At 39.7% G+C, this 115,343-nt stretch carries 92 protein-coding genes and 1 pseudogene; 51 read left to right on the top strand and 42 right to left on the bottom strand.

The features are described 5' to 3' along the window. Positions 1 to 579: 579 nt before the first annotated feature. The 5 genes from rfbA (at position 580) to galU (ending at position 5,163) form a co-directional block, all read left to right on the top strand. The gene (gene rfbA / locus HRT55_RS11755) at positions 580 to 1,458 is read left to right on the top strand and encodes a glucose-1-phosphate thymidylyltransferase RfbA (protein WP_287202046.1); all 879 of its coding nucleotides are present in this window, start codon (positions 580 to 582) and stop codon (positions 1,456 to 1,458) included. After that, positions 1,458 to 2,003, top strand: a complete 546-nt coding sequence (gene rfbC, locus HRT55_RS11750) for a dTDP-4-dehydrorhamnose 3,5-epimerase (protein WP_287202044.1) — start codon at positions 1,458 to 1,460, stop codon at positions 2,001 to 2,003. The genes rfbA and rfbC overlap by 1 nt, the downstream gene beginning before the upstream one ends. A 242-nt stretch (positions 2,004 to 2,245) precedes the next feature. Next, positions 2,246 to 3,307: a dTDP-glucose 4,6-dehydratase gene (gene rfbB, locus HRT55_RS11745; protein ID WP_287202042.1), complete on the top strand. Its 1,062-nt coding sequence runs from the start codon at positions 2,246 to 2,248 to the stop codon at positions 3,305 to 3,307. 29 nt (positions 3,308 to 3,336) lie between these two features. After that, the gene (gene rfbD, locus HRT55_RS11740; protein WP_367241214.1) at positions 3,337 to 4,260 is read left to right on the top strand and encodes a dTDP-4-dehydrorhamnose reductase; all 924 of its coding nucleotides are present in this window, start codon (positions 3,337 to 3,339) and stop codon (positions 4,258 to 4,260) included. Beyond that, the gene (galU, locus tag HRT55_RS11735; protein ID WP_291621492.1) at positions 4,261 to 5,163 is read left to right on the top strand and encodes a UTP--glucose-1-phosphate uridylyltransferase GalU; all 903 of its coding nucleotides are present in this window, start codon (positions 4,261 to 4,263) and stop codon (positions 5,161 to 5,163) included. It abuts the gene before it with no gap. Between the two features lie 68 nt (positions 5,164 to 5,231). Here galU and HRT55_RS11730 read toward each other — a convergent pair whose 3' ends face one another. The 4 genes from HRT55_RS11730 to cmoA all read right to left on the bottom strand — a co-directional run bounded on the left by HRT55_RS11730 (position 5,232) and on the right by cmoA (position 9,662). Further along, positions 5,232 to 6,356: a patatin-like phospholipase family protein gene (locus HRT55_RS11730; RefSeq protein WP_291621490.1), complete on the bottom strand. Its 1,125-nt coding sequence runs from the start codon at positions 6,354 to 6,356 to the stop codon at positions 5,232 to 5,234. 38 nt (positions 6,357 to 6,394) lie between these two features. Continuing rightward, complete coding sequence (locus tag HRT55_RS11725; RefSeq protein ID WP_291621488.1) at positions 6,395 to 7,738, bottom strand: anti-phage deoxyguanosine triphosphatase; 1,344 nt, start codon at positions 7,736 to 7,738, stop codon at positions 6,395 to 6,397. 118 nt (positions 7,739 to 7,856) lie between these two features. Beyond that, complete coding sequence (gene cmoB, locus HRT55_RS11720) at positions 7,857 to 8,825, bottom strand: tRNA 5-methoxyuridine(34)/uridine 5-oxyacetic acid(34) synthase CmoB (RefSeq protein WP_291621486.1); 969 nt, start codon at positions 8,823 to 8,825, stop codon at positions 7,857 to 7,859. 102 nt (positions 8,826 to 8,927) lie between these two features. After that, positions 8,928 to 9,662 (bottom strand): carboxy-S-adenosyl-L-methionine synthase CmoA, encoded by a 735-nt coding sequence (gene cmoA / locus HRT55_RS11715; RefSeq protein WP_291621484.1) that lies wholly within the window; start codon positions 9,660 to 9,662, stop codon positions 8,928 to 8,930. 149 nt (positions 9,663 to 9,811) lie between these two features. On the opposite strand from cmoA, the gene HRT55_RS11710 reads away from it, so the two are divergent. The 5 genes from HRT55_RS11710 to ruvB all read left to right on the top strand — a co-directional run bounded on the left by HRT55_RS11710 (position 9,812) and on the right by ruvB (position 17,852). After that, the gene (locus HRT55_RS11710) at positions 9,812 to 12,724 is read left to right on the top strand and encodes a transporter substrate-binding domain-containing protein (protein ID WP_291621482.1); all 2,913 of its coding nucleotides are present in this window, start codon (positions 9,812 to 9,814) and stop codon (positions 12,722 to 12,724) included. A 565-nt stretch (positions 12,725 to 13,289) separates the two neighbouring features. Continuing rightward, positions 13,290 to 15,086 (top strand): aspartate--tRNA ligase, encoded by a 1,797-nt coding sequence (aspS, locus tag HRT55_RS11705; RefSeq protein WP_291621480.1) that lies wholly within the window; start codon positions 13,290 to 13,292, stop codon positions 15,084 to 15,086. Positions 15,087 to 15,470: 384 nt separating this feature from the next. Then, positions 15,471 to 15,998 (top strand): crossover junction endodeoxyribonuclease RuvC, encoded by a 528-nt coding sequence (gene ruvC / locus HRT55_RS11700; RefSeq protein WP_291621478.1) that lies wholly within the window; start codon positions 15,471 to 15,473, stop codon positions 15,996 to 15,998. Positions 15,999 to 16,155: 157 nt separating this feature from the next. Further along, positions 16,156 to 16,794: a Holliday junction branch migration protein RuvA gene (gene ruvA, locus HRT55_RS11695; protein ID WP_291621476.1), complete on the top strand. Its 639-nt coding sequence runs from the start codon at positions 16,156 to 16,158 to the stop codon at positions 16,792 to 16,794. A gap of 47 nt (positions 16,795 to 16,841) precedes the next feature. Then, positions 16,842 to 17,852, top strand: coding sequence for a Holliday junction branch migration DNA helicase RuvB (gene ruvB / locus HRT55_RS11690; RefSeq protein WP_291621474.1), 1,011 nt, complete (start codon positions 16,842 to 16,844; stop codon positions 17,850 to 17,852). 111 nt (positions 17,853 to 17,963) lie between these two features. Here ruvB and HRT55_RS11685 read toward each other — a convergent pair whose 3' ends face one another. Further along, the gene (locus HRT55_RS11685; RefSeq protein ID WP_291621472.1) at positions 17,964 to 18,473 is read right to left on the bottom strand and encodes a DUF2062 domain-containing protein; all 510 of its coding nucleotides are present in this window, start codon (positions 18,471 to 18,473) and stop codon (positions 17,964 to 17,966) included. Positions 18,474 to 18,617: 144 nt separating this feature from the next. Between HRT55_RS11685 and HRT55_RS11680 the strand changes: the two genes are divergently transcribed. The 6 genes from HRT55_RS11680 to HRT55_RS11655 all read left to right on the top strand — a co-directional run bounded on the left by HRT55_RS11680 (position 18,618) and on the right by HRT55_RS11655 (position 27,980). Continuing rightward, positions 18,618 to 21,227, top strand: coding sequence for a DNA internalization-related competence protein ComEC/Rec2 (locus tag HRT55_RS11680; protein ID WP_291621471.1), 2,610 nt, complete (start codon positions 18,618 to 18,620; stop codon positions 21,225 to 21,227). 229 nt (positions 21,228 to 21,456) lie between these two features. Continuing rightward, positions 21,457 to 23,256, top strand: a complete 1,800-nt coding sequence (msbA, locus tag HRT55_RS11675) for a lipid A export permease/ATP-binding protein MsbA (RefSeq protein WP_291621470.1) — start codon at positions 21,457 to 21,459, stop codon at positions 23,254 to 23,256. A 12-nt stretch (positions 23,257 to 23,268) separates the two neighbouring features. Then, a complete protein-coding gene (gene lpxK / locus HRT55_RS11670) occupies positions 23,269 to 24,300 on the top strand; it encodes a tetraacyldisaccharide 4'-kinase (RefSeq protein ID WP_291621468.1) in 1,032 nt (343 codons plus the stop codon). Positions 24,301 to 24,315: 15 nt separating this feature from the next. Continuing rightward, positions 24,316 to 24,504 carry a Trm112 family protein gene (locus HRT55_RS11665; protein ID WP_291621466.1) on the top strand — a complete coding sequence of 63 codons (189 nt, stop codon included), beginning with the start codon at positions 24,316 to 24,318 and terminating at the stop codon, positions 24,502 to 24,504. 11 nt (positions 24,505 to 24,515) lie between these two features. Continuing rightward, positions 24,516 to 25,370, top strand: coding sequence for a 3-deoxy-manno-octulosonate cytidylyltransferase (kdsB, locus tag HRT55_RS11660; protein WP_291621465.1), 855 nt, complete (start codon positions 24,516 to 24,518; stop codon positions 25,368 to 25,370). A 477-nt stretch (positions 25,371 to 25,847) separates the two neighbouring features. After that, entirely contained in the window at positions 25,848 to 27,980 is a 2,133-nt protein-coding gene (locus tag HRT55_RS11655) for a lipoxygenase family protein (RefSeq protein WP_291621463.1), read from the top strand. A gap of 136 nt (positions 27,981 to 28,116) precedes the next feature. On the opposite strand, the gene HRT55_RS11650 is transcribed toward HRT55_RS11655, so the two are convergent. Together HRT55_RS11650 and HRT55_RS11645 are read right to left on the bottom strand one after the other, a co-directional pair. Then, positions 28,117 to 33,228, bottom strand: coding sequence for a diguanylate cyclase (locus HRT55_RS11650; protein WP_291621461.1), 5,112 nt, complete (start codon positions 33,226 to 33,228; stop codon positions 28,117 to 28,119). Positions 33,229 to 33,585: 357 nt separating this feature from the next. After that, positions 33,586 to 34,212: an SCP2 sterol-binding domain-containing protein gene (locus tag HRT55_RS11645; protein WP_291621459.1), complete on the bottom strand. Its 627-nt coding sequence runs from the start codon at positions 34,210 to 34,212 to the stop codon at positions 33,586 to 33,588. A 171-nt stretch (positions 34,213 to 34,383) separates the two neighbouring features. Here HRT55_RS11645 and HRT55_RS11640 point away from each other — a divergent pair, with 171 nt between their 5' ends. From HRT55_RS11640 to HRT55_RS11630, 3 genes are all read left to right on the top strand, one after another. Continuing rightward, positions 34,384 to 35,379 (top strand): peptidase U32 family protein, encoded by a 996-nt coding sequence (locus HRT55_RS11640; protein WP_291621458.1) that lies wholly within the window; start codon positions 34,384 to 34,386, stop codon positions 35,377 to 35,379. A 153-nt stretch (positions 35,380 to 35,532) separates the two neighbouring features. Then, complete coding sequence (locus HRT55_RS11635; protein ID WP_291621456.1) at positions 35,533 to 36,414, top strand: U32 family peptidase; 882 nt, start codon at positions 35,533 to 35,535, stop codon at positions 36,412 to 36,414. Between the two features lie 56 nt (positions 36,415 to 36,470). Then, on the top strand, positions 36,471 to 37,622 hold the full coding sequence (locus HRT55_RS11630) for a cupin domain-containing protein (protein ID WP_291621454.1): 1,152 nt from the start codon (positions 36,471 to 36,473) through the stop codon (positions 37,620 to 37,622). Positions 37,623 to 37,761: 139 nt separating this feature from the next. Here the strand turns inward: HRT55_RS11630 and HRT55_RS11625 are convergent, their stop codons facing one another. After that, a complete protein-coding gene (locus HRT55_RS11625) occupies positions 37,762 to 37,884 on the bottom strand; it encodes a hypothetical protein (protein WP_291621452.1) in 123 nt (40 codons plus the stop codon). Between the two features lie 20 nt (positions 37,885 to 37,904). Between HRT55_RS11625 and HRT55_RS11620 the strand changes: the two genes are divergently transcribed. Continuing rightward, complete coding sequence (locus tag HRT55_RS11620; protein ID WP_291621450.1) at positions 37,905 to 38,636, top strand: pseudouridine synthase; 732 nt, start codon at positions 37,905 to 37,907, stop codon at positions 38,634 to 38,636. 111 nt (positions 38,637 to 38,747) lie between these two features. On the opposite strand, the gene HRT55_RS11615 is transcribed toward HRT55_RS11620, so the two are convergent. The 3 genes from HRT55_RS11615 to mfd form a co-directional block, all read right to left on the bottom strand. Further along, positions 38,748 to 39,035 (bottom strand): DUF1244 domain-containing protein, encoded by a 288-nt coding sequence (locus HRT55_RS11615; RefSeq protein WP_291621448.1) that lies wholly within the window; start codon positions 39,033 to 39,035, stop codon positions 38,748 to 38,750. Between the two features lie 87 nt (positions 39,036 to 39,122). Then, positions 39,123 to 40,949 (bottom strand): CsiV family protein, encoded by a 1,827-nt coding sequence (locus HRT55_RS11610; protein ID WP_291621446.1) that lies wholly within the window; start codon positions 40,947 to 40,949, stop codon positions 39,123 to 39,125. Between the two features lie 139 nt (positions 40,950 to 41,088). Beyond that, the gene (gene mfd / locus HRT55_RS11605; RefSeq protein ID WP_291621444.1) at positions 41,089 to 44,724 is read right to left on the bottom strand and encodes a transcription-repair coupling factor; all 3,636 of its coding nucleotides are present in this window, start codon (positions 44,722 to 44,724) and stop codon (positions 41,089 to 41,091) included. A 224-nt stretch (positions 44,725 to 44,948) separates the two neighbouring features. Here mfd and HRT55_RS11600 point away from each other — a divergent pair, with 224 nt between their 5' ends. The 3 genes from HRT55_RS11600 (at position 44,949) to HRT55_RS11590 (ending at position 47,652) form a co-directional block, all read left to right on the top strand. Then, on the top strand, positions 44,949 to 45,356 hold the full coding sequence (locus tag HRT55_RS11600; RefSeq protein ID WP_291621442.1) for a hypothetical protein: 408 nt from the start codon (positions 44,949 to 44,951) through the stop codon (positions 45,354 to 45,356). A 112-nt stretch (positions 45,357 to 45,468) separates the two neighbouring features. After that, positions 45,469 to 46,845: a lyase family protein gene (locus tag HRT55_RS11595; protein ID WP_291621440.1), complete on the top strand. Its 1,377-nt coding sequence runs from the start codon at positions 45,469 to 45,471 to the stop codon at positions 46,843 to 46,845. A gap of 279 nt (positions 46,846 to 47,124) precedes the next feature. Continuing rightward, positions 47,125 to 47,652 (top strand): TlpA disulfide reductase family protein, encoded by a 528-nt coding sequence (locus HRT55_RS11590; protein ID WP_291621438.1) that lies wholly within the window; start codon positions 47,125 to 47,127, stop codon positions 47,650 to 47,652. A gap of 355 nt (positions 47,653 to 48,007) precedes the next feature. On the opposite strand, the gene HRT55_RS11585 is transcribed toward HRT55_RS11590, so the two are convergent. From HRT55_RS11585 to HRT55_RS11570, 4 genes are read right to left on the bottom strand one after another with little or no spacing between them, the layout of a single operon-like run. Next, a complete protein-coding gene (locus HRT55_RS11585) occupies positions 48,008 to 48,883 on the bottom strand; it encodes a metal ABC transporter permease (RefSeq protein ID WP_291621436.1) in 876 nt (291 codons plus the stop codon). Beyond that, entirely contained in the window at positions 48,870 to 49,775 is a 906-nt protein-coding gene (locus HRT55_RS11580) for a metal ABC transporter permease (RefSeq protein ID WP_291621435.1), read from the bottom strand. Before HRT55_RS11580 ends, HRT55_RS11585 begins: the two co-directional genes overlap by 14 nt. Beyond that, a complete protein-coding gene (locus HRT55_RS11575) occupies positions 49,775 to 50,650 on the bottom strand; it encodes a manganese/iron ABC transporter ATP-binding protein (protein ID WP_291621433.1) in 876 nt (291 codons plus the stop codon). Before HRT55_RS11575 ends, HRT55_RS11580 begins: the two co-directional genes overlap by 1 nt. After that, entirely contained in the window at positions 50,647 to 51,543 is an 897-nt protein-coding gene (locus HRT55_RS11570) for a metal ABC transporter substrate-binding protein (protein ID WP_367241212.1), read from the bottom strand. The genes HRT55_RS11575 and HRT55_RS11570 overlap by 4 nt, the downstream gene beginning before the upstream one ends. A 320-nt stretch (positions 51,544 to 51,863) precedes the next feature. Between HRT55_RS11570 and HRT55_RS11565 the strand changes: the two genes are divergently transcribed. The 7 genes from HRT55_RS11565 (at position 51,864) to galE (ending at position 59,734) form a co-directional block, all read left to right on the top strand. Next, positions 51,864 to 52,196, top strand: a complete 333-nt coding sequence (locus HRT55_RS11565) for a ComEA family DNA-binding protein (protein ID WP_291621432.1) — start codon at positions 51,864 to 51,866, stop codon at positions 52,194 to 52,196. A 289-nt stretch (positions 52,197 to 52,485) separates the two neighbouring features. After that, positions 52,486 to 53,385, top strand: coding sequence for a sulfate adenylyltransferase subunit CysD (gene cysD, locus HRT55_RS11560; protein WP_291621431.1), 900 nt, complete (start codon positions 52,486 to 52,488; stop codon positions 53,383 to 53,385). Between the two features lie 82 nt (positions 53,386 to 53,467). After that, a complete protein-coding gene (gene cysN, locus HRT55_RS11555) occupies positions 53,468 to 54,868 on the top strand; it encodes a sulfate adenylyltransferase subunit CysN (RefSeq protein ID WP_291621429.1) in 1,401 nt (466 codons plus the stop codon). Between the two features lie 146 nt (positions 54,869 to 55,014). After that, a complete protein-coding gene (locus HRT55_RS11550; protein WP_291621427.1) occupies positions 55,015 to 56,757 on the top strand; it encodes an SLC13 family permease in 1,743 nt (580 codons plus the stop codon). A 77-nt stretch (positions 56,758 to 56,834) separates the two neighbouring features. Next, the gene (gene cysC, locus HRT55_RS11545; protein ID WP_291621426.1) at positions 56,835 to 57,464 is read left to right on the top strand and encodes an adenylyl-sulfate kinase; all 630 of its coding nucleotides are present in this window, start codon (positions 56,835 to 56,837) and stop codon (positions 57,462 to 57,464) included. Positions 57,465 to 57,481: 17 nt separating this feature from the next. Then, positions 57,482 to 58,528 (top strand): DHH family phosphoesterase, encoded by a 1,047-nt coding sequence (locus tag HRT55_RS11540; protein WP_291621842.1) that lies wholly within the window; start codon positions 57,482 to 57,484, stop codon positions 58,526 to 58,528. Between the two features lie 183 nt (positions 58,529 to 58,711). Then, on the top strand, positions 58,712 to 59,734 hold the full coding sequence (gene galE / locus HRT55_RS11535) for a UDP-glucose 4-epimerase GalE (RefSeq protein ID WP_291621424.1): 1,023 nt from the start codon (positions 58,712 to 58,714) through the stop codon (positions 59,732 to 59,734). Here galE and rrtA read toward each other — a convergent pair. Beyond that, positions 59,721 to 60,317 (bottom strand): rhombosortase, encoded by a 597-nt coding sequence (rrtA, locus tag HRT55_RS11530; RefSeq protein ID WP_291621422.1) that lies wholly within the window; start codon positions 60,315 to 60,317, stop codon positions 59,721 to 59,723. The genes galE and rrtA overlap by 14 nt on opposite strands. Positions 60,318 to 60,441: 124 nt before the next feature. On the opposite strand from rrtA, the gene HRT55_RS11525 reads away from it, so the two are divergent. The 9 genes from HRT55_RS11525 (at position 60,442) to HRT55_RS11485 (ending at position 74,451) form a co-directional block, all read left to right on the top strand. Then, a complete protein-coding gene (locus tag HRT55_RS11525) occupies positions 60,442 to 61,155 on the top strand; it encodes a tRNA-uridine aminocarboxypropyltransferase (protein WP_291621420.1) in 714 nt (237 codons plus the stop codon). Then, complete coding sequence (ggt, locus tag HRT55_RS11520) at positions 61,155 to 62,915, top strand: gamma-glutamyltransferase (protein WP_291621418.1); 1,761 nt, start codon at positions 61,155 to 61,157, stop codon at positions 62,913 to 62,915. The genes HRT55_RS11525 and ggt overlap by 1 nt, the downstream gene beginning before the upstream one ends. 577 nt (positions 62,916 to 63,492) lie before the next feature. Further along, on the top strand, positions 63,493 to 64,092 hold the full coding sequence (locus HRT55_RS11515; RefSeq protein WP_291621416.1) for a hypothetical protein: 600 nt from the start codon (positions 63,493 to 63,495) through the stop codon (positions 64,090 to 64,092). A gap of 211 nt (positions 64,093 to 64,303) precedes the next feature. Further along, positions 64,304 to 68,404 carry a thrombospondin type 3 repeat-containing protein gene (locus tag HRT55_RS11510; protein WP_291621414.1) on the top strand — a complete coding sequence of 1,367 codons (4,101 nt, stop codon included), beginning with the start codon at positions 64,304 to 64,306 and terminating at the stop codon, positions 68,402 to 68,404. A 420-nt stretch (positions 68,405 to 68,824) separates the two neighbouring features. Further along, the gene (locus tag HRT55_RS11505) at positions 68,825 to 69,874 is read left to right on the top strand and encodes a 3-oxoacyl-ACP synthase III (protein ID WP_291616057.1); all 1,050 of its coding nucleotides are present in this window, start codon (positions 68,825 to 68,827) and stop codon (positions 69,872 to 69,874) included. 2 nt (positions 69,875 to 69,876) lie between these two features. Beyond that, the gene (locus HRT55_RS11500; protein WP_291621412.1) at positions 69,877 to 70,794 is read left to right on the top strand and encodes an alpha/beta fold hydrolase; all 918 of its coding nucleotides are present in this window, start codon (positions 69,877 to 69,879) and stop codon (positions 70,792 to 70,794) included. 113 nt (positions 70,795 to 70,907) lie between these two features. Then, complete coding sequence (gene oleC / locus HRT55_RS11495; RefSeq protein ID WP_291621410.1) at positions 70,908 to 72,707, top strand: olefin beta-lactone synthetase; 1,800 nt, start codon at positions 70,908 to 70,910, stop codon at positions 72,705 to 72,707. A 75-nt stretch (positions 72,708 to 72,782) separates the two neighbouring features. Then, complete coding sequence (gene oleD, locus HRT55_RS11490) at positions 72,783 to 73,925, top strand: 2-alkyl-3-oxoalkanoate reductase (RefSeq protein ID WP_291621409.1); 1,143 nt, start codon at positions 72,783 to 72,785, stop codon at positions 73,923 to 73,925. Positions 73,926 to 74,055: 130 nt separating this feature from the next. Next, on the top strand, positions 74,056 to 74,451 hold the full coding sequence (locus HRT55_RS11485) for a thioesterase family protein (RefSeq protein ID WP_291621408.1): 396 nt from the start codon (positions 74,056 to 74,058) through the stop codon (positions 74,449 to 74,451). A gap of 104 nt (positions 74,452 to 74,555) precedes the next feature. Here HRT55_RS11485 and HRT55_RS11480 read toward each other — a convergent pair whose 3' ends face one another. From HRT55_RS11480 to HRT55_RS11470, 3 genes are all read right to left on the bottom strand, one after another. Next, positions 74,556 to 75,308: an SDR family oxidoreductase gene (locus HRT55_RS11480; RefSeq protein ID WP_291621406.1), complete on the bottom strand. Its 753-nt coding sequence runs from the start codon at positions 75,306 to 75,308 to the stop codon at positions 74,556 to 74,558. Between the two features lie 261 nt (positions 75,309 to 75,569). Continuing rightward, the gene (locus HRT55_RS11475; protein WP_291621404.1) at positions 75,570 to 76,019 is read right to left on the bottom strand and encodes an SMI1/KNR4 family protein; all 450 of its coding nucleotides are present in this window, start codon (positions 76,017 to 76,019) and stop codon (positions 75,570 to 75,572) included. A gap of 92 nt (positions 76,020 to 76,111) precedes the next feature. Further along, positions 76,112 to 76,468 (bottom strand): helix-turn-helix domain-containing protein, encoded by a 357-nt coding sequence (locus HRT55_RS11470; RefSeq protein ID WP_291621402.1) that lies wholly within the window; start codon positions 76,466 to 76,468, stop codon positions 76,112 to 76,114. Positions 76,469 to 76,607: 139 nt separating this feature from the next. Between HRT55_RS11470 and HRT55_RS11465 the strand changes: the two genes are divergently transcribed. Beyond that, positions 76,608 to 77,939, top strand: coding sequence for an aldehyde dehydrogenase (locus HRT55_RS11465; protein WP_291621400.1), 1,332 nt, complete (start codon positions 76,608 to 76,610; stop codon positions 77,937 to 77,939). An 86-nt stretch (positions 77,940 to 78,025) separates the two neighbouring features. Further along, a complete protein-coding gene (locus tag HRT55_RS11460) occupies positions 78,026 to 78,811 on the top strand; it encodes a 2OG-Fe(II) oxygenase (RefSeq protein ID WP_291621398.1) in 786 nt (261 codons plus the stop codon). A gap of 358 nt (positions 78,812 to 79,169) precedes the next feature. Here the strand turns inward: HRT55_RS11460 and HRT55_RS11455 are convergent, their stop codons facing one another. The 5 genes from HRT55_RS11455 to HRT55_RS11435 all read right to left on the bottom strand — a co-directional run bounded on the left by HRT55_RS11455 (position 79,170) and on the right by HRT55_RS11435 (position 82,872). Then, complete coding sequence (locus tag HRT55_RS11455; RefSeq protein WP_291621396.1) at positions 79,170 to 79,520, bottom strand: nuclear transport factor 2 family protein; 351 nt, start codon at positions 79,518 to 79,520, stop codon at positions 79,170 to 79,172. A gap of 449 nt (positions 79,521 to 79,969) precedes the next feature. Further along, positions 79,970 to 80,839 (bottom strand): MYG1 family protein, encoded by an 870-nt coding sequence (locus tag HRT55_RS11450; RefSeq protein WP_291621394.1) that lies wholly within the window; start codon positions 80,837 to 80,839, stop codon positions 79,970 to 79,972. Between the two features lie 192 nt (positions 80,840 to 81,031). After that, on the bottom strand, positions 81,032 to 81,307 hold the full coding sequence (locus HRT55_RS11445; RefSeq protein WP_291621392.1) for a hypothetical protein: 276 nt from the start codon (positions 81,305 to 81,307) through the stop codon (positions 81,032 to 81,034). Positions 81,308 to 81,496: 189 nt separating this feature from the next. Beyond that, entirely contained in the window at positions 81,497 to 81,787 is a 291-nt protein-coding gene (locus HRT55_RS11440; protein WP_291621391.1) for a YkgJ family cysteine cluster protein, read from the bottom strand. A gap of 206 nt (positions 81,788 to 81,993) precedes the next feature. Next, positions 81,994 to 82,872 (bottom strand): 4'-phosphopantetheinyl transferase superfamily protein, encoded by an 879-nt coding sequence (locus HRT55_RS11435; protein WP_291621389.1) that lies wholly within the window; start codon positions 82,870 to 82,872, stop codon positions 81,994 to 81,996. Between the two features lie 356 nt (positions 82,873 to 83,228). On the opposite strand from HRT55_RS11435, the gene HRT55_RS11430 reads away from it, so the two are divergent. The 8 genes from HRT55_RS11430 to HRT55_RS11395 all read left to right on the top strand — a co-directional run bounded on the left by HRT55_RS11430 (position 83,229) and on the right by HRT55_RS11395 (position 103,406). Beyond that, positions 83,229 to 83,357, top strand: a complete 129-nt coding sequence (locus tag HRT55_RS11430; protein ID WP_291621386.1) for a hypothetical protein — start codon at positions 83,229 to 83,231, stop codon at positions 83,355 to 83,357. Next, positions 83,350 to 84,213: a helix-turn-helix domain-containing protein gene (locus tag HRT55_RS11425; protein WP_291621384.1), complete on the top strand. Its 864-nt coding sequence runs from the start codon at positions 83,350 to 83,352 to the stop codon at positions 84,211 to 84,213. The genes HRT55_RS11430 and HRT55_RS11425 overlap by 8 nt, the downstream gene beginning before the upstream one ends. A gap of 16 nt (positions 84,214 to 84,229) precedes the next feature. Next, the gene (locus HRT55_RS11420) at positions 84,230 to 92,041 is read left to right on the top strand and encodes a type I polyketide synthase (RefSeq protein ID WP_291621383.1); all 7,812 of its coding nucleotides are present in this window, start codon (positions 84,230 to 84,232) and stop codon (positions 92,039 to 92,041) included. After that, complete coding sequence (locus tag HRT55_RS11415) at positions 92,041 to 94,695, top strand: PfaB family protein (protein WP_291621382.1); 2,655 nt, start codon at positions 92,041 to 92,043, stop codon at positions 94,693 to 94,695. The genes HRT55_RS11420 and HRT55_RS11415 overlap by 1 nt, the downstream gene beginning before the upstream one ends. 17 nt (positions 94,696 to 94,712) lie before the next feature. Next, on the top strand, positions 94,713 to 100,712 hold the full coding sequence (locus HRT55_RS11410; RefSeq protein WP_291621381.1) for a beta-ketoacyl synthase N-terminal-like domain-containing protein: 6,000 nt from the start codon (positions 94,713 to 94,715) through the stop codon (positions 100,710 to 100,712). Between the two features lie 226 nt (positions 100,713 to 100,938). Continuing rightward, positions 100,939 to 101,142, top strand: a complete 204-nt coding sequence (locus HRT55_RS11405; protein ID WP_367241210.1) for a GIY-YIG nuclease family protein — start codon at positions 100,939 to 100,941, stop codon at positions 101,140 to 101,142. 274 nt (positions 101,143 to 101,416) lie between these two features. After that, positions 101,417 to 103,027 carry a PfaD family polyunsaturated fatty acid/polyketide biosynthesis protein gene (locus tag HRT55_RS11400; RefSeq protein ID WP_291621380.1) on the top strand — a complete coding sequence of 537 codons (1,611 nt, stop codon included), beginning with the start codon at positions 101,417 to 101,419 and terminating at the stop codon, positions 103,025 to 103,027. Position 103,028: 1 nt separating this feature from the next. Continuing rightward, positions 103,029 to 103,406 carry a hypothetical protein gene (locus tag HRT55_RS11395; RefSeq protein ID WP_291621378.1) on the top strand — a complete coding sequence of 126 codons (378 nt, stop codon included), beginning with the start codon at positions 103,029 to 103,031 and terminating at the stop codon, positions 103,404 to 103,406. A 167-nt stretch (positions 103,407 to 103,573) separates the two neighbouring features. Here HRT55_RS11395 and HRT55_RS11390 read toward each other — a convergent pair whose 3' ends face one another. The 4 genes from HRT55_RS11390 to HRT55_RS11375 all read right to left on the bottom strand — a co-directional run bounded on the left by HRT55_RS11390 (position 103,574) and on the right by HRT55_RS11375 (position 105,688). Next, positions 103,574 to 103,924: a 5-carboxymethyl-2-hydroxymuconate isomerase gene (locus HRT55_RS11390; RefSeq protein WP_291621376.1), complete on the bottom strand. Its 351-nt coding sequence runs from the start codon at positions 103,922 to 103,924 to the stop codon at positions 103,574 to 103,576. Between the two features lie 53 nt (positions 103,925 to 103,977). After that, positions 103,978 to 104,400: a VanZ family protein gene (locus HRT55_RS11385; RefSeq protein WP_291621374.1), complete on the bottom strand. Its 423-nt coding sequence runs from the start codon at positions 104,398 to 104,400 to the stop codon at positions 103,978 to 103,980. An 88-nt stretch (positions 104,401 to 104,488) separates the two neighbouring features. After that, positions 104,489 to 105,052, bottom strand: a complete 564-nt coding sequence (locus tag HRT55_RS11380) for a dihydrofolate reductase family protein (RefSeq protein WP_291621371.1) — start codon at positions 105,050 to 105,052, stop codon at positions 104,489 to 104,491. A gap of 51 nt (positions 105,053 to 105,103) precedes the next feature. Then, entirely contained in the window at positions 105,104 to 105,688 is a 585-nt protein-coding gene (locus HRT55_RS11375) for a class I SAM-dependent methyltransferase (protein ID WP_291621370.1), read from the bottom strand. Positions 105,689 to 105,785: 97 nt separating this feature from the next. Between HRT55_RS11375 and HRT55_RS11370 the strand changes: the two genes are divergently transcribed. Next, the gene (locus HRT55_RS11370; protein WP_291615266.1) at positions 105,786 to 106,025 is read left to right on the top strand and encodes an RNA-binding protein; all 240 of its coding nucleotides are present in this window, start codon (positions 105,786 to 105,788) and stop codon (positions 106,023 to 106,025) included. Positions 106,026 to 106,070: 45 nt separating this feature from the next. On the opposite strand, the gene HRT55_RS11365 is transcribed toward HRT55_RS11370, so the two are convergent. The 14 genes and pseudogenes from HRT55_RS11365 to HRT55_RS11300 all read right to left on the bottom strand — a co-directional run bounded on the left by HRT55_RS11365 (position 106,071) and on the right by HRT55_RS11300 (position 114,694). Further along, the gene (locus HRT55_RS11365) at positions 106,071 to 106,631 is read right to left on the bottom strand and encodes a DinB family protein (RefSeq protein WP_291621368.1); all 561 of its coding nucleotides are present in this window, start codon (positions 106,629 to 106,631) and stop codon (positions 106,071 to 106,073) included. Positions 106,632 to 106,896: 265 nt separating this feature from the next. After that, the gene (locus HRT55_RS11360; RefSeq protein WP_291621366.1) at positions 106,897 to 107,358 is read right to left on the bottom strand and encodes an N-acetyltransferase; all 462 of its coding nucleotides are present in this window, start codon (positions 107,356 to 107,358) and stop codon (positions 106,897 to 106,899) included. Between the two features lie 91 nt (positions 107,359 to 107,449). Beyond that, entirely contained in the window at positions 107,450 to 107,998 is a 549-nt protein-coding gene (locus HRT55_RS11355) for a dienelactone hydrolase family protein (protein WP_291621364.1), read from the bottom strand. A gap of 132 nt (positions 107,999 to 108,130) precedes the next feature. Continuing rightward, entirely contained in the window at positions 108,131 to 108,556 is a 426-nt protein-coding gene (locus tag HRT55_RS11350) for a hypothetical protein (protein WP_291621363.1), read from the bottom strand. 123 nt (positions 108,557 to 108,679) lie between these two features. After that, positions 108,680 to 109,165, bottom strand: coding sequence for a hypothetical protein (locus tag HRT55_RS11345; RefSeq protein WP_291621361.1), 486 nt, complete (start codon positions 109,163 to 109,165; stop codon positions 108,680 to 108,682). A 129-nt stretch (positions 109,166 to 109,294) separates the two neighbouring features. Then, positions 109,295 to 109,666 (bottom strand): hypothetical protein, encoded by a 372-nt coding sequence (locus HRT55_RS11340; protein WP_291621359.1) that lies wholly within the window; start codon positions 109,664 to 109,666, stop codon positions 109,295 to 109,297. Positions 109,667 to 109,702: 36 nt separating this feature from the next. Then, entirely contained in the window at positions 109,703 to 110,074 is a 372-nt protein-coding gene (locus HRT55_RS11335) for a hypothetical protein (RefSeq protein ID WP_291621357.1), read from the bottom strand. A 449-nt stretch (positions 110,075 to 110,523) separates the two neighbouring features. Next, a pseudogene (locus tag HRT55_RS11330) lies at positions 110,524 to 111,731 on the bottom strand (IS3 family transposase). An 82-nt stretch (positions 111,732 to 111,813) separates the two neighbouring features. Continuing rightward, a complete protein-coding gene (locus HRT55_RS11325) occupies positions 111,814 to 112,101 on the bottom strand; it encodes a hypothetical protein (protein WP_291621353.1) in 288 nt (95 codons plus the stop codon). A 98-nt stretch (positions 112,102 to 112,199) separates the two neighbouring features. Further along, the gene (locus HRT55_RS11320) at positions 112,200 to 112,646 is read right to left on the bottom strand and encodes a hypothetical protein (RefSeq protein ID WP_291621355.1); all 447 of its coding nucleotides are present in this window, start codon (positions 112,644 to 112,646) and stop codon (positions 112,200 to 112,202) included. A 506-nt stretch (positions 112,647 to 113,152) separates the two neighbouring features. Beyond that, positions 113,153 to 113,440, bottom strand: coding sequence for a hypothetical protein (locus HRT55_RS11315; protein WP_291621353.1), 288 nt, complete (start codon positions 113,438 to 113,440; stop codon positions 113,153 to 113,155). 137 nt (positions 113,441 to 113,577) lie between these two features. Further along, positions 113,578 to 113,871 carry a hypothetical protein gene (locus HRT55_RS11310; protein WP_291621351.1) on the bottom strand — a complete coding sequence of 98 codons (294 nt, stop codon included), beginning with the start codon at positions 113,869 to 113,871 and terminating at the stop codon, positions 113,578 to 113,580. Positions 113,872 to 113,987: 116 nt separating this feature from the next. Beyond that, the gene (locus tag HRT55_RS11305; protein WP_291621349.1) at positions 113,988 to 114,197 is read right to left on the bottom strand and encodes a hypothetical protein; all 210 of its coding nucleotides are present in this window, start codon (positions 114,195 to 114,197) and stop codon (positions 113,988 to 113,990) included. Then, complete coding sequence (locus HRT55_RS11300; RefSeq protein WP_291621347.1) at positions 114,194 to 114,694, bottom strand: T6SS effector amidase Tae4 family protein; 501 nt, start codon at positions 114,692 to 114,694, stop codon at positions 114,194 to 114,196. Before HRT55_RS11300 ends, HRT55_RS11305 begins: the two co-directional genes overlap by 4 nt. A gap of 143 nt (positions 114,695 to 114,837) precedes the next feature. Between HRT55_RS11300 and HRT55_RS11295 the strand changes: the two genes are divergently transcribed. After that, a partial coding sequence (locus HRT55_RS11295) for a transposase (protein WP_291621345.1) occupies positions 114,838 to 115,343 on the top strand: 506 nt, incomplete at its 3' end.

Genomic DNA, 115,343 nt, shown 5'->3' with positions numbered 1-115,343 from the left:
AGGGACTATGTGGTTAAAGACACTAGTGATTTAAGAGATATTCTACCACCGAGAACACAAAGGGACTTCGTCCTACACCGAGAAGAGACAAGTGATTATGTAAAGGGATAAGAACGTAGGTTCAGGATAATTGCTCAGGAGAATGTGCATCCTGCATTCTCTAATAAGGTACTTCCTGTACCGTCTCCATTCTCTAATAAGTAGTATCCATGCCACGCCGATTAGTGACTTCGGGAATGACGGTTTTTACTTTGGCTCATTATTTCTCTGTTAGCTTCCAGTTAAGCTCGTTTATGGCTGAAACGCCCATATCTTCGCTATATCCTGCTTTACCGTAAACTCATTAAAGTATTCTGCTATCTATCTATCTATCTATCTATCTATCTATCTATCTATCTATCTATCTATCTATCTATCTATCTATCTATCTATCTATCTATCTATCTATCTATCTATCTATCTATCTGTCTCCAAACCTGAGTTCCTGATGTGGCTTTCACATCACTATAGAGTAATATAAGTTGATGGATGTTCAAACAAAAGAGATAATGTTGACATTAGAACTAAAGAGTCAATGTTATGCATAAGGGAATCATTCTAGCGGGCGGTAGCGGTACTCGCCTATATCCACTAACTAAGGTTGTAAGTAAGCAGTTAATGCCTGTTTATGATAAACCTATGGTTTATTATCCGCTTGCCACCTTAATGCAAGCGGGTATCCAAGAGATACTTATAATATCTACTCCTGAAGAAACTCATCGTTTTGAAAACCTTTTAGGTAATGGTGCAAACTTCGGCGTGTCAATATCGTACAAAGTGCAGCCTAGTCCAGACGGATTAGCACAGGCATTTATTCTTGCAGAAGACTTTCTTGATGGCGCAGGAGCTGCGCTTGTCCTTGGTGACAATATGTTTTATGGCCATGATTTAACTAAATCACTGCAAAATGCAAATGCTCAAGAGTCGGGCGGTACTGTTTTCGGTTATCACGTAGCTAATCCTCGAGCTTATGGGGTAGTTGAATTTGATGACACTGGTACCGCTGTTTCTATTGAAGAAAAGCCAGTTGAGCCTAAATCAAACTATGCAATTCCAGGACTTTATTTCTTCGATGAAAAAGTTGTTGAATACGCTAAAAAAGTTAAGCCCTCAGCCCGCGGTGAATTAGAAATTACTGATGTTATTGATCAATATTTAAAAGCGGGTGAATTAAAAGTTGAAATAATGGGCCGTGGCACAGCGTGGCTTGATACTGGTACTCATGATGATTTATTAGCTGCAGCAAATTTTATTGCGACTATTGAAAAACGCCAAGGTTTAAAAGTTAACTGTCCCGAAGAAGTTGCCTTTCGTAATGGTTGGTTAAGTAAAGAAAAACTTCGTGAAATAGCACAACCTCTACGTAAAAGTGGTTATGGCGAATATTTACTTAATTTAATCGATGCTAAGGTCTTTTAATGAAAATTATTGATACCAGCATCCCTGATGTGAAAATTATTGAGCCAAAGGTTTTTGGCGATGAACGTGGTTTTTTCTTAGAAACGTTTCGTGATGATTGGTTTAAAGAAAATGTCGCTGATGTTACTTTTATCCAAGATAACCATAGTAAATCTAGCCAAGGTATTTTACGTGGTATGCATTATCAGTTAGAAAAAACACAAGGCAAGTTAGTACGTGTTACTTCTGGTGAGGTTTATGATGTTGCTATTGATATGCGTAAAATTAGCCCTAGTTATGGACAATGGTTTGGTGTGATACTGTCCGAAACCAATAAACGTCAACTTTGGGTGCCTGCGGGCTTTGCCCATGGATTTTATGTTACTAGCGAGTCAGCTGAATTTGTCTATAAGTGTACTGATTATTATGCCCCTGAGCATGAAGTATCCGTTAAATGGGATGATCCAGCACTAGCTATTGATTGGCCATTACTCGCTAATACTAAACCTTCATTATCTGCAAAAGATGAAGACGGCCTTTTATTTAAAGATGCGCCAAGTTTTTAAAAAGTAAAGTTATGGATTCCCGATCAGAAACTTCGGGAATGACGACTGAACTTAATGTGTTCTAACCGTACAACTGTCATCCTCGTGGTGGCTTAGTCGAGGATCCAGCTTTTAGTTTTATGGATTCAGGGCAAGAATAGATTCCCGACAAGATAACTCGGGAATGACTGTGTTAATTGGTATGTGTGTAAGCTGTTTATATGATGCCAGTAAAAACAGATATAGTAATAAAGAGAACATAAATGTGTAAAAATATTTTTATAACGGGTGGCGCTGGTTTTATTGGCTCTGCTCTTGTTCGTTATTTAATTAATGAAACCGATAATACCGTGATTAATTTTGATAAATTAACTTATGCGGGAAACCTTGAATCATTGAAGTCTATTGACTCAAATGAACGTTATAATTTTGTGCAAGGTGATATTTGTGACAAAGACAAAGTTGCTGAGGTTTTAGCGCAGTTTCAACCTGATTATATTATGCATTTAGCTGCAGAAAGCCATGTTGACAGATCTATTGATGGGCCTGGTGAGTTTATCGAGACAAATATTGTCGGTACTTATACCTTGCTTGAAGCAGCACGTAGTTATTATGTTAGCTTGAGTGAAGAGAAACAAGCTGAGTTTAGGTTTCATCATATTTCAACTGATGAAGTGTATGGAGATTTAGGCCCTACGGGTTTATTCACTGAAGAAACATCATATGATCCTAGTTCTCCCTATTCAGCATCAAAAGCAGCTTCTGATCATTTAGTCCGTGCTTGGCATAGAACTTATCAATTGCCTGTTGTTATTACTAATTGCTCAAATAATTATGGTTCATATCATTTTCCTGAAAAATTAATACCATTAGTTATTTTAAATGCCCTTGATGGTAAAGCATTACCTATATATGGTGACGGTAAACAAGTACGTGATTGGCTTTATGTTGACGACCATGTCCGTGCTTTATATAAAGTCGTTAGTGAAGGTAAGCTAGGCGAAACTTACAATATTGGTGGATTCAATGAAAAACAAAATATTGAAGTCGTTAATACTATCTGTAATCATTTAAATGATTTGATTGCTGAGAAGCCTAAAGGTTTGACTGACTTTAATGAGTTAATAACTTATGTAACAGACCGTCCAGGCCATGATGTTCGTTATGCTATCGATGCTAATAAGATAAACAAAAAGCTTGGCTGGCATCCGCAAGAAACCTTTGATTCAGGTATTAAAAAAACCATTGAGTGGTATTTGGCTAATCTTGAGTGGTGTAAACATGTTCAAGATGGCAGTTATCAACGTGAGCGCTTAGGCAGTTAATATTAAAAAATAATTACGGTAAGTTTTAGTTGCTGTTTTTACTTTTTGCGATAGTAAGTTTGAGAAAAATTATGAAAGTTATTGTTATTGGAAAAAGCGGACAGTTAGCAAATGAATTGATAGCTGAGTTACCTGAAGGTGTAGCAGTTTTATCTTTGGGGCGTAATGATGTTGATATCACTTCATATAATGATTTATCTGTTAGGGTTCACCAGTTTCAGCCGAATGTTATAATCAATGCTTCTGCTTATACTGCTGTTGATAAAGCTGAATCTGATAGAGATGCCGCTTATGCACTTAATGAAATTGCTGTAGAAATAATGGCTAAAGTCGCTAAAGAAAATAATTGTCGACTTTTACATGTTTCAACTGACTTTGTTTTTGATGGAGAAAGTAACCTTGCATATGATGTATCTAGTAACACTAACCCAAAAAGTGTTTATGGTGCGTCGAAGTTAGCAGGCGAACAGGCTATTAAAAATACTTACCCTGAGAATAGTGCAATAATTAGAACATCTTGGGTCTATTCAACGTTTGGTATTAATTTTGTTAAAACAATGTTGAGACTCATGAAAGAAAAAGAGCAGCTGGGTGTAGTAGGTGACCAAATAGGTTGCCCTACAAATGCGAAAGGTTTAGCTCAATTTCTTTGGCTGTTAGCTAGCCAAACGGAAATTAAACAAGTATATCATTGGAGTGATGCCGGAGTTGCTTCTTGGTATGACCTTGCGGTTGCTATTCAAGAGTTAGCATTAAAACATGGCTTACTTGATAAAAAAATACCAATCTCAGCTATAGCTTCTTCTGCTTACCCAACACCAGCTAAAAGACCAAAATTCAGTTTGTTAAATTCATCTCAGAGCGCTCTAATTAGTGAACAAATTCACTGGCGTGAGCAGTTAGAGCTTTGTTTAATTAAACTGTCATCTGAAAATAATGGAATTAGATTATAAATGTTAAATAATAAAATTACAAAAGCCGTGATCCCTGTAGCAGGCCTAGGCACACGTATGTTACCAGCAACAAAAGCAATTCCTAAAGAGATGCTACCGATTGTCGATAAGCCTATGATCCAATACATTGTTAATGAATGTGTTGCAGCGGGAATTAAAGAAATAGTTTTAGTAACTCATTCATCAAAAAATGCCATTGAAAATCATTTCGATAAATCATTTGAGTTGGAAACTACCCTAGAAAATCGTGTTAAACGCCAACTGTTAGAAGAAATTCAAGCTATTTGTCCTAAAGGCGTAACTATTATGCATGTGCGTCAAGGTGAAGCTAAAGGTCTAGGTCATGCAGTATTAAAAGCACGGCCAATTATTGGTGAATCGCCGTTTGTGGTGGTTTTACCTGATGTAATTTTAGATGATGCTTCAGCGGATTTGAAAACTGAAAACTTAGCGGCCATGTTAAAACGATATAATGAAGTAGGGCATAGCCAAATAATGGTTGAGCCTGTTCCTATGGAAATGGTCAGTAATTATGGTGTTGTTGATTGCGCAGGGCACAAACTTGCTGCCGGTGAATCTGAAGCTATGACTGCGGTAGTAGAGAAACCCGCAATTGATGAAGCGCCTTCAAATCTAGCTGTTGTTGGTCGTTATGTCTTATCAGAGAAAATTTGGGACATGTTAGAGTATACGCCTCCGGGTGCTGGAGATGAGATTCAACTAACAGATGCTATTGCTAGTTTGATGAAGATCGAAACTGTAGAAGCTTTTCATATGACGGGTAAGTCACATGACTGTGGCTCTAAGCTAGGTTATATGAAAGCTAATGTAGAATACGGTCTACGCCACCCAGAGTTAGCTGATGACTTTAAAGCATACTTACAGGAAATTATTAAAGGTTAGGTATAGGACTATGGATTCCCGACTAGAGATTTCGGGAATGATGATCTCAAGGATGGGAAACAGACTCACTATGGTTGGAACGCTTTTATCTTCGCTATATCTTGCTTCATCACAAATTCATTAAAGCATTCTGCTAGCCTATCTGTTTGTTCTAACACCTTTAACCAGTACTTAATCCTTGTTGAGGAGTCAAGCTCGGTAAAGTCAGTTCTATCGGGAATTTTATTAAATGGTAGTGATTGTATAAACTTCGCAGAAGGAGCTAATAGTACGGTATTTTCATAACTACTGGCTAGTACCTTGCGGCTTGAATTTTTGTCAAACCATCCGGCTTTTGGCTCTGAGCTAAAGTGCGGGTATAACGTTAAACCGTGATTTCTCACTATACTTGTAACTTTTTGACTGTCTTCATCAGGCCTACAAATACTTGAGCAGTGCTCTTGAGCTCCATTGTTTAATGAAAAATCAAAGTGATAATCGATTATGCCGCCATCTCTGTAGGTACCTTTAGCGGAACCTTCGATGTTTTGAATACCGGACATCACCATAGGGATCGAGCCCGAAGCAAGTAGGGCGTCTTTAATATTGTCAGCGGTAAGCTTTTGATAAACATTGTCGAAGTTATAGGGGTCGTTAATCGTTAAGTTACTGCTAGGGTGCTTAAATATATAGCGTTGGTATTGCTTACTGAGGAATCGTCTACCAATTTTATTCAGTAATATACTCTGAATTAAGCCTGCACCTTGAATAATTTTATTATCAAAAGCGGTTAAGCCATTACATTTAGCCACCAGAAAATGGGCTTTAAATACTTTATTATTTATAACTTCACTGGCGCCATTATTAGCAAATAGCTGGTCAACTATGTCAACCGCTGTACTTGCTATTTCCTCTGCACTTGGCTTCTTGGAATAAACAGTATGGGCATAGTTATGCGCTAAACCTTCAATGGCTTGCACAGGGTTGTTTTGCGTTAAACATGCTGCCCGAAAGGCACCGGCACTCGAGCCGATTAAATTCAGTTCGGTAGTCCTGTTTTTAAAAAAATCACCAAAAAGGTATTTATCTAAGCCAAAGAGGGTAAACCATTTAGGGCCGCCACTAGCGCCTAGAAAGTTAGTAAAGAGCTCTTGTTTAAAGCCTTGCTCTTGTATAGTTTTTAAGGCATTTTTTCCGGCGTAAATCTCTAGCATTGCAGCAAATATCTCATGTTTCTAACTTTTCGAATACGTTAGCTTAATTGGTAGTCTGACGCGCCATGGGCATTAAACAGTGTTTGATAAAGGCGAGTGGCGTAATCATCGGTCATGCCGGCAATATAATCAGCAATTACTCGCTGTGGGTTTTGCTTGTTTTCAAAGGCAAGTTGCCAGCGTTTAGCGCTATTACTTGGTAATAAACGTATAGGGTCTGACGATAGCGCTTCAAACAGCTCCATCACTATTTGTTGCCCTCTATATTCCAAGCGTTGCAAGCTAGTTAATTTGATGACATAAAAATAAACAAAATCTTTAAATATTTTGAGTGCTTGAGCTGTCGGTGTTGATAAAGTTGCGTTATAGCGAAGCAGTGGCTCAGCAAAGTTTACCTCATCTTGCTCATTTAAATCGGTTAGCTTAATCGCGGTAATTAAATAATTGACTAAGCCGCCAATGGCATCTTTTTGTAAGTGATGATGATCACTAAAGAGTTTCTCCGCTAATGTTTTACTGTATTCTTGCAGCCAAGCATCGTCAATTTGTTGTAGCTTGTCTATTACTTCTCGATCAAAATCATTGCGGTTTACTACTTTCGTTACTATGGCGTCTTCGAGATCATGAATACCGTAAGCAATATCGTCGGCGAGCTCCATAATGGAGCAATCTAGTGATTTGAATCGAGTTTTATTATGTTTGTTGTTTTCTTTCACACTCATACTTTGGAATAGGTTACGATCCGCTGTTGATAGTGGGGCAAGTACCCAGTCAATAATATCTTCATCGTCGCTATATAACCCTTTGGGTGGATGCCAGTCATCAGCTTTAAGCTGTCGAAAGTTATCGGCACACTCTGGCTTAATAGCCTTGCTCAGCTTTTCCATTAATTGCGGGTATTTGATTAAGCCAAGTAGAGTTCTTCTCGTTAAATTCATACCATAGTGTTCACTGAATGTTTCTAAACGCGCCACTATGCGGAGAGTTTGGCCGTTACCCTCGAAGCCACCATGATCTCGCATCATATAATTGAGCGCAACTTCACCACCATGACCAAATGGCGGATGGCCAATATCATGGGCTAAGCAAATCGTTTCTATTAAGCTATCAGTTTTAGGGAAATGTGCTGCGCATAGCTCAGGGTATTTACAGCGTAATTGTGAGGTAATGCCTGAGCCTATTTGTGCTGCTTCTAATGAATGAGTTAAACGGGTGCGATAAAAGTCACTTTGACCACTACCCATCACTTGGGTTTTTGATTGCAAGCGACGAAAAGAGGCAGAGTGCAATATTCTAGCTCTATCTCGCTGAAAAGGGTCACGGTGATCTTGCTGTCTGTTGGTAACTTTTTTAAGGCGTCTTGCTAACCAAACATCATTCATAGCTATCCTTAGTAAAAACTGATCAAAATGGAATGAACCCAGTCAAAGTTAACTTAAGGGAATTAACTTAACTGATTGAAGTTATTATAAGTTACAGTAATTATCCAGACATTAATAGTTAGGCATTAGCAATAAATATAGCGCGTTTGGGGGCAGGGTAGCCTTCAATAGTTTTGCTATTATCATTAGGGTCGAGAAAGTCTTGTAAAGACTCAGTATCTATCCACTCGGTTTTTCTTTGCTCATCTAGTGCTGTGATATCAGTGTTTACCACGCGCACATTACTAAAACCACAACGTTCAAGCCAAGCGCACATGGCTTTTTCACTCGGTAAAAACCAGACATTGCGCATTTTGGCGTATCGTTCACCTGGCACTAATACGGTATTTTCATTACCGTCAACAATAAGGGTTTCTAAAACTAATTCACCGTCTTTAACCAGCTGTGCCTTTAATTGATAAAGAAAATCGATTGGCGATCTACGGTGATAAAGTACACCCATAGCAAAGACGGTATCAAAAGACTTTAACTCAGGAAGTTGTTCAACACCTAAGGGTAATAAATGAACTTGCTCATCATCTATAAAGTGCTTAATAGCATTAAATTGCATTAAAAATAGCTGTGTAGGGTCAATGCCGACAACAAACTTTGCCCCTGCGCCGCGCATGCGCCATAAGTGATAACCACTGCCGCAACCTATGTCTAAGACATACTTGTCTGATAGGTCGCTGATATGTTCGCTTAACCTATCCCATTTAAAATCGCTACGCCATTCAGTATCAATATGTAAGCCATGAATATGATAAGGCCCTTTTCGCCAAGGCTTAAACTTCTTCATAAGATTTTCAAGGCGTTTAAATTGCCCCTGATCTAAATCACCTAATTCGCCAACCTTAACGGTATTCACTATATCTGTGTTTGAATTAGCTTCTACTACAGGTAATGCATCAAGGGTTTTCTGCCAGTGTTTAAACTCACCGTGTAAATTATTTTCATGCCAATGGCTTAACTGTGCAGGTAAGGTGTTTAACCAATGGCTTAAACGGTTAGTGGCGATTTGTTGGTAAAATTGGTTAAACTGTTTCATAGGGTTCTATTTAGTCGTGTGAATGTGGTGTATTTGGTTATTTATCTGCGATTAATCGCATTATTTAACAGCGCTTATTTGATGGCCGCTACTTAATGGCAACTATTTTATTGCGATAAGCGAGGTGAAGTTAAAGCACTGAAACCATAAAGAGCTATGAGTAAAGCCGGCTTGCGCTAAGCGCTCTTTATGCACATCAAGTGAGTCAGTCAACATCACTTTTTCCAAAGCACTACGTTTTTGAGCAACTTCTAATTCGCTATAGCCATTATCTCGCTTGAAGTTATGGTGCAATTCAATTAACACCTTATCGATGGCTGGGTCATCACTGCTAATTTTTTCTGAAAGTACCAGTAAACCACCAGGTTTTAAACCTTGCGCTATTTTAGTCAGTAATGCTTGGCGCTGTGATTTTTCTATAAATTGCAAAGTAAAATTTAATACCACCATAGAAGCATTTTCTATCTCGATATCTTGAATATTACCTTCAACAATCGTCACAGGGGTATTACCTTTAAATGCATCAATATGCATTTTACAACGCTTGACCATATCACTAGAATTATCAACACCAATGATTTGGCAACCTTTAGCCGTAATACCTTTGCGCATCGCTAGCGTTGCAGCACCTAGAGAGCAACCAAGATCATAGATATTGCTATTATCTTGGACAAACTGTTGGCTAAGTCGTCCTATCGTGTCAATAATAGTGTTATAGCCCGGCACAGATCGAGAGATCATGTCGGGGAAAACTTCAACAACTTGGGCATCAAAGGTAAAGTCTTTTACTTGCTTATGTGCTTGTGAGTAAATTAAATCGGTATCAGAGTTATGCATTAGCTTTGCTATATTGTCTATTATGTTAAGGTTAGTATCTATACTCTTTATCATTCAAGTACATGTTGCAGAGTTCTTGATTGCTAACGAGTAAATAAAGCTTATTTTAACCGATCTCGTTAGCAACGCTATATTTATAGGGTGTTTTTTTGAATTTTTTTTACAAACAGACCAGTCATTTTATTTTAGTCACCTTACTTTTAAGCTTTGTTAGCTTAGCAACGTTGGCAGAAAAGCCTGCTAATGAACTTGAAAGGGCGGTAACCCCGTTGTCTGTGGCGATTAAACAACCGCTAACTATTGCTATAAATGAAACCTCCTTCCCTTATCATGCTATTGACGAAGAAGGTAATGCCATTGGTTTGATGGCTGACATGTGGCGCCTATGGGCAACAAAACAGCAAGTTGACGTCCAGTTTGTTGTCCTGCCTTGGCTTGAAACACTAAGTCAAGTCGCTAAAGGTAAAGTAGATATTCATGCGGGCTTAACCATTTTAGACTCTCGCCGTAAAACACTTGCTTTTACCCGCCCGCTTTTTCATGTTTACACCCATCTTTATGTACATCAACAACTTAATACTGTTGACAGCCTTGCTGATTTAAAACCCTATAGCATTGGTGTTGTTAAAGGCTCAGCCCATATTGAGAAATTAAAAAAATACCATCCTGATTTAGCCTTGAAAACTTATGGTAACCGCCACGATTTATACCGAGCAGCGCTAAATAACGAGATTTTAGTTTTTACCGGTTTAGAAAAACTGGCCGATAACTTCCCTGATTACGATAGTTTACGACAACGCTTTCCTGTACATAAGGTTTTACGCTATCAACAAGGTGATTACGGTGTTGCAGTAGCTAAAAATAATCATGCCTTGCTCCGCTTTATCGAACAAGGTTTTGAAAAAATATCAAGACAAGAAAGAGCAGCCATTGAGCGTAAATGGCTAGGTTTAGATAAACAAAAAGACAGCTTACTAGTAGCATTTTCATCACACTACCCACCGTACATGGGGGTTAGTCCGTCAGGAGAGCCGCAAGGATTACTGATAGATGTATGGCGCTTATGGTCTAAAAATGTAGGCATTAATGTTGAGTTTGTTGCCCGTGATATGGCTGAAGGGTTAGACCTTATTGCCGAGCAAAAAGCGGATGTGCTTTTGGCCTATCCATATCATGCTAATACTCCTCCTAATACATTGTTCGCCAAGCCAATTTATTTATCAAATTCTCAAGTCTTTGTCAGTAAAATCATTAAAGATATTGAAGGGAATAGAATTCACTCACTCGAACAGTTTTCTCAGCAGTATAGTCAGCATGTTATTGGTATTTGGCAAGGCTCTACTTTTAAAGAACAATTTATTGCTCAATATCCACAAATTAACATCCGTTATTTTAGTAGTCTGAGTACTATGCTAAATGCCGCCGAGCAAGGTGAAATATCAGGATTTGTCGGGTTAGTTGATTTAATTAATGCCAGATTAGTGCAAAGTAACTTACAGGCATTTTTCTATCGTTTAGACAGTCCCGTTATTACCTTAAACTTATCGCCGGTAATTCATCAGCAAAATCATAAATTGTTGCAAATAATTAACAACGGCTTTAGTGAATTAGATATTAATACCCTTATTCAAATTGAAGACCGCTGGTTAAATGGCAATACCGGAGAATATTATTATAAAAGTAAAGCACAAAAAATCACACTCACTGAAGAGGAAACTACCTTTTTAGCCGCGCGAGAAAAAATTAATTTAGGTATTGTTAAACAGTTATCACCCATTGAATTCATTAATGAACAAGGTGATTTTTCTGGCATTAATCGTGATGTTATTAATTTAATTAAGGACAGAACCAGTATTGACTTTAATTATGTAGCTTTTGATACTTGGCAGCAGTTATATGACGCATTATTAACCGATAAAATAGATATGCTTGGTAGTATCACGCCGACCCCTGAACGTAAAAAGCTGATGCTATTTTCTGAAAGCTATTGGCTAATGCCCTGGGTAATGGTGCATCCACAATATTATGGCCGTAAAACCAAACTTGAAGATTTTTATGGTAAACAAGTGGCGATTGTCAAAGGCTATTACTTAATTGCTAACTTACGGAAAAAACATCCCTTAATTACGTTTAAATTAGTGGATAATAGAGAGCAAGCATTAGTTGCATTGCAACAAGAACGTGTTGATGGTTTCATCACCACAATGGCCTCTGCATCACAATTATTGAAGCAAGAAAATATTGTTACCTTGGTGATCTCTATGATGGAAGATGTCAGCTTAGATAAAAGTCATTTTGCTATCAACAAACAATTGCCGTTATTGAAGGACATTATCAATAAAGGTCTATTAACGATTACCGAAAAAGAAAAGCAAATCATTTACGATAACTGGTTTACTTTGGCAATAAAAACCGGTCTTGATAAAAATGTCGTCCTGCAAGTTGGCGCGCAAATTGGCGTGATCATTTTGTTAGTGTTGGGCTTTATTATTATTTGGAATAGACGCTTACAAGTTGAAATTAAGCATAGAGAGCAGCTTGAAAAAATAATGAAACATATGGCAACGCATGATGAGTTAACTGGGCTTGCTAATCGGGTGCTATTGAAGGATAGGTTGAGCACAGCGATACAATTTCATCAACGCCAATCCCTTAAAATGGCGGTGTTATTTATCGATTTAGATGGCTTTAAAAATATTAATGATACCCATGGCCATGATGTCGGGGATGAACTATTGCAACAAGTTGCTTTGCGCTTGCAAGGGTGTGTGAGAAGTTCAGATACCGTAGTACGTTTTGGTGGCGATGAATTTGTCTTGTTACTCACCGGATTACATAGTCCCAATGAAGCGGCCTATGTCGCTGAAAAAGTATTAAAACTGATGCAAAAAGAGTTTGAACTTGCTAAAAGAGAGGCAAATATTAAGGCTTTTATCGGCTGTAGCATAGGTATTGCCATGTATCCTGCGGATGGTGATAATGATACCGACCTACTCAAAACAGCCGATACCATGATGTACAAGGTAAAAGCTGCCGGTAAAAATCACTATCTTTTTAATTAGTCATTACCAACATAGTTTCAAAGAAACAAAGAGTAACCACCTAGACATTTCAAATAATGAGCAGCGGCAGGTTATATGCTCCATGCATAACCTAAGTGACCTACATCCATGTAGGCCTCGCTTCGCGCTGCACAGAGGAAGTGATTTAAGAGATCAGAAAACAGAAAGTTAGGGAATTATTTAAGGTATTCTCTATATTTTTTATTACTTAATCTTTTGTCTCTTCTCGGTGTAGCGCGCAGCGCTTCTGTGACCTCGGTGGTAAAAGTCACTGTCACTTGCTCTTAAACACAAAGCCTAAAGATAATTATCACCACCGAGAACACCGAGGGACTTCGTCCTACACCGAGGAAGTGATTCTTAAGGTATAGGGCACTGATATTAGTCAATACTAGTCAATACTAGTTAATACTTGTCAGTTTAAAATGAATGCCTTACCTAAAGTCTTTTAAATTCCCACTGAATCTTGCACCTTGAAGTTGAACGGGTATAATATGCCAAAAATTATCCTGACAAGCGCTAGTTAGCGTTTGTTAATAAATTGAATTGGTATAGGGCAAAATACATGCGCAGTCTTTATTGTGGTGAAGTAAACGAGTCTCACATCGGGCAAGAAATAACTTTATGTGGTTGGGTTAACAAACGTCGTGATTTAGGCGCTGTGATCTTTTTAGATTTACGTGACCGTGAAGGCCTTGTACAAGTTGTTTATGATCCAGATTTACCTGAAGTAATCAAAAAAGCGAATACCTTACGCAATGAGTTTTGTGTACAAATTAAAGGTAAAGTTCGCGCTCGTCCTGAAGGCCAAGTAAATAAAGGCATGAAAACTGGTGGTATTGAAGTACTTGGCTTAGAACTTACCATTTTAAATAAGTCGGCACCATTGCCATTAGACTCAAATCAAACTAACTCAGAAGAGTTAAGATTAAAGTATCGTTACCTTGATTTACGTCGTGTTGAAATGACCGAACGTTTACGTTTTCGCGCAAAAGTTACTTCAGCAGTACGCAGCTCACTAGAAGCTCAAGGTTTCTTAGATATTGAAACACCTATTCTTACTGCGGCAACACCTGAAGGTGCTCGTGATTATTTAGTACCAAGTCGTACTCATAAAGGTCAATTTTTTGCTTTACCACAATCACCACAATTATTTAAACAATTGTTGATGATGTCAGGTATGGAACGTTACTATCAAATCGTTAAATGTTTCCGTGATGAAGATTTACGTGCTGACAGACAGCCAGAGTTCACTCAAATAGATATTGAGACCTCGTTCATGAGTAGTGATCAGGTTATGGCTATTACCGAAACTATGATCCGTGATTTGTTTAAAACCATGTTAGATGTAGATTTAGGTGATTTCCCACGCATGCCTTACTCTGAGGCAATGACTCGCTTTGGTAGTGACAAGCCTGATTTACGTAACCCATTAGAGTTAGTCGATGTTGCTGATATTTTAAAAGATGTAGAATTTAAAGTATTCTCAGGACCGGCAAACGATGAAAATGGTCGTGTTGCGGTAATCTGTGTACCACAAGGTGCCGCTAAGTTCTCACGTAAAGGTCTTGACGATTTAACTAAGTTTGTTGGCATTTACGGCGCCAAAGGCATGCCTTGGTTAAAAGTTAATGATATTGATGCCGCATTGGCAACAGGTCTTGACGGATTACAATCGCCGATTTTAAAATTCTTATCAAGTGACGAAGCCATAACCTTATTAAAACGTGTTAACGCCAAAACAGGCGATATCATCTTTTTCGGCGCAGACAAGTATAATGTTGTTACTGAATCTCTTGGTGCACTTCGCCTTAAACTGGGTGAAGATCTTGACTTACTTCAAGGTGAGTGGAAACCGTTATGGGTGGTTGACTTCCCAATGTTTGAAGAAGTAGATGGCGGAATGCATGCCATTCATCATCCATTTACCGCACCAACTAATTTAACCCCTGAAGAGTTAGAAGCAAATCCAGTTGGTGCATTATCAGATGCCTATGACATGGTGCTAAATGGTTGTGAACTTGGTGGTGGCTCGGTACGTATCCACAAGCAAGATATGCAAGCATCTGTCTTTAGAATTTTAGGCATTAGTGATGAAGAAGCACAGGAGAAGTTCGGCTTCTTACTTGAAGCATTACAATACGGTGCGCCGCCACATGCTGGTTTAGCGTTTGGTTTAGACCGTCTTGTTATGTTAATGACAGGTGCAAGTTCAATCCGTGAGGTAATGGCTTTTCCTAAAACCACTACCGCTGCTTGTCCACTAACTAATGCACCGGGTAAAGCTAATCCTGAGCAATTAAAAGAGCTAGGTATAGCAACAATCGTTGAAGAAAAGAAAGAAAAAGCTTCACAAGAGTAATAGCTTTAACTATTAATTTTGTAGTGAATTACTAAGAAAAAGCGTATTGAGGGTTTCCCATCAATACGCTTTTTTTATACCCAAGCCACCTCAAAGTGCAGGATTCAGCTGGAATTAGAAACGCGTTTAGGCAAGGCATTGATTGAAGGCAATAGTTATTCTATTGTCGAAGTCAATAACGCAGCGTAAAGCGTTTATAAACCAGCCATTGTGGGACGTCTGAGCAAATCACGTTCATCGTGGTATAGTTCATTAAGGGAACAACCATTAATGAAATACACGCCTTGAACATGAATCGTTCAGGCGTCCTGAAACGAGCATTTTGAAGTCGCTTGGGTATATACACTCAGTTTGTTCGGCCTCTTTCAGATTTTAAGGTATTAAATGACAATTATTTTAGGTATTGACCCAGGTTCCCGCTTTACTGGTTATGGCGTTATCAAACAAGAAAGTCGACAGCTTACGTATCTGGGCAGTGGTTGTATTAAGGCATTAAGTCAGGGCGAGGATTTAGCGTCACGGTTACAAACCATCTTTGCCGGTGTTTCTGAGATAATTATTCAATTTAAGCCGGATATGTTTGCCATTGAACAAGTTTTTATGGGGGTAAACCCTGGCGGCGCGCTGAAACTTGGCCAAGCACGTGGTGCTGCCATTGTTGCGGCAACCAATACCGGTTTAACTATTAGTGAGTATTCAGCCAGACAAATCAAACAAGCGGTAGTGGGTACAGGTGCTGCAGACAAAACTCAAGTGCAGCATATGGTAAAAACTATCTTAAAGTTGCCTGGTACGCCACAAGCTGATGCTGCGGATGCCTTAGCCGTGGCATTATGTCATGCACATAGTCATACCACTATTGCTAGATTAGCTGGCCAAGCCAGTAAAACGGTGCGAGGGCGGTTACGCTAATTCATTTTTCATAAGTCATCACCACCGAGGTCACAGAGGCGCTTCGCGCGGCACAGAGCAAGCCATTTTCAATTGCAATCAGTAAAACCTGCATCTTTACTGTATAAATATATAGTGTTATTATCTGTTTTATAAATAATAGCCCTTGGTACTTGTTGTGATTGGTCGTTTACGTGGCACTCTTGTCGAAAAAAATCTCCCTGAAATATTAATTGAATGTGCTGGCGTTGGTTATGAAGTTACCATGCCAATGACCAGTATTTATGCTTTACCTGAGTTAGAACAACAAGCCATTATCTATATTCACTTTGTTGTGCGTGAAGATGCGCAATTGCTTTATGGTTTTGTTAATAAAGTAGAGCGTAAGCTATTTCGCTTATTGATTAAGGTTAACGGTGTTGGTCCAAAATTGGCGCTAGCGGTCTTATCTAACATGTCTGCGGATCAATTTGTTAATTGTGTTCGTCACGATGATATTACTGCTATTGTAAAAATCCCCGGTGTCGGTAAAAAAACCGCTGAACGTTTACTTATTGAAATGCGTGATCGCCTAAAAGATTGGCAGGCACAACAACCTGTGCACTTAGTCAGCAATGATGGCGGTATGCCAGAACAACTTTCTGCTGATTTGAGTCAAGATACTACTTTTATCAGTGATAACAAAGGTGATGCTATTGATGCCTTATTATCCCTTGGTTATAAACAAGTACAAGCGGATAAAGCGGTTAAATCGGTATATAATCGCGGCATGTCTAGCGAAGATATTATTCGCGATGCGTTGAAGTCAATGGTGTAACATCATTTCCATGACGTCTTAATCACATTTTAGAATTTAGGTAACCTATGATAGAAGCAGATCGCTTAATTGAACCCGTAGCTAGCGTTGAAGATGAAAGGGTTGATCGCGCCATTCGCCCTAAAATGCTACAAGACTATACTGGTCAAGAGCATGTTAAAGCACAAATGGAAATATTTATTCCGGCTGCTAAAAATCGTGGCGAGCCGTTGGATCACTTACTTATATTTGGACCGCCGGGTTTAGGTAAAACGACCTTAGCCAATATTGTTGCCAATGAAATGGGCGTCAATATTCGCACCACTTCAGGTCCCGTTTTGGAAAAGGCTGGTGATTTAGCTGCGCTACTGACAAATTTAGAAGAAAATGACATTCTATTTATCGATGAAATTCATCGTTTAAGCCCTGTGGTTGAAGAAATATTATATCCAGCAATGGAAGACTACCAATTAGATATTATGATTGGTGAAGGACCAGCAGCTCGCTCGATTAAATTAGATTTACCAGCATTTACCCTTATTGGTGCTACAACTCGTGCGGGCGCATTAACGTCACCGCTGCGTGATCGTTTTGGCATAGTGCAGCGCTTAGAATTTTATAATGTTACTGAGTTATCGACCATTGTTAGTCGCTCGGCCCATTTTTTGAATTTAACCATAGACGAGCAGGGTGCATTTGAAGTCGCACGTCGCTCTCGTGGCACCCCGCGTATTGCTAACCGTTTATTACGTCGGGTACGCGATTACGCCGATGTAAAATCAAATGGTATAGTGAATCAAGAAACTGCCGCTGCGGCTTTAGATATGTTAGAAGTTGACAGTGAAGGTTTTGACCTAATGGATAGAAAGCTGCTGCACGCAATTATTGATAAGTTTATGGGTGGACCTGTTGGCTTAGATAACGTTGCTGCCGCCATAGGCGAAGAGCGTGAAACCATTGAAGATGTATTAGAGCCTTTTTTAATTCAACAAGGTTTTTTGCAGCGTACGCCACGCGGACGTATCGCCACTGACAGAGCTTACCAGCATTTTGGCCTTACTAAAGAGCCAACTGAATAGCAGCTAAAGTTATCTAAGCTAGTAATATCACCAATAAAAAATGCCAGCATCTAGCTGGAATTTTCTTTTGTAAACAAGGGTACTTTTGCTAAATAAGTACTTTGTGCCCAATTAACGGTGCGGGCGACTTTTCCAGGCTTTAATCGTTTGATAGCGCCATAAGGCTTGGATACCAAAATAGCCTAAAATAGAAAAACTAACGGCTAGTACGCCACAGCCAACTAAAAATGCCGGCCCTATGGTTGATAAACTATCAACGACCCATTGCCAACTTGCTTGAAAAGCAAACTCTTGCTCTGGCACGGCTAAAACCAAAGTACCCACTAGGTAGCAGGCATAAAAAATAAACGGCATCGTCAGCGGATTTGTCAGCCATACTAAAGCAATGGCTAAGGGTAAGTTCGCATGGAAAAGGATGGCAGCACCGGCTGCTAAGACCATTTGAAAAGGCACTGGGATAAAAGCAAAGAATAATCCAACAGCGAACGCTTTAGCGACCGAGTGACGATTTAAATGCCAAAGGTTGGCATTGTGTAGTAAGTTGCCGAAAATCTTTAGGTACTTATTTTCTTTTATCGTTTGATGGTCTGGCATCATACGTTTAATGATTTTTTTTGGCATATACTTCTACAGGTCCCTTGATTAAAAGTTAGTGTGGTAATTAATTTTTTTATTATATTTATTTGCTAAGTATAGCAATCGTTAATGTCAGCAAGTAGGTAACACGAGAATTTAACCGCAAAACATAAAAGGATTTTTATCACTATGGATTGGTGGTTACTGACATTTTTTCTTGGTGCTATATTGTCCCTATTTTTGCCAGAAGTGCCAGCGATTTTTCAGCTATTTTTACTTCTTTGTCTCGCTATTGGCTTTTACACAAATAAAAAATTACGTTATAACGCTGGAATATGCTTTGGTGCCTTGTGGATCTTAACGCAAGCTTACCTTTATCAGCATCAATTACCAATCGATTTGATCGATAAAATGCAAAGAAAACAGCTTCTTGTGGTTGAAGGTCAGGTGCTTACTTTACAAGTGATGAAAGTCAAACCTGCGACTAACTTGAGTAAAGCTGAAGTTGGCAACGTCGTTGCAAAAGAACACCAAGAAACTAAGCGATTTAACTTTCTTGTTAGCAAAGTAAATCAACAGCAGCTTAGCGAACCATTTATTATCCGGCTAAGTTGGCAGAAAGCGAGTTTAGCTGTCGCTCAAGGGCAAAGGCTATACCTTAATGTTAAGCTCAAGCCTGCGCACGGTTTAGCCAATATAGGCACATTTAATTACTTAAGCTGGCTCAAGGCAAATAATATTGTTGCCACCGGCTATGTAATTAACCCAAGAAAAAAGCCTAAGGAAAACTTAAGTCGTTTAGTTAAAGGGAAGAGTTTAGCTAAAGTAAACAGCTTAAACAGCTCAAAGAAAGTATCGACTGAAGGTAAGAAAAACCGACTTCTTATAGAAACGAGCACTATCAGGCAACAACTCTTTGCGCAATACCAAAAGCTAGCACCCAAACATACACTAAGCCCTATTTTATTTGCACTAGCTTTCGGTGAGCGCAGCTTACTTAATCCCACTCACTGGCAAGTATTACAAGCGACGGGGACCAGCCACCTAATTGCCATTTCTGGTTTGCATGTAGGTTTACTCGCCGGTAGTGCGTTTTTTATGGCAATATTATTTTTTAAATATTTACCATTAACAAATCCTCGCTGGCAAGGGCTAAATATTCGTTATTTTGCTATTACCATAAGCGTGTTGTTAGCGACTATTTATGCCTATTTAGCGGGTTTTTCATTACCAACGCAGCGCGCTTTGGTGATGTTAAACCTGTACTGGTTCAGTCGCATAGCAGGGATAAAGTTCTCCTCTAAACGTCTAGTTTTACTAACGATTTTTACCTTATTGATGATCAGTCCCTTTAGTTTATTAACGGCAAGCTTTTGGTTATCTTTTTATGCAGTGGCTATTATCTTTGTCACGCTGTGGCGATTTCGCTCATGGTTAGTTGAGGGGTCATCAGTTTGGCGGTTTTTCAAAGGGCTTTTCATTATTCAAGTCGCCCTTACTGTTATGTTAATGCCTATTAGTGCATTCTTTTTTCAGCAGATATCTTTGGTGAGTTTACTGGCGAATATTATCGCCGTGCCTTTGATGAGTACTATTAGCATACCTAGTGCGCTGCTATCAGTCTTACTGATGCCCTTAAATGAGCAGCTAGCACAATGGTTTATGATGATATCGCTGCAATCGTTAAGCTGGCTTTGGTTTTATCTAGAACTGCTTAGCAAGCAAACTTACGCCATTATTTATTTATCCTTTCCCCAACAAATGCTCATCTTAATCATTGGTTTTGTTATTTTTGTAATGTTTTACCTAGCACCCTTTTATTGGTCTAGGCGTGTCAAGCAAGGCATTTTTATCTTACTTATTTCTGTGCCTATTTTAGGCTTTTTAGGTTTAGTACTGAAAGAGCCGCATAATCAAAATAGTGATGTTACCTCCCAAGCGGAGCATAACTTTACTCCATGGCAAGTGGTGTTTTTTGATGTCGGTCAGGGCTTATCAGTGTTAGTGAAACGTAATAAGCATGCCATTTTATATGATACTGGCGCGGCTTACCCCAGTGGTTTTACGCTTAGTGAGGCTGTGATACTGCCATATTTGCAATATTCAGCTATCGGGCAGCTTGATAAGGTGATATTAAGTCATAGTGATAACGACCATGCTGGCGGTATAAAAAGACTGCTAGATAATATAATCATTAATGAAATTATCAGTAATGATGCAAGCATATTTAAGCCTACAGATACAACGAGTATTAAACCGATTCTCACTAATCCGTCACTGACAGCTTGCTTGCCAGAACGCAGTTTTACCTGGCAAGGTTTAAGCTTCGATATTTTATGGCCTTTGGCACAAAAATCTGCTGAGGAAAGCGTTAGTCAGGGTAAGGAAACAAATAGCGGCAAGCAAAAAAATGATGATTCCTGTGTCATTTTAATCAGTGACTCTCAGGGAAATAAACTCTTGTTGACCGGAGATATTTCCTCGAAAGTGGAGCGGCAATTACTACGGCTTTATCCTCAGCTTAGTGTTGATATCTTACAAGTACCGCACCATGGCTCTAAAACGTCATCGAGTCAGGCATTTATTCGTCAGTTATCGCCTGAAATAGCCTTAGTCAGTGCTGGTTATTTAAACCGTTGGTATATGCCTGTAGCAGCTGTTAGGCAGCGTTATCATGACGAAAATATTCAATTATTAAATAGTGCGGAGCTGGGGCAAGTTATTATTACCTTTGATGAAAGTGGCATAAGCAGGCAAACCTATGTGCAAGACCTACGACCGTTTTGGTTTAGCCACTAGGATCATTAGGTAATAGCCTTTAAATCAGTACCTCAGCTTATGGTTTTTGCTATGTACTAACTTTGTTATTGTTCTGCTTATAGTTTTTGTTGGTTGTCTGGCCGATTCACGGTAAAATACTATTTCGTCACTGTAAGTATCGACAATGTAAGCATGATAAAAGTATCAATTGTTAATGTTTTATCAATTTTCCTTTTCGGCAATTAACGTACTCGAGTAATCATAACTAATGGCTTCATCTGCAAAAACAAGCGCCTTAATTTCTTCTGAATCAAGCAATGCAACGACCTGGCAAAATTTCAAACGTCTGGTCAGTTACGCTAAACCTTATAAACTCGGTTTTGTCGCTGCCATCATTGGTATGCTCGGTTATGCCTCTATTGATGTCTATTTTTTATCAAAATTACAGCCACTCGTTGATGAAGGGCTCGCTGGTGCTAATGCTGATTTTATGAAGTGGGCGCCACTTTTTATTATTAGCGCCTTTATTCTTCGTGGTGTAGCCCATTTTGTTGCCAACTATTGTTTGGCTTGGGTTGGTAATAATGTTGTTGCTGATTTAAGACAAAAACTCTTTGAACATATCATGGCAATGCCGGTGGCTTTTCATGATCAACAATCAACCGGCGCACTTATTTCAAAAATAACCTTTGATACCGAGCAAGTATTAAACTCTGTCAGTAAGTCCATTTTAGTTATGGTGCAGCAAAGCGCTTTTGTACTTGGTTTATTGGGCTTGATGTTTTATATGAGTTGGCAATTATCCTTGATCTTTTTATTAATAACACCGGTTATTGCTGTGATTGTTAGTGTGGTATCAAAACGTTTTCGTAAAGTCAGTAAAAGTATTCAAGGTGCTATGGGGGAGGTTACTACCGCGGCGGAGCAAACCTTTAATGGCCACAAAGTGGTGTTAACTTTTGGTGGTCAGCAACGTGAGTTTGCCCGTTTTGCCAAAATAAACAAATATAATCGTCAGCAACGCATGAAAATGCAGGCGACAAAATCTGCCAGCGTGCCTATTATTCAAGTGATTGCTTCTTTCGCCTTAGCCTTTGTTTTTTATGCCATTACCTCTGACACTTTAAGCGATAATATATCGCCGGGTACTTTTGTCAGCGTTATCACCTATATGACTATGTTACTTAGACCTTTAAAAATGCTGACGACTGTCAATAGCGAATTTCAACAAGGCATGGCGGCTTGTGTCAGTATATTTTCGATACTCGATCATGAAAAAGAAAAAGATACCGGTGTAAAAAACATTACCAGAGCTTCGGGTACGTTATCTTTTAGTCATGTTAATTTTGCTTATAATGCCAAGGGCCCAAGCGATAAGGAACACGAGCTCAAACTCGCCTTAAACGACCTTACCTTTGACTTAGCGCCGGGTGAAACCTTAGCCTTAGTTGGTCGCTCGGGCAGCGGGAAATCAACCGCTAGCTCATTATTATTGCGTTTCTATGATGCTACCAGTGGCGAGATATTAATTGATAATACCAATATTGAGCAGTTTAAATTGAAGGACTTACGTAAGCAATTTTCCTATGTATCTCAACAGGTTGTCTTATTTAATGATACTTTAGCCAATAATATAGCTTACGGTAAACCTGATGCCAGTGCAGCTGAAATCATTGCGGCAGCAAAAAATGCTCATGTAATGGAATTTTCCGAAAATATGGAGCATGGCCTAGAAACCAATATTGGTGAAAATGGCGCCTTACTTTCCGGTGGACAAAGGCAGCGTGTCGCCATTGCCAGAGCTTTATTGTGTGATGCACCGTTTTTAATTTTAGATGAAGCCACCAGCGCGTTAGATACCGAGTCTGAACGTCATATTCAAGATGCATTGCAAACCTTACAGCAAAACCGCACCTCAATAGTTATTGCCCATCGTTTATCGACCATTGAAAATGCCGATAAAATTATTGTGATGGAGCAAGGTAAGATTGTTGAACAAGGTAACCATAAAAGCTTGTTAGAGAAACAAGGTGCCTATGCAAAATTACACAGCTTTCAGTTTGAGTAAGGAAAGCTTGTTATGCGCTTAATTGAAAAAGTGTGGTTTAACAACCATCCAGCTAAGTGGTTATTAGTCCCTTTATTACTGCCTTTATCGGTAGTTTTTTGGCTATTAAGTAGCCTAAGGCGCTTCAATTTTAAAGTTGGTTTATCTAAGGCTATAAAATTAACTAAACCTGTTATTGTTGTCGGTAATATCGGTGTCGGCGGTAATGGTAAAACCCCAGTGGTAATTTACTTAGTCGAACTGACTCGCTCTTTGGGACTAACCCCTGGAGTGATCTCTCGTGGCTATGGTGGGCAGGCACCGCAATACCCTTATCTAGTGACTTCAAATTCAACACCAAGAGAAGCAGGTGATGAGCCCGTACTAATCCAGCAACGTTGTCAGGTACCTGTTGCCGTTGGTAGCGATCGTATTGCCAGTGCTGAACTACTCATTGCTCAAGGTTGCGACATTATTATTAGTGATGATGGATTGCAGCATTATCGTCTAGCGCGTGATGTCGAGTTGATTATTGTTGATGGTAAGCGTTTATTTGGTAATGGCTTATTATTACCTGCGGGGCCATTACGAGAAGGGCAATGGCGCTTAGCAACAAGTGATTTGGTCATTTATAATTGCGAAGTTGCTAATAATGCAAAGGTTTCTTCTGCATCGATACAAATGAGTCTGGCGGCAACAGAGCTTTGTCATCTTCAAACAGGTGAACGTATTAATCTGTTTGATTTTATTGATATCCATGCTTGTGTTAATGCTATTGCGGGTATTGGCGCGCCACAACGCTTTTTTGATACCTTAAAAAAACATAGTTTTATAATAGAAAATCAACAAAGCTTTGTTGATCATCACAGTTTTACCCTTGCTGATTTTAATGGCTTTGATGATAATATACCATTATTAATGACAGAAAAAGATGCGGTTAAATGCCGTGGCTTTTGTAAACCCAATTGGTGGTACCTACCTGTTGATGCAACATTTTCTCAAGCAGAGCAGCAAGTATTACGAGAACAAGTTAAAGCCACTATTCCCCGTGGCGTTCATAAATAAAATAGAGAAACGATTATGGCTTTTGATACAAAATTAATGGAAATCCTTGCCTGTCCAGTATGTAAAGGTAAGTTAGATTATGATAAAGCAGCAAAAGAGCTCATTTGTCATTTTGATCGACTTGCTTACCGCATTGAAAAAGATATTCCAGTACTACTTGAAGGCGAAGCCCGCGAAATTAAATCAAGTCAGTCAGCTGAGTAGGGTGGAGCAATATGTCAGTTAGTGCCAGCTCAGCAAGTAACAGTTCAGCCCGCGATTTAACAGCTACTTGTGCTGATTTTATCGTTGTAATTCCGGCCAGATATCAGTCGTCACGCCTACCGGGTAAGGTGTTGGCAGATATTAATGGTAAACCAATGATCCAATGGGTTGCTGAAAAGGCTCAGTTAAGCGGCGCGCGTAAAGTTATTATTGCTACCGATAATGATGAAGTTGCTGCCGTTGTTAATGGTTTTGGCGGTGAAGTGTGTAAAACACGCGCGGATCATCAGTCTGGCACTGAGCGCCTTGCTGAAGTTATGCAGCAATATCAATTTAGTGATGAGCAAATTATCGTTAATGTGCAAGGTGATGAACCTTTTATTCCGCCAGAAAATATTGCTCAAGTAGCTAATAACTTAGCTAATCAACAGCAAAATCGTGATGTCGCACGTATGTCGACTTTAGCTATCAAGATTGACTCTGTTGATGAAGCCTTTAACCCTAATGCCGTTAAAGTGATACTCGATAAAGATGGTTATGCTTTGTATTTTTCTCGGGCAACTATCCCTTATGATAGAGAGCGTTTTTTAACGGCTAATGCCAGTACCGAGGAAAATATTCGTGCCATAGGTGATTTTTACTTAAGACATGTGGGTATTTACGCTTATCGTGCTGGTTTTATTAAAGACTATGTCAATTGGCCAACGAGTGAATTAGAGCAAGTTGAAGCCCTTGAGCAGTTAAGAGTCTTATATCAGGGGGAGAGAATTCATGTAGCCGTAGCTAATAGTCATGTGCCTGTTGAAGGTGTTGATACTCCGGAAGATTTAGCTAAAGCAAGGGCGTACGCAGCTAGCTTGGTATGATACCAATTTGATTAAATTTATTCCCAACTCAGAGTTATGCTCGATATTCAATAACAAGGCAAATGTGTTTAGATCTAGTTATTATAAATCTAATAAATTTAACGATGTTAGTGAGCATCGAGCAAGCTCCCAAAGGGCGAATTTAAAAGGCTTATATGCTGCGTTATTGATTTTGAGAAGGACGCTACATGGACGTAGGTTATTAGAGAATGCAGGAGCTTATTCTCCTGAGTAACCATTCTCTTAAATCAATGTCTTGCCTCTAAGCCTTTTAATTCTCGCTGAGTGGGAAAGAACTTAATCAACTTGGTATACCTTACACTAATCTAATTCGACCATGTCATTCGATGTGGTCGCTTCGTTATGCTAAATGACTTAACGCCTCTAACCTCATAATATATTTGTTTTTATCCTAAAGTTCATATAGTTTGTCTGGTTCATACCAAAAGCAAATAAAAATAAAAACAAGGATGCACAATGTCGATTACAACCCTACCTAGTCTGCCTCAAAATGATTCACTTGAGTTAAAAGAACAACGTAAATTTCAATTATCTTTGGCACGGACTAAATACAATTATATGACATCATATTTGGAAGGTGTCCCGCTGTCAGCTGACGTACCGCAAGGTGAAGAATTTTCACTTAAATACAAAGCCGGTGTCCTGCAGGTGTTTTTACGCTTGGGAGAAAATTTTAAAAGCAATGTAATCGAACTGCTTGAAAAAGAGCTAAAGGGGGATGTTGATAGCGATATTTTTAAAGAAATACAGGAAAGTTATACAAAGTTAGAAAAAGAGATGAGTGTTTTTCATCCGCAGAAAGACATGAAAAACTTAAAAGTCTTTATGTATAGTCTAAGTAAATTACCTGTAGCCATTGAGGATGCAGTCAATATACCGAAAGACTTAATAAAAATGATGACAGGCATTGAAGCGGTTATTGAAGAGGTTAAAGAAGAAGGACCAACAGCCTTATTAAAATCTACTTTATATGACTTATTAAACAATGACGGTAAACGTGATTACCTTACTGCAACAACTGTTGAGGACTATCGAGATCTTTACCAGTCACTTGAAACACCACCATTAACCGTATCAATTAAAAAGAAGCCTTGGATGGAAAGTGATAAAGAACCTTATCAGCAGGATTGGTTTTTTGGTTATTTACAGACGGCAGGTTTTAATACTACTAATTTAATCGCGGTACGTGACGAACATGCCCCGACAAAAAGTGCCATTTCATTAACCTCATTACTTGAAAAAATGCCACTGACAGACAGTATATTACAGTCAGTATTAGCGGATAGCAGTATTAATTTACAGACGGCGGTAGCAGAAAAAAGACTGTACGTTTGTGACTATACAATGTTGATTGGCAAGAAAAGTAATATGCTCCATGGTAAACAGCGTTACGTTACCGCACCTATAGCTGTATTTTATTGGAGTAATACCCGTGCCGAAGGTTATCCTGAAACTGACGGTTATATGCGACCCATCGCTATTCAATTAGACCAACAACATGACACTTTTAATACTCCGATCTTTACCCCTAATGATGCTAGTGATGTCAATGATATAAATGGTTTGAAATGGCAGGTAGCCAAACAAATCGTTAATATTTGTAGTGCCATACAACATGAAAATGTAGCTCACCTTGGCGCATGTCATTTGATCATGGATAGCATCATTATTGCTGCCCACAGGGAATTATCAGCACAGCACCCGTTACTAACGTTGTTGATACCACACTTCCGTTTCACCCTAAGTATTAATAACGATGCTTTACATAATTTAATTATCCCTGGTGGCGTTACCGCTTGTGATGTTGGTTTAACACCTGAATCTTCTTTTGAGATGATTGCTGAAGCAAGACAAGCTTGGCATTGGGATGGTCAAAGTCCAGAGCAGTTATTTAAAGACCGTGGGGTTGATGAAAATAGTTTACCTGGTTTTGAGTTTCGTGATGATACCTTGCTCTTATGGCAAGCGATTAAGAAATTTGTTCGCGAATATTTGACGGTATATTATAAAAACGATGACAGTGTCGTTGCCGAGGATAGCGAGTTACAAGCATTTATTGCCGCTTTAGTTTCACCTAAGCTGGCAAAATTTAAAGGTTTGGATGGTTTAACGGCGACAGGAAATAGCGAACAGCCTTATAAAATTGATAGTTTTGATTATTTGGTTGAGCTAGTTTCCCATATTATTTACCTTGCTGGACCGCAACATGCAGCAGTAAACTATGCGCAATATCCATTGATGTCTTTTGCGCCAAGTGTCACCGGTTGTCTTTACCGAGAGCCTCCAGGAAAAGATACTGAAATGAATACCGCTGAGGATTTACTAGCCTGGTGTCCTCCCCTTGATATTGCCTTATATACCTTGTCTTTTGAGTATTTGTTAAGTGGTGTTCAATATGATGTTTTTGGCAAATATAATGAAGATCCGCGCATTGCTTATTTTAAGGATGTAAACGTTGCCGAGGCAGTGGCTGACTTTCAGTGCGAATTGGCAAGTATTGAAATAGAGATCTGTAAGCGTAATAAGACGCGGGCAATGCCTTATACTTTCCAGTTACCCTCTATGATCCCAAATAGTACCAGCATTTAATCGGGTACTTATTACAGGTGTTTAGTACACATGTTTAGTATAAGTATTTAATAGCCATTTTATTTATTAGTATTAAACAACGAATGAGTAAAGCTGTTAGTAGTTACTTTCTATAGCACTAACAGCTTCATTCAGCTTAAATTAGCATTGCAGGCACTGAAGAATAAGTATATTGGTCACGACCATTTTCTTTCGATTGATACAAGGCTGAGTCAGCTTGTTTTATTAAGGTAGTGGCCTCTACATTAGGTAATACATCTATCGTCGCTATACCAATACTAATGGTGACATGTTCGGCAGTGTCTGAAAATTGATGAGCTATGGCTAAATCCCTAATTTTCTGCAGACAACGTTGAGCAAGACTTTCAACCGAATTTTTATCTGAGGTTGTCATTAAAATAACAAACTCTTCACCACCATAGCGCGCAACAAAATCATTTTTACGCCCGACAACGGCGGTTAACGCTTGAGCAATTAACTTTATACAGGCATCACCTTCAGGATGGCCAAAATTATCGTTATAGGCTTTAAAGTGATCTATATCTATCATCATTAAAGATAATGAACCAAACTCCCGAGAAGCACGGCTCCACTCTTTGTCTAGGGTGTTATCAAACTCACGGCGATTAAAAATACCAGTCAGACCATCTTTAATGGCTAACATTTGCAGTTCTTCAGTACGCTGAGCGACTTTCTTTTCTAGGGTTTCATAATGTCTGGCATTAATTAAAGAAACAGCTGCTTGTGCAGAAATAAGCTCAACGGTATCTTTATGTTTTTTAGTAAAAGCGTATTCTATTAAGTTGTTTTCCAAATAAACGATAGCGATTAATCGACCTTGACCGGTAATAGGTAAACACAGGACTGACTTGGGATTATTTATCCGTAAATAACTGTTATTAATAAAGCGCGGATCTTCACCAGGATTATCTATAATCAAGGTTTTCATGGTTTTTTGTGTATAACGAATGATGGTATCGGGTAATAAAGGTTGCTGCGCGCTATCAACATCATCAAGGTTAATATTATATAATTGACAGTCAATACCGCCTAAAGAATCATTGATAGCGCCAACTATTTCTAGCTTTAACTGTTCATCTTCGTTAATAATAATTGCGCCAGTCTGCGCACCAGCATTTTCCATCAGTACATTCATCATCTTTTTTAATAAAGAATTGACATATATTTCTTCAGATAAAAGCTGATTGGCTTTTAGCAGAGAATGTAAATCAAGAGAGTGGGTTTGCTCAACGAGTGTACTTTGTATTGAGTGCTGTAAACTGCTGCCTGAGCCATAAGTAGCATTTATTAAATTGAAACGTTGCTGCGGCCATTGTTCTTCTAACAGGGTACATTTAGCTGTAGCTCCCCAACGAGCATAAAGGTAATGGGCATCTTTAATACAATGCGCAGCGATTCTCTTTTGTCCTAAATCGGCCCAGTACTTTGCGTAACGCTCGTTAATAAGTGCTTCACAATGGATGAAATTGGCTATTTCAACGGCATCAAGTGCTTTGCTGTAAAGCTCTGTTGCTAAAGAGTCTTGGCCTTTTACTCTGGCTATTTCCGCAGCGATTAGCAGATATTTGTGTTGATAGTTTTTGTTACTATCAATTGCCCATGTTTGAAATTTGTCACAAATTTCTTGTGCTTTTTCTAGGTTTTCTTTGCTTAGCTTATCTTGATAATGATCTGTCGCACCATCTTTAGCATTATCTTTAAATACGCCTGTAGCAATAGCTTCGGCACTGTTGTTATCGAGTAAAATTAATGCCTGATAAAACAAGCTCTCGGTCATTATGGGGCTGTCGGGTAAAAACATGCAGACAATATCAATGTTTTTGATACATTGTGCCTGTAAGGCTTTGTCATTCATTAAGTAAGAAAAACGAAGAGTTGCAAAAGTATAAAAGGCCATATCCATTGAGGGGGCATGAAAATCATCGTTAAAATACTGGCGGACATTAAATGACTCAGTATTTAATGAATTTTCTGCCATTGTGTTTTCTTGTAAGGCTAATAATGATTGATAGACACCTAGTAAGAGAAAGGTCACTGTTGCTGGTTGTTGTTTTTTATTTAAAAAAGCTAAGCCTTGCTCTATATCCTTTTGCAAAACATCAAGTTTTTCGCCTTTTATAAACTTATTACAAGCCTTAAATAAAACACAATAACCAGCGAAAACTAGGTTGCTGCCTTCTTCACCCCAAGTAATAACTTGTTCTTGAAAAACATAAGTATTTTCGATTGGCTCACACCAATGTTGATAACTTGAGGCAAAATATTGATAGATGGTTGCCCGGTGATACTTACTTCCCCAAAGATCAGAAACACTTTTCGCCAATTTACTCATTTGGTAACAAACAGGGTACTTTTCACCCATCATAGACATTGCCGTAGCATAAGCTGCATAGCCAATGGAGCTAAGTTCACATTGCCCATGTGCTAAGGTAAGTTGCACCATATTACAGGCGTTAGTCGCGTATGAACGAGCACAGCCAGATAAGTAAAGAGCGGGTGCTAAAGCATTATGTATTTCCATTCGCAACAAACTATGCTCATCTGTCATTTTTGTCGCCGTTAATAACTGCTCATTGGTATATTGCAGACGTAAGTTTTGTGTGCGGGTAAAAGTAGCTAATAACTGTACTTCGGCAACAGTTTCGTTTAATGGAAAGTCAATATTTAAGCTGGCCAAGCCGCCCATTAATACTTCTATTGCTTCAGGAAAACTTCCTCTTGATTGAAATTGGTCTGCCTGTACTAATATTAAAGCTACTTTTTCTTTATTGGTCGGGGCGCTATTAACACCCTCAAGGTATAAATCTCTTGCCGTATCAATGTTTCCGGCTAAAAATTCTGTCTCGATTAAGCTCTTCTCTATGGCTAATGTTTGCTCAGCGTTTTCTTGCCATGCGTCAGCGCCTAAATGTGCTTTAGCAATACGTAGGTAGCTGGCCGCTGTTTCATAAGTCGCTGCATCTTTACTTTTTAATCCAGCTCTTAAATTTAAGCTGACTATCTTTTTTAAATCATCCTTGTTACCGATGATATTGATGGCACCATTAAGTACTCGCAGCAAAGTGAAAATGTTAGCTTCTAATTCTGCTTCAGTGATGTTTGCTAGCCAATGTTTACCTATATGCAATAATAACTCTTCGCGACCTTCTTCAGGTGTGAGTTGGTAAGCGGCTTGTTGAACTTTATCGTGTAAAAAGCAATAGTGAGATTTATTTAGGCTATGTACATCATCTATAAATTGATAATGCTCGTCTTGTGGCAATATAAAGCCCGACTCGAGTAATGGCCATAAAATTTTTGCTGTGGTAATTGTATCGTATTTGCACGCAGAGGATAATTGTCTCAGGCTAAAGTTATGGCCAAGATGTGAGGCTATAGAGGCAAGTAACTGAGTTTCTCTATTTAGCTGTTTAAACTTTTCAATCATTAAATCAACAACATTATCTGTCATCGAGTGTTTTAGTATTGCTTCAATAGACCACTGCCAGATGCCATTGTTATGATTATAACTAATAGAGTCATCTTGATACATTGACAATAATAATTGATTGAGGAAAAAGGGATTACCCTGTGTTTTTTTGAAACATATCTCAGCCAAGGTTGATACATGGTCAAAGTCGCACTGCAGGGTATTACACAATAATTGCTGCACGTGTTGAATTTTTAGCGGGGAGATATGTATTTTTGTTAGTACATTTTTTTGTGCTATTTTTTGTAAGGCTACAGTAAGGGGGTGTGTCTCATCCACTTCATTATCACGGTAGGCTCCAATGATATATAAACCATTCTTACTACCTTTGTTCACTTGTTGTAATAAAGTCAATGTGGGCATATCAACCCACTGTAAATCATCGAGGAATATAACCAGTGGTTGCTCTTTAGAGTACAGCACACTAACAAAATCAATAAAGACCAGGTTTAAGCGTATTTCTGCTTCTGCCGGCGGTAATACTGTTAATGGTGATGGCGGGCCGATAATTAAGACTAAGTCGGGTAGTAACTCAGTAATAATGGCGGCATTATTACCAAGTGCGACTTGTAGTTTACTTCGCCATTGATTGAGCCTTTCACTATTTTCACTTAACAAATGTTGTAATAATTGCTGCAGTGCTGCAATTATGACTAAAAAAGGTTGTCCACGGTTGTATTGATCACATTTACCCATGATAAATAAACCGTCGCTGGCGATAATGTTTTTTTGCAATTCATGTACTAATGCTGACTTACCGACACCAGAGTAACCGCTTACCATAGCCAACTCGGTATGTCCGGTGCATGCGCGTTGATAGCCAGCTAAAATAGTGGCTAGATCGTTTTCACGCCCATAGAGTTTATTAGAGACATTAAAGTGCAGGGAAACATCAGCTGTCGCTAAAGTGAAATTATCAATTGAGTTGTTCTTCTGCCATTTATCTAGGCATGTGTCTAAATCAGTTTGTAAACCATAAGTACTTTGGTAGCGATTTTCAGGTGACTTATCCATGAGTTTACTGATTATTGCGGAAATTACTGCAGGGATGCCATGCTTTACTTCAGTTAAGGGCTTGGGTGTGCGAGCAATATGTGAATGTAATAATGTCATCGCATTTTGTGAAGTAAAGGGTAACCGTCCGCTGAATAGTTCATACAAGGTGACACCTAACGAATAAAAGTCACTACGATAATCTACCTTTATATTGGTACGTCCGGTTTGCTCAGGTGAAATATATTCAAATTTCCCCCATAGATCTTGATTCAATAATTTTATTTGTTTATGGCTAAGACGAGTGGCTAAGGCGAAATCACACAGTTTTAATTGCAGTGTCTTGGCATCTATTAAAATATTACTCGGGTTAATATCTCTATGGATTAATTGACAATGATGAACTTCTGCTAAGGCTGAAGTTAACTGACAGGCGATATGTAAACGTTGAATAAAAGTTAGTGTCTTTGTCGCAATAAGGTCACTTAAGGTTGTTGACGAAAAATCCTCTAAGACTAAAATATGACAATTTTTATGTTGCATTAAAGCATGTGCTTTAATCACCCATTTTGACTTGATAGCACGTAAAACATTAAATTCATTTTTCCAGCGAGAGTCTAACTCAGCGGAAGGGTAGTCAGTATTTTGGTATTTAATAATAACGGTTGCAGCATCAAACTCGGTACTGTTAGGGACAGCACGCGCGACAACTGTATCTTCGTAGGAATAGATGATTTTTTTTATTTCAAATTGAGATAAATTCATTAAGACTAATAACCTTTAAATATCGATTTTACAGAGCCTATTTATTCAATCCGATATATCCCTTACGAATTAATGCGAGCACTATTTTTTTATTGTTTTAGTGGATGATAACTCTGATGAGTTATTCCGTAACATCACTGTAAACGATAGCTTCTCTACTATCAAATATACCTTTGAAAAATCAAAGTAATGAAAAAGTCTAAGGGCTTTGCTGAGGGTTAATAAATGACTGGAATAGGAATGACGAAGGTCTCTTTGGCTGACAATAAATTGAAATTTAGCAGGTAAGAGTAGGGTTAGCAGAAAGCTATACTCTTCAGAGTTTTCCCGCTGAAATGTGCCGCTGGCATGTGATCTTTAGCGCTCTGGTAAAGTAAGTGCATCGTGAGTGTTTTGTAAAAAACTAGCGGCAAAGTCTACTAAATAATGAATAGAGCTTGGTAGTTGCTCAATATCAATGGCATCAATTAAGTTCTTCACCTCTAAGCCAAGTTCAGTATCTCCCTCAATTTTTAAGCGACGTTGAAAAAACAGCGTGTCTGGGTCTTGTTTACGACCAGCAATGAGTATCAAGTCATCGCCATTAGCACTAAAACTAACATCTTCACTAATATTCTCTTCTGCTGAAGCCATGATTAATTGATCTTTATCAAAGCTTAACCACCAGTTTAATTGCAAGTCGGCAATCGAAATTTTTAACCACTTATCTTGTAAAAACTCAAAATCCCCATCTTCGATAGCTTCACTAAAAATAGAGTGTAGTGCGGGTATCAGTAGCGATCTTTGTGCACTAAAAGGCAGTATACGTAAACTTGGCCGTAATATTTTGGGCATCAGCTTGATTATACTGGCCTTAACGCTCAAAGGTAACTTTTGCTCAATCAGTGACAATGACGGAGCAATACTTGCTGTTATTGTCTGTGTTGAAGGTAAGGATTGTGGCAAAGCTAATGATTTAGATAATAACGCAGGAAATTTTAGCACTGTTGTTTACTCTAACGCAGCTTAATAACAAGGGAACATTCTAGCAAGGCATAAAAAATAATTAATATTGCAGATCAAGTTTTCTTTAATACACATCAATAAATAAGAATGATGAACAACATACACTGCTGACAAATATCATGACTAAAAAGTTTACAATGGAGAGTCAATGTGGAGTTACTTTGTCCCGCTGGTAATTTACCAGCATTAAAAACAGCCATAGATAATGGCGCCGATGCGGTTTACATTGGTTTAAAAGATGATACCAATGCCCGTCATTTCGCTGGACTTAACTTTAATGATGGCAAGTTGTCTAAAGCAGCAGATTACGTACATCAAAGGGGAAAAAAACTCCATGTTGCCATCAATACCTTTGCTCATGCAGGTGGCGAACATCGTTGGCGAAAAGCTGTTGATAACGCGGTTGCTATAGGTACCGATGCCTTAATTATTGCCGATTTAGGAGTGCTCGATTATGCGGCAACAAAATACCCTGAGGTTGAACGTCATGTTTCAGTGCAAGCTTCAACCACCAACCTAGAAGCGATAAAATTCTTTAAAAATAACTTTGATGTCTCTCGTGTGGTACTGCCACGAGTATTGTCTGTGCAACAAGTGCGTCAATTAGCCAAAAGTAGCCCAGTTCCTTTAGAAGTTTTTGCTTTTGGCAGTCTATGTATTATGGCGGAAGGCCGTTGTTATTTATCTTCTTACATGACCGGAGAATCACCTAATACCGTCGGTGCTTGTTCACCAGCCAAATATGTACGCTGGCAAGAAACAGATCAAGGCTTAGAGTCTCGCTTAAATGGCGTACTCATTGACCGCTATCAACCTGATGAAAATGCCGGTTATCCAACACTGTGCAAAGGACGCTTTGAAGTCGACAATAATGTGTACCATGCCTTAGAAGAGCCGACTAGCTTAAATACGCTAGAGCTAATTCCAGATTTAAATGCTATGGGCATAGTGTCGGTTAAAATTGAGGGCAGGCAACGTAGTCCGGCTTATGTTGAGCAAGTTACTAAAACGTGGCGCATGGCGTTAGATCGCCATCAACTCAGCCCGGAAAACTTTGAAGTTGAAGACAAATGGATGAATACCTTAGCCAATTTGTCGGAAGGTTCACAAACCACGTTAGGTGCATATCATCGCAAGTGGCAGTAATAGTCACTAATCTTGTCGCTGTATAGTCCAATTTATTTGTCATAAGTACTCATTGACTATCGTCAACTCCGTGCTTTTTCCTCTAAATAGAAATATTACAGCTTAAAGCTGAATAACTATCAGATTGGCGATAGCAATAAAAGTAGAAAAATTATGAAATTTTCTTTAGGGCCAAGTTTATTCTTCTGGCCAAAAAATGAAGTGGCAGACTTCTATCAACAAGCGAAACAATCAAGCGCAGATATTATTTATTTGGGTGAAACAGTTTGCTCGAAAAGGCGAGAACTGCGTTCTAAAGATTGGCTCGGTTTAGCGAGAGAAGTCGCCCAGGACACCAATAAACAAGTGGTGGTCTCTACCATGACTTTATTAGAGTCACCGGCTGAAATACAAGTACTGAAACGTTTATGTGCTAATGGCGAGTTTCTCATTGAAGCCAATGACTTAAGCGCAGTGCAAATAATGCATGAGCTAAAAATGCCTTTTGTCGCAGGGCCGGCAATAAATTGCTACAACTTATCTACTCTTAAAGTTTTACTCAAACAAGGCATGACCCGTTGGTTAATGCCGGTAGAGCTAAGTGGTGATTGGTTAAAAATATTATTAAATCAGGCTACTGATGCTGGTATTCGGCAGCAATTTGAGTGTGAAGTGTTTTCTTGGGGATATTTACCGTTAGCTTACTCGGCGCGTTGCTTTACTGCGCGCTCTGAAGATAAAGCAAAAGATGATTGTGAGTATTGTTGTATTAAATATCCACAAGGTCGCCGAATGAATAGTCGCGAAGGCGAACGTGTTTTTCTGCTCAATGGTATTCAAACTATGTCGGGTTACCAGTATAATCTAATCAATGAAATGCCAGCCCTTGATGCAATGGGGGTTGATATTGCCAGAATCAGTGCTGATAGCAGCCAAGCCTTTAGCCAACTTGATAATTTTAGAGCGCAACTCGTTAAGCCTTTGAGAACAGAACTTGACGATATAAATGAGTGTAATGGTTTTTGGCATAAAATTGCCGGCATGTCTGTGGCTTAACTTTCAACACCAGCTAAGCAATAGCTAAAGTAACTTAATGAGAAGAATGGAAAACTATGTATACCTTAAACTTGAAGCAAATGACCCAGCAAGAATTTCTCGATGAATACTGGCAAAAAAAACCGGTAGTAATTCGCCAGGGGTTTAAAGACTTTATTGACCCCATTGCTGCGGACGAATTGGCAGGTCTTGCTATGGAAGAACAAATAGAGTCTCGTTTGGTTCATAAAAAAGATGGTCAATGGCAAGCTTTTTTTGGTCCATTTGAAAGCTATGAACACTTAGGCAGTGAAAACTGGTCACTAGTGATACAAGCGCTTGATAACTTCTCTGAAGAAGCGGCAGAAATTATTGAAGCATTTCGCTTTCTGCCCCACTGGCGGTTAGATGATCTAATGGCAAGTTTCGCTATGCCTGGCGGCAGTGTCGGTCCACATATGGATAACTATGATACTTTTATTTGCCAAGGCTCAGGGAAACGTCACTGGCGCGTTGGCGATAACGGTTCACATGTTGAGTTTGCTGCGCACGAATCGTTATTACATGTCGAGCCCTTTGAGGCTATCATCGATGTAGAACTAGAGACGGGCGATATTTTATATATTCCGCCAGGGTTCCCTCATGAAGGCATATCCATTGATACCTCGATGAGCTTTTCTGTCGGTTTTCGTGCCAATTCAGCGGTAAGTGTACTTAGCGCTTTTGCCGATCATTTAATTGATAATGATAAAGGCTGCAAGTTATTAACCGATCCTAATAGACAGGTTGTTAGCCACAGTGGTGAAGTGACTAACGAGGATTACGCCAATATTAAAAGCCAAATTCAGAGCTTACTTGATGATGAGGCGAGCTTTAAAACATTCACTGGCCAGTTTTTAACGGCGGCAAAGCATGATCTTGATACCTTATTGCCCGATGAGCCGTTTGAGTTGACGGAAGTGAGTAATTTACTCAATAGCCATGCTATTAAACGTTTAGGCGGTTTACGTGCTTTCTACTTTGAAGATACCATTGAACAAGGCATTTGTTATATCAATGGCACTGAATTAGCTTTTTCTGCAGAAATCGCCAATGGCGTGAAGTTACTTTGTGACAAGGTGATGTTATCGCCTGATGACCTCAGCGAGTGGAGTCATAATTCCGCTTTTGTTGAGCTAGCAACTGAGCTGCTTAACCAAGGTTATTGGTATTTGGCCGAAGCCGAATAAATCCTTAATTAAAGGCGCTTTATTTTCCCCGGTTAACAACAAAGTGATCTTATACTAATTTCATTAAATTATTGCCCACTTGTGCTGGTTAAAATACTCCAAGGCGGCGTTGCTCTCAATCCCAATAGCCAGCTATTGGTCAATCGAGCGCCTTGCCTTGATTTATTTTTCCTACGTACAACAAGATCATAAACTTAATGAAAATGGTATTAGTTATTGCTTGTTGTGCAACAATGCGGATAATGGCGCTTTTCATCATCATTAATTACCCTTATTCAGATTATGCGCCTAGATAAATTCATTTGTAAAAGTACTGAACTGACCCGAACAGAAGCTAAAAAAGTACTTAAAAGCGGGGAAGTGCGGGTTAATGGTGAAGTCGCTAAAAATGCCGCTATGCAAGTACATGAAAATAATACTATTACCATTGACGGCCAAGAGCTTACCGCACGTGGTTCACGCTATTATATTTTACATAAAGTCGTTGACAGTATTTGCTCAAATGTTGATGAAGGTTATCCTTCGGTGCTTAACTTTATTGAAGTCGATAAGGCTTTTGATTTACATATCGCTGGCCGCTTAGATGCTGACACCACCGGCTTAGTGCTGCTCACCGATGATGGGCGCTGGTCACATAATGTTATCTCACCAAAAAAACAATGCCAAAAGACTTACCGGGTATGGCTACGTAATGAGATTAATGATGAAAAACTTGCAGACTTAGTCACTAGGTTTGATCAAGGCCTGCAATTACAGGGTGAAGACTCACTAACTAGGCCTGCAATATTAACGCGGGTAGCAGAAATTGATTTAGTTGATGAAGCGTCATACCGAAGTGAAGTATTACTGACTATTACCGAAGGAAAATACCACCAAGTTAAACGTATGTTTGCTGCGGTAGGTAATAGAGTAGTGGGCTTACATAGAGAGCAGATCGGGCAAATAACCCTGGGTGACTTAGCGCCAGGTGATTGGCGTGAATTAACTGAAGCGGAAATCGCTCAATTCTCATAGTTTGATTTTCATAACTCGCTATTTTAAGAGAAGATCAGTAGCTACTTTATTTTGAGTTATCGCTAGTAAATTGGCTACTAGATTACTTAGTAGCCAAAGAACTACATATTATTATTTCTTATTGAGCGCATTAAATTTTGCCATCTGCTCTTCGGTTGCTGGCAATTGATGTTTCTCTTTCCATTCACTGTAAGGCATACCGTAAACTTGTTCACGGGCAGTATCGATATCAACCTCAACAGCTAACTTTTCGCCTTCCTGCACTGTCCATTTGCTAAAACAATTACGGCAAAAACCCGCTAAATTCATTAACTCAATATTTTGTACGTCTTTACGTGAGTCTAAGTGCGCAAGTAAACGGCGCAATACAGCCGCTTGAATTTCTATTTCTTTATCCATGTTAGTAACCTTTTTTCGGTAATTATTGTTTGATGTCTGGGCTTAATACATTGGTCCTGCTTTGCTCATATATCAGCTCATAGCCTTTTACTTTTTTGACTGACTAACTGCTTCTCTTGCTGGTTTAGTTGGATCAAAGCGCCTGATTTGCACGACCATGCCTATGAGTGGGTGATCAAAATAATGAATCTCGCCTGTGATAACCCGGCGGTCTTGCTTAAAAGAGATAACCTTATTTTTACTGTCGGCTTTAGCTCTTTTATCGGCACTATCAGCCAGCATAGAGGATTTATTTGATGACTCGACCATATTAAATTCACTATTAATATAAAGATAATGATCTAAGTGTACTTTAAATAGTCCATCAAGATACCAAGGTTGTAGTGGCGGTATTGCTGCTGGACTTTCTTGGTCGTCGATGCCACTCAATTGTCTGCTCTGTTGCTTGTTAATATCGGCGGAGAGCTGTGCAACTACCTGATCAATTTGCTCTTCGGTGAGCATTGGCTCATTACTGTCATTAGCACTTGTACTCGCCTTATTATCTTCGCCACTATGTGACAGGGAAGAATCTAATAAGGCAAATTGCTGATAAAGTTTGTTAAGTTGTTGATGCTTTGCTTGTTGACGTAACTGCTCTGTTATCGATAGCTCATCTGTGGGTAAGCTTGGCTGGTTAGCTAATATATCACTAGTTGTTGTATCTATATTGGTATTGTTAGTCGCAGTATTGTCAGTCGCAGTAATGTCTATAGGCAAAGCTTGATTACTTTCGCTGTCATTATCAACCATGAGTAATTGGCTGTTAAAAAGCGCTTCTGTTTGTTGTCTTTGCGCTAAAATAGCCTCTAACTCAAGAGCGGTTTGCTCAGCTTGCTGCTGAGTGAGTGCTTGTTGGTAGTCAAACTCTAAATGCTCACCAGCGTATAACTTCATCGCTTGTGCTTGTCTTCTGGTTGCAGCAATTTGGCGCCAGCCCAAATGTAATAACGGCTTATAATCACGAGAACGCTTGATGCGGTTAGCGATAGACTTTAACCGTAAAGAGTCTTGGCTAATGAGATATGCCTTATCACTGGCCCAAGTGATTTTGCCATTTTCATCGTCTTGCCATTGTTCAAGGCCATTAATGGTTGTTGCTAATTTTTCAACGGGATAGCCATCGAGACTAAAATTTTCAAGCTGTTCAGCGCTTAAATGCTGCTGGAAAAAATCGGCCGGAATGACACACAAAGCAGACTTACTAGAGCTGGGGTATTGATCATAAACGGGCAGTTCAATGTTGGCATATTGTGCTTGGTAACTTTGTGCAGCTGTGGCTAGTTCAGTTTGTGTCTCAGTCTTTTCATCAAGTATAGCTTCAGTCGTGTCATTGCTGGTATCTGCAAGAACAGTCACAGACATTTTCGCTGACGAAATTACTGCTCCCTTGCTTTGAGCCTCAGCCTGAGACTTGTATTGTTCACTTTCTGTCTCGAAATTTTCACTGTTGCCTTCTGCTATGTTAGTAACTTCTCCATTAGCACTCTCTTTATCACTAAGCTCTGCATCAGTACTTTCTTTACTAGTGATGGCTGGCCATAAGTTAAACGGCGTAATACTAATGTTATAAGGTAATTTGCTTTGTGGTTGCTGACAATTAGGCAATAACTGCTTTAAAGAAGCTATATTAGGTTGCAAATAAGGGGCTAATAAATCAAAGGCGCGACGTTTTTTAGCTGTTAGGTCTCTAGCGGTAAATTGCTCTTTATTATCCGCTTTTGTTGAGGTGTGTTTAAAAAGAATGACTTCAATCTCAAACCAGCGCGCAGGTTTTTCTGCCGACATTTTAGTGCTGTTAGCCGCTAGTGCTGCCGTACTACTTAAAAAGCATAATGAAGTTAATGCCGAGGTAAGAAGAAAGTTGTATTTCATTAAAAGTCCGTATTTTAAGGCAAAAATATATCAGAGGAGCCAGATTTTCAGCGTTATAGGTATCAATACTTGTCTATGGTGAACATTGAGCAAGTAAGTTTACTAAAACTTACTTGCTCAAGTTTACCATTATAAGCATTTACTTGGCTAAGTCATTTAAGATATTAGTAATTAGCGTAAAGCGTGCTTGGGCATCTTCAGTTGCTTTGACAAACTTCAATTTACTGGCACCAGCCATACTATAAACCGTGGGTTGCTTTTGAATTAAGTTAATAATTAACATAGGGTCAACGGTGGTATCATCACTAAAGTCAATGGAGCCGCCGGTGGCACTTGCTTCAATGCGTGATATACCAATGGTCTGCGCTTTAAGGCGAACTTTGGCGATATGCACTAAGTTTTTGCTCGGCTGTGGTAGTAAACCAAAACGGTCGATTAACTCCACTTGGATATCATCCAGCTCCCTTTTGTTTTTACAGCTGGCAATACGTTTATATAAACTTAAGCGTAAGCTAACATCAAAAATATAATCATCGGGCAGTAGTGCTGGTACCCGTAGTTCTATTTCAGTTTGTGCCGACATCACTTGATTGAGTGATAACTGCTTACCCTCTTTGAGTGCTGCTACGGCATGGTCGAGCATTTCCATATATAAACTAAAACCAATTTGGCTCATTGAGCCACTTTGATCTTCACCTAATAATTCTCCTGCCCCACGGATTTCTAAATCATGGGTAGCAAGGGTAAAACCAGCACCTAAATCTTCCAATGCAGCAATGGCATCTAAGCGTTTTTTGGCATCTTTGGTAATGCGTTTTTCATCGGGAGTTAATAAATAAGCGTAAGCTTGATGGTGTGAACGACCAACACGACCACGCAGCTGATGCAGTTGCGCTAAACCAAGGTGATCGGCTCTGTCCATAATAATTGTATTGGCACTGGGTACATCAATACCGGTTTCAATAATGGTGGTACAGACGATGACGTTAAAGCGTTGGTGATAAAAATCACTCATAACACGCTCAAGATCGCGCTCGCGCATCTGCCCATGGGCAGTGACTACACGAGCCTCAGGGACCAATGCTTGAATGTCCGCGGCGGTTTTATCTATGGTATCAACGTGGTTATGTAAAAAGTACACCTGACCACCACGTAAGGTTTCCCTTAGAATAGCTTCGCGAATAAGTGCTGCATCGTATTGGCGAACAAAGGTTTTAACCGCTAAACGTTTTGCCGGTGGCGTGGCAATAATAGATAAATCACGCATGCCGCCCATGGCCATATTCAAAGTACGTGGGATAGGCGTTGCTGTAAGCGTTAAAATATCAACATTACTACGCAGTTGTTTAATTTTATCTTTTTGTTTAACCCCAAACCTGTGCTCTTCATCGACAACCAGTAGGCCTAAATCTTTATATTTAATGCTGTTTTGTAGTAACTTATGGGTACCGATGAGAATGTCAATTTGACCTGACTCTACTCTGGCTATGACTTCCTTTTGCTCTTTAGCCGTTTTAAAGCGTGATAATACCTCAGTCACCACTGGCCAGTTGGCAAATCTATCCCTAAAGTTATCGTAATGTTGTTGAGCTAATAGGGTGGTAGGCACCAAAATAGCGACTTGCTTGCCGTCATTTACCGCAACAAAAGCTGCGCGCATCGCTACTTCTGTTTTACCAAAGCCGACATCACCACAAACAAGTCTGTCCATTACTTTGGGCGAGAGCATATCGCTGACTACCGCGTTAATTGCTTGTTTTTGATCGAAAGTTTCTTCAAAACCAAAGCTATCACTAAAAGCTTGGTAGTCTTGTTTATCACGCTTAAAGGTATGACCGTGATTACTGGCACGTTTGGCGTAAATATCCAGTAATTCAGCGGCGACATCACGGACTTTCTCCGCGGCTTTTTGCTTGGCTCTACTCCAAGTGTCGGTGCCTAGTTTGTGTAATGGCGCATGTTCACTATCGGCGCCTGAGTAGCGGCCAATTAAATGCAGTGAGGCAACCGGCACATAAAGCTTGGCTTCACTGGCATAACTCAGTACTAAAAATTCTGTGGTAATACCGCCATTTTCTATGGTTTGCAAGCCTTGATAACGACCTATGCCATGCTCAATATGAACTACCGCTTGACCAATACTGAGTTCGGCCAGGTTTTTAAATATGGCATCGGCTTGTAGGTCTTGTGCTTTGGTTCTTCGTCTTGCTTGGGATACATGATCGCCCAATAACTCAGCTTCTGTGACTAAGGCGATAGCATTTTTGTTACTAGCCCCTTTCGCTTGGAAGGTAAAACCTTGGCTTAAGCTATTTACCGTGATACCAATGGCGTCGCTGGCGTTGATAAAATCATCGATGCAGGTAAATTGCGTTGGTTTAATATGGTCACGTTCAAGTAACTCTAAAACGCTTTCTCGACGACCTTGGCTTTGCGCGATAAACAGTATTTTACTTGGCGTATCTTTGCTGCTAATAAAGTGGTTAATTAACTCAAAGGGCTGCTTCAATTTATGATTGATGGTTAAATCTGGTAGCGGTTTAACATCAAAGCATATCTCACTGGTCTTACTTTTAGCTTTAGCTGCTACTTCAATGCTTTCTTCACTGCTCAGTTTATTTTCATTTTCTGCAGCGCGTTGCTCTGCTGAAGCTGTTTTTGCAATGGTGATACGGTCAAAAGGTTTAAGCGCACTGTACAGGTCTGCTTCCGTTAAAAACAGTTGCTCGGGCGGCAATAAAGGCCGCGTTGGATCATAGCGTCTGTTTTCATAACGATAGTCAATATCAAGCCAATATTGTGCTAAAGAATGTTCTATATCACCACTGATAACAATAAGGGTATTATCGGTTAAATAATCGCAAAGGGTATTGTTAAGCGCAGTATTATTAGTCCCGACAGTTTGTTTATCAAGAGGCTCTTTATTATCGAACTCTTTATTTTCAAAGAATAGCGGCAGGTAATATTCAATACCCGGCGGTAAAATACCATTACTGACCTTATGATAAATGGATTCTTTGTGGATATTGCCACTAAATTGCTCACGGTATTGGCTACGAAATAAGTTAATACCGGCTTCATCGATAGGGAATTCATGTGCGGGTAGTAAGTTTATCTCAGTTATTTTTTCTTTTGAACGTTGGCTCTCGGGATCAAAAAGTCTTATTTCATCAATTTCGTCATCAAAAAAATCTAAACGAAATGGGTTTTTACTGCCCATGGGAAACAAATCGAGAATGGCGCCACGAGCAGAGAATTCACCATGCTCCAGCACTTGCTCAACATGGCGATAACCATTCGCTTCAAGGGTACGTCGCATCTGGTGTAAATCTTTTTTCTCACCCGTTTTTATCACTAAGCTATTAGCTTCAATGTATTGCTTGGGTGCAAGCTTTTGTACTAGCGTGGTCACCGGCACAATAATAATGCCGGACTGCATACGTGATAATTGATAAAGGGTAGCAAGGCGCTGAGAAATAATGTCTTGATGAGGAGAAAAGTTATCATAAGGCAGTGTTTCCCAATCGGGAAATAAGCAAATGCTGGCTTTATTAAGACTATCATTTTTTCCTAAGCTCAGTAACTCTTGCTCTATTTTTAGCGCTTCCGGGGTATTACTGGTAATGACTAAAATGGGCGTTTCAGCGGTTTGTGCTGCTTGGTATAAGGCAAAACTACTACTGCTACCATGTAAGTTATGCCAGCTTTTCTTATCGGGATTCTTGCCACGGCGCTTGGCCAATATAGGGGTCAACAGGCTACTTGCTTTACTCATGATTTCCTTACACTAATTAACAGGCGATACAATAATGACAGCTATTCTAATTAAGCAGTGACTAAAGCGCTAGTAGATAAATGTTTTTGTTGTATTTTATTATTTGTTATCAGTGACAATCATTAATAACGGTGCTTAGTCGCGGTCATTGCTAATGGTTATTCCTCCTTATGGATGGTTTTGGTAATTCAATGTGGTAATTGTTTAAGGTTAAAATCTACTGTATGATAATGAGAATCGTTATCAATAAGGTTTATGCTTTGAATTTTACCTACTTCGACATACAAACAACGGCTATTAACAGCATTCGTCAAAAAGTACGTTATGCCGAAGATGAAGATAACCCACAGTTACTTCCGTTTTGGCTGATGGCAGAGCAGACACTATTTACCGGTAGTGATATCAATGCCGATGACGATGCTCGTTGGCAATTGTATCAAGGACAATTCCGCCTACTGCTTGATGCTATTTGCGATAATTTAATATCTGAGCATTGGCGGCAACTTTGTTTAGATAATATTTATCGCCCTTTAACTGATTTAAACCGTATTAGCCACTGTGAAGCAAGCAAAAAGCGTTTACGGCATTTATGGCTAGAATTAAATATAACCAGTCAATACTTTCATTGTTAACAGCCATTGTTAACCGAGACTGTTAGCTACCACTGTTAATGGTCATTGCTAACAATCACTTATAAAGACAATTTCTCATTTATTTACTAACGTATTATCCAAGGAGTATTTTATGAACACACGCATTGAAAAAGACAGCATGGGTGAGCTAGCGGTACCAGCCGAAGCCTTTTATGCCGCGCAAACACAAAGGGCGGTTAATAACTTTCCTATCAGCGGTCAAACCATGCCAGAAGAATTTATACGAGCATTATTAATGGTAAAGTCTTCGGCGGCTGCGGCTAATATTAAGTTAGCTTTAATTTCTAAAGACCTTGGCCAGGCGATTATTGCTGCTGTGCATGATCTACTTAATTCAGTTGATTTATTACAGCACTTCCCGGTAGATATTTATCAAACCGGCTCTGGAACTAGCTCGAATATGAATGCTAATGAAGTGATTGCTCATCTAGCGACTTTAAAGCTTGGGGCGCTAGTCAGTGCCAATGATCATGTTAACTGTGGTCAAAGCAGTAATGATGTTATTCCGAGCACTATCCACATCAGCGCCGCCATTGCCGTTGAGAAAAACTTGTTGCCCGCTTTAGCAGCATTGCAGCAAACTATTGAGGTCAAAGCACAAGATCTTGATAGTTATGTTAAAACTGGCCGTACCCATTTAATGGATGCCATGCCAGTGCGTTTTAGTCAGAGCTTAATGAGCTGGGCTAGTCAAATAGAGCTCAATATTGATTTATTGCGCAGTATCCAGCCGAAATTGCAATTGCTTGCTCAAGGGGGGACCGCCGTAGGTACCGGCATTAATGCCCATGTAGATTTCGCTGATGAGTTTGCTCGACAAATCAGCAGCAGCACAGGGTTAACTTTTAAAGCGGCTGATAACTTCTTTGCTCTTATTGGCACTCAAGATACCGCTGTCGCTTTATCTGGGCAATTAAAAACAATTGCTGTCTCTATTATGAAAATAGCCAATGACTTACGCTGGATGAATTCTGGCCCCTTAGCCGGCTTGGGCGAAATAGAGTTGGAAGCGTTACAACCCGGCTCGTCCATTATGCCAGGTAAGGTTAATCCTGTTATTCCTGAGGCGGCAGCTATGGTCGCCGCGCAGGTGATAGGAAATGATGCAGCTATCACCATTGGTGGTCAGTCAGGCAATTTTGAGTTGAATGTTATGCTACCTATGGTGGCGTATAACCTGCTTAATAGCATCAAGTTACTCAGTAATGTCAGTGAATTATTGGCAGATAAGGCCATTGCTAGCTTTACCGTTCGTGCCGATAATTTAAATAAGGCCTTAGCCCGTAACCCTATTTTAGTGACTGCGCTTAACCCGCTCATTGGTTATGCCAAGGCGGCAGAGATAGCAAAAATAGCCTATAAAGAAAACCGACCAATTATTGAAGTAGCACAAGAAAATACCGAACTTTCTCGTACCGAGTTAGAAAAGTTACTCGAGCCAACAAAACTGACTTATGGCGGCTTATAACTTCATTGGCGTTAGCTCATATTGTTAGCTAATTTTGTTGCTAGGTATTAAGTGAGTCACTAAATAACGTAATTTAATTGAGTAAAAAAGAGCGCAGCGGCGCTCTTTTTTATGGGAGAAACTTATCATAACGCTAACCTCGATGCGATAGATAGGAAATCGCCTAGTAAGCACCAACATAAATATCGTTTTTAGCTTTTCACTTGGACATATTTTGTTGTACTATTTCCCGCACTAACAATGATTTAAACCATAAAACCGAGTACACAGGGATTTCAAATGTTAAAACAGATAATCAATAATACCCTTAAAGTAAGTACACTAACTTGTTTATGGTTAGTCTTGTCAGCATGTCAAAGTCCGGGAGCTCTAAGCACGGATGAGCCAGAGAAGTTTCCGGTATATATTACTAGTGGTGATATTTTACCAATTAATTCGATTACCACCATTGATGGTAAAGAAGTTAACTTACATCGCACTGATAAGAAAAAGTTGGTGGTACTCTTTGCCAGCTGGTGTACTGACTCTAACCGCTTACTGACTGCGTTAAATAATTCACCTTTACTTGCAGATAAAAGCATAGAAATTATAGCTATTGCTAGAGAAGAAGATGCCGCAACGGTTAAAGCTTGGCGAGATAAGCGTGGAATTACCGTTGCGCTAGCGGTTGATGAAGACAGAAGTATTTATAAAATGTTTGCTGGCGGCGGCATACCGCGTTTAATCAGTGTCGATGAAGATAATAAAGTGATTAAAATGACTTTAGCTGAAGGGCAAGAGCAATTAAGTAAAATCATTTGGCAATAACTTGTCAGTAAATTGGCGATAAAATAGGGCTACTATACCTCAACTGACGTTGATGCTTTTGCATTGACGTTGGTTGTTCTGCATGTTCCAGTACTTGAACTTATACCAAATTGATTAAGTTCTTTCCCACTCAGCGAGAATTAAAAGGCTTAGAGACAAGGCATTGATTGAAGAGAATGGTTATTCCCTTCTCAAAACCAATAACGCTGTGTGTAAGCCTTTTAAACTCGCCCTTGGGAGCTTACTCGATGACCACTAACTACGTTAAATTCATTTGATTTAGAGTGACTAAACCGAAACGAATCCGCCTTGTTATTGAACATCGAGCATAGCTCTGAGTTGGGAAGAAATTTAATCAAATTGGTATTACTTGTTTCGTCATCATTTTACTTTTTATTTGCTGGTAACTAAATACCAGAATAAAGAGCAATGACATCACCATTATAATGGTCGGCGCTGGCGCACTATCAATAAAGAAACTGAGATAAACACCAGCGACTGAGCAAGAAATTGAAATACTTACCGATAAATAAAGCATGCGGTTAAAGTGATTAGTCAGTAAAAATGCAATAGCACCAGGTGCTATGAGTAAAGAAATTACTAGGATCATACCAACGACTTTTAATGACGCTACGATAGTCAGAGATAAAGTGACCAGTAAACTGTAGTGTAAAAACTTTACCGATAAACCAATAGCTTTTGCATGTTGGTGATCAAAGACATAAACCACTAGATCTCTACCTTTAACCAAGATAAAGCCAATCACCGCGATTGATATGACTGCGGATTCGATAATATTTTGCCAACTTAGCCCTAAAAGATCACCAAATAAAATATGGTCAAGGTGCACACCCGTTTCAATTTTACTCATCATCACTAAGCCTAAGGCGAATAGGCTAGAAAATACCACACCCATTACCGTATCTTCCTTTAAGCGCGTATGATCCTTAATATAACCAGTGGCTAACGCACAAAAAATTCCGGCAATAAAGGCGCCAATGGCATAGGGAATTGCCATGATATAAGCGATAACAACCCCAGGTAAGATGGAATGAGAAATAGCGTCTCCCATTAATGACCAGCCTTTAAGTACTAAAAAGCAAGAGAGCAGGGCAGTTGGTATCGCTATCAGTATCACTAATGCGAAAGCTTGCTGCATAAAGGTAAATTGCAAAGGCTCTAATAATAATACTAACCATGCACTGGTGAATAGGGGATCAAACAAAGACATTTTTAACCTCCTTATCTTTATTATTATTGCTTAATGTCGCTTCGCTTGTGTTTAAGCTCTTTTTTTTCTTGCTGGCGAGTAAACCATATTTAGGGGCAAAAACGAAAGCTAGCAGAAAGATGCTTGCCTGTAATAACACGATAACACCGCCCGTTGCGCCATCAATGAAGTAACTTAAATAGGCACCAAAAAATGCGCTGCTAGTACCGATAGCGACACTTAGTTTAAGTACATTGGCAAAGCGGTCGCTGAGTAAATAGGCGGTTGCGCCAGGCGTAACTACCATAGCGATTACTAAAAAAGCACCGACGGTTTGTAAGGCGGCAACGGTCGATGCACTGAGTAAAGTAAAGAACAGTATTTTAAGTGCTACTGGGTTTAAGCCAATACTACGGGCATGGTGTTCGTCAAAGAATACCACCATTAAGTCCTTCCACTTTACTAATAAAATGGCCAATGAAATACCACCGATTAACACTAATTGCAGGGTATCTTGTGGGGTTATGGCTAAGATATTGCCTAGCACTATGGTTTGAATATTGACTGAGCTTGGCGAGATGGACACCATAAATAGCCCTAGGCCAAAAAAAGAGGTGAAAATCAAACCGATTATGGCATCTACTTTCAGTTTAGATTTTTGCTGCAAAAATAACATGGTGGTTGCCGCTAAACCACCGGAAAAAAACGCACCAAGAGCAAAGGGCAGCCCTAACATATAGGCACCAGCAACACCGGGTACGATAGAGTGAGAGAGTGCGTCACCTATCAGCGACCAGCCTTTTAACATTAGATACACCGATAAAAAGGCGCAAACTCCACCAATTAAGGCACTAACCAGCATAGCGGTAACCATGTAATCATAACTAAAGGGGCTAAGTAGCTCAGCAATCATTACTTAGCAACCTCACTAGCAGTATCGGCATTGCTGCTTAATTTACTGTTATCTTGTTCACCGTAAAGCACTACTGGGCGTTCATCATCTGATAAAATAGTCACTTGCCTGGCATCATCATCTTTATGCAGCGTTTCACTGGCTAAGACAAAATGGCGTAATACACCGCCAAAGGTTTTTTGCAGGTTTTCTTTAGTAAAAACCTGCTTGGTTTCACCTTGCGCCAAAATGGTTTTGTTTATGAATACTGTTCTATCGCAAAACTCAGGCACACTGCCTAAATTATGCGTTGATACCAACAATATTTTACCCTCTGCACGAAGACCTCTAAGTAAGGCCATTATTTGCTCTTCGGTCTGTACATCTATGCCAGTGAAGGGTTCATCAAGTAAAATAACCTGACTTTCTTGCGCTAGTGCCCTGGCGAGGAAAATTCGTTTTTTCTGGCCTCCAGAGAGCTCGTTGATTTGGCGGTAACGATAGTTGCTCATATTAACGCGCGCTAAGGCTTGATCGACTTGCCGGTGATCATTTTCTTTGGCTTGCCTAAACATATTCATATGACCGTAGCGACCCATCATAACCACGTCTTCAACCAATATAGGAAAATTCCAATCAATTTCTTCGCTTTGCGGCACATATGCGACTAGATTACTTTTTAATGCTTTTTTAACCGTTAGCCCTAATATTTCTACATTGCCTTGGCTAAGAGAGACAAAGCCCATAATGGCTTTGAACATGGTTGATTTACCACTGCCATTAATACCCACTAATGCAGTAATAGAGCCCAAGGGGAGGCTGAAGCTGGCATTTGATAATGCACAATGTCCATTGTTGTAGCTGACACTAATATTATTAACCTCTAAACCGTTCATTGCTGTTGTAACCCTTTGTTGATAGTCGTTAAAGTTACTTTAAGCAGATCGATATAACTGGGCACAGGACCTTGTTGATTACTTAATGAATCGACATAAAGTACGCCGCCGTAGTGTATGTTAGTAGCCCTAGCAACTTGCTGAGCAGGTTTAGCCGACACGGTACTTTCACTAAATATCGTGCTGATATTATTCGCTTTTATTTTATCTATTACTTGTCTTATTTGCTGTGGTGTACCTTGCGCATCGGCATTTATAGGCCATAAATACAGCTCTTTTAATTGATAATCTCGAGCCAAGTAACTAAAGGCGCCTTCACTGGTCACTAACCAGCGCTGCTCTACTGGAATACGGCTTAGTTGCTGCTTTATTGGCGCCAGCTCTGCTTGTAACTTGGCGGTGTAGTTTTTGGCATTTATATTATAAGTATCGGTATTTTTGGGGTCGTGTTTAACCAATGCTGCGCGGATATTGTCAATATAAATGATGGCATTGTCAGCAGACATCCAAGCGTGAGGGTTTGGTTTGCCTTTATAAGGGCCTAAACCAATGCCTAAGGGGGTGATGTTTTTACTAACTACTTCTCTAGGAATGTCAGCTAAGTTATTAAAAAATTTTTCAAACCAACGTTCTAGATTTAAACCATTGTATAGCAGTAGATCAGAATTGTGGGCTCGGCGGATATCACTCGGGGTTACCTGATAATTATGAATTTCGGCATTGGCTTTAGTCATCGACTCTACTTGAGCGACGTCACCAGCGATGTTTTTTGCTATATCGGCGATAATGGTAAAGCTGGTGAGTACTTTAAATTTTTTAATTGGTTGAGCCATTGCCATAGTTGTACTGGTTAGTAGCACAAGCAATATAAGCGGGTAAATAACGCGCGCCATATATCTATCCTTTTTAAGCAGCGTAAAGAGATAAATGGATGCTAGCAGTTAAGTACAAAGTTAGCAATGATAATGATTATCATTTGCGATGGTGGTCTTGGTCGAGTATCAAGTTAATGGAGGTGTGCTAATTTGTTCAGGGTGATTTTTAGCGATAAAATGTTCGTTGTTTTTGTGGTCTTACCCCTAATTTTTTTTTGACTTTAGTAAGCTTGGCAACTAAAACTAGTAAGGTGCTAGCTGAGCTAGTTGCTTACTAGCTTTACCGCCAAAATGTCAAATGGCATTCATCTCTATAATTTATATCAAGGAAGAAATATATGAAGAAGCAATTAAATGTACTTTCTAGAGCATTATTTACTGCATCATTAGCTTTACTCTTGTCAATAAGCACGGTCGTCAGCCATGCTAAAGAGGTTTCCTCAACATCTTTGGCTAAAGTAGAGGTTTCTCAACAGCAAGCCATTGTTAATATTAATAAGTCAACTTTTGAGCAGTTGCTCAGTTTAAAAGGCATCGGGCATACTAAGGCTCGAGCCATTATTGTTTATCGCCAGCAGTTTGGTGGTTTTAAATCCATTGATGAGCTAACTAAGGTCAGTGGTATTGGTGAAAAGACAGTGAATGTTAATAAATCGCGCTTAACTATTTAATAACCGTATTTAACCGCAGTATTTAACCGCAGTATTTAACTTCTGTCCTTAATACCGACAGTGAAAGCGTTTTATAAGTCAGCCTAGGCTGACTTTTTTATTTTCTACACTATTTAGCGCTAACTTATTAGCGGCAACAATTGATTTAGCGCAGCTTTCAGCGGCAAAGGGTTATAAAACACCAAGCTCGTTATTACTTTTAGTTATATCGAATGCGTTTGTTATATGGAAAATAATTCTCTTTGTGGCATTATAAGCTTATTAATTTTTCATAAAGTTTGTATTAGCAATGAATTTAACCCATTTAAAAAAGCTTGAAGCCGAGTCTATCCATATTTTTCGTGAGGTAGCGGCTGAATTTGATAATCCCGTGATGTTGTACTCTGTCGGTAAAGACTCGGCAGTATTACTTCATCTTGCTCGAAAAGCCTTTGCGCCGGGTAAAATTCCTTTCCCATTATTACATGTTGATACCAACTGGAAATTTAAAGAAATGATAGCCTTTCGCGATAAAATAGCGAAAGAGTATGGCTTTGAATTACTTGTGCATCAAAATCCAGAAGGCATGGCCATGGGCATGGGACCCTTTACTCACGGTAGTGCTACTCATACCGATGTAATGAAAACTCAAGGCTTAAAACAAGCACTAAACAAATACGGTTTTGATGCTGCTTTTGGTGGCGCTCGTCGCGATGAAGAGAAATCACGTGCTAAAGAGCGTGTTTACTCGTTCCGTGATGAAAATCATCGCTGGGACCCAAAAAACCAGCGTCCAGAGTTGTGGAATATCTACAATGGTAAAGTACATAAGGGCGAAAGCATCCGTGTCTTCCCGTTATCTAACTGGACTGAACTTGATATTTGGCAGTACATCTACTTAGAAAGTATTCCGATTGTGCCACTTTATTTAGCGAAAAAACGTCCTGTAGTGGAACGTGATGGCACTTTGATCATGGTTGACGATGATCGTATGCCGATTGGTGACGATGAAGAAGTTCAAATGAAGAGTGTGCGTTTTAGAACGCTAGGTTGTTACCCGTTAACGGGCGCTGTTGAGTCAACAGCGGATACCTTACCTGAAATAATTCAAGAAATGTTATTAACCAAAACCTCTGAACGCCAAGGGCGAGTGATAGATCACGATAGCGCTGGTTCGATGGAGAAGAAGAAAATGGAAGGCTATTTCTAAGTATTAAACGCTAAACCTAGCATTTACTTTATAGCACCTTTATTTAATAAACATTGATGAAAAATTTCCGAAGGAAAAACTTATGAGTCACCAATCAGACTTAATCGAAGAAGATATTCAAGCTTATTTAAAGCAACATGAAAACAAAGAGTTAGTACGTTTCTTAACCTGTGGTAGTGTCGATGATGGTAAAAGTACCTTAATTGGGCGTTTATTACATGATTCAAAGATGATTTTTGAAGATCAGCTTGCCGCCATTGAAAAAGATTCAAAAAAATCAGGTACCACCGGTGATTCCATAGATTTGGCACTATTAGTTGATGGTTTACAGTCTGAGCGTGAGCAGGGCATTACCATTGATGTTGCTTATCGTTATTTCTCCACTGATAAACGTAAGTTTATTATCGCCGACACACCAGGTCATGAGCAATATACCCGTAATATGGCAACCGGTGCGTCAACCTGTGATATCGCTATTATCTTGATTGATGCCCGTTATGGTGTGCAGGTGCAAACCCGTCGTCATTCGTTTATTTGTTCATTATTAGGTATTAAACACATTATTGTGGCCGTCAATAAAATGGACTTGGTTGACTATTCTCAGGAGCGCTATCAAGCGATTAAAAAAGAGTACCGTGAATTTACCGAGTCACTTGAATTTACGGATGTACGCTTTATCCCTATGTCAGCGTTAAATGGCGATAATGTTGTTGAAGAAAGTGAAAATATGCCTTGGTATCCAGGCGCTACTTTGATGAAACTGCTAAATACCATCGATGTTAAGACACAAGAAGAGTTCACGCAATTTCGTTACCAAGTACAACTGGTTAACCGTCCAAATCTCGACTTTCGTGGTTTTGCTGGCACTGTTGCTTCTGGTCATGTACTCGTTGGCGATACGATTGTTGCTTTGCCATCAGGTAAAGAAAGTGTGATAAAAGAAATCGTTACTTTTGATGGTAATTTAGAACGTGCGGATAAAGGTATGGCGGTTACGCTAACCCTTGAAGATGAAATTGATATCAGTCGCGGCGAAACCATTGTTAAAAAAGGGTGTTTACCTATTTCAGCAAAAGAGTTTAGTGCCACCGTGGTATGGATGCATGACAATGAACTTGAGCCGGGTCGTGAATACTATATCAAACACGGAAGTAAAATGACTACCGGTCATGCACAAAGTATTGATAGCAAGTATGACGTTAATACCATGGAAAAGTTGCCTAGCACTCAATTGGCAATTAATGACATAGGTATCGTTAACTTTGTGACCAGCGAAGCCTTACATTTTGATGCTTATGGAGACAATCGAGCTACGGGTGCGTTTATCATCATCGATAGATTAAGCAACGTCACTGTTGGCGCGGGTATGATTAATCATGCTATTGATGAGAAAACTCATGAATATTCAAGCTTTGAATTAGAGTTGAATGCATTAGTTCGCAAGCAGTTCCCACACTGGGGTGCACGCGATATTACCAAATAAGGTGATATTCACTAACCGTTTTGCTGCCTTTGGCAGCCGCACAGCTTTTGACTATATTATCCTGAGCTGAGGTTAAATAACTAGGTCGTTTTAAGCTGAATATAAATCAGTTTTAACGACCTTGTTTTTTTGAAGGATGAAATTAGATGACAATAGAGCAGTGGTTGATGATAGGCGTTTTTGTTGCCACCTTTATCAGCTTAGTTAAATACAGCCAAGTACCAGAACGCGTTTTCTCGGTGACGGTATTGTTGTGTTTAGCACTGTCGTTTGTCAGCGTTGATGACATTCTTAGCAATGCGGTCAATCCCGGTCTAGTAACGCTGGTACTACTGGTGTTATGTTCTTTCGCCTTTGAACGCACCAGTATTTTAAGGCGCTTATCCGCCGGGGTCTTTAACGGTTCTAAAGTAAAGTCTACCTTTCGCTTATTACTCGGCACTGCCTTAGCGTCAGCGATTATGAGTAATACGGCTGTGGTGGCAACACTTATCAACACAGTGAAAAAAAATAAACTGATTAATGCTGGCAAGTTATTATTACCACTTTCTTATGCCGCTATATTAGGTGGCACGTTAACCCTAGTGGGCACATCAACTAACCTTATAGTCAATAGCTTATTGATTAAGCAGGGCCATAAAGGTTTCGGTTTTTTTGATTTTACCTTAATTGGTTTATCGGCTTTTGTTTTATGTCTTTTTGTTATTTTACTGCGCAGCCGCTCTTTACCTTACTTGGTTGATGATGATTTAGCGACCAATGACTATTTACTCGAAGCCGAAGTAGCAAAGTCTTCAAGCTTAATAGGTAAAAGTATTGAAGAAAATGGTCTGAGAAATTTAGACTCGTTATTTTTAGTAGAAATAGTCCGTCAAGGACGATTAATTTCCCCCGTTTGCCCGGAAGAATGTGTACAAGCCAGCGATAAGCTTATTTTCAGTGGTGATATCTCAAAAGTGCTGACTTTACAGCAGTTCGATGGCTTGAATTTATATGCTGAGCAAGGTAATTTACTGCGAGAGAATTTGTTGCGTGATAACTTAACCGAGGTTTTGGTTAAAGCCGATTCTACCATTGCCGGAAAAACCTTAAAAAAAGCCGGTTTTCGTGCTCGCTTTGATGCCGCGGTAGTGGCTGTACGCAGAGAAGGTGGTGCTTTATCGGGAAAATTGGGTGATATAGTGCTGCAACCCGGTGATTTTTTAGTATTAGCCGTAGGGCAAGATTTTGCCACCAGGCCTAATCTGTCGAAAAATTTCTATATATTATCGGGTCATCAAGCTGATAATATGCTCAGTGGTTGGCGTGATTACACTACAGTGTGGGGCTTTATCGCCAGTATCTTAGTCTCAGTATTTACCCCGTTACCTTTATTAAGCTGCTTATTTATTTATTTAGCTTTCTTGATTTTTAGTGGCTCACTTTCAGTTAATGAGATAAAACGTCGTTTTCCTTTAGAGATTTGGATGATAGTTTTAGGGGCATTAACCTTGGCATCAGCGGTGGAAAATACCGGCATAGCCACTATGTTTGCTCAAAACATCGAGAGCTTGCTCTTTGGCCAAAGTATCTACCTTGCTTTTGTGGTTATTTTTGTCTTAACCCTAATCATGACTGAGCTAATTACTAACACAGCGGCGGCAGCGTTAGCCTTTCCTATTGCCTATAATATTGCCTTAGGACTTGGTGTTGACCCAACACCGTTTGTGATGGCTGTCGCTTTTGCTGCCAGCGGTAGTTTTATCAGTCCTTACGGATATCAAACCAATGTCATGGTGTATAATGCAGGTAATTACCAATTAAAAGACTTTGTCAGTTTTGGTTTACCCATTTCAATTATTTACACTGTTACCGTGATCCTGGTGATCCCGTTAGTTTTTCCCTTTTAAGTCATTTCAGTACATATTCATTCAGTACCGATTGATATTGTGCGGAACAAATAAAATTACCTAATATGAGTCTTTTTATGAAAACAGACAGTATGCAAACCCAAAACACCGTATGGCATGACCAACACATTAGTAAATTGCAACGCTCGGCTTTAAAGAAACAAAAGCCAGCGTTACTTTGGTATACCGGCTTAAGTGGCTCAGGTAAATCTACCGTGGCTAATGCTGTTGATGCTTTATTGTATAAATTTGCCTGTCACAGCTATTTACTTGATGGTGACAATGTCCGTCATGGTCTTAATGGTGATTTAGGTTTCAGTGATGAGGCGCGCATTGAGAATATTCGCAGGATCTCAGAAGTCGCCAAGTTATTCCTTGATGCAGGTCTGATTGTTTCAACTGCATTTATCTCACCTTTTGCCAGTGATAGAGCGTTAGCTAAAGCTAAGCTTGAAGCGGGAGAGTTTATTGAGGTGTATATCGATACGCCGATAAGTGTTTGTGAGCAGCGTGACCCTAAAGGTTTATATAAAAAAGCTCGCGCAGGGGAAATTAAAGACTTTACTGGCATAGACTCAACCTATGATGTGCCGATTGCGCCGCAAATTCATGTCAAAACGGCAGAGCAATCTATTGAGCAATGTGCAGAACAAATTGTTGGTTACTTAATTGAGCATAATTTTATTAGCGTTGATAATTTTAGCTAAAATGGAAAATCATGCCCATGCATTATGATGTTTTTAATGGTGATGCCGATGGCATCATTGCTTTATTACAAATACGTTTAGCTCAAGGTCAAGCAGAGCAAGTACCTAGTCAGTTAATTACTGGTGTTAAGCGTGATATTAATTTATTGCAACAAGTAGATAGTTCAAAAGCTACTTCAGTGACAGTGTTAGATCTTTCTTTAGAGAAAAATAACCAGGCCTTACAGAAGTTACTTACTGCACAAGTGCCGGTATTTTATGTTGATCATCATAGAACCGGTGATATCCCCCAGTCAGCCTTGCTAACTAGCATACTTGATACCGATGCCAATACCTGTACCAGTTTATTGATCAATGACTATCTAAAAGGTGCCCATGTAAACTGGGCAATAGCAGCTGCTTATGGTGATAATATGCACGCTAGTGCCAGTACTTTAGCGAAACAAGTCGGTTTATCAGAGTTACAGCAAGCACAACTTAATGAGCTAGGTACTTATATCAATTACAATGGCTACGGACAAGAGCTTAGTGATTTACATTTTCATCCGGCCGAGCTATTTACCTTATTAATTCATTATCCAGACCCTTTTGTTTTAATTGCCCAAGAGAACTCTATTTTTAGTCAATTAAAAACCGCGTATTTAGCGGATATGGAACAAGCTCAAGCAGCGAAAGTATTAACTGATAGTCATCTTGTGAAAACTATTGTTCTTGATGATGCTCCTTGGGCCAGGCGAGTTAGTGGCGTTTTTGGTAATGCGTTAGCCAATGAAGCACCGGACAAAGCCCATATTGTTATTACTCTTAATCAAGCTAAAGTAGTTGTTCAAAGTGAAATCAATGTAGAAACTGATACCAGTGCAGAAACCACTACCAGTGAAGAATGTGGGCAAAGTTATACGGTAAGTTTGCGGGCACCATTAAATAATAAGCAAGGTGCTGGTGATATTTGTGCTCAGTTCCCGACAGGTGGCGGTAGAGCCGCAGCTGCTGGCGTTAATGCTTTACCGAAAGGTCGATTAGATGAATTTATTAAACAGGTTGCCAGCTATTATCAGCATTAAAAGCAAGTACCAAGGTTAGCTACTTTTAAAAGTACCAACGTTAGAAACTGCTATGCAAGTTAAAAACTAAGCGTTAAAATAGTTATTATCAGTTTGAGCTGTTTTAATAGTTTTTATTAAGTTAATTCTACAAGCTATTTCAGTAAGCTATTTTAACAAATGAATAAAAAGAATAGGAATACCATGAGTTTATTAATCACAGGTGGTACCGGTTATATTGGTAGCCATACCGTTGTAGAGTTACTGCAAAGTACAAATGAGCAAGATATTGTTATCGTCGATAATTTATCTAACTCTTCAACTAAAGTGCTTGAGCGTATTGAAAGAATCACCAATAAAACCGTTACTTTTATTAAAGCGGATATCTGTGATGAAGACGCGCTAGAGCAAGTTTTTAATGACCACAATATTGAAGCGGTTATCCACTTTGCCGGCTATAAAGCAGTGGGCGAGTCTAATGAAATTCCACTGGCTTACTATCAAAATAATGTCTCTGGTACCTTAGTTTTATTGCAAGTGATGGCTAATCATAATGTAAAAAACTTAGTGTTTAGCTCTTCAGCGACAGTGTATGGCAATAACGTTTCTCCTTTAAATGAAACCATGGCAACCTCAGCGACTAATCCTTATGGTCAAACTAAGTTAATGGTTGAAAATATCCTCTTTGATTTAGCCAAAAGTGATAAGGCTTGGTCAATTGCTTGTTTGCGTTATTTTAATCCCATTGGTGCTCATCAATCGGGCTTAATTGGTGAAAACCCAAATGGCATCCCTAATAATTTATTACCTTATGTTGCCCAAGTGGCAGTAGGGCGTTTAGCTCAACTACAAGTTTTTGGCGATGACTATGATACCCAAGACGGAACTGGCGTGCGTGACTATATTCATGTAGTCGATTTAGCCCAAGGGCATGTAAAAGCACTAGAAAGCTTAGCTCATGATAAGGGCACGGTAATCGGTTGTCGGGCGATAAACTTAGGTACTGGCAACGGTACTTCAGTATTAGAAATAGTGAATACTTTCAAGGAAATTAGTCAGCAAGCTATTCCTTATCAAATAGTGCCGCGCAGAGCAGGCGACTTAGCCACTGTCTATGCCGATGCCTCTTTAGCCAAGGAATTATTAGGTTGGCAGGCCAAGTTGGACCTAACTGCTATGATCCAAGATATTTGGCGCTGGCAGTCTGAAAACCCTAATGGTTTTTAATCACCAATAAATAGCAACAGCTAAAGAATAAACCGCCTACCGCACCCCATAAATGTGCATCTATTGCCACGCTAGCATCAATCAAGGCAGACACCTCTTCACTGGCTCCGTAAAACTGCTCATGGGCAATTTTAAGCCAGACGCCGACAAATAAAAGGTAACCGGTCTTATCTTTATCTCGGATATCCATGATGGCGCCGAAAATGAAAATGCCGTGCAAGACACCCGATAGACCAACATATTGACCAATGTCAGGAGAAAAAAAGTATAAACCAGCACTGCAAATTAACGCCGAGCTGATAAACAGCATGCTGTAATTTTTTAGACTATAGAAATGGCCATGCAACGCCCACAACAATATTAATGCTGCCAAATTCAACAGCAGATGAATACCATTAGTGTGCAAGAAGTGGCCAGTGAAAGTGCGCCACAGCTCACCTTGGCTGATTAATTTATGCTGGTAAACTAACAAGTTACTCAGGGCATCATTAAACAAAAAAGCCACGATAGCTAAAAAGGCGACGCAGATAACTAGCAGGCTGTGCTGCTTAGAGAAAGGCAGATTTTTAAAGGTTAATGGCATGTGGTTAAAAGCTAATGGTTAATATTATTGTATATTTATCTGTTATTTATAAGATATGGATTTATATAAAACTAATAAAGTATACAATGACCGATTCATTTATTGTGTTTTATTTAAATATTCTATGTCTCGAATACTTTGTCCAAACTGTCATCGGCCTGAAAAAGCTTGTATCTGTGCTTTTACTGCGGATATCGCAAATGATATCCACCTTGTTATTTTACAACACCCTAATGAAGTATCACACACTAAAGGCACGGTTGCCTTATTAGCTAAATCACTCCGTAAATGCCAAGTACTGGTGGGTGAAAGTTTTGATGATGAGCAAGGATTTCTACAAGTTATGGCGCAGTATCAGCCAGTATTGCTCTACCCAAGTGAGCAAGCACATGTCCTTGATGAACACTTAATAACAAAATTACTTAATTATCAGCCTAACACTCAATATATGCCTGATACTCGCCATAATCATCAAGTGAGTACAGAGGATAATAGCAAGCCGCTTTGTCTGGTTATTCTCGATGCCACCTGGAAAAAAGCCTATCGTATGTTTATGTTGTCAACCAAATTACAACAATTACCGCAAGTATGCCTGCCAGATCATCTGGCGAATGCAGGACAATATCATATTCGAAAAGTAGCTAAAAAAAATGCTTTATCTAGTTTAGAAGCAAGCTGTTATGCTTTAGCCATTCTAGAGCAGGATGAACATGACTGTTTGCCGATTAGCCCTGAGCATGCAGGGAAATATCAACCGCTACTGGAAAAATTTCAACAATTCAATCAGTTCCAATTATCTTTTAGACCTGGACATAAAACCCCTTTAGAGGAAACTTGATGATTCATAGTTCATTTTTATTACGGCTTTCCACAGTAACATTGATTGTTGCTCAGCTCCTATTAAGCCAAGCGGCGCAAGCGAAACGTGAAATCCGTGAGCCTGAAGCCGCAACTGGTTTTAATCAAAAACAAGCTGTTTCTGCTAAGCAATATATGGTGGTTGCTGCTAATCCCTATGCCAGTAAAGCAGGTTTGGCAATGCTTGACAAAGGTGGCAGCGCTGTTGATGCTGCTATTGCGGCGCAGCTAGTGTTGAGCTTAGTCGAGCCACAATCCTCAGGCTTAGGTGGTGGTACCTTTATGCTGCATTGGCATAATAAAAAGCAACAATTAACCACTTATGATGGTAGAGAAACCGCGCCACAACAAGTGACCAGTGCCTTGTTTTTAACTGAGCAGGGTAAACCATTAAATTGGTCTGAAGCTGTTGTTGGTGGTAAGTCGGTTGGTGTGCCTGGTTTACTTGCCGCACTTAACAAAGCTCATCAGCAGTTTGGCGTCTTGCCATGGCAGACATTATTTCAGCCTGCTATTGAGTTAGCTGAACAAGGCTTTATTGTCTCAGCGCGTTTAGAAAAATTACTAGGGATGAATTTCAACCCGGGTATACATATTTTACCGGAAATAAAGCAGTATTTTTCGCCAAATGGTATTGGCATAAAAGCCGGTGATACTTTAAAAAACCCTAAACTCGCTAAAGTCTTACGCAGCATTGCTAAAGACGGTGTTGAGGTTTTCTATCAGGGTTGGATAGCGAAAAAAATTGTCGAAAAAGTTCAAAACTCTGCCATTTCTCCTGGACTATTAAGTCTTGATGATATGAAAAACTATCAAGCAATAGAGCGAGCAGCTGTTTGTGGACCTTATCATCAATATAAAGTTTGTGGTATGGCACCGCCAAGCTCTGGTGGTATCAGTGTTATTCAAATATTAGCGCAATTACAATCTTTTGACCTTGGACAATATCCGCCTAACTCATTACCTGCAGTGCACTTATTAACACAAAGTGCGCGCTTAGCTTTTGCTGACAGGAATAAATACATTGCCGATAGTGATTTTGTTAGCGTACCGGTTAAAGGTCTATTAGCCGCGGATTATTTAGTTAAACGCGCCGCTTTAATCGATGAAAAAACAGATATGGGCCTGGCAGTCGCAGGCAATCCACAAAATAGTTTAGTGCTTGCCAATGATAACGCAATTGAAAGACCCTCTACGACTCATTTGGTTGTTGTGGATAAGCAAGGTAATGCCATATCAATGACCAGTAGTATTGAAAATGGTTTTGGCTCAGCATTAATGGTGCAGGGCTTTATTTTAAATAACCAATTAACTGATTTTTCATTAGCACCCAAACGCGATGGAAAATGGGTAGCTAACCGTGTTGAGCCATTAAAAAGGCCGCGCAGCTCTATGGCGCCAATGATGGTCTTTAATGAAGATAATTTATTGCGTTTAGTTGTTGGTGCCCCCGGTGGCAGTCGTATTATTAATTATGTCGCGCAAACCATTGTAGGTGTTTTAGATTGGCAGCTTAATGTGCAACAAGCGATAAATTTGCCTAAGGTGACTAACCGAAATTCAGTGACCACACTTGAACTAGATACCGATATTGCCAAGTTAAAGCCAGCCCTTGAAGCTAAGGGACATAGAGTAAACGTTAGGGCGTTAAACAGTGGTTTGCACGCTATAGAAGTAACTAACAGTGGGCTTGTTGGTGGCGCAGACCCTCGCCGAGAAGGGCTAGCGTTAGGTCGTTAAGCTATCAATGAGAAAAGTGTAAAGTGAAACTTCTAATATATACCTGTCACAATTCAACGTACAGGTATATAAAGGTCAAGAAAGACTGCTAACAGGCAACAAATATAGCGGCAATTAGGCGCTCAAAAGGGCTTAATGTTGCCGTTAACCTCCCACCATAAGTTTATTAAAATAACTTTATCAAAGCTTTGGTAACACCTTACCGTGAAAAACTCTGTGTAAACGTTGCAATAATACCTTCTTGATAAAGTCAGCATATGCTTAATTTAAATTTAATAGCCATTACTTATACCAATGCCATTACTTATACCAATGCCATTAAATTATTGCCCACTTGTGTGGGATAAAATACGCCAATGCGGTGTTGCTCTCAATGCCAATAGCCAGTTATTGTTCAATGGTTCGCCTTGCTTTATTTATTTTTCCTTTGCACAACAAGGCCACAAACTTAATTAAACGGCTATTAAGTATCACTTTTGGTGTGATTTTTGCTTAACTCTATTTATAAGTTATGTCCCTTTTTACCGACAAAAAACTGACTAAAGATTAGATATTTGTTGGCAGGAGAAAAATAGTAATGGCGAGAAGTATTCAGCATGCCACGCAAATTTTATGTTTTTTTATGGCTATCTGGCATGGTAATAGTCATGCACTTGAGAGTTCGGTGCAATTACATAAAGTCGATCAAGATAAAAGCTTTGGTTATAGCCTTTCAATTGGCGATGAATTTTTTAAGCAAAAAGCCTTTAATTGGCAGGTAAGTTATAACCGCTTTGAAAATGTCGAGATTTCAGATTTGGATAAAATTAGTGTCGTATGGGATAGTGCAGGCTTTGATTTTACTATTCAAACCATAGATCTCTCACTAGGCTATCGTTATTACCCTAGATCTTACGACAAATTTATAAAGACTCTGATGGTTGAGTTCCAGTTAGGGGCATCGGTTAACTTGAGCGAACATAAACTCATTCCTCTCGATCCTAAGGCTGATGAGAGGTACTTTGCTGAGCAAGGTGATATCAATCCAGTGTTATCTATTTCTCTACAAAAAAGTTTTACTAAAAACTCTGCTATGCATATCGGGTTTAAACATTACCCCAGTTACTCTGACTTCGGCAGTATCAGCACCTTATTTATTGGCTTTAATTATCGCTTTGGTCGCCAGATTGGCTATTAGCTAGCTATTTCTTGGCTGTTAGTTACTAGTGATATTAAAACTTTAATTATTCAAGTTTTTGCTAAATATGCCGATATCCTATGATATCTGTAACAGCTTTTTTTACAGCTAAACTTACAACTATAATCCTTTCATCCCTAGTAACTTTACTAGGGTTAATTGATCTAATTATCTGGAACTGCCCCAGATACAACTTTCTTTGGAGAAGCGTGTGTTGAAGTATAAAATACGTTGCTTTAAATTTTTAAGCATAGCTTTACTTGTCTTCAGTAGTAGTGTTTTTGCCATTGATACCGATGGTGATGGCTATGATGATTCCGTTGATTTATTTCCGGCTGACCCCCTTGAATGGATTGATACCGATCTTGATGGTATTGGTAATAATAGCGATCCTGATATTGATGGTGATGGCCTTCTTAATGGTACTGACGGTGGCCTCGACAATAACGATGATGGCGATCTTGCTATTAATCTTTATGATCCCCTGCCTAGAGACCCTAGCGAATGGCTCGATACCGACAACGATGGCTTAGGTAATAATACAGACACCGATGATGATAATGATGGGGTACCCGATTTACTGGATGTTTTCCCGCTAAATCCGTTAGAAAGTTTAGATACTGATCTTGATGGTATCGGTAATAATGCCGATAGTGATGATGATGGTGACGGTGTGCTTGATGTTTACGACCAATTTCCCTTAGACCCATTAGAAACTATAGATACCGATCTTGATGGTATTGGTAATAACGCAGATATTGATGACGATGGTGATGGCGTAAATGATGGTGATGATGCCTTTCCATTAGATTTTAATGTTAATGCCGATCTTGATGGTGATGGTGTAGGTGATGCGCAAGATCCTGATATTGATGGTGATGGCTTTGTAAACACCCTTGATGTATTTCGGTATGATCCTAGTGAGTGGTATGACACCGATGGTGATGGTGTCGGTAATAATACCGATACAGATGATGATGGTGATGGCGTATTAGACATCTTTGACGATATGCCCCTTGATCCATTAGAAACGCTAGATACCGACAATGATGGCATAGGTAATAACGCCGATGATGATGATGATGGCGATGGTGTCCAGGATAGTATTGATGTATTCCCATTAAATTCACTTGAACATTTAGATTTCGATAATGATGGTATTGGTGATAATAGCGATACTGATATTGATGGCGATGGCGCATTAAATACCGATGATGCATTTCCTTTTCTTGCCAGTGAGCAAAAAGATACTGATGGCGATGGCTTAGGCGATAAAAGTGATAGTGATATTGATGGTGATGGCGTAACTAATGGTCCATTTACAACGGGCAACTACAATGATCCATCAGACACTGTCTTTACGGGTAATGATGATTTTCCTTTTGATGCCGGTGAGTATGTAGATACTGATGGCGATGGCATTGGTAATAATGCCGATGATGATGATGATAATGATGGCGAACCAGATGTAAGTGATGTATTTCCCTTAGATAGTGCCGTACAAAAGGATCTAGATGGGGATGGCATTGGAGATAGACGCGATTCTGATATTGATGGTGATGGCGTAACTAATGGAAATTTTTCTTCAGGTAATTACAATGATCTTCTAGACCCAGTTTATAGTGGCAACGATGCTTTTCCATTTCAAATGTTAGCAACAACAGATACCGATGGTGATGGCATTCCCAATGTGGATGATGATGATGATGATACTCATGCTACTACAGGTATTGGGGATGGTATTTTAGACTGTACAGGAACTAATTTCCCTTGTGATCTTTTTCCATTAAATCCTTTAGAGTGGCAAGATACCGATGGTGATGGCGTGGGTAATAATGCCGATCCTGATGATGATAATGACGGCATTGTTGATGGCAGCGATGCTTTTCCTTTAGATCCAAGTGAATGGCTTAATACTGATGCGAATCATCCAACTAATAGTGACTTAATTGGTAATAATGCCGACACTGATGATGATGGAGATGGAGTTTTAGATTGCACAGGAAATGGTTTACCTTGTGATGCCTACCCACTCAATGCTAACGAGCAATATGATAGCGACGGTGATGGTGTTGGTGACAATGCGGACAGTGATGATGATAACGATGGTTTCACCGATGTAATCGATGCTTTTGATAACGACCCACTAGAATGGTTTGATACCGATAATGACGGCATAGGTAATAATGCTGATACCGATGATGATGGCGATGGCCGTGCAGATAGCATAGATTTGTTTCCACTTGATGCAACCGAGTGGCTTGATGCCGATAATGATGGCATAGGTGACAATGCGGATAGTGATGATGACAATGATGGCATTAGAGATATAGATGATGATTTCCCTAATAATCCCGTTGAAGGTACAGACACTGACGGTGATGGCTTAGGTAATGTTTTTGACAGTGATGATGATAATGATGGCTATCTAGATTTTGAAGACCAGTTGCCATTGGACCCCACTGAGCATATTGATACCGATGGTGATCTTATTGGTAACAATGCAGATCTTGATGATGATGGCGATGGTATGAGTGATGAGTTTGAGCTATTGCATAACTTTGATCCACTTAATGGCGACGATGCCTTATTAGATACCGATTTTGATGGTGTTACCAACGGCGCAGAAGCGTTAGCGGGCACACATCCTTTATTGGATGATTATGCGCCTATTATTACGCCACCACAGGCAGTACATATTAATGCCGACCATACCTTTACCAAACTAAATTTACAGCGATTAATCTTTTTGACTAATATTTCAGTGCAAGATGGACTAGATGGTGCAAGCTGTTGTGGTTTAACTGCACTAGGATTTGAAACCGGTGCTAAAAATGTTAGCTCGGGTTTATTGTCTGTTCTTTGGCGAGCAGTCGATAACGCCGGTAATATTGCCACTGTTGAGCAAACCGTAAATATTCATCCCCTAGTGAATTTTTCAGCTTCGCAGATAGTTGCTGAGGGTGGTGTTGCTCGTGTTGAGGTGATTTTATCGGGTGAAGCGCCAGTATATCCGGTGACTTTACCAATAAGCATTACCGGCAGTGTCGATAATGCTGATTATAACCTTGTTGATAACAAAATAGTGATAACACAGGGCACTGCTGGTTTTATTGATATTAATCTCAATAATGATTTTCAACTCGAAGGTGATGAAGAGTTGATTGTTAGCTTTGAACAAGGTGTTAATGCTGGCGTGCATGCCAAGCATATTATTACCGTGACCGAAGCTAATGTTGCTCCTAATATTAATGTCACCGTTTGGCAGAAGGGCATACAAGTGCCGAGCATTGCAAAAAACGATGGTGAAGTGACAGTGGTTTTAACCATTAGCGACTCGAATAGCCAAGATAGTCACCAAATTGATTGGCAAATACCGGACTACTTAAATGCAGTACTTAGCAGTGATGAATTACAGTTCGTCTTTCCAGCCGATAGCGTGAGCTTACCTGAAACGAATCAAAGTCTGATTAGTCTTTTGGTAACGGTAACTGATAGCGGTAATAGCACTAATAGTGGTAGTGCTGAGTTGTCACAAACTAAACATATTTTTATGCCGTTATTTGCTAGCCAGAAAATATTAGGTAATTTAGATAGTGATAGAGACGGTGTCAGTGATCTTGATGAGGGCTTTAGCGATGATGATAATGATGGCTTACCCGCTTATATGGATAATTCAACCATTCCTTACTTACAGCCACTGCATATTAATGCTGCGGTAGTTAAGTTGGCAGAAACTGAACCTGGCTTGCAATTAAGGTTAGGTAAATTTGCATTGCTGCAAAACTCTGATGGTCTACTGCTTTCACAACAGGAGATTTTAGCGACTGGTTTGGTTGAACAAGACAATTTAGCCAATACCATGGGCTATTTTGATTTTGAAATACACAATATTATGCCTTTTGGTCGTTCAGTGGCCATAGTTTTACCCCTTGGCGATGCAATAGTTGAATACTCTGTTTATCGTAAAATTAATGGTGAGCAGCAGTGGGTAGATTTTGTTGAAGACAGTAATAACGTTATCGCCACCAGTGCTACCATTAATGGTGTTTGCCCAGCGCCTCATAGCGATCTTTATCAAGTTGGCTTGAATGTCGGCGATACTTGCTTAAAGTTACTGATTGAAGATGGTGGCGCCAATGATGCTGATGGTATTGCTAATGGCGTGATTGATGACCCTGGTGGTATCGCGGTGGTTGACAATAACACCATTTCACTTGATGTAATCCCGACAAAATCGAGTAGTGGCAGCTTGTCCTTCTTAGCATTAGTATCACTGTTGTTATTGCTCTATCGACGCAAATTTCGCTAGCTAATTAAGCGAAATCTAAGCATGATTTAAGTGACACTTTAGCGAGAAATAAGCGACTCTTAAGCAGCTCTTAAATGAAAGGTAAGGGCTAATTAATTAAGTAAGGCTCTCTTTATGAGGGCTTTTTTTATTTATGGCTATGACCCTTCCTTACTTAGTTAGCCAGATAAACGTACAACTTATGTCCATCAGATAAAGTTACCACACAAGGAAATAGTGCTTAATTTCGCTTAATTTAACGGAGTTTGTCGATAAATCATATTTTTGGTTGAATCCTTGCCATATTCTTGCTCAAATGACGCCCCATAGTCATAAATAATTAACATAGGTTAATTAACTTGCATGTTTAGCGCAATTTATCGAATAAATTGTCAACAAGGGTGTAATTATTAACCGAGAAAATAAGCAACAGCCATCTAAATGAAATATTCCCGCGTTTTTATTAATAGCTTAGCGTATGAGCTGGCCCCTGAAGTGGTAACCAGTGCAGAGCTTGAATATCGTTTGACCCCATTATATCAAAAATTTCGTATTCCCATGGGGCAGCTCGCTGCTTTAACCGGAATTGAAGAGCGCCGTTGGTGGCCAAAAGATCATGTTCTTTCCGATGGTGCTATTGTTGCCGCGCAAAGAGTAATGCATGAAACTGGCATTGCTGCCGCTGATTTAGGTGCCGTGGTTTATACCGGCGTTTGTCGCGATCAGCACGAACCAGCTACGGCTTGTCGAATCGCAGCAAAACTTGGTGTGTTAAAAAACACGGCAATTTACGATATCAGTAATGCATGTTTAGGTGTACTTTCGGGTATTTTAGATATTGCTAATCGCATTGAGCTTGGTCAAATTAAAGCAGGTCTGGTGGTTTCATGTGAATCGGCACGTCATATTGTTGATGTGACTATTGATGATATGCTTGCCGAGCCAACCATGCAAAATTATGCCCAATCTTTAGCAACTTTAACCGGGGGCTCAGGTGCTGTAGCGGTACTACTTACCGATGGTAGTTTCAATCTAGCTACCGACCGTAATCATCAATTATTAGGTGCCAGTCACTTATCGGCACCCGAACATAACAATTTATGTCAATGGGGCTTAAAAGAAGTCGGCCCGCAATTATTTCGTGAATTTATGCGCACTGATGCAGTAACTTTACTTAAAGAAGGTGTTGCGCTGGCTAAAGATACCTGGGAGCACTTTTTAGACCAACGTCAATGGGATATTGAGCAAGTTGATAAAGTAATTTGTCATCAAGTTGGCGCTGCTAATCAAAAGAAAGTGTTAACCGCTTTAAACATTCCGGTAGCAAAAGAATTCCCTACTTTTAAACTGCTAGGCAATATGGGTACCGTTTCTTTACCTGTTACTGCTGCTATGGCTCATGATCAAGGCTTCTTACAAAAAGGTGATAATGTCAGCTTTTTAGGCATAGGTAGTGGCTTAAATTGTATGATGTTGGGGCTTAAGTGGTAAACATGTCAGATAATATGTCAGAGAGTAAGTTAACGGAACTATTCCCTTTTACCCGTAACTATATCAATCGCAATGGCCATCAATATCATTATGTTAATGAAGGGCAGGGCTCGCCTGTTGTTATGGTCCATGGCAATCCTAGCTGGTCTTTTTATTACCGTAATCTAGTTAGCGAATTAAGTAAAAATCACCAATGCATAGTGCCGGATCATATTGGCTGTGGTTTCTCTGATAAGCCAGACGATGAAGGCTATGATTACACCTTAGCTAAGCGCATAGATGACTTAGCAGCGTTACTTGAGCATTTAGAAGTAAAAGAAAATATCACCCTAGTTGTGCATGACTGGGGCGGCATGATAGGTATGGGCTATGCTGCGCGCTATCCTGAACGTATTAAACGTCTGGTTATATTAAACACCGGTGCTTTTCATTTACCGAAAGCGAAAAAATTACCTCCGGCTTTATGGCTGGGTCGCAATACTTTTATCGGTACTGTACTGGTACGAGGTTTTAATGCCTTCTCAGGAATAGCCTCGGTTATTGGTGTAAAGCGTAAACCGATGGCAAAAGAGATACGCCAAGCTTACGTAGCACCTTTTAATAGCTGGCAGAATCGTATTTCTACTTTACGTTTTATTCAAGATATCCCATTAAAGCCCGGTGATAGGAACTATCAGCTGGTCTCTGACATTAGCGACAGTTTAGCGCAGTTTAACAAGTTACCTATGTTAATTTGCTGGGGCTTAAAAGACTTTGTTTTTGATAAACACTTCTTAGCTGAATGGCAACAACGTTTTCCACAAGCGCAAGTACATGCTTTTGATGATTGTGGTCACTACATTTTAGAAGATGCCAGTAATGAAGTTGTGCCCTTGGTAAGCGATTTTTTAAGTGCTAGTGAAGCCAAGCTAATTCAATAAGCATTAGCTCAATAAGAGTTAGTTTAATAAGCGTTGACTCATTATAGGCTTATTCAAAAGAGCTAACTCAATAGCAATTAACTCATTAGTGCTCATTTAAAAGGAAACGACACATGACAGAGACTTTGGACGTGTCCAAGCAAGCTAACTTATGTCGCCACCTCGCACACGCTGCAATAACAACGCCCAAGGCGTTAGCGGTTGCCGTGCAAAAAAGCCAACGAGGTCAACTCTACTACCGTGAAATTGATTTTGAAGCTTTGCACCAACAAAGTGATGCCATCGCTTATGCGTTAAATGCTTACGGCCTAAAGTCGGGCATGAAAACTGTGTTGATGGTAACCCCGAGTATTGAGTTTTTTGCCTTAACCTTTGCTTTATTCAAAGCAGGTATTATTCCTATTTTAGTTGACCCTGGTATGGGTATTAAAAACCTTAAGCAGTGTTTTGTTGAGTCGACACCGGATGCTTTTATTGGTATTCCCAAAGCCCATATCGCTAGAATGTTATTTGGCTGGGGTAAAAGCAGCGTTAAAAAGCTGTTAACAGTAACCGAAGCTGGTTCTGGCTATATTGCAGGTGCAAGCGCAGATATGTTTGCCTCCCTTATCGGTGGTATGAGTTTAACCGCGTTATTAAAGCGTTACCCGGTGAATAAAGGGCAAGCTTTTGAAATGGTAAAACTTAACGATGATGATATGTCAGCAATCTTATTTACCAGTGGCAGTACTGGTACACCTAAAGGTGTGGTTTATAGCCATAAAATGTTTGAGGCACAAATCACCGCGCTAAAAGAAGACTACGGCATTACGCCAGGCGAACGTGATTTAGCAACCTTTCCATTGTTTTCATTATTTGGTCCTGCATTAGGCATGGCATCTATTGTCCCAGATATGGACGCCAGTAAGCCGATCACCGCCAATCCAGACTTTATCTTTGCCGCCATTGAAAAATATCAATGTACTAATTTATTTGCTAATCCGGCACTGATCGAAGTATTAGGGCAGGCGGGTGCTGCTGATGTTTCAGCGACTAAAGCTTTGGCTAAGGCTTCAGTTAAGGAAGTAGTTAAGGAAATCACTAAGGCGCAAGTTAAGCTACCTAGTTTAAAGCGGGTGATTTCTGCAGGCGCACCAGCAACATTGCCGTCTATTGAGCGATTCACCCAATTACTTAGCGACAATGTCCCGGTACTAACTTCCTATGGCGCTACTGAGTCGCTCCCCTTGACTAAAATTTCCAGTGCCGACTTATTGGCAACCAGCCACATCACCGACAATGGCGGCGGTATTTGTGTCGGCAGTGCTGTTAACGGTGTTGAATTGAGCATTATCGCTATCAGTGAAGAGGTGATCGCAGCTTGGTCTGAAGAGCTAGCATTACCGGTCAACACAATTGGTGAAATCGTTGTTAAAGGCGATATGGTGAGTCATCAATACTATCATCGAGCTTCTGCCACTGCGCAGGCTAAGATAAGTGATGGCGATAGCGTTCGTCATCGTATGGGCGATTTAGGATATCTTGATGAAGCTGGCTTATTGTGGATGTGTGGACGAAAAGCGCATCGCGTTGAAACCGGAACCAATTCAAAAAGAAAAACCTTATTTTCTATTCCATGTGAGCGAATATTCAATACCCATAGCTCAGTGAAACGTAGCGCTTTAGTGGCGGTAACCATTTACCAGAAGAGTGTGCCCTTACTTTGCATTGAGCTAACAGATGAAGCTAAACAAGATGAAAACTTTGATGAATCAGCGCTGTTTTCAGCGTTAAAAAGGCTAGCACTGGCGCATAAACAAACAGCTGCTATTTCTCATTTTTTAATCCATGAAGACTTTCCCGTTGATATACGTCATAACGCTAAGATATTCCGTGAAAAACTTGCCGTGTGGGCTCAAGATGAACTCGATTAATACTGGCTAATTCTCACCTTATAAGTAGTAACCTATAATCAGTAACCTTTAAAGAGCATATTACTAGAGCCCTCGATGAAAAAAGATAATAAAAACAGCTATACAGATAGCTATACAGATAGTGATACTAGCTCAGCAATTACCGCGAGCTTTAATCAGGCTGTTAAAGCGCCACTGAGCGAACTAGCACAGCAGTCTCAGCATGTCTTTGTTACCGGTGCTGGCGGGTTTTTAGGTAAAGCCATTTGTCGATTACTGCGTTTGGAAAATATTAATGTTACCGGTTTTGCCCGCGGTCATTATCCAGAGTTAAGCCAAATGGGCGTTACTATGGTGCAGGGAGATATTACTGATTATGCTCGCCTTAGAGAAGCGATGCAATCCTGTGACCTGGTGTTTCATGTTGCTGCTAAAGCTGGCGTCTGGGGCAGTAAGGACGATTACTTCAAACCGAATGTGCAAGGCGCTGAAAATATAATCCGTGCCTGCCAAGAGCTTGCCATTACCCGTTTAGTGTATACCAGCACACCGAGTGTGACTTTTGCCGGTATTGATGAAGCCGGTATTGATGAATCACAGCCCTATGCCGATAACTTTTTAAATTATTATGCTGAGTCGAAAGCACTAGCAGAGCAGTTAGTGCTAGCTGCATCACATGGCTCAGCAACTGATTTACTCGATGATAAACAGTTAAAAACAGTCGCCTTACGTCCACACTTAATTTGGGGACCAAATGACCCTCATCTTGTGCCACGTGTACTTGAACGTGCCCGAGCAGGCAAGCTAAAACTTGTTGGTAAAGAAGATAAACTGGTTGATACCATCTATGTGGATAATGCTGCTTATGCGCACATCCTAGCGGCGTTAGCTTTGGCGAAACCTCAAGCGAATTGTATCGGCAAAGCTTATTTTATTAGTAATGATCAACCCATCACAATGGCGGCTATGCTCAACAACATTCTTAATTGTGTTGATTTACCGCCAGTGACAAAACGCATACCTAGCTCAGTGGCTTATGCTGTTGGTGCCAGTTTTGAGTGGCTTTATAAACTATTGAATAAAAAACAAGAACCAATAATGACCCGTTTTGTCGCTAAGCAGCTTTCTACCAGTCATTATTTTGATATCAGTGCCGCTAAAAAAGACTTTGGCTATAAGCCGCTAATCACGATTGAAGAAGGCATGATACAACTGAAAGCCTCGTTACTTGCCAAATAAATCACGCACTCAATAAATTATCAAATTAATTAAGTAGAAAACTAGACTAAGCAGGCAATCAGTTAAGTAGAAAATAAGCTAAGCAGAAAATAAGTTAATCAGGAATTAAGTTAATCAGGAATTAAGTTAAATGAGTAAAATTTACCATCATCCCGTACAAATATATTATGAAGATACCGATCACTCAGGTGTGGTTTATCACCCTAATTTTCTTAAGTATTTTGAACGTGCTCGTGAACACGTTATCGACAGTGATAAGTTAGCTAAGCTTTGGGCAGAAAAGGGCTTAGGTTTTGCGGTTTATAAAGCTAATTTAATCTTTCAAGATGGCGTTGAATTTGCTGAAATTTGTGATGTTCGCACAAGCTACCAATTTGATGGTAAATATAAGACTTTATGGCGACAAGAATTATGGCGCCCTAATGCGACTAAAGCTGCGGTTATTGCAGATATTGAAATGGTTTGTTTAGATAAACAAAAGCGCTTACAACCGATCCCAGAAGAAATTCTTACACCATTTTCTTAAAGTATTGTTGTAAAACACTATATTACAGTGAGTTATGAATTAATCTCAGCAGTGAGTAAGTTAAATAACAAAAGCCAAACAAATACTTGTTTGGCTTTTGTTATTTATAAACCACCGGCTAAGTCTAGAAAGTTACCGGTAGAAAAAGATGACTTATCACTGGCTAGCCAATAAATGGCTTCGGCTACCTCTTCCGGCTCTCCGCCTCGCTGCATTGGAATAATACCCTTTAACCGCTCAATACGTTCAGGCTCGCCGCCATCGGCGTGCATATCGGTGTAGATTAAACCAGGACGTACACAGTTAACGCGAATACCTTCAGCAGCAACTTCTAGTGACAAACCTTTGGTTAAGGTATCTATTGCGCCTTTTGATGCCGCATAATCGATGTATTCATTGGGTGAACCTGAGCGGGCAGCGCCCGAAGAAACATTGACAATAACACCACCTGAACCGCCGTGGCGAGTAGACATACGTTTTACTGCCTCTTTGCAACACAAGAAATAACTCGTGACATTATTGGTTAATATTGAATTAATACGCTCAGCCGTCATATCCTCTAAGCGAGATTGTTTTTTCAAAATACCGGCATTATTAACTAATATATCGACAAAGCCTAATGTTTTATCGACAGTTGAAAATAGCCGTTCTACATCCTTTTCGCAAGATACGTCGGCTTGTACGGTAATACATTGACCGCCACTAGCGGTGATAGTCATAGCTAGTTGAGTGGCTGATTGTTCATCGGACTTATAATTAATACAAACAGCGTAGCCTTTATTGGCAAATAGCTTGGCTGTTGCGGCGCCAATGCCTCGACCAGCACCAGTGATAATTGCTACTTTTTCTTTGCTCATTATCCAACCTTTCAGATTCTAATATTCGATCACTATATTCGAATCATTGCTCAATGTCGACACGGTAATTAGGCTTGATAGGTGAGACATAATAAAATTTTTTAATATGTCTCAATTTAACTCGACCCGAGTAAGCCCAGCGCAAAGTTTGCAGTGAATGCAATAAGCTTTGTTTGGTGAGTAAGGGTCGAACAATGGCACAAGGGGGCTCAACCTAGCTCTGATGATTTACGCAGTACATTCACTTTGATATTAAGCGTGTTAAAGTTCGTTAAACTGCTCAAGCCATTCAGTAAAAGAATTAGATACTTTTGTCACTGTGCCTAAACCATAGTTATAAAACCATACGGCGACATCTATTTGCTGACTTGCACACTCGCTAAGTTTGAAACAAAACATATTGCCCTTACAATCAGAGGCAAATAAAATATGCCCTTTTGGCATACCACTCATTTCATATAACTTTGATAGTGAGGCTATATCCTCTAGGCTTAAGAAGTCTTGTACTTCAGAAATATCGACGCCTAAATCACATATTTTAGTTAATACATTTGGCGTGTGCACCAAGCCATAGGTAGATATTAAATATTTAAATGTATCGGGTAAAAAAGTATTTAATTTTGCTTCAAGCTCGACAATATCATCACGCTCTATTGGTACCATGGCATTTTTACTGCCCCAATTTTTTACAAAGAGATCAATGCTATCCATTTAGGAATACTCCAATACAACAAACGCCCGGGTAGAGGCTAAATTAGCCCGCTATCATAGCGAAGAATAAGCAGAAAGCTAGCGAATACTGGCTAGATATTATTATCTTCAGTCCAATCCTTAAGTTTCTCTAATATATCGAGTGCACTACGACCAAACTCGGTGATTTCATAAGTGACGGCAATGGGTCGAGTACAAATCACTTCTCGGTTAACCAGTCCTTGGCTCTCTAATTCTTTAAGGCGTTGGTCGACCATTTTTTTACTGGCACCACCAAGCATGCGCGACAGTTCATTAAAACGCACCGGCCCATCTTTGACATGCCATAGAATTGATGCCTTCCACTTACCTCCTAATATTCGCATACCCCGCTCAATTGAACAGGGTTCTGCGCAGCTATCACTATTTATTTTTATATTTTTATTCTTTGTTTTTAAAGTGTTTTTCATATTTATTTCAATCAAATTAACGTGGTTACTAAAAGTATACTGGTTGCTTTAATTCTCCACGCTATCATAATGTAGCACAAGAACCAATGATAACTTGTTATGCATTAACGAAAGCTAATACAGCTTTAAGGAAAAATCGATGTCCATGCTCGTCTCTTACGATCCAATTAATCAAGAAGCACTGGGTGAAGTGCCAATAACGACCGCTGAAAAAATGCCCGCCGTTGTACAACGAGCGAAGAACGCACAAAAGGCATGGGCTGCGTTGTCCCTAAACGAGCGTCACCAGAAAGTGATATTGGCATATCAACAGCTAGTTAAAGTACAAGAGCCACTGACATTGTTGATTAGTAAAGAAATGGGTAAGGACCATCGCAGAGCAGGTTATGAAGTGGCTGGTACCGTACAAAATACTGATTACTTTTGCCAAGAAATTGTCCACGCTTTTAAACCAGAGTCTCAGGGCCATGGCATTGAATTACAATATCGCCCTTTAGGCGTAGTAGCCGTTATTTCTCCTTGGAATTATCCACTCGCCATGGCAAATAATCTACTGTTGCCGGCATTAATGGCAGGGAACAGTGTGGTGTTAAAACCGTCGGAAGAAACGCCATTAGTGGCTGATCTTTTTGTAAAAACTCTTAATAAAGTATTGCCTGAAGGGGTGTTACAAGTAGCTCATGGCGACGCTGCCACTGGAAAATCTTTGGTCAGTGCCGATATCAATATGGTGGCATTTACTGGTTCGCTAGCTGCTGGAAAACACATAATGGCCAGCGCCGCATCATCGCTTAAACGCTTGGTTATGGAGCTAGGAGGTAATGATCCAATGATTGTTATGGCCAGTGCTGATATTGATAAAGCGGTGCAGTTTGCTGTAGCCAGCTCCTTTGAAAATGCTGGGCAGATGTGCACTTCCACTGAGCGAATATATGTCGATGCACGTATTGCTGATGAATTTGAACAAAAGGTTGTCGCACTTGCTCGTCGTTACCAAGTGGGTCCGTGGGATCAACAAAATGTCAACATAGGCCCTATTGTTAATAAAAAACAGCATCAAAGTGTTGTTGAACAGCTTAAAGATGCTCAGCAAAAAGGCGCTAAATTTTTGTTAGGCACGGCACACTATGAGCTGCCTTTTATTCAACCGACTGTCGTTACAGATATAACGGATGATATGTGTTTAGAACATGACGAAACCTTTGGTCCTATAGTTGCCATTAGCCGTTATGAGCAACTATCAGAAGCGGTTGCGCGTGCTAATGCCAGCCCTTATGGTTTAGGTGCCACTGTATTTGGTGGTGCGGGCGCTGCAGCGGTTGCGGAACAAATGGAAGCCGGCATGGTGGGTGTGAACCAAGGTGCCGGTGGCGCAGGGCCATGGGTAGGTGCTAAGCAAAGTGGTTTTGGTTTTCATGGCACAGCCGCCGGTCATCGACAATTTACTCAGGTACGTATTATTAGCAAATAAGGTCGATAAACAATGTAAGGGGGCTGTCTTGATGAAGCCTTTTGAGCAAAATAAATAATGATAAGAGATAATTGAAAGAGATAAGTATGAAGCTAGAGAAAGACACCAAAGATAATTTTTTTGTGGTAGCGTTAGAGCCGGGTGCTGAAAACCCATCATTACCAGCATGGGGTAACACCGAGCCAAATCCAGTAAGATTTAGTGAAATCTACGACAGTGGTCAAGTTGAACGCCATGAATTGACACAAGTACCTGGGGCATTTCAGCTCTTTAACGTATTGTCTAAAGCCGAATGTGAAAGTCTAATAGCTATCAGTGAACAACTTGGCTTCTTGCCCGATGCGCCAGTATCTTTACCGCGAAGTGTCCGTCATAACGACAGTTTAACATGGATCGTCGATGAACAAACTGATGGCACTATTTGGCAGCGTATTGAGCACTTAATGGATGATAGACAGGGTATTTTTGGCGGCGACAAAGCTGTCGGCATTAACGCGCGTTTTCGGTTTTATCGTTATGGCCAAGATGATTTTTTTAAACCCCACTCTGATGGAGCTTGGCCAGGTAGCCGTATCATAGATAATGAGCTTATTGTTAATGCTTTTCCCGACCGATATAGTCAAATGACCTTGTTAATCTTCCTTAGTGAAGACTTTCAAGGCGGAGCTACACGTTTCTTAGTGAATGCTAACGAGCCAAGTTTACCTGCAAAAGCGGGTGATGCTGTGGTAAACGTCGATGTTCGAACACCAGCGGGTAGCGTATTGTGTTTTCCTCATGGTATGCATCCATTGCACTGTATCCATAGCTCAGTGCCAATTACTCAAGGCGTTAAATATATTATTCGCAGTGATGTCTTGTTTACCTTGTAGGCCGACATAGCTGGCATTCATTTAAGCTATTAAAGTAAATAACCTGAGCTCTGGATAAGCAATATTACACAACAAAGCTATTTTAACCGCTATCAGCGTTATTTTTACTACCAATAGCCAGCTATTGGGTACTTAAAAATGCCTTGATAATGGCTAAACTATCATCATTGTGTATAACTTGTAATTTACTATTTAAATTTCATAGTGTTATTACATTCATTACCCAGAGTTCAGGTTAAATAAGAAAAATAAAGAGATTAATCTGATGAGTTAGTTATTGCAGGAGTTCAAAGCATACTTGCTGATACGGGTGTAGCCGATCAATAGTGTCTACTTTTTATCGGCAACACCAGCTAAATTAGAAGGCAGTTTTCCATTGTTCAGTGTCTATGAACCAGCGTTCTTCATTGATTTTATCGCCTTCGAACTTAAACAATACTGACAACTGTGAGGCTGCAATCTTGTCTGATTGCCATTCAACAATAGAGACAACTTCATTTTTTCCTTCAAGTTGCCGAAGTTCTGTGATTTCGAAACCTGGAGGAAGAATTGTTCCAAGACCATTTAAGGCGGAACGAAACTGCTGCCGCCCGACTAAAATGTCAGTTTGTCCGGGCATGATGAAGGTCATCTGTTCTGTGTAGTCAGTCACTAAGGCATCAAAATCTTGAGCGCCAACGGCATCACAACCACGTTGTATTATACCCAAGCGACCTCAATATGCAGGATTCAGCTGGAATTAGAAACGTCTTTAGGCAAGGCATTGATTGAAGAGAATAGTTATTCTATTGTCGAAACCAATAACGATGGATAAAGCGTTTCTAAGCCAGCCTTTCTGGGACGTCTGAGCAAATCATGCTCATCGTTGAATATTTCATTAAGGGAACAACCATTAATGAAATACAGGCCTTGATCATGAATCGCTCAGGCGTCCTGAAACGAGCATATTGAAGTAGCTTGGGTATATATCTGCTAAGCTCATTGCTTCTCCTCCTATATTATTTAGTACAAGCTAACTATAGGAGGTCTCAACTACTTGTGGGGCAAGTTGTGGGGCAAGCTGAAAATTAACTAGCCAAATAACTGGGGTTTTGTCGACTCTAGCCTGACAAAACAGTTAGGTTAATTTGCCTAGTTATTTTCTTTGAGTGTCGTTTATTATGCTTGTAATGCCATGGCTGCCATCTTCATCGTGCTTTCAAATGATTCTGCACCGGCAATAAATAAACCATTATGGCAAAACATAGCATCATCAATGCCAGTTACTTCTTTAAGTGCTTTATCGGATAAGCCAGCCCAAGGTTTAGGTAACGACTTGCGGTCTTCGAATGAGCCTGGTTCAACGGGTACTGTTTGAATGCGCCATGGACCAGAGCCAGATGGGTACACCATATATAAAGCTTCTGTTGATAACGCATGAACGGTTCTTTTCCACGGAGTATATTTTTCTAAAACAATCACTCTTGGATCAGCGGCATTCTCAATAGCTTTAGCAACAATAGCTTTTGCACTAATGCCACCGTTAGCAGAAGCAATGAAACGTGTTAATACCCGCGAGGCAAAATCAACGGCTTCATCAAAACAAGTATCATAATGACTATCTTCTTGCCAAGTTGGGTTAAACATTGAAATAGTTTGGCTAAGGCTAATTCCTTGAGCAACGCCTTCGACATGACCACAATCAATAGCATCAATGGTTGAGACGAGATCAGCATCAACGGAATTTGCTAGCTCTTGGTTGCCCTGACATATTTCTACGCCATATTTCTGCCAAATTAAACCAAATGAAGAATAAGGAATACCATTTTCGCGTTGACCGGCACCACCACGTTGATGATGATCAAAACGGCCTGTATCCGGGTCATAGACACCACCGACATCAAGGACAATATCAGCCTTGGCGATAATATCTAAATCACGGGTGCGAATAAGGTTAAAAGAAGGGAAAATGCATTTTAGTGCAGCGATACTGAAAACATCATCCGCATGAAAATTACCGTTGTGAGTTGCTATCGTTTTATCATTCATTTGTTTTGTGTCACGTTAGAAAGAGATAAGAGGGTACATTAGTTAAATTTTACTGCTTTAGACTTTGCCATTTCGGAGTAGTCGTTTTTAAAGGTTTAATAAGTAAAATTATAGGGCGGATTCTATACCAAGACAGCGAACAAAAATAGCCAACGGCTTGGTATGTTTTATTTAAAAGATAGTTGGCATTAGCTATTGAACGAGAAAATAGAGTCCAAAGCCTAAACCTAAATACATCATTAAAGCAAAAACACTACCAACAATATTTAAAGCCGTTGATATACCAAAAAATTGGAAAGTCAACACACAAGAAAGTGCTTTTGGTCGTGATTGAAAGGAATGAAAATATTTGAATTCGGTTAACTTAGCGGCTAATGACTGATTACCTTTAATCTCATTATCAATGGTTCTGTCGTAAGCAAAAGCGACACAATAAAATAACATTAAAAAGGCTAAAATGGATTCCATAACTAAATATCCTGGTTTGGGTCTAGCCTCCAATAAGAGGCAAAAATTGTTGACTAAATTCTTGGTTAAATCGTTGGCTAACTTGTGGTTTAAACTAGTAGCGAATGAATGCAGCTAGCTGTATTTATTCGTTTGGGCTATTAAAAATAGAAGAAAATTTACTATGTTAAATCAGTAAATCAGTAAAAATTACATTTTCTCTATACGTTCATCTATACATTCATCTGAGCCCATTTCAAACTCTCGGCAAATCCATGGTCGATTTTCATAGATAGAGCACAGTAAAGTATCTCGATTCAGCGCTGAACACCAGCCATCATCTAAGCGCAACATAGATTCATTGCCATATAAATCAACAGAAATATGTCGATCAGGTACACCTGTTTCGGAAATGATCATCACTTCTGAACTACAACAACATGCTTGACAGTTTGCACAAGTAACTTCGGCAACAGGTAAATTTTTTACTTTAATGATCATAAACAACAATAAATACAATAGTCAGTAGGGTAGTTAATAGGATACTCAATAGTAGAATATCCCTCCAATTTATAGAGTCAGACGTTAGCCATAAACAGTTTTACTTTTTAGGGGCTAACGCTATTATTTGGCTCAGATATAGCAAGAGTGCAGAAATACTTGCACTCTTTCACCAGATTATATCAATCGGTGAGAGAAATTAATGCTTATATTTCTACATAGCCAAGCAGGGGCAGGGTATTGAAAAAACGTAATTGGTAATCAGTATTTTGATTATCAGCCTCTTGATTATCTTTTTTGCTTGCTGGCTTTTTAGACCTTAAAGAGATGGCAATACGGTGCTCTTGTTTTTCATCCATTGCAGTGGTTGGGTAAACTAACCAGCTGCGCCATATTCTAGGTTCATCAACTCTGTGCTCGGCAAAGCTTAAACTTATATCTGCTTTGATAGTGAATAAGTCATTATGTTTTTGCACTGTATCGTTAATGTTGAAGCTGAAATCTTTAAGCGGTATCGCTAAACCTAAGCCCCAAGCTTTAATGTAAGACTCTTTTAAGGTCCAATAATCAAAAAATCGATTACGTTGTTGTGCAACAGGTAAGGCAAAAAGTTCCTTGCTTTCTTTCGGTGAAAAATAACGTTCGGCAATGGCTAATACATCATTGCTACGACCGGTATTTTCAACGTCACAGCCAATGTCATCTTCAAGGGTTACTGCACAAATAATGAGGTTTTTGGTATGGCTGATATTGAAGCGCAATGGTAGCGGACAATTTATTATTTCTGGTTTATCTTTTTCACCTTTTTCAAACTGCCAATCTTGTGGCGCTATATCAGCATAATAAGACAATAAATCACGAATAAAAGCGCGCGTGATTAAAGCATCGTGCCTGTCTTTAGCAAACTTATATCGTTGTTGCTTTGCAGTCTCTTTACTGGTTAGTAATGTTGCGTAAGTTGTTAACAGCTCATCATTGCCCAGTAACTCCTCTGGCTTAGTCATCCATAAATGAATTTCATTGTTCGCTAGGGGGAGCTTTTGTTTTGACCGAGTTGCAAGGTCAGCTTGAGAAAAAGAGGTCATAAAAGTATCGGTAGCTTGTATTGTTTATTTGACGGGTGATTAATGTCCGATGAGGCGTGATTTTATCATAAAGAATAACGGGGGGATTTGTTTTTATCAGTTTTTTTGAACTTGTTTGATCCATGGGGAAATGGCTAGTTGTTAACAGTGGTAACCACTTAGCGGAATTAGCTATTAATAGTACAGATATCTTGCCAACTGGTCGAACAGATGAGGTCAGACCTCAGCTTATTTAAAGGGTAATTGGGTATCGGGTGATTGTGTTGGGTTTGAAACCTGTGTATATTAGCCGCGATAAGTTATTGATTATGCCTATTTACTCATGAAAATTTACCGATAAGAGTCTACGGATAAAAATGAGCAAGCAACCTAAAAGTACTACCCTGCAATACGCTAATGCGGTTACTACGCCCCTTGAACATGAGCTGAGCGCTTTTATTCATGCGGATTTTCCCTTAAGCGATATCGGAATGAAAAATGTCTAAGCAACACGCTAATGCGACTACTACGCCAGAGATGAGGGCGTTTATCCATGAGTCCGACTTACCGACAGCTGTTCTCGCCCGTTTATTAAAAATTTCAGAATCAACCGTACGAAAATGGCGTAAAAGAGAATCCCTAGCGGATGCCTCGCACGTACCTAAGCAGTTAAATACCACCTTAAGCGAAGCGCAAGAATATGTTGTTGTTGAGCTTAGAACACGTTTATTACTGTCTCTTGATGAATTACTCGCGGTGAGCAAACAGTTTATCAATGTCAATGTTTCCCGTGCCGGTCTGCAACGCTGTTTAAAACGCCATGGCGTTTCTCGCCTTGCGGATATGCAAGACAGTGGCGAAATGCACGATGCTGATAGTGCCAGTGATGCAACCGTGGCAGTGGCAATTGAAGATACCAAAGAAAACAAATTGCTAGTCTCTCAATTATCACCCTCAGCGATGCGTGAGGTATTAAATAAAAGTAATAATTTATCAGCCGATGAAGTAGTGCAGATAAAAGTGACCCAATTACCGCACTTTGCCGATAAAAGCAAAGTCAAATCAGCAACGGCCGATGAAGATAACAGCTCACAACAGCGCCGTTTATTAATTGCCAATGATCCCAGTTCCAATTGGGTTTATGTAGATATTTACGATGGTAATGAGCGAGAAGCCGCCAGTCGTTACATGAGTTATGTACTCAACAAAGCCCCATTTCATATTCGCCGCATTTTAGCGGGGAATTATGCCGAATTTTTAAGTCGTTTTCGTTTATTAAATGAAAATCCTGATGAGGCCAGTGCGCTGACTTCATCTAGTGATGATCATGATATCGATAACGAAGATGCAAACAAATATTAACAGTAGAGTAATTAAAATGGCTAAAAAGCAGCAAAAATCATTAGAAACTGTAGCAAAAACAACAAATATTGATAACGAAGAGCAAGCGTTTAACTCTCGTTTACAAGAATGTCCTATAGCCGTTATTGGCATGGCTTCTATTTTCGCCGATGCAAAAAACCTAGAAGATTACTGGGACAATATTTTTGAGTCTGTTGATGCAATTAAAGATGTACCGAGTGATCGCTGGGCGATTGATGACTATTATAATAGCGATCCAAAAGCCGCAGATAAATCCTACTGTAAACGTGGTGGCTTTTTACCAGAAATTGACTTCGACCCAATGGAATTTGGTTTACCGCCAAACATTTTAGAATTAACCGATATTGCCCAACTATTATCACTGGTAGTTGCGCGTGATGTTTTAAATGATGCTGGCATTGGTGATGGCTCAGGTTATGACCGAGATAAAGTCGGTATTACTTTAGGGGTCGGCGGTGGTCAGAAACAAATCTCACCCTTAACATCTCGTCTGCAAGGTCCTGTTTTAGAAAAAGTATTAAAAGCTTCAGGGGTAGACGCCGAAGATCGCGCCATGATCATCGAAAAATTCAAGAAAGCTTATATTGGTTGGGAAGAAAATTCATTCCCAGGCATGTTAGGTAATGTTATTTCAGGTCGTATTGCCAACCGTTTTGATCTTGGCGGTACTAACTGTGTGGTTGATGCGGCTTGTGCCGGTTCATTAGCTGCAATTAAATTAGCGATTTCTGACTTATTAGAGCATCGCTCTGAAGTAATGATCTCTGGTGGTGTTTGTTGTGATAACTCACCATTTATGTACATGTCATTCTCAAAAACACCAGCGTTCACCACAGGTGAAGATATCCGTCCGTTTGATAATGACTCAAAAGGCATGATGATTGGTGAGGGTATTGGCATGATGGCCTTTAAACGCTTAGAAGATGCTGAGCGTGATGGCGATAAAATTTATGCGGTTCTTAAAGGTATTGGTACATCGAGCGATGGTCGTTTCAAATCAATTTACGCGCCACGTCCAGATGGACAAGCAAAAGCATTAAAGCGTGCTTATGATGACGCAGGTTTTGATCCAAGAAGTTGTGGTTTAATTGAAGCTCATGGTACTGGCACTAAAGCCGGAGATGCCGCAGAGTTTGGTGGCTTAATTAAGCACTTTGGTTTAGATAACGAACAAAAGCAGCACATTGCTTTAGGCTCTGTTAAGTCACAAATTGGCCATACTAAAGCCGCTGCCGGCTCTGCTGGTATGATTAAAGCCGTGTTAGCACTACATCATAAAGTATTGCCAGCGACCATTCATATTGACCAACCAAATACTTCGCTAGACATCGAAAATAGCCCTATGTATTTGAACAATGAAACACGTCCGTGGATGGCGCGCGAAGATGGTTTACCACGCCGCGCTGGTGTTAGTTCATTTGGTTTTGGTGGTACTAACTACCACATGGTATTAGAAGAATATACGCCAACTGCACAAGGGCAATACCGTTTAAACGCTGTGCCACAAACAATTTTAGTGACGGCGAAAGATGAACCAGCACTTATTGCAGAGTTACAGCAATGGCAAGAAAAACTTAGCACAGTTGCAGATGCTCAACCTTATGTCTTTAACGCATTAGTTACAGACTGTGCATTGCAAACACCTGCCGAAGATCTAGCGCGTTGTGGTTTTGTTGCTAAAAATGCTGATGAAGCTATCAAGATGATTGAAGCGGCGCTTAAACAATTTGTCAGCAAAGCGGGCAGCGACAGCTGGTCAGTACCGACCGGAATTTATTACCGTAAGTCAGCAATAACAACCAAAGGCAAAGTGGTGGCACTTTTCTCTGGTCAAGGCTCACAGTACGTTAATATGGGTCGCGAGCTAGCTTGTAATTTCCCAAGCGTGATGCAAGCAGCGCAAGATATGGACGTGGAATTTGCTAATGCAGGTTTAGGCCAATTAACGCCAACAACTTACCCAATTCCAGTCTTTAGTGATGACGCGCGTAAAGCACAAGATGAAGCCTTACGTTTAACACAACATGCACAACCTGCAATCGGCACTTTAAGTGTTGGCCTTTATAAAACTTTCACTAATGCAGGTTTTAAAGCAGATTTTACTGCCGGACATAGTTTTGGTGAGTTAACAGCGCTTTGGGCTGCTGGTGTATTAAACGATAGTGATTATATGATGTTAGCGCGCAGTCGTGGTCAAGCAATGGCTGCTCCTGAAGATGCAACTATTGATACTGGCACCATGATTGCTGTAGTTGGCGCTCCTGAAAAAGTAGCCGCTGATATTAAAGACATCAAAGATATTTCAATTGCGAATTACAATTCTAATAATCAAGTGGTTGTTGCCGGCGTAACTAGCCAAATAGCCATTGCTATTGAAGAGCTGAAAGCGAAAGGCTACAAGGTTGTACCATTACCAGTATCGGCAGCGTTCCATACGCCATTGGTTGGCCATGCACAAAAACCATTTTCTGATGCTATCGATAAGGCTAAATTTAATAAACCTGTGGTACCTGTCTATTCAAATGGCACGGCAAAAGCGCATTCAAATAAAGCAGCGGATATTAAAAAGAGCCTGAAAAAGCATATTCTAGAATCGGTGCATTTTAATGAAGAAATTGACAATATCTATGCAGATGGTGGTCGAGTATTTGTTGAGTTTGGTCCTAAAAATGTTTTAACCAAGCTAGTTGAAAACATCTTAAAAGATAAAGATGATGTAGTAGCGATTGCCGTTAATGCTAATCCAAAGAAATCTGCTGATATGCAAATGCGCCAAGCCGCTGTGCAAATGGTAGTACTTGGTTTAGAGCTGAATGACATTGACCCATACTCTGCGGTTAAACGTCCTTTAGCTGCACCTAAAATGTCACCACTCGCTATGAAGCTTACCGGTGCCTCTTATGTTAGTGCTAAAACCAAAAAAGCGTTTGATGATGCTTTAAATGATGGTTGGAAAATTAAACAAGCAACGGCAGTGCCTGTTGCTGTGCCAGCGCCGCAAGTTAAAATCATAGAAAAGATTGTTGAAAAGATAATAGAAGTAGAGCGTATTGTTGAAGTTGAGAAGATTGTTTATGTGAACGCCGATGGTAGTGCCGCTGACGGTAACCTGAACGCCGCACCAACTGGCAGTGATGCAAATGGTTTAGTGAGCAGTATTGAGCGCAGCGTTAGTCAGTTTGTTGATCATCAACAACAGTTATTAAATGTCCATGAGCAATACATGCAAGGGCCAAAAGACTACGCTAAAACGTTTGATGCGGTACTTAACGCTGTGGCCAGTAAACAGGAAGAACCAGGTGAGTTACCTGAAAGTTTAGATCGCACTTTAGGTATGTATCATGACTTCCAATCAGAAACGTTACGTGTTCATGAGCAATACCTAAATAATCAAACCGATAACATGGCGGCCATGTTATCTTCTGCTGAAACAAATGCACCAGCAGCACCAGCTCCGGTTGCAATTAAAACAGCCGAAGTGAAAGCGCCAGTAGCTGCACCAACAACTCCAAAAGTAGCGCAAGTTACACAACCAGCGCCAGTAACTCCTGTTGCTGCTCCGGTAGCGCACACGCCAGCGCCGATTCAAAGCGTGGCAACCGCTGCTGCGCTTGCACCAGTGGCTGAAATCTCAGTAGCGGTTTCTGCACCTGAAACATCAATAGACCTTCAACAAATTCAAGTAGTGATGATGGAAGTAGTAGCTGAGAAAACTGGCTACCCAACTGAAATGCTTGAGCTTGAAATGGACATGGAAGCCGATTTAGGTATCGATTCCATTAAACGTGTTGAAATCTTAGGCTCAGTACAAGAAATCATTAGCGATTTACCTGAACTTAATCCTGAAGATCTAGCTGAGTTACGTACCTTAGGCGAGATTGTTGACTATATGAAGTCAAAGGCTGAATCAGTTGCGCCAAGCGCGCCAGCACTTCACTTAGTCGATACAACAGTTGCTGCAAGTGCACCAGCCATTGATTTAAAACACATCCAAAGCGTGATGATGGAAGTGGTTGCAGAAAAAACCGGTTACCCAACTGAAATGCTTGAACTTGAAATGGACATGGAAGCGGATTTAGGTATCGACTCAATCAAACGTGTTGAAATCTTAGGTGCTGTGCAAGAAATCATTACCGATTTACCTGAGCTTAACCCAGAAGATTTAGCCGAGTTAAGAACACTAGGCGAAATCGTTAGTTATATGCAAAGCAAAGTATCAGCGGCTCCTGTAGCTATTGCTAGCGCGCCAGCCAATGAAAGTGCGCCAGTTAATGCAGCTGCTCCAGCCATTGATTTAAAACACATCCAAAGTGTGATGATGGAAGTAGTTGCTGAAAAAACCGGTTACCCAACGGAAATGCTTGAACTAGAAATGGATATGGAAGCCGACTTAGGTATCGACTCAATCAAACGTGTTGAAATCTTAGGTGCTGTACAAGAAACCATCCCTGATTTACCAGAGCTTAACCCAGAAGATTTAGCTGAGTTACGTACCTTAGGTGAAATCGTATCTTACATGCAAAGCAAAGTATCAGCGACTCCTGTAGCTGTTGCGAGTGCGCCAAGTGCGCCAGCAGCGCCAACAATCGATTTAGCTCACATCCAATCAGTGATGATGACAGTAGTAGCCGAAAAAACCGGTTACCCAACTGAAATGCTTGAGCTTGAAATGGATATGGAAGCGGATTTAGGTATCGACTCAATTAAACGTGTTGAAATCTTAGGTGCAGTACAAGAAACCATCCCAGATTTGCCAGAGCTTAACCCTGAAGATTTAGCTGAATTACGTACCTTAGGTGAAATTGTAAGTTACATGCAATCTAAAGTAGCAGCGACGCCTGTTGCGGTTGTTAGCGCGCCAGCTAATGAAAGTGCTCCAGCCAATGAGAGTGTAGTTAGCATTGACCTTGATTACATTCAAAGCGTAATGATGACAGTAGTAGCCGAGAAAACCGGTTACCCAACTGAAATGTTAGAGCTGGCCATGGATATGGAAGCAGACTTGGGTATCGACTCTATTAAGCGTGTTGAAATTCTAGGAGCGGTGCAAGAAACCATTCCTGATTTACCTGAACTTAACCCAGAAGATTTAGCTGAATTGCGCACTTTAGGTGAAATCGTAAGTTACATGCAATCTAAAGTTGCACCGACCGAGCCTACGCCACCGGCAACTAAAGCCGCGCTGCCAGTAGCTGAAAAAACGAGTGAAGTTAGTGCCAGCTTTCAAGGTGCGCCAAGTGCGACAGTGGCGTTGACCGCATTATCTTCAATTAATAAAATTGTTCAAGATGTTACCGGTAATGGTGGCGCTAATGCGCTAATCGTCGATGACGGTACTGGCGCAGCGGTTGCCTTAAGCGCCAAGCTTATTAAAGCCGGTTGGCAGGTCACGGCATTAAAACCTAACTGGGTGGTAAGTAGCTCGAAAAAAGCCTTTAGCAAAGCAGTGAATGTTATTGAAATTGGCACCAGCGAAAAAACACTTGATGAAGCACAAATTAAAGACATCATCGAGAACAACGAACAACTTGATGCAGTTATTTATCTGCAAAGCAAACAAACCGTTGCTGCAATTGAATACCCTGAAGCGGCAAAACAAGGCTTAATGTTAGCTTTTGTTTTAGCTAAATTGTCTAAAGTAAAAGCTGCTACGAAAGCACGTGCTTCATTTGTTGTGGTAACACGTCAAGGTGGCGCGTTAGGTTTTGCTAATGACCAAGTAGATGCAAATGTTAAAGCTGATTTAGTTCAAGCAGGTCTAGCGGGCTTAGTTAAAACCATCAATCACGAATGGAACGCAGGAAATGATTCTGTCTTCTGTCGAATCGTTGATTTATCAAGTAAGTTAGCCGCTGATAAAGCCGCGACTATCATCAATGATGAATTACTTGATATCGATACTGCAACCATAGAAGTTGCTCACGATACTGACAACCTTAGCAATAACCTAGGTTCTCGTTTAACGTTAACCGGTGTTGCAACTGACAGCTATGCACTTGCAAGTGGCTCAAGTATTGACAACGACTCAGTATTTTTAGTTAGCGGTGGCGCAAAAGGCGTAACCGCTCATTGTGTAATTGAAATTGCTAAACGATATCAGTCTAAATTTATCCTATTAGGTCGTTCATTATTTAATGATAATGAGCCAAGCTGGGCACAAGGTGTTACTGATGAAGTGGCTCTGAAAAAAGCCGCGATGCAAGCACTGATTGCCGCAGGTGATAAACCAACGCCAGTGAAAGTGACGCAATTTGTTCGTCCAGTATTGGCAAACCGTGAAATTGCGCAAACATTAACGGCTATTAAAGCTGCTGGCGGCCAAGCACACTACGTTGCTGCAGATGTGACTAACAGCGAAAACGTAACGGAAGCCGTTACTCCATTAGTGGCTAAATTAGGTACTGTTACTGGCATCATTCATGGTGCTGGCGTATTAGCCGATAAGTTTATCGAGCAAAAAACGTTAGAAGAATTTAATGCGGTATACAGCACAAAAATTGATGGTCTGTTATCGCTACTAGCTGCTACCGAAGAAAAGAATATTAAACACCTAGTTTTATTCTCATCAGCTGCAGGTTTCTACGGTAACCCAGGACAGTCTGATTACTCTATTGCTAATGATATTTTAAATAAAACCGCGTATCGCTTCAAAGCGTTAAACCCAAGTGCTCAAGTATTAAGTTTTAACTGGGGACCTTGGGATGGCGGCATGGTAACACCTGAGCTTAAACGTATGTTTAACGACCGCGGTGTTTACATCATTCCGCTTGATGCTGGGGCAAAGCTGTTAGTGAGTGAATTAGCGGCGGATAATAACCGTTGTGCACAAATTCTTGTTGGTAATGACCTTTCTAAAGACCAGGCAGAAGGTGGCTCTGTAAAAAAGCCACAAGTTAGTCGCTTAACAATAAGTGTTAATAAAACACTTTTAGCGACTAACAATGCCTTTCTAGCTGACCACACTATTGGTGATGATCAAGTATTACCAACAGTGTGTGCTATTGCCTGGATGAGTGAGGCGGCGACAGCTGCCTATACTGGTTTTCATTATCAAGGTTTAGATAATTATAAGCTGTTCAAAGGCATCATCTTTGATGGCAATGAAGCAACTGATTATCAAATTGATATGACGGCAGAGCTTATTAACGACAATTTGATTGTCGATAGTAAAATTTCAAGCGTCAATGCTGATGGTAAATTGGTATTTCATTATGGCGCTCAGCTGACCTTAGTGAACAAACTTAAAGCCAATCCTGAGGTTAACTTAGTTATACCAACATCAGGTGAAAGTGCCGCGGCACTTTATACCAACGGCACGTTATTTCACGGCCCAAGCTTACAAGGCATAAGTGAAATACTTGAGTGTAATGACCAAGGCTTATTATTAAGCTGCCAAGTACCAGAAATCGCCAGTGCTAAGCAAGGTGACTTCGTTGTGCCATGTTTAGGCAATATCATTGGCAAAAACCAAAGTAATATTTTCGCCAATGATATTGCTTACCAGGCAATGTTGGTTTGGGTTAAAAAACAGCTTGGCTTAGGCAGTTTGCCGTCAAGTACGCAAAGCTGGACGGTATATCGTGAAGTAGCCGTAGGCGAGCGCTTTTACTTGCAACTTAACGTGGTGAAAAGCTCAGCTAAGGGTAAACAACGTGGCTCTTTAGTTGCCGACATTCAAATGATTGATGAAAATATGCACTTGTTGAGTGAGATAAAATCAGCCAAAGTTACCGCCAGCGCCAACTTAAATGATTTGTTTTTACCTAAAATAACGCCTAAAAAGGGCAAAGCTAAGGCAAGTGCTTAATGGTGACTTCTAATTATAAAAGCGCCATTATTGGTTTAGATGCGCAATTTGAAAACCAACGCACAACTCAAGATAATATTGACTGTGTTGAACGTGCCCTTTACTTGGGTAAGAGCCTAGGTAAAAGTTTAACGAAAGGTCAAGGTGCTACAGTAGAAAGCACCCTTGAACTTAGCTGTTTAGCTGCCGTTGAGCGAATGGCGCTTGCTAACCAAGTTCCGTGCGCTGATATCAAGGTTATCGTGCTGGCACAAAACGGTACTAATCAAGCAAAGCCAACAATCGATATTGATAATGCTATTGTGGTGAGTTCATTAGCCAAGGCAATGTTACAACTTGATTTGTTTATTGCTCAAAATGCCTTAGTGGCCGTCGTAGGTATTGAGTTCGGCGTTAACCTAGCTAAAAGCGTTACTTCGAATGAATTAGCTGCAGAACCATTAGCTACTAACAGTTTTGATGAATCCTTTACTGGCTATCAAAACTGTCATGGTATGGCCGCATTGTTATTTTCATCGGTAAATTTTGCGCAAAGTAATAACAGTTATGTTTACTCATGGCTAAAAGGCTTTGCCGTTGGTGATGAAGTTACTAACTTTACTGAGGTGAGCAAGGTTGCTGCATCAGCACTAGATAATGCTCAAGTTAGCGCTAATGATATTGGTTTGTTAGAAGTTTCCGCCTTGGCGGATAGTAAACTTGCCATGGCAGAGTCTAGTGGTTTAATTGCCAGTTATGTCCATAACGAAAAACTAACCACGGCAGTTTCTTGTGCTCGTAGCGTTACGGGTGAGGGCGAAGGCTTTTCACAAGTATTCGGCTTACTACGCAGCGTTATTGCCTTGCAGCAACGTTATATTCCGGCCATTAGTGATTGGCAGCAGCCATTAGCAAGTGAACTACAAAGTTGGCAAGACTCAAGTTTTTACCTAGCTACCGAGGCTAGACCTTGGTATCCACACTCAAATGGCAGCGCTCATCTTGCTGCTTACAGTTGTTTGGCGACTAATAATAATTACTGTCACCTGGTCTTAGCAGAAAATAAAATCAGTGTTGCCGGTGAAAAACACCCGAGCCAAGATATTCGTCACAATGGCTTTATTGCTTGTAGCGAACTGAAAATGATTTTAGTGCCAGCTGATTCTCAACAAGCTTTGCTGGTAAGGTTAGCTGAATTAATCGTTGAAGTGACAGCTGAAGAAGACAGCGCTCAACCATCATTAAAAAACCTAAGCTTAAAAGAAATGGCTTTAAGCTGTTTTAATCAAGCTCAATCAGCAAACAGTCGATACACCGTTGTGCTGCTAGCTGAATCTAAAGAAGAGTTGTTAAAAGAGCTTCAATCAGCACAGTCAGGAATCGATACGGCATTTGCACAGCAAAAAGAATGGCGTACCCCGAAAGGCAGTTTCTTCACGCCTGTACCGGTGAACGAGCTTGCCACTGACAAACAAACAGCCGATAGCGAATCAATAAACAATAATGTCTCGTTTTTATACCCAGGTATTGGCGCTACTTATGTTGGCTTAGGTCGTGATTTATTCCATTTATTTCCCGAAATTCATCAGGACGTAGCCGGTTTAGCAGATGATATTGGCGCTAGTTTAAAAGATACGTTATTAAACCCGCGCACTATTGTTCGCCCTAGCTTTAAAGAATTAAAACAACTTGATTTAAACTTGCGCGGTAACTTAGCTGATATCGCCGAGGCAGGTGTTGGTTTTGCTTGTGTTTTTACTAAGGTATTTGAAAACGTCTTTAAAGTAAAAGCAGATTATGCAACTGGCTATAGCATGGGCGAAGTTAGCATGTATGCAGCGCTTGGCGCATGGCAACAACCGGGTTTAATGAGCGCACGTTTAGCCAATTCGGATACCTTTAATGAACGTCTTTGTGGTGACTTATTAACATTGCGTGAGCATTGGGGGTTACCTGACCTTGCTGCAACTAATAATCAAACTGAAAAAGCGAATGAGCTGATTTGGGAAACTTATACCATCAAGGCAACACTTGATGAGGTTATCAAAGCCAGTGAAGGTGAAGAGCGAGTTTATTGCACCATCATCAATACCCCAGACAGTTTGCTGCTCGCAGGTTATCCCGCAGATTGTTTACGCGTGATTAAAAAGCTTGGTGTGCGCGCCATGGCTTTAAATATGGCCAATGCTATTCATAGTGCGCCAGCCAAAAAAGAATACCAAGACATGGTTGAGTTATACACCATGGACGTAAATCCACGTTTGAAAACCAAGATGTATTCAAGTTCGTGTTATTTACCTGTGCCACAGCTAAGTAAAGCTATCGCCCACAGTGTCGCTAAATGTTTATGTGACCGAGTAGATTTTCCTCGTTTGATTAATACCATGCATGACAAAGGTGCCCGGGTATTTATTGAAATGGGTCCGGGTCGTTCATTATGTAGCTGGACCGACAAGATTTTGGACTCTGCTGTTCAAGGTGCGGTCGAAGGTGATACTGAAGGTACAGCGCAACGTAAATCACGTGTTGCTGTGCCAGTAAATGCTAAAGGTACCAGTGACGAGTTAACGTATTTAAGAGCTGTGGCTAAGTTGATCAGCCATGGCGTGACGCTTGATATCAAGACCTTATTTAAAGGCTCGATAATCGTAACAAAAGCTAAAAAAGAATTATAAAACTTTTCGAGGAAAGTATGGAAAATATTGCCGTAGTAGGTATTGCTAATTTATTCCCAGGCTCTTCTGCACCAGAAGAATTTTGGCAGCAGTTACTGAAGAAACAAGATTGCCGCAGCAAAGCCACAAAAGAACAAATGGGTGTTGATCCTGCCAAGTACACTGGTAAGAAAGGCGATACCGATAAATTTTACTGTGTGCACGGTGGTTATATTCGTGATTTTGATTTTGATGCCACAGCGTTTGTTAAAAATAATGCTCAAAGCAATAATGGCTTAACGGCTGATTATCTAAATCAATTAGATGATTTAAACCAATGGGCGCTTTATGTTACTCAACAAGCATTAACCGATGCCGGTTATTGGGGTAGTGAAAAACTTGCAGATTGTGGTGTTATTTTAGGAAATTTATCGTTTCCAACTAAATCATCTAACCACTTATTTATGCCGCTTTATCATCAAGTGGTGGATAACGCCTTAAAAGCGTGTCTTGATACAGATTTTCAGTTGAGTCACTTTTCTGATAGCGACATTGCCCAGAGTAATGTCCATGCTGATAATGCCTTAGTTGCGGGCTACCCGGCAGCACTACTAGCAAAAGCTGCTGGTTTAGGTGGTACACATTTCGCCCTTGACGCTGCTTGTGCTTCGAGTTGTTATTCAGTAAAACTAGCTTGTGATTATTTACATACGGGCAAGGCTGATATGATGTTAGCTGGCGCTGTCTCTGGCGCTGATCCTATGTTTGTCAATATGGGTTTCTCAATCTTCCAAGCTTATCCGGCCAACAATATTCACGCACCGTTTGATAAAAACTCTCAAGGTTTATTTGCCGGCGAAGGCGCGGGCATGATGGTGCTTAAGCGCCATAGTGATGCGGTACGAGATGGCGATAAAATTCACGCCATTATCAAAGGCGGCGCTTTATCTAATGATGGTAAAGGTGAGTTCGTCTTAAGCCCAAATACCAAAGGGCAAGTTTTAGTTTATGAACGTGCCTATGACAATGCCGGCGTTGACCCACGTGACGTTGATTACATTGAGTGTCATGCAACGGGTACGCCCAAAGGTGATAACGTTGAGCTAGGCTCAATGGATACATTTTTTAGTCGTTTCCCTCGTACCGAAGGAAAGGGCAATAAACCGCTACTTGGCTCAGTAAAGTCTAACTTGGGTCACCTACTTACCGCCGCAGGTATGCCGGGCATGACCAAGGCGATTTGGGCGCTTAAAGAAGGTAAAATTCCAGCGACAATAAACTTGAATGAGCCATTAACTTCGAAAAAAGGCTATTTAGGCGGCGCTCAAATGCCAACGGACACTATTGATTGGCCAAACTCCTCAAAAGGTAAGCCAAGAACTGCTGGCGTCAGTGTTTTTGGTTTCGGTGGCTCTAATGCGCATTTAGTTTTACAACAGCCAACACAAATACTAGCGTCAGTAACTACTGTCCCTAAAACACGTGAGCCGTTAGCGATTATTGGTATGGACGCACACTTTGGTGCCGCTAAAGATTTAGCGAGTTTTAAAACGCTGATTCAAAAAAATGGTAATACCTTTAGAGAATTACCAACTAAACGTTGGAAAGGCATTGAGAAAAACACTGAAGTGATGAATGCCTTATCTTTAACAAAAGCGCCAGTAGGCGGCTACGTTGAAGATTTTGATATCGACTTTTTACGCTTTAAAGTGCCGCCTAATGAGCAAGACTGTTTAATTCCACAGCAACTTATGATGATGAAGGTAGCTGATAATGCTGCTAAAGATGCTGGCCTCAAAGAAGGCAGCAATGTTGCAGTATTAGTAGCAATGGGCATTGAGTTAGAGCTTCATCAATACCGTGGTCGAGTGAATTTAAGTACACAAATTGAAGAGAGCTTATTACAACAAGGCGTGACCTTAAGTGATGAACAACGTGAAACCTTAACTAATATCGCCAAAGATGGTGTTGCTCACGCCGCGCAGCTAAATCAATATACCTCGTTTATTGGTAATATTATGGCCTCGCGTATTTCAGCGTTATGGGATTTTTCCGGCCCAGCCATTACCTTGTCGGCAGAAGAAAATTCAGTTTATCGCTGTGTAGAATTAGCGGAAAACTTATTTCAAACCTCAGATATTGATGCAGTGATTATTGCTTCGGTAGATTTAGCGGGCTCGATAGAGAATATTACCCTAAGACAGCACTACGGTAAGGTAGCCATTGACCGACAAAATTCAAGCAATGTTCTAAATCAAGAGCAATGGTCAGTAGGCGAGGGCGCAGCTGCTTTTGTTGTTAAACCCGCATCTCAAGTCAATGAACAGCAAATATACGCCACTATCGACAGTATTAGTTTTGTCAACGGTTGTGATGAACAGGCTATTGTTAAAGCGGCTAATAAATCATTAGCGCTTGCCGGGCTTAACGCCGCAGATATCAACAGTGTTGAAGCCCATGCCAGTGGTTTTATTAACGAGAATGCCGCAGAAAGCCAAGCACTACCAAAACTTTATTCAGGTAAAACTATCAGCTCGGTTAAAAGCACTGTCGGCCATACTTTTAATGCCTCAGGTGTTGCCAGTATCGTTAAATCTGCTTTAGTTTTAGATCAGAGCGTTGGCACAAATAAATCCCATATTGCTATAAACGGTTTAGGTAAAGATGAAAGCTGTGCTCACCTGATACTCTCTTCAAGTAAGCAAGCACATCAAGCCGCTCCCGCACCGACCGGAAAGCAACGTCCTAAGTTAATAAAAACCATTACCTTAGGCGGCAAAGCTATTTTTGATGACATTATCGAGAAAGTGCAAGCAGCTGAAATGGCAGGTATTAAACAAGCATTTTCCAAACAGCCATTAGCGAATGTTAAACAAGCGATTAATTTAAATAATTTACAGCCTAAGTTGTTAGCGACAGCTGCAGAGCCCGTACAGGACTCAGCGTCAAAGTTAGTTAACACCGTTCAGCAAGCTAACCAATCTATTCAAGCCAAAAAACGATCAACCGTCGTTACTGGAGTACAAGTGAAAAAGACTACTAAAGCGAAAGTACGTACTGATGTTAAACATCAAGCAAGTAAAGAAATCTTCCAAGAATCTGCCACCCATCAAGCCTTTTTGACCACTCGTCAGGTAGCAGGTCAGCAGATTTCTAAACTGATAGAAATGCAAGCGAATGTTAGTTCCCATACCGCATTAAAAGTGCCTGCGTATGCTGTAACACCTCAATCAGTAAAACCTCAGTCACTAGCGCCAACGGCTCATGCACCGAAGCTTTCGGTTGTTAGCTCAAATAAACAAACGGATGATTTAGTTCAGGCAAATAAATCCTGGGCTGAACAGTCTGGTTTCAAAATTAAAGGCCCTGCAGGTTACAACTATCCACCACTGCAACTGGAAGAGCAATTTAGCCAACCTGAAAACATAATTTGGGATACCGCTGATTTAGTTGAATTTGCTGAAGGTGATATCGCTAAAGTATTTGGTGATGAATATAAAATCATCGATAGCTACTCACGTCGAGTACGTTTACCTACCACAGATTATTTATTGGTATCGCGTGTTACCGAGCTTGAAGCAACGATTAACGAATATAAAAAATCATACATGTGCACCGAATATGATATTCCCGTTGATGCGCCGTTTCTAATTGACGGTCAAATTCCTTGGTCAGTATCGGTTGAATCTGGCCAGTGTGATTTATTGTTAATTTCTTATATTGGCATTGATTTTCAAGCTAAAGGTGACCGTGTTTATCGTTTACTTGATTGTCAGTTAACTTTCTTAGAAGACATGGCTTTTGGCGGCGAAACGCTGCGTTATGAGATTCACATTGATTCATATGCCCGTAATGGTGAGCAGTTATTATTCTTCTTCCACTACGACTGTTATGTGGGTGATAAAAAAGTATTAATCATGCGTAATGGTTGTGCTGGCTTCTTTACTGACCATGAATTAAAAGACGGTAAAGGTGTTATTCATAATGATAAAGACAAAGCAGAGTTTGCTAATGCGGCTAAAACCACATTCACGCCATTGTTAAACCGTCCACGTGATCAATACGATTACAATGACATGATGAAGTTAGTCAATGGTGATGTGGCGGGCTGTTTCGGCAGTGATTATGATCAACAAGGTCGTAACCCATCAATCAAGTTCTCATCAGAAAAGTTCTTAATGATTGAGCGTATTATCAGTGTTGACGCCAGTGGCGGGCATTGGGGTTTAGGTGTTGTTGAAGGGCAAAAAGATTTAGCACCGGATCATTGGTACTTCCCATGTCACTTTAAAGGTGATGAAGTAATGGCCGGCTCATTAATGAGTGAAGGTTGTGGTCAAATGGCGATGTTCTTTATGTTGTCACTAGGCATGCACGCTAATATGAACAATGCTCGATTCCAGCCTATGCCAGGTGAGTCGCAAACGGTTCGTTGTCGTGGTCAAGTTCAGCCGCAGCATAATACTTTGACTTACCGTATGGAAGTCACTGAAATGGGCATGCAGCCTTATCCATACCTTAAAGCTAATATCGATATTCTTTTAGATGGCAAAGTGGTGGTTGATTTTAAAAACTTGGCGATGATGATCACCGAGCAAGATGAAAATTCCCCTTATCCAGTCACCTTGCCTGACAATGCAAAATTAGTAAGTAATGTTGCAGCACCAGTTGAAGTAAATGAAGCTGATAGTGTTGAAAGCGGCGAGCTAGACGAGCTAGACGAGCGTGGCATTAACCCGTTTAAACATATTGAACGCCCGTTAATGAAAGTCATGTCTGACTTTAGCGCGCCAAAAGAAAAGGGTGTAACCCCGATTCAACATTTTGAAGCGCCTATGGTTGCTGGACAAAACCGCGTGCCTAATACCGCGCCGTTTACCCCATGGCATATGTTTGAATTTGCTACCGGTAATATTTCTAAATGTTTTGGTCCTGATTTTGACGTGTATAAAGGCCGTATACCTCCGCGCACGCCATGTGGTGACTTACAAGTAGTTACGCAAGTGGTTGAAGTACAAGGCACACGCTTAGATTTGAAAAAACCATCAAGCTGTATTGCTGAGTATTATGTACCGGAAGATGCTTGGTACTTTACTAAAAACAGCGTTGATAACTGGATGCCATATTCGTTAATCATGGAAATTGCCTTACAACCGAACGGCTTTATCTCTGGTTATATGGGCACTACCTTAGTTTACCCAGAAAAAGATTTATTCTTCCGTAACCTAGATGGCAGTGGTGATTTGCTCAAACAAGTTGATTTACGCAACAAAACCATCGTCAATAAATCAGCCTTGTTAAGCACTACCATGGCTGGCGGCATGATCATTCAAAGTTTCACCTTTGAGCTTTATGTAAAAGATGACAGTAAAGCCGCACAAGATCTTGCCAGTCATGACTTGTTCTATAAAGGCACGGCAGTATTTGGTTACTTCGGCAGCGATGCCCTGACCAATCAACTGGGCATAGATAACGGTAAAGTCACCTATCCATGGTTTGTTGATAACAATACGCCGAAAGCAGACATTGAAGTGATTAACTTAACCGATAAAGCATTAGCCTTATACCAAGCACCGGTTAATAAACCGCATTATAAACTTGCTGGTGGGCAAATGAACTTTATCGATACCGTTTCTATTGTTGAAGGTGGCGGTAAAGCGGCTGTTGCTTATGTTCATGGTGAACGCACCATTGATGCCACTGATTGGTTCTTCCGTTACCACTTCCATCAAGATCCGGTAATGCCAGGCTCATTAGGTGTAGAAGCCATTATTGAATTAATGCAAACCTACGCCTTGAAAAATGATTTAGGTAAAGGCTTTACGAACCCAAGGTTCATTGCACCAGCAACTTTAGTTAAATGGAAATACCGTGGTCAAATTACGCCACTAAATAAACAAATGTCACTTGATGTGCATATTACTGAAATCGTTAAATCGGATGGTGAAGTACGTTTAATAGGTGATGCTAATTTATCGAAAGATGGTTTAAGAATATACGAAGTGAAAGATATAGTGCTGAGTATTGTAGAGGCTTAATAACTAGAAAATAGTTAATAGAGCTGGATACAGGACAATGTGCTCCATGCATTGTCTAATAAGCGGCATCCATGCCACGTTCGATCAGACACTTCGAGTATGACAAAAGTAGGATGAGAGTTTATTTAATAGTAGGTTCTGGCCTCTCAGCCGTCATCCTCGAGTTCACTTAATCGAGGATCCAGTGTCACTAATGACATAAGGATCAGTTATCAAGGAAGATAATATGAAAAATCCTGCGGTATATATACTCGCAAGTAAAAGGAATGGCACTTTATACATAGGTGTTACCAGTGATTTAGTTAAACGTATTTGGCAACACAAAAATAAAGTTGTCAGTGGTTTTACAGAAGATTATCAAGTTCATATATTAGTTTACTTTGAACAATTTGATGATATGTATGCCGCTTTAGCTCGTGATAAAAATTGAAAACTTGGGGTAGGGCTTGGAAAATTAGCTTAATAGAAAAGACAAACCCTAGCTGGAAAGATCTATACGATGACATACATAGTTAGAAAATGGATACTAGATCAGACATTTCGAGTATGACGATAAATGAGTGGTGTAAAGTGATAGGAAGCAGTCTCTTGCCAAGTTTAATCAACTTACCTCACAACCGTCATCCTCGAGTTTACTTAATCGAGGATCCAGCACTATGTACCAATGTAAGAGTAATACTAAATAAACAGAATTAGGAAAGAACATGTCAAACCTAGAGTTTAATAATACTAATGCCATCGATTGGGCATGGAAAGTTAACGCGAATGACGTTAGCAGTAACAATACGCAGATTAAGTCAGCATTATTGGATTTATCAAAGCCAGTATATGTAGCAAAATCTAGCACTGGTAACGGTAATGATTTTGGTGTGGCAAATGCAACATCAACGTCAGGCGCAACGGATGTTTTGGCTTTTGCCCAAAAGCTAAACCCTGAAGATTTAGGCGATGATGCTTATAAAAAACAACATGGTGTTAAATACGCCTACCATGGTGGCGCTATGGCTAATGGTATTGCCTCTGTTGAGCTAGTGGTAGCCTTAGGTAAAGCCGGATTTTTATGTTCATTTGGCGCAGCAGGTTTAGTACCTGATGCAGTTGAAGATGCTATTCGCCGTATTCAAGCCGAGCTTCCTAATGGCCCTTACGCAGTAAACCTTATTCATGCTCCGGCAGAAGAAGCATTAGAGCGTGGCGCGGTTGAGCGCTTTTTAAAACTGGGTGTTAAAACCGTTGAAGCTTCAGCATATTTGGGTTTGACCGAGCATATTGTTTGGTATCGTCTTGCGGGTTTAAGTAAAAATGCTGATGGTAGTGTTCATATTGGCAACAAGGTTATTGCTAAAGTTTCACGTACTGAAGTAGGGCGCCGCTTTATGGAGCCGGCACCACAAAAGTTAATTGATAAATTATTGGCTCAAGGCAAAGTTACTCAAGAGCAAGCGGATCTTTCAAAACTTGTTCCTATGGCAGATGATATTACCGCTGAGGCAGACTCAGGTGGCCATACTGATAACCGTCCATTCTTAACGCTATTACCAACCATTATTGCCTTGCGTGATGAAGTGCAAGCACAATATAACTTCTCACCGGCATTACGTGTTGGGGCCGGTGGTGGTATCGGAACGCCTGAAGCCGCATTAGCGGCCTTTAACATGGGTTCAGCCTACATAGTGCTTGGCTCAGTAAACCAAGCTTGTGTTGAAGCTGGCGCGTCAGCATATACTCGTGAACTTTTATCAAAAGTAGAAATGGCCGACGTTACTATGGCGCCTGCGGCTGATATGTTTGAAATGGGCGTTAAATTACAAGTGGTTAAACGTGGCTCAATGTTCGCCATGCGCGCGAAAAAGTTATACGAGTTATATGTAAATTATGACTCGATTGAAGATATTCCTGCAGCAGAGCGTTTAAAAATTGAGAAGCAAATTTTCCGGTCAAACTTAGATGAAGTTTGGGCTGGCACGGAATCATTTTTCCAAGAGCGTGATCCAGATATGTTAGCGCGTGCACAATCTAGTCCTAAACGTAAAATGGCCTTGATTTTCCGTTGGTATTTAGGTTTAAGCTCTCGTTGGTCTAATACCGGCGAAAAAGGCCGTGAAATGGATTATCAAATTTGGGCTGGTCCAAGTTTAGGCGCCTTTAATAGCTGGGTAAAAGGTACTTATTTGGAAGATTATACTCGTCGTGGTGCAGTAGATGTCGCTCTACATATGTTAAAAGGTGCGGCCTACTTGCAAAGGGTAAACCAGTTAAAGTTACAAGGTGTAACGTTAACTACTGACTTGGCCAGTTATCGTACTGATGATTAATATGCCAACCTGTATTGAAATTGCCGTGTTTGAGGTTGCTAAAAGCGACCTTGCGCGTGTGCTTGAAGTCAGTGAAACATTATTTTCTGAAATTAATGCAGAGCAAAAGAACATTCTTGCTCATCAGATATTAACGGAAGTCGATCTGTCGACAGAAATAGCTGAAGGTGAAGCAGAAGCAGAAGATATACTCGAAGAAAGTAGTGCAGAAAACACCCCTGAGCTTACTGAGGTTTGTTGGCAGTTAACTTGGGCAAATACTGAAGCTGTACAGGCAAGTAAGAGTAAGTGGTCAACTTATCCAAGCTCAGCTGAAATAGAACGCTTAGTAGGTAAAAAACTCTATTACGGCCACTTTGTTAGTGTGATCGCAAAATAATCACTTTGCCATAAGTATTATTAACTCAGTGACTGAAAAATAAAGCCAGTTAGCTTACTTCCTTAGAGGTAGTAACTAACTGGCTTTTTTATATATTCAATTTAAGTGGTTTAATTTAATAGCTTATATTTAAAAGCTAACTTAACAGTTTCTATTTAAGGTATAACTTAAGAAACTACTTTCGAATAACTAGCCCTATCTATATCAACTACTTCAACCGAGGTTGAACAGCTTTTTAAAGCGAGTGTTGCTAGACTTTTGAGTACTAATTTTGACAGCATAAGCTTTTTCTCCGTATTGCGGCCGGAAAGTATTCTCATCGTCACGTGAATAAAACCTGCTGGCGAAGCCGCACTTTGAATAATACCTGTTTGATAATGACTGAAAGGTAATACTCGTACTTTTATGTCACTGCCATCTTTTTCAAAGAGTGATGACTCCATACTAGCGTTAAAAACAAGCGGAATTAAAGTCTTACTATCTATAGATGATGAATGCTCAATTATACAATGAGGCATGTTTTTCTCCGTTAGTTATCGCTGTTAGTAAAGGTTGTTAATTACGGACGTTGTTAAATGTCATTACTTAGGGCTTTTTTCGATCTCAAGGTCATTTTATTTAAATAACTAGTCACAAAAGTAAAAAATACTATGCCAACAAAGTCCGCTGACAAATCAATTAAATCAAAGCTTCTGTTGGGAATAAAGTACTGACTGAACTCTTCAATAATGACAAAACTAGATACCAATATTGTACCCAAAAATAATTTTATAGAATAAAACTGGAATGCTTTAAACCTAAAGGCTAGATTTGTCGCTAGTGTTAATAGGCCAAATAAACAAAAGTGGCCTAATTTATCGCCGTAAGGAATACTGGCGACGAATTGGAAAAATACGCTGTTTTGTCCGGTATTTGCTAAATAGATAACCCAAAGAATAAAGCAGAAGAAAGCGACTGCACCAAGGGGAATAAGTGTCTTTAAAATGTGGTTCATATAACTTGCTTCATAGGTAGGTTGCTTATTGATAGATGGTTTACAGGTAAATGGCTTATAGGTAAGAACTGAGCTATTTACGCTAGCATTAAGCGTAATTAACTTGGTACTTCACTTGAATAAAGTCATTAGGGAAGGTAACGGAATCAGCGTTTTCTAGCATAACACCCTGGTTCAACTTTCCAAATAAAGGTATGCCATCGCCAAGCAGTATTGGCGCTCGGGTAATGGTCATTTCATTAATAAGCTTTAAGATAATAAATGAGGTGATAGTTGCGCCGCCATCAATGTAGGCATGTTTTAGCCCTTGCTCTGATAGCTTATTTACTAAGGTTTCAATATCACCGGCGTACATTTCAACTTTACCTGCTAAGTTTGTCGGCGGCTCAGTCAATGTATTACTCAAAACATAAATTTTAATATCACCATAGGGCCATTGCTCAGCTGAAAGATCAAAGCTAGAAATAACCTGCATACACTTACGGCCCATAATCATGCAATCTACAGAGTTAATATACTGAGAAAAACCCATGTCAGGATTATCACTCATATCAGCATCTTTTTTTCCGGCAGTATGTAACCAATCAACGCCACCATCTGGGGTAGCTATAAAACCATCAGCGCTTGTTGCTATATATACTGAACATTTCATAAGTTTTATTTCTCTTGGTTAATCATTAAAGGTATACGCTTGAATTCAATTTTAGCCATTACTACCGAAAGCCATAAGCACGGCTTGGCTTCCTTTGGGGCTATCCATAATGAATGAGGTGGTTATTACAACATCTTTAAACTGTGCTGACTCAAAAGCCTGTTTTACTCTTGTTTTAGTTAAGCCCATAGCAGCAGATTCATCTTGTGCTAGCCAATCCCATTGAATTAATTTACCTTGTTCTTTTAACAGTGACTTTAGTAAAATTACTGTTTCTTCATATGCGGGTAAAAAGGCACACACTGAAGAGGCTATTATAAGGTCAAATTTATCGTCAAATTTTTCATCTTGTTTGATCAGTGCCTCAGTTAGAAAATTAGCAATAGTAGTAACATTGTTTAGTGATTTTTTATCAAGATATTTAATCATTTCTGATGAAGGGTCTATAGCGACTATATTTTTGACCTTAGCGCTCAGCAACTGGGTTAATGCACCAGTGCCGCAACCAAAATCAAGTACAGATAAACCGTCAAGGTTTACTGATTTATTTAGTTGAGAAAATGCTAATGAAGCATACTTATCTACAGCGGGATCAATATCCCAATTTTCTGCATATGCATCCCATTCGTTGTCCAATGTATTCTCCTATTAAGCTGGCGGATAAATAAAGTTACTTAGTCTGCGGTAAACTATGAGATAATTGAGATCGAAATCACATACCACATGGCGCATTATGAAACTTTTAGTTCGTAACCTTTCCCGTTCAACCACTGAACAAGAAATCCGTATTTTATTTTCTGAACATGGCTCAGTTAATGAATGTAACTTAGTTTTAGATCAAGCAACAGCTAAATCAAAAGGCTTTGCCTTTGTAGAAATGCCTAATGAAAAGGAAGCAGCAGCGGCACTGTCTGCTTTACATGAAAGCAGAGTTGCCAATAATAAAATTAGAGTTAAAATCGCTCAAAGCTAGAGCTCAAATATCAAGCTCAATTCTAAAGTACAACCCAAGCCAGCATTAAGTTAATGCTGGCTTTTTTGTGCGACTACCCTCAAACACAATCACAGGCAAATCCATACAACCATAATCGATACCAAACTGACTTAACACGCAGGTTAATTGTCCTCGGTGATGAGCTTGGTGGTTAAAGAGATGTTGTGTTACGTCAGCTACTGCTTTGCTTATCGAGTCACCTTCAGTGGTGGTATAGGTAATATATTTGTCACAATCATCTTCGGTTAAATTTTGACAATAACGCACTATTAATTCATCAAGCCGCGCTCTTAACAAAGCAATGTCGGCCAAATTATTCTGATAAATATCGTCGGGTGATTTAGGGGAGGGGAAAGCAGATAAATCTTGCAATGAAAGTTCGGCTATTTTATTAGCCGCTAAACGTCCTATTAAAATCAGATCACCAAAAAGGATGTGATTCCAATAGCTGATGATATTAGGAAAAAATGAATGGGTTTCTTGTACGAGAATATCAGCGGATAAACGCTGACAATGCGCCATTAATTGAATGTTCATGCGCTGGTTATACAACGACATCATGCTGAAAATTTTAACTAAACTCAATTGACACTCCTTAGTAACATAAGCAATTATTCAGCAACTCACTTGCTGAAAGTCGTAGGACACAACACTCGCTATTTTTGCCTTTATTTAACTACTAGGGTGGATAATATCACCCATATTTCAACCTGATTGTTAAACCGTTTCGGGTAATGTGAGGCTCAAGTTCTAGCTGTAAGCACAGCCTTGTTAGTCAACAGTTAGATTAGCAGCTGACTCCTGTTAACAAGCAATAACCTTGTATTGGACTGTAAGTATTATCTAGAGGTCAACTACACAGAGGATATTCAACCGACATGGCTATTTTTTCAATACCATGTGATGGCGTCCACTTTTTAAATTCAACAAAGCCATGTTTCTTGTATAAATTTATTGCGGGTATATTTACCACCGCAGTTTCCACAATGGCTTTTGAAAAATCAGTTATGCCTAGCACATAGCTTATTAATTTACTTGCGATACCTTTCTTAAAATAATTTGGGTCAACAGTTAAACTATTAATATCTAGGTGTTTATCTTCTATAACAATCTCTATAATTGCCGCGAGACAATCATTCTCACTAAAACCATAAAAAAGTGTTGTTGAATTTTCTATATCTTTAGCGCTTCGCAAAAGTGGCGGAAAAACAACAGCACCGATAAGCTCAGCTTCAATTTTATAAGAGTTTTGAAAAATGGTGAAAATTTTATTGGCAACGTCTGTATTTGAATTATCAAGTTTTTTTATCATATTACGCCTAAGCTAAAAATTTAAATTACTCCCTACCACCCTGTTTATTTGGAACTGAAAAGGGAACTATAAAGTGAGTTTTAGTGACTTGTTACCAAACAGTGGAGGATAAAAGTTCAATATGCTCTGTATAGCCATTTTCACTAAAATTACTTGAATGGCAATTCATAAAGCCATGTAAGTATTTAACTTGTTTAATTTTGACATTATCTTTGCTAACAAGGCTATTTTGTAACTCCGTAACATCAAAATGAGGTTCACTGGCCGGGAAAACCAAGTCTATCTTAAAGCGTGGTTCTATTAGTGTGAAGTTTCTGATTTGTGCGCCGTAATAGCATACAGCCTGTTTAACAGTATTATTGCTATTACTTTGTGACAACCTCCAAATAGCTGAAGCACCGATACTAAAACCTATTAGCGTTACTTGATGCTCAAGTGACTCTACCACCTTTGATAAAATAGCAAGGTAGTCATCAAGGCCAACATTTTTAATAAAATATGAGTAGGCATCGGCTTCATTTTGAAAGCCCATAACTTGACCTTCGTATGGGTCAACAATGGTACTGGCTCCTAGTTTATTCGCTATTGATAAAAAAGCAGGAGTGACACCAAAAATATCTGAAACTAAAATTATGCTCATAAAACTCTTTGTCAGTTAGTACTAAAATAAGCGGGAAATTACTGTCTAGCTAAATTGTGCAAGACCGGAGTAAAACAACCCGCTGTATATTTTACGTTTGAAGTTGCTGTTGTAGTCGTTGTTAGATGAATTTTAATTTTTCCGACTAACTAAATATCCTTCAGCCTTACTAACCGTTAAATCAACGACTATGGGTTTGCCGCCAAAACCATGCTTGTTACATTTAGCTCTAACGACTACCTTAGATATTTCTGCTGGTATTTCGATTTTACAGCGACTGCGAGTAAATGGTTGCTCATTATCGTGAGGGTGACCAAGTGTTCGGTATCCGAGTTGATTACCCGCTAAATCGAGAACCTCCCACCTATCGGCGTAATGTTCCCAGCCTTGGTCATTGTGTCTAATTGAAGTATCAAAACACCAATTACCACTAGCCCGTTGAGTAGCGACAACATGGGTAACCTGTGCAAATTCAATCGAGGTCGAATAAGTGTCTATGTCAAACTTTGATGCAAATACTGATGATGCAAACATCGATAATATTAGTAGTAGTCTCATGTGATCCTCGTTTAATTGTCTTGTTATTTTGCACTATATTTAAAGCCAATTAAACACCTTATGTACCAAAACTCACTGGGCATAGGGGGATTTTATGACAGTATAGCCATTGGTTAGGTTAGTTTATTCGGACATTACAAAATTACCATAGAGTTTATTTTGCATAGGTCGTTTAACTAAATAAATAGCGCCATTACCCCTCATTTCTTTAATTTTACTAAAGGGAATATATTCGGGTAGTAGCATAAAATAATCATCATTACTTAAATCACCATACTGAATGCTATTTACCACTGAATATTGCCATTGATAGAAAACCCTTCCATAAACTATGGCTACGTTATCATCACTAACACGTACAATTTTAGCTAATTTATATTTGTTTTTTCGTTGTAATTTATCACTGAGTGATCTGAAGTCTAAAAAATAAATATCATTAACTTGAGGGGATAAAATTAGCACCGTGGTTTCTGTTTGCTCAGCTTTATGAAATACATACTTTTCATATCCAAAATAAGCAATCACCAGTAAAAAGGTCAATAATACGAGTTTATTTAAGGGTTTTGATAACTCTGGTTTGAGTTGTTTTGTCTCTAAGGTATTTAGCACTTTAATTAATCCTTTTAAAGTTTAATGTGTCTAATTCACTGCTAAGTAATCGTTGGCTAAAATTGTGTGGCGAAGCGAAACGTAGCCAACTGTTACGCGTTCGGTCTTAATGCGCTTGTTATGCTGCCTTTATACAAATGCATAGATTAGGAAAAAGCCAAAGCATATCGCTAGAACACCACCGATACGACCAAAGGGTTCCACTAACGAGAATGCCCATGATATTAAACGTTTAAAATTATTGCGACCTATAATAGTAAAAATTATTGCTGCGAAAATGGCTATCCAGCCAATGACTTCCATTGTTACAGGAAACTTTGAAATACTAGCCTGATATATAAGTAGGGCTCCGAGCAATAGCCGTACTGCAACAGCACCTATATGCAACCAAAGCTTATCAGCATTGTCTCTCAGCATCTTGATTATAATTTCAGGATTAGTAATGAGTGACATTCCAGCTAAAAGCATTAACAGTCCAAAAACAATTATCAATATACTCATAATCGGACCCTAATTTAACAGCTTTTTATACGTAAACTACTCGGTGCAATTAAATACATCAGTGTGTGCACCCGTAAGTTCAGATGTTGCACTTGGGTCTTCGCAAACTCTTGAAGAAATTTGACCTCCGTCAAAACTATCGTAAGACCAATACAGAACTACACCATTTACATCCATCGTGACTGCGTAAGCAACAGTAGAGTCAACGCCCTCTACCATATAAAAAGAATAGAACGGTGTGTTAAGAATATATGAGTCTGAAATACATGTATTAACCGCTAATGAAGACTCGTTGATATCAACTTTACCGCAATCAATAGCTTGTGTACCTGCTACATTAATTACTTCTTGCTCAAAGTCTTCCAGAGAAATGGGGGGGATATCGTCGTCATTACACCCACTAAGCAATGTAAACAGAAAACAAATAATAAAAAATTTATGTAGCACAGTAATATCCTTTACTTATAACGCTTTGCTAAGCGGCTAAAAATGGCTGGCTATAATTGTGTAGCGAATCGAAACGTAGCCAACTGTTACGAGTCCTTGTTGATTTTCTTGTTATATTTTTAATTACTCAAGAATGTTTTACATTTTTTATTAAACCACTTGGCGATACTTTTAAGCATATTATCAAAAGTATATAAGCAAACTGAAAGTAGAATTAATATTGAAAATGAAAACTTTTCGAAAGAAACTATATTAGCTTTAGTTGCATCCACACCAGAAAGCTCAAGTAATGCTATTGATAGAGAAATTGAAATTACAAACTTTATAAATCTCCAATAAATATTTTCAGTTTTCGAATCATCCATAATTAAAACTCTGATCTTCCCCCGATAAAACGGACACATTTTGTTTCACGCTGCTATTGCTTCATATTCTATTGGTGAGCAATAATTTATACCAGAATGCATCCTCGTCGCATTGTAGTATTTGTTAATATAACTGCCAAGTGTTCCACGTAACTGTGCATCACTTTTAAAGTCATTACCACGAATAACTTCCGTTTTCATTGAATGGAAAAATGACTCCATGTGAGCATTGTCCGTACACTTTCCTGCTCGACTCAAGCTATGAACTATCCCATTTCGTTTCAATGCTTTTTGATAGACCTGACCACGATATTCAACACCTCTATCAGTATGTAGCATTAAATTCCCTTCTGGCTTTCTCTTTTTAATGGCATTTTGTAACGTGCGTTTTGTTACGTCCATTGTTCTGTTCTTATCTAAGCTCCAACTAATAATACGTCGTGAATATAGATCCATTATCACTGATAAATACCGCCATACGCCTCTCACTTTTAAATAAGTAACATCGGCAACCCACACTTTATTTACCGCCTGAGGTACATCTCCTTCTGGACGTAAATTTTTTCCGGTAACCAGGAAACGTTTATAAGCAGCCGAACGTGTAGTCACGCGCATCACTCTAGCGACCAGGCCAAGTGCACGATATAAACGTTCTACGCGTTTTTTACCTATGTTGTACCCTTGCTTTTGTAATGCCTTAAAAATGCGAGGACTACCGTATCGTCCTTTGTTGTCGTTGAAGATTTGTTGAATTTTAACCTTCAACTCATCATCCTTAATTTCACGTGCGCTAGGTTGACGATTTCTCCAATCGTAATACCCACTTTTGGATACACCAAGTAAATTAATTAATGACCTAACACTTACTTCGACTCTGAGTTTTTCGATAAATTTATATCGTCCTGATGTTCCTCGGCAAGAAACCGTTGCCACTTTTTTAGCACGTACAACTCCTCCTTAAGCTGTTTATTTTCACGCTCAAGTTTTTGTTCGTTGGTAAGTTGTTTTTTTTGCTTTCGATTGTCCTGCTACTTTTTTGCTTTCGATTGGCCTGCTACTTTTTTACGTTTATCAGCCACAATAATTCCTTCGCGATATTCTTTTCGCCATCGTGACAGCATGAACGGGTGGATGTCGAGCTTTAGTGCGACGGATTTGATTGTGACGCCAACAACGAAACTAAGTTGAACAGCGTTGACTTTGAACTCATTTGAATACTTCCAAGTTCGTCTTGGATTGTTGTACTTTGGCATAGAACACCTCATCTTTAGTTATATTTTGGTGTCCGTTAAAGCGGGGTAAGATCATTTTCCGTTTAATTGCCTTGTTAGAGTTTTAAAATACTGCATTAAAAGCCAACAATAAAGTTACAAAAAATAATGCTGTATTAAGTTGAGTGGCTTTTAATATTGTTTTACTAGACATAGAAAGAATAAATGCTGAGATAATTATAAGTTCTAAGCCTGCTTGTAATAATAAAAAAAAGAATAATAGTAACCCACCGGCTTCAATTCCATTACATTGATTGATAATTTCCCCGCACCGACTTTGAGGAACAAGTAGTAGAAATATAATGTGATTAACAATAGCTATGCGAAGGTAGCTATTTATGTTCGACTCCATATAAAGTTATATCCTCGACTCGAAAAAACTCTAACGCCCCAATAAGGGGCTAAAAATTGTTTGCTAATATGTTGAGGAACGACAACAGCAAACTGTTTTTAGTCCTGCTTGATTGGCTTGTTAGCTTTATTTGGAATGACAACGTAGTTACATCCCTTTAGTATTTCTAAAGCTTCTTTTTCTTCGTATTGTTTAAAAACATTAGCAACGAAATAACTATACCGATCTTGATTTACGCCTAAATAGTAAGTTTTTCCTTTTTCTAGAACTAATGGAATAGTAAACGTATCATTTATCGCACTACTTTCAAAAGTATGTATGCCTTCTGTTAAATGAACCCATGTATAACCGCTATTCCATATGGACATGATAGGGTCTCCATCTATTTTAAAGTGACTCCTAGATGCTCCCCCTTGAGATATGTTATCTCTAAACAAATAGACTAGTGCTTTATCTTCCTTGGGTGGTACGGCTAAAGAAAATGGCTCGCCAATTGTAGAACAACCCGCACTTAACAATATTAATATTACAATTATAAATCTCAATCTACTCTACCTTTTATTTTAAAGCTAACGCCCCAATAACGGGCTAAGTAATAGTTGGCTAAAATGTGAAGCGTAGCGAAACGCAGCCAACTGTTGCGTGTCCCTTTTTATTGCCTTGTTAGTTGCTGATATTTAAAAGCACAACAGAAGCAACAAGTTATCATATTTAGGGGATAGACGGAAGAATCAAAAAACACTCCCGTACTACACACAAAAACTAGAATTTGAGCCTTATAAACTAAAGCTAATTTGATCTTAAAACTGTGAAAGGCGAAAACTGGATTGGGCAAAGAGGAAGAGTGATTGTAGCGGCACTTCCATTGCCAAACCAAAGATTGAACCAGACACGAAACTACGTGTTAAGCACTGAACAAGCAAAATAAATTAAACTCATTTAGTGCGGGCAACTAACGCCGTTTTAAGCGGCAAATTGCAGTTGGCTAAAATGTGTGAGGTACGAACAACAGCCAACTGTAAATTTTCCGTTTAATTGCCTTGTTAGAGTTTTAAAATACTGCATTAAAAGCCAACAATAAAGTTACAAAAAATAATGCTGTATTAAGTTGAGTGGCTTTTAATATTGTTTTACTAGACATAGAAAGAATAAATGCTGAGATAATTATAAGTTCTAAGCCTGCTTGTAATAATAAAAAAAAGAATAATAGTAACCCACCGGCTTCAATTCCATTACATTGATTGATAATTTCCCCGCACCGACTTTGAGGAACAAGTAGTAGAAATATAATGTGATTAACAATAGCTATGCGAAGGTAGCTATTTATGTTCGACTCCATATAAAGTTATATCCTCGACTCGAAAAAACTCTAACGCCCGCATAAGCGGCTAAATAATAGTTTGCTAACATGGTTGAGCGGAGCGAAACACAGCAAACTGTTATGTGTCCGTTCTTAATGCGCTTGTTATAAGTAATTTACTCTGGTTTTATTTTACTTGTCACTAAAGTAACTAAGCCTGCCAACAAAAGCCAAAATGAAATTACAACCACATACGCTGTTACTGACTGGGGCAACGCACCAAACTCTTCGATTTTGAAGTGAGCTTCCCCCATAGCTTTTGCAACACCTGTCCACAAAACGGGGATATTTACCCAGAATAATAAAGGCAGAAATAATAACCCGATTTTTGTGATAGCCAATATTGGAGGCAGATTAAATATAAAAGATATAACCAGAAAACGTTTTATTGAAAAAGCTCTAAAATTCATCCATGACTCCAATCCTTTGATTACTTATAACGCTTACATAAGCGGAAAATTATAGTTGGCTAAAATTTTTGAGGAACGAAAAAAGCCAACTGTAAATTTTCCGTTTGAACGCCTTGTTAGTTGCGATTTTTACCATAATAAAAACCAGCACCGGCACCTGCTATTACAAAAACAGAAAATGCGACTAAGAAATACCCAAAATTCCTATTAGCCTCGTCTTCTCCTTGGTATAACGGACCGAATAAAGCACCAATTCCCCAAGTAATAGCAATACAGGTAACACCAAAGGTAAATGCACCTAATAATGAGAAAAATATTATTTTCAATCCTTTATCTCCCAAAATAATATTTTTTTAGATTTTTCCAAGTCTGACCATACTTCAGGAATGACCAGGCCAAACTGGATTCTTATCCATGTTTTCCAATCTGTAAGTCTGGACCCATTCCAAAGATCAATGTGATCACCAGTAGGTCTATCAGGTTTATCTACGGTACGCATCCAGTAGTCTTTAAAAAATATGATACCTTTTTTACCTGATAGTTTGGTTTTAAAGTCTTTTCCTTTAATTTCAATCGAAGAGTTAATTCCAGTAATCCTAAACTTGTTTAAACCTGCCGCAAGCTCTTCCGCTGATAATACATGTCCATCAGAGCCTTTATGGTGCCAACAATGGCGGTTTATTGAAACTAAATTAGTAGTTTTTACTCCACATTTTGAAAGTGCAGTTCCAACTTTAATAGCACACTGATTTTTAAAATCGGTTGTATTACATGGAGAATCATCAGGGTAGTTATCCCATAACTTATCGAACTTTATTTTCATGGATATCCTTATTCATATTGACTAGAAATTATCAAAGCAACTAGACACAATGACTCCCCACGAGGTGCTAGCCTCTGACCGTGGGTTAGTTTTACAAACCAGAGCCATAATATATGTGTCAACAATATAAAACAGAGGCTAGCATGATAAAACATAACATACTTTTCATTGGCTTAGATACTCATAAAACATTTACTGAAGTGGCTTACATCGAAGACCAACGTGGTGCTAAATCAACGCATTTAGGTAAAATTCTCAGTAATAAAGCAGCCTTTAAGAAACTCGCCAGACAATTACAATCAAAATACCCTGACGCGACACTGCATTTTGTTTATGAAGCGGGTCCTTGTGGCTATTGGATTTACCGTTTACTGACCAGTCTTCATCATTGTTGTTATGTCATCGCGCCTTCGCTTATCCCTAAAAAACCAGGTGAACGTATTAAAACGGACAAACGTGATGCGCTCACACTCGCTAAATTGCATAAATCAGAAGCGTTAACCCCCATTTATGTTCCTGCGCCAGAGGATGAAGCCGTACGGGACTTATCCCGCTCGCGAGAAACGGCGATGAAAGACTTAAAGGATGCTAAATACCAGCTTAAAGCATTATTACTACGCAACAACATTAACAGCAAAATCAAAGATAA

The sequence above is a fragment of the Colwellia sp. genome (assembly GCF_013214175.1).
Taxonomy (GTDB): domain Bacteria; phylum Pseudomonadota; class Gammaproteobacteria; order Enterobacterales; family Alteromonadaceae; genus Colwellia.
The sequence above is the reverse complement of the archived record's forward strand: the minus strand, read 5'-3'. Positions and strand labels throughout refer to the sequence as shown.

Bases quoted from the DNA above. Each gene is read 5' to 3' on its own strand.
- HRT55_RS11410 (WP_291621381.1), top strand. From the start codon at position 94,713: ATGGAAAATATTGCCGTAGTAGGTATTGCTAATTTATTCCCAGGCTCT.
- oleC (WP_291621410.1), top strand. From the start codon at position 70,908: ATGACAGAGACTTTGGACGTGTCCAAGCAAGCTAACTTATGTCGCCAC.
- galE (WP_291621424.1), top strand. From the start codon at position 58,712: ATGAGTTTATTAATCACAGGTGGTACCGGTTATATTGGTAGCCATACC.
- HRT55_RS11540 (WP_291621842.1), top strand. From the start codon at position 57,482: ATGCATTATGATGTTTTTAATGGTGATGCCGATGGCATCATTGCTTTA.
- HRT55_RS11350 (WP_291621363.1), bottom strand. From the start codon at position 108,556: ATGAGACTACTACTAATATTATCGATGTTTGCATCATCAGTATTTGCA.
- ggt (WP_291621418.1), top strand. From the start codon at position 61,155: ATGATTCATAGTTCATTTTTATTACGGCTTTCCACAGTAACATTGATT.
- HRT55_RS11450 (WP_291621394.1), bottom strand. From the start codon at position 80,839: ATGAATGATAAAACGATAGCAACTCACAACGGTAATTTTCATGCGGAT.
- HRT55_RS11480 (WP_291621406.1), bottom strand. From the start codon at position 75,308: ATGAGCAAAGAAAAAGTAGCAATTATCACTGGTGCTGGTCGAGGCATT.
- HRT55_RS11445 (WP_291621392.1), bottom strand. From the start codon at position 81,307: ATGGAATCCATTTTAGCCTTTTTAATGTTATTTTATTGTGTCGCTTTT.
- HRT55_RS11730 (WP_291621490.1), bottom strand. From the start codon at position 6,356: ATGCTAGAGATTTACGCCGGAAAAAATGCCTTAAAAACTATACAAGAG.
- HRT55_RS11340 (WP_291621359.1), bottom strand. From the start codon at position 109,666: ATGAGTATATTGATAATTGTTTTTGGACTGTTAATGCTTTTAGCTGGA.
- HRT55_RS11575 (WP_291621433.1), bottom strand. From the start codon at position 50,650: ATGAACGGTTTAGAGGTTAATAATATTAGTGTCAGCTACAACAATGGA.
- HRT55_RS11475 (WP_291621404.1), bottom strand. From the start codon at position 76,019: ATGGATAGCATTGATCTCTTTGTAAAAAATTGGGGCAGTAAAAATGCC.
- kdsB (WP_291621465.1), top strand. From the start codon at position 24,516: ATGTCAGTTAGTGCCAGCTCAGCAAGTAACAGTTCAGCCCGCGATTTA.
- HRT55_RS11325 (WP_291621353.1), bottom strand. From the start codon at position 112,101: ATGGAGTCGAACATAAATAGCTACCTTCGCATAGCTATTGTTAATCAC.
- HRT55_RS11570 (WP_367241212.1), bottom strand. From the start codon at position 51,543: ATGGCGCGCGTTATTTACCCGCTTATATTGCTTGTGCTACTAACCAGT.
- HRT55_RS11465 (WP_291621400.1), top strand. From the start codon at position 76,608: ATGTCCATGCTCGTCTCTTACGATCCAATTAATCAAGAAGCACTGGGT.
- HRT55_RS11565 (WP_291621432.1), top strand. From the start codon at position 51,864: ATGAAGAAGCAATTAAATGTACTTTCTAGAGCATTATTTACTGCATCA.
- oleD (WP_291621409.1), top strand. From the start codon at position 72,783: ATGAAAAAAGATAATAAAAACAGCTATACAGATAGCTATACAGATAGT.
- HRT55_RS11435 (WP_291621389.1), bottom strand. From the start codon at position 82,872: ATGACCTCTTTTTCTCAAGCTGACCTTGCAACTCGGTCAAAACAAAAG.
- rfbA (WP_287202046.1), top strand. From the start codon at position 580: ATGCATAAGGGAATCATTCTAGCGGGCGGTAGCGGTACTCGCCTATAT.
- HRT55_RS11405 (WP_367241210.1), top strand. From the start codon at position 100,939: ATGAAAAATCCTGCGGTATATATACTCGCAAGTAAAAGGAATGGCACT.
- HRT55_RS11585 (WP_291621436.1), bottom strand. From the start codon at position 48,883: ATGTCTTTGTTTGATCCCCTATTCACCAGTGCATGGTTAGTATTATTA.
- HRT55_RS11615 (WP_291621448.1), bottom strand. From the start codon at position 39,035: ATGGATAAAGAAATAGAAATTCAAGCGGCTGTATTGCGCCGTTTACTT.
- HRT55_RS11430 (WP_291621386.1), top strand. From the start codon at position 83,229: ATGAGCAAGCAACCTAAAAGTACTACCCTGCAATACGCTAATGCGGTT.
- HRT55_RS11610 (WP_291621446.1), bottom strand. From the start codon at position 40,949: ATGAAATACAACTTTCTTCTTACCTCGGCATTAACTTCATTATGCTTT.
- HRT55_RS11385 (WP_291621374.1), bottom strand. From the start codon at position 104,400: ATGAACCACATTTTAAAGACACTTATTCCCCTTGGTGCAGTCGCTTTC.
- HRT55_RS11680 (WP_291621471.1), top strand. From the start codon at position 18,618: ATGGATTGGTGGTTACTGACATTTTTTCTTGGTGCTATATTGTCCCTA.
- HRT55_RS11580 (WP_291621435.1), bottom strand. From the start codon at position 49,775: ATGATTGCTGAGCTACTTAGCCCCTTTAGTTATGATTACATGGTTACC.
- HRT55_RS11620 (WP_291621450.1), top strand. From the start codon at position 37,905: ATGCGCCTAGATAAATTCATTTGTAAAAGTACTGAACTGACCCGAACA.
- HRT55_RS11400 (WP_291621380.1), top strand. From the start codon at position 101,417: ATGTCAAACCTAGAGTTTAATAATACTAATGCCATCGATTGGGCATGG.
- lpxK (WP_291621468.1), top strand. From the start codon at position 23,269: ATGCGCTTAATTGAAAAAGTGTGGTTTAACAACCATCCAGCTAAGTGG.
- HRT55_RS11500 (WP_291621412.1), top strand. From the start codon at position 69,877: ATGTCAGATAATATGTCAGAGAGTAAGTTAACGGAACTATTCCCTTTT.
- HRT55_RS11650 (WP_291621461.1), bottom strand. From the start codon at position 33,228: ATGAATTTATCTCAATTTGAAATAAAAAAAATCATCTATTCCTACGAA.
- HRT55_RS11300 (WP_291621347.1), bottom strand. From the start codon at position 114,694: ATGAAAATAAAGTTCGATAAGTTATGGGATAACTACCCTGATGATTCT.
- HRT55_RS11625 (WP_291621452.1), bottom strand. From the start codon at position 37,884: ATGATGATGAAAAGCGCCATTATCCGCATTGTTGCACAACAAGCAATA.
- HRT55_RS11600 (WP_291621442.1), top strand. From the start codon at position 44,949: ATGATAATGAGAATCGTTATCAATAAGGTTTATGCTTTGAATTTTACC.
- HRT55_RS11360 (WP_291621366.1), bottom strand. From the start codon at position 107,358: ATGATAAAAAAACTTGATAATTCAAATACAGACGTTGCCAATAAAATT.
- cmoB (WP_291621486.1), bottom strand. From the start codon at position 8,825: ATGAAACAGTTTAACCAATTTTACCAACAAATCGCCACTAACCGTTTA.
- HRT55_RS11415 (WP_291621382.1), top strand. From the start codon at position 92,041: ATGGTGACTTCTAATTATAAAAGCGCCATTATTGGTTTAGATGCGCAA.
- HRT55_RS11485 (WP_291621408.1), top strand. From the start codon at position 74,056: ATGAGTAAAATTTACCATCATCCCGTACAAATATATTATGAAGATACC.
- HRT55_RS11370 (WP_291615266.1), top strand. From the start codon at position 105,786: ATGAAACTTTTAGTTCGTAACCTTTCCCGTTCAACCACTGAACAAGAA.
- HRT55_RS11390 (WP_291621376.1), bottom strand. From the start codon at position 103,924: ATGCCTCATTGTATAATTGAGCATTCATCATCTATAGATAGTAAGACT.
- HRT55_RS11505 (WP_291616057.1), top strand. From the start codon at position 68,825: ATGAAATATTCCCGCGTTTTTATTAATAGCTTAGCGTATGAGCTGGCC.
- rfbB (WP_287202042.1), top strand. From the start codon at position 2,246: ATGTGTAAAAATATTTTTATAACGGGTGGCGCTGGTTTTATTGGCTCT.
- msbA (WP_291621470.1), top strand. From the start codon at position 21,457: ATGGCTTCATCTGCAAAAACAAGCGCCTTAATTTCTTCTGAATCAAGC.
- ruvB (WP_291621474.1), top strand. From the start codon at position 16,842: ATGATAGAAGCAGATCGCTTAATTGAACCCGTAGCTAGCGTTGAAGAT.
- HRT55_RS11460 (WP_291621398.1), top strand. From the start codon at position 78,026: ATGAAGCTAGAGAAAGACACCAAAGATAATTTTTTTGTGGTAGCGTTA.
- HRT55_RS11315 (WP_291621353.1), bottom strand. From the start codon at position 113,440: ATGGAGTCGAACATAAATAGCTACCTTCGCATAGCTATTGTTAATCAC.
- HRT55_RS11440 (WP_291621391.1), bottom strand. From the start codon at position 81,787: ATGATCATTAAAGTAAAAAATTTACCTGTTGCCGAAGTTACTTGTGCA.
- HRT55_RS11395 (WP_291621378.1), top strand. From the start codon at position 103,029: ATGCCAACCTGTATTGAAATTGCCGTGTTTGAGGTTGCTAAAAGCGAC.
- cmoA (WP_291621484.1), bottom strand. From the start codon at position 9,662: ATGCATAACTCTGATACCGATTTAATTTACTCACAAGCACATAAGCAA.
- HRT55_RS11515 (WP_291621416.1), top strand. From the start codon at position 63,493: ATGGCGAGAAGTATTCAGCATGCCACGCAAATTTTATGTTTTTTTATG.
- HRT55_RS11525 (WP_291621420.1), top strand. From the start codon at position 60,442: ATGTCTCGAATACTTTGTCCAAACTGTCATCGGCCTGAAAAAGCTTGT.
- ruvC (WP_291621478.1), top strand. From the start codon at position 15,471: ATGACAATTATTTTAGGTATTGACCCAGGTTCCCGCTTTACTGGTTAT.
- HRT55_RS11380 (WP_291621371.1), bottom strand. From the start codon at position 105,052: ATGAAATGTTCAGTATATATAGCAACAAGCGCTGATGGTTTTATAGCT.
- HRT55_RS11590 (WP_291621438.1), top strand. From the start codon at position 47,125: ATGTTAAAACAGATAATCAATAATACCCTTAAAGTAAGTACACTAACT.
- HRT55_RS11310 (WP_291621351.1), bottom strand. From the start codon at position 113,871: ATGAATTTTAGAGCTTTTTCAATAAAACGTTTTCTGGTTATATCTTTT.
- HRT55_RS11595 (WP_291621440.1), top strand. From the start codon at position 45,469: ATGAACACACGCATTGAAAAAGACAGCATGGGTGAGCTAGCGGTACCA.
- HRT55_RS11630 (WP_291621454.1), top strand. From the start codon at position 36,471: ATGTATACCTTAAACTTGAAGCAAATGACCCAGCAAGAATTTCTCGAT.
- HRT55_RS11425 (WP_291621384.1), top strand. From the start codon at position 83,350: ATGTCTAAGCAACACGCTAATGCGACTACTACGCCAGAGATGAGGGCG.
- cysN (WP_291621429.1), top strand. From the start codon at position 53,468: ATGAGTCACCAATCAGACTTAATCGAAGAAGATATTCAAGCTTATTTA.
- rrtA (WP_291621422.1), bottom strand. From the start codon at position 60,317: ATGCCATTAACCTTTAAAAATCTGCCTTTCTCTAAGCAGCACAGCCTG.
- HRT55_RS11665 (WP_291621466.1), top strand. From the start codon at position 24,316: ATGGCTTTTGATACAAAATTAATGGAAATCCTTGCCTGTCCAGTATGT.
- cysD (WP_291621431.1), top strand. From the start codon at position 52,486: ATGAATTTAACCCATTTAAAAAAGCTTGAAGCCGAGTCTATCCATATT.
- aspS (WP_291621480.1), top strand. From the start codon at position 13,290: ATGCGCAGTCTTTATTGTGGTGAAGTAAACGAGTCTCACATCGGGCAA.
- rfbC (WP_287202044.1), top strand. From the start codon at position 1,458: ATGAAAATTATTGATACCAGCATCCCTGATGTGAAAATTATTGAGCCA.
- HRT55_RS11685 (WP_291621472.1), bottom strand. From the start codon at position 18,473: ATGCCAAAAAAAATCATTAAACGTATGATGCCAGACCATCAAACGATA.
- HRT55_RS11725 (WP_291621488.1), bottom strand. From the start codon at position 7,738: ATGAATGATGTTTGGTTAGCAAGACGCCTTAAAAAAGTTACCAACAGA.
- cysC (WP_291621426.1), top strand. From the start codon at position 56,835: ATGAAAACAGACAGTATGCAAACCCAAAACACCGTATGGCATGACCAA.
- HRT55_RS11655 (WP_291621463.1), top strand. From the start codon at position 25,848: ATGTCGATTACAACCCTACCTAGTCTGCCTCAAAATGATTCACTTGAG.
- HRT55_RS11420 (WP_291621383.1), top strand. From the start codon at position 84,230: ATGGCTAAAAAGCAGCAAAAATCATTAGAAACTGTAGCAAAAACAACA.
- mfd (WP_291621444.1), bottom strand. From the start codon at position 44,724: ATGAGTAAAGCAAGTAGCCTGTTGACCCCTATATTGGCCAAGCGCCGT.
- galU (WP_291621492.1), top strand. From the start codon at position 4,261: ATGTTAAATAATAAAATTACAAAAGCCGTGATCCCTGTAGCAGGCCTA.
- HRT55_RS11470 (WP_291621402.1), bottom strand. From the start codon at position 76,468: ATGAAAAACACTTTAAAAACAAAGAATAAAAATATAAAAATAAATAGT.
- HRT55_RS11550 (WP_291621427.1), top strand. From the start codon at position 55,015: ATGACAATAGAGCAGTGGTTGATGATAGGCGTTTTTGTTGCCACCTTT.
- HRT55_RS11635 (WP_291621456.1), top strand. From the start codon at position 35,533: ATGAAATTTTCTTTAGGGCCAAGTTTATTCTTCTGGCCAAAAAATGAA.
- HRT55_RS11355 (WP_291621364.1), bottom strand. From the start codon at position 107,998: ATGAGCATAATTTTAGTTTCAGATATTTTTGGTGTCACTCCTGCTTTT.